At 43.1% G+C, this 115,343-nt stretch carries 90 protein-coding genes (2 of these 90 only partly in view); 18 read left to right on the top strand and 72 right to left on the bottom strand.

What is annotated here, in order from left to right; all coding sequences use genetic code 11:
• The 3 genes from MKY14_RS06735 to MKY14_RS06725 form a co-directional block, all read right to left on the bottom strand.
• A protein-coding gene (locus tag MKY14_RS06735; RefSeq protein ID WP_036677080.1) for an ABC transporter permease crosses the window boundary here: on the bottom strand, positions 1-885 show its 5' portion. 63 nt of this gene lie to the left of the window's left edge; only the first 885 of its 948 coding nucleotides appear in the window; the start codon lies at positions 883-885; its stop codon lies beyond the left edge, outside the window.
• 462 nt (positions 886-1,347) lie between these two features.
• The gene (locus tag MKY14_RS06730; protein WP_076126541.1) at positions 1,348-1,929 is read right to left on the bottom strand and encodes a TetR/AcrR family transcriptional regulator; all 582 of its coding nucleotides are present in this window, start codon (positions 1,927-1,929) and stop codon (positions 1,348-1,350) included.
• A 91-nt stretch (positions 1,930-2,020) separates the two neighbouring features.
• Complete coding sequence (locus MKY14_RS06725; protein WP_339187098.1) at positions 2,021-3,031, bottom strand: fumarylacetoacetate hydrolase family protein; 1,011 nt, start codon at positions 3,029-3,031, stop codon at positions 2,021-2,023.
• A gap of 165 nt (positions 3,032-3,196) precedes the next feature.
• Between MKY14_RS06725 and MKY14_RS06720 the strand changes: the two genes are divergently transcribed.
• The gene (locus MKY14_RS06720) at positions 3,197-4,219 is read left to right on the top strand and encodes an MBL fold metallo-hydrolase (protein WP_076190277.1); all 1,023 of its coding nucleotides are present in this window, start codon (positions 3,197-3,199) and stop codon (positions 4,217-4,219) included.
• 202 nt (positions 4,220-4,421) lie between these two features.
• Here MKY14_RS06720 and MKY14_RS06715 read toward each other — a convergent pair whose 3' ends face one another.
• The 4 genes from MKY14_RS06715 to MKY14_RS06700 all read right to left on the bottom strand — a co-directional run bounded on the left by MKY14_RS06715 (position 4,422) and on the right by MKY14_RS06700 (position 8,304).
• Positions 4,422-5,246 carry a hypothetical protein gene (locus MKY14_RS06715; RefSeq protein ID WP_076190278.1) on the bottom strand — a complete coding sequence of 275 codons (825 nt, stop codon included), beginning with the start codon at positions 5,244-5,246 and terminating at the stop codon, positions 4,422-4,424.
• Positions 5,247-5,331: 85 nt separating this feature from the next.
• Positions 5,332-5,925, bottom strand: coding sequence for an RNA polymerase sigma factor (locus tag MKY14_RS06710; protein WP_340918941.1), 594 nt, complete (start codon positions 5,923-5,925; stop codon positions 5,332-5,334).
• Positions 5,926-6,149: 224 nt separating this feature from the next.
• Positions 6,150-7,025 (bottom strand): stalk domain-containing protein, encoded by an 876-nt coding sequence (locus MKY14_RS06705; RefSeq protein ID WP_076190280.1) that lies wholly within the window; start codon positions 7,023-7,025, stop codon positions 6,150-6,152.
• 397 nt (positions 7,026-7,422) lie between these two features.
• Positions 7,423-8,304: an AraC family transcriptional regulator gene (locus MKY14_RS06700; RefSeq protein ID WP_339187094.1), complete on the bottom strand. Its 882-nt coding sequence runs from the start codon at positions 8,302-8,304 to the stop codon at positions 7,423-7,425.
• Positions 8,305-8,421: 117 nt separating this feature from the next.
• Here MKY14_RS06700 and MKY14_RS06695 point away from each other — a divergent pair, with 117 nt between their 5' ends.
• Complete coding sequence (locus tag MKY14_RS06695; protein WP_339187092.1) at positions 8,422-10,539, top strand: DUF5054 domain-containing protein; 2,118 nt, start codon at positions 8,422-8,424, stop codon at positions 10,537-10,539.
• Between the two features lie 57 nt (positions 10,540-10,596).
• Positions 10,597-13,044, top strand: a complete 2,448-nt coding sequence (locus tag MKY14_RS06690; RefSeq protein ID WP_340976046.1) for a glycoside hydrolase family 38 N-terminal domain-containing protein — start codon at positions 10,597-10,599, stop codon at positions 13,042-13,044.
• Positions 13,045-13,489: 445 nt separating this feature from the next.
• Here MKY14_RS06690 and cydC read toward each other — a convergent pair whose 3' ends face one another.
• The 5 genes from cydC to MKY14_RS06665 form a co-directional block, all read right to left on the bottom strand.
• Positions 13,490-15,217 carry a thiol reductant ABC exporter subunit CydC gene (gene cydC / locus MKY14_RS06685; RefSeq protein WP_076184901.1) on the bottom strand — a complete coding sequence of 576 codons (1,728 nt, stop codon included), beginning with the start codon at positions 15,215-15,217 and terminating at the stop codon, positions 13,490-13,492.
• Complete coding sequence (cydD, locus tag MKY14_RS06680) at positions 15,214-17,058, bottom strand: thiol reductant ABC exporter subunit CydD (RefSeq protein ID WP_339187086.1); 1,845 nt, start codon at positions 17,056-17,058, stop codon at positions 15,214-15,216. The genes cydC and cydD overlap by 4 nt, the downstream gene beginning before the upstream one ends.
• Positions 17,059-17,126: 68 nt before the next feature.
• Positions 17,127-18,143, bottom strand: coding sequence for a cytochrome d ubiquinol oxidase subunit II (locus MKY14_RS06675; protein ID WP_076126522.1), 1,017 nt, complete (start codon positions 18,141-18,143; stop codon positions 17,127-17,129).
• Complete coding sequence (locus tag MKY14_RS06670; protein WP_076126520.1) at positions 18,140-19,504, bottom strand: cytochrome ubiquinol oxidase subunit I; 1,365 nt, start codon at positions 19,502-19,504, stop codon at positions 18,140-18,142. Before MKY14_RS06670 ends, MKY14_RS06675 begins: the two co-directional genes overlap by 4 nt.
• 549 nt (positions 19,505-20,053) lie before the next feature.
• Complete coding sequence (locus MKY14_RS06665; protein ID WP_339187084.1) at positions 20,054-21,901, bottom strand: hypothetical protein; 1,848 nt, start codon at positions 21,899-21,901, stop codon at positions 20,054-20,056.
• 80 nt (positions 21,902-21,981) lie between these two features.
• Between MKY14_RS06665 and MKY14_RS06660 the strand changes: the two genes are divergently transcribed.
• A complete protein-coding gene (locus MKY14_RS06660) occupies positions 21,982-22,617 on the top strand; it encodes a TetR/AcrR family transcriptional regulator (protein ID WP_217696907.1) in 636 nt (211 codons plus the stop codon).
• A gap of 82 nt (positions 22,618-22,699) precedes the next feature.
• On the opposite strand, the gene MKY14_RS06655 is transcribed toward MKY14_RS06660, so the two are convergent.
• From MKY14_RS06655 to nikB, 8 genes are all read right to left on the bottom strand, one after another.
• Positions 22,700-23,689 carry an alpha/beta fold hydrolase gene (locus MKY14_RS06655; protein WP_076184906.1) on the bottom strand — a complete coding sequence of 330 codons (990 nt, stop codon included), beginning with the start codon at positions 23,687-23,689 and terminating at the stop codon, positions 22,700-22,702.
• A 254-nt stretch (positions 23,690-23,943) separates the two neighbouring features.
• Positions 23,944-24,693: a class I SAM-dependent methyltransferase gene (locus MKY14_RS06650; protein WP_339187082.1), complete on the bottom strand. Its 750-nt coding sequence runs from the start codon at positions 24,691-24,693 to the stop codon at positions 23,944-23,946.
• Positions 24,694-24,700: 7 nt separating this feature from the next.
• On the bottom strand, positions 24,701-25,453 hold the full coding sequence (locus tag MKY14_RS06645; RefSeq protein ID WP_076184908.1) for a class I SAM-dependent methyltransferase: 753 nt from the start codon (positions 25,451-25,453) through the stop codon (positions 24,701-24,703).
• Complete coding sequence (locus MKY14_RS06640) at positions 25,453-27,126, bottom strand: nickel ABC transporter substrate-binding protein (RefSeq protein WP_340976037.1); 1,674 nt, start codon at positions 27,124-27,126, stop codon at positions 25,453-25,455. Before MKY14_RS06640 ends, MKY14_RS06645 begins: the two co-directional genes overlap by 1 nt.
• 18 nt (positions 27,127-27,144) lie before the next feature.
• A complete protein-coding gene (locus MKY14_RS06635; protein WP_339187075.1) occupies positions 27,145-27,993 on the bottom strand; it encodes an ATP-binding cassette domain-containing protein in 849 nt (282 codons plus the stop codon).
• A gap of 37 nt (positions 27,994-28,030) precedes the next feature.
• Positions 28,031-28,816 carry an ABC transporter ATP-binding protein gene (locus tag MKY14_RS06630; RefSeq protein ID WP_339187072.1) on the bottom strand — a complete coding sequence of 262 codons (786 nt, stop codon included), beginning with the start codon at positions 28,814-28,816 and terminating at the stop codon, positions 28,031-28,033.
• Positions 28,813-29,658 carry a nickel transporter permease gene (gene nikC / locus MKY14_RS06625; RefSeq protein WP_445253423.1) on the bottom strand — a complete coding sequence of 282 codons (846 nt, stop codon included), beginning with the start codon at positions 29,656-29,658 and terminating at the stop codon, positions 28,813-28,815. Before nikC ends, MKY14_RS06630 begins: the two co-directional genes overlap by 4 nt.
• A 23-nt stretch (positions 29,659-29,681) precedes the next feature.
• On the bottom strand, positions 29,682-30,620 hold the full coding sequence (gene nikB, locus MKY14_RS06620; protein WP_340976035.1) for a nickel ABC transporter permease: 939 nt from the start codon (positions 30,618-30,620) through the stop codon (positions 29,682-29,684).
• Between the two features lie 239 nt (positions 30,621-30,859).
• On the opposite strand from nikB, the gene MKY14_RS06615 reads away from it, so the two are divergent.
• Positions 30,860-31,555, top strand: coding sequence for a hypothetical protein (locus tag MKY14_RS06615; RefSeq protein ID WP_076307858.1), 696 nt, complete (start codon positions 30,860-30,862; stop codon positions 31,553-31,555).
• A gap of 136 nt (positions 31,556-31,691) precedes the next feature.
• On the opposite strand, the gene MKY14_RS06610 is transcribed toward MKY14_RS06615, so the two are convergent.
• A complete protein-coding gene (locus MKY14_RS06610) occupies positions 31,692-34,988 on the bottom strand; it encodes a chitinase N-terminal domain-containing protein (protein WP_340976033.1) in 3,297 nt (1,098 codons plus the stop codon).
• A 167-nt stretch (positions 34,989-35,155) separates the two neighbouring features.
• On the opposite strand from MKY14_RS06610, the gene MKY14_RS06605 reads away from it, so the two are divergent.
• Positions 35,156-35,326 (top strand): hypothetical protein, encoded by a 171-nt coding sequence (locus MKY14_RS06605; protein ID WP_339187066.1) that lies wholly within the window; start codon positions 35,156-35,158, stop codon positions 35,324-35,326.
• Between the two features lie 14 nt (positions 35,327-35,340).
• On the opposite strand, the gene MKY14_RS06600 is transcribed toward MKY14_RS06605, so the two are convergent.
• The 8 genes from MKY14_RS06600 to MKY14_RS06565 form a co-directional block, all read right to left on the bottom strand.
• Complete coding sequence (locus MKY14_RS06600; RefSeq protein ID WP_340976031.1) at positions 35,341-37,263, bottom strand: AraC family transcriptional regulator; 1,923 nt, start codon at positions 37,261-37,263, stop codon at positions 35,341-35,343.
• A gap of 133 nt (positions 37,264-37,396) precedes the next feature.
• Complete coding sequence (locus MKY14_RS06595) at positions 37,397-38,344, bottom strand: ABC transporter substrate-binding protein (RefSeq protein WP_339187062.1); 948 nt, start codon at positions 38,342-38,344, stop codon at positions 37,397-37,399.
• A gap of 25 nt (positions 38,345-38,369) precedes the next feature.
• Positions 38,370-39,419 carry an NAD(P)/FAD-dependent oxidoreductase gene (locus MKY14_RS06590; RefSeq protein ID WP_076277347.1) on the bottom strand — a complete coding sequence of 350 codons (1,050 nt, stop codon included), beginning with the start codon at positions 39,417-39,419 and terminating at the stop codon, positions 38,370-38,372.
• A 25-nt stretch (positions 39,420-39,444) separates the two neighbouring features.
• Positions 39,445-40,755: an NtaA/DmoA family FMN-dependent monooxygenase gene (locus MKY14_RS06585; protein WP_339187060.1), complete on the bottom strand. Its 1,311-nt coding sequence runs from the start codon at positions 40,753-40,755 to the stop codon at positions 39,445-39,447.
• Positions 40,756-40,963: 208 nt separating this feature from the next.
• Positions 40,964-41,761, bottom strand: a complete 798-nt coding sequence (locus tag MKY14_RS06580; protein ID WP_254848963.1) for an AraC family transcriptional regulator — start codon at positions 41,759-41,761, stop codon at positions 40,964-40,966.
• 155 nt (positions 41,762-41,916) lie between these two features.
• The gene (locus tag MKY14_RS06575) at positions 41,917-42,201 is read right to left on the bottom strand and encodes a HesB/YadR/YfhF family protein (protein WP_076217679.1); all 285 of its coding nucleotides are present in this window, start codon (positions 42,199-42,201) and stop codon (positions 41,917-41,919) included.
• Positions 42,202-42,224: 23 nt separating this feature from the next.
• A complete protein-coding gene (locus tag MKY14_RS06570; RefSeq protein ID WP_076130520.1) occupies positions 42,225-42,581 on the bottom strand; it encodes a HesB/IscA family protein in 357 nt (118 codons plus the stop codon).
• A gap of 21 nt (positions 42,582-42,602) precedes the next feature.
• Positions 42,603-44,006, bottom strand: coding sequence for an MFS transporter (locus MKY14_RS06565; protein WP_076184920.1), 1,404 nt, complete (start codon positions 44,004-44,006; stop codon positions 42,603-42,605).
• A 166-nt stretch (positions 44,007-44,172) separates the two neighbouring features.
• Here MKY14_RS06565 and MKY14_RS06560 point away from each other — a divergent pair, with 166 nt between their 5' ends.
• Positions 44,173-44,856: a helix-turn-helix transcriptional regulator gene (locus MKY14_RS06560; RefSeq protein WP_076217678.1), complete on the top strand. Its 684-nt coding sequence runs from the start codon at positions 44,173-44,175 to the stop codon at positions 44,854-44,856.
• 309 nt (positions 44,857-45,165) lie between these two features.
• Positions 45,166-45,978 (top strand): class I SAM-dependent methyltransferase, encoded by an 813-nt coding sequence (locus MKY14_RS06555; RefSeq protein ID WP_076130506.1) that lies wholly within the window; start codon positions 45,166-45,168, stop codon positions 45,976-45,978.
• A 92-nt stretch (positions 45,979-46,070) separates the two neighbouring features.
• Here the strand turns inward: MKY14_RS06555 and MKY14_RS06550 are convergent, their stop codons facing one another.
• From MKY14_RS06550 to MKY14_RS06490, 14 genes are all read right to left on the bottom strand, one after another.
• Positions 46,071-46,262, bottom strand: coding sequence for a hypothetical protein (locus MKY14_RS06550; RefSeq protein WP_076130505.1), 192 nt, complete (start codon positions 46,260-46,262; stop codon positions 46,071-46,073).
• A 128-nt stretch (positions 46,263-46,390) separates the two neighbouring features.
• Positions 46,391-46,654, bottom strand: a complete 264-nt coding sequence (locus tag MKY14_RS06545) for a hypothetical protein (protein ID WP_076190298.1) — start codon at positions 46,652-46,654, stop codon at positions 46,391-46,393.
• A gap of 154 nt (positions 46,655-46,808) precedes the next feature.
• Entirely contained in the window at positions 46,809-47,396 is a 588-nt protein-coding gene (locus MKY14_RS06540; protein WP_076130504.1) for a DUF1349 domain-containing protein, read from the bottom strand.
• Positions 47,397-47,533: 137 nt separating this feature from the next.
• Complete coding sequence (locus MKY14_RS06535) at positions 47,534-48,544, bottom strand: phosphotransferase enzyme family protein (RefSeq protein ID WP_076130503.1); 1,011 nt, start codon at positions 48,542-48,544, stop codon at positions 47,534-47,536.
• A 175-nt stretch (positions 48,545-48,719) separates the two neighbouring features.
• Positions 48,720-48,833, bottom strand: coding sequence for an RCC1-like domain-containing protein (locus MKY14_RS30780; RefSeq protein WP_143759848.1), 114 nt, complete (start codon positions 48,831-48,833; stop codon positions 48,720-48,722).
• Positions 48,834-48,856: 23 nt separating this feature from the next.
• Positions 48,857-49,576 (bottom strand): trehalose operon repressor, encoded by a 720-nt coding sequence (treR, locus tag MKY14_RS06530; protein WP_036677129.1) that lies wholly within the window; start codon positions 49,574-49,576, stop codon positions 48,857-48,859.
• 164 nt (positions 49,577-49,740) lie between these two features.
• A complete protein-coding gene (treP, locus tag MKY14_RS06525; protein ID WP_076130501.1) occupies positions 49,741-51,711 on the bottom strand; it encodes a PTS system trehalose-specific EIIBC component in 1,971 nt (656 codons plus the stop codon).
• Between the two features lie 50 nt (positions 51,712-51,761).
• On the bottom strand, positions 51,762-53,465 hold the full coding sequence (treC, locus tag MKY14_RS06520) for an alpha,alpha-phosphotrehalase (RefSeq protein ID WP_340976025.1): 1,704 nt from the start codon (positions 53,463-53,465) through the stop codon (positions 51,762-51,764).
• Positions 53,466-53,851: 386 nt separating this feature from the next.
• On the bottom strand, positions 53,852-55,039 hold the full coding sequence (deoB, locus tag MKY14_RS06515; RefSeq protein WP_076278532.1) for a phosphopentomutase: 1,188 nt from the start codon (positions 55,037-55,039) through the stop codon (positions 53,852-53,854).
• 20 nt (positions 55,040-55,059) lie between these two features.
• Complete coding sequence (locus tag MKY14_RS06510; protein WP_036677141.1) at positions 55,060-56,241, bottom strand: NupC/NupG family nucleoside CNT transporter; 1,182 nt, start codon at positions 56,239-56,241, stop codon at positions 55,060-55,062.
• A gap of 15 nt (positions 56,242-56,256) precedes the next feature.
• Positions 56,257-57,561, bottom strand: a complete 1,305-nt coding sequence (locus tag MKY14_RS06505; RefSeq protein ID WP_339167871.1) for a purine/pyrimidine permease — start codon at positions 57,559-57,561, stop codon at positions 56,257-56,259.
• A gap of 47 nt (positions 57,562-57,608) precedes the next feature.
• A complete protein-coding gene (gene deoD / locus MKY14_RS06500) occupies positions 57,609-58,316 on the bottom strand; it encodes a purine-nucleoside phosphorylase (protein ID WP_076130497.1) in 708 nt (235 codons plus the stop codon).
• A 161-nt stretch (positions 58,317-58,477) separates the two neighbouring features.
• Positions 58,478-59,911 carry a helix-turn-helix domain-containing protein gene (locus MKY14_RS06495; RefSeq protein WP_076278529.1) on the bottom strand — a complete coding sequence of 478 codons (1,434 nt, stop codon included), beginning with the start codon at positions 59,909-59,911 and terminating at the stop codon, positions 58,478-58,480.
• 118 nt (positions 59,912-60,029) lie between these two features.
• Positions 60,030-60,581, bottom strand: coding sequence for a biotin transporter BioY (locus MKY14_RS06490; protein ID WP_076217672.1), 552 nt, complete (start codon positions 60,579-60,581; stop codon positions 60,030-60,032).
• 247 nt (positions 60,582-60,828) lie between these two features.
• Between MKY14_RS06490 and MKY14_RS06485 the strand changes: the two genes are divergently transcribed.
• Complete coding sequence (locus MKY14_RS06485; protein ID WP_340976021.1) at positions 60,829-61,806, top strand: biotin--[acetyl-CoA-carboxylase] ligase; 978 nt, start codon at positions 60,829-60,831, stop codon at positions 61,804-61,806.
• A gap of 129 nt (positions 61,807-61,935) precedes the next feature.
• Here MKY14_RS06485 and MKY14_RS06480 read toward each other — a convergent pair whose 3' ends face one another.
• The 4 genes from MKY14_RS06480 to MKY14_RS06465 all read right to left on the bottom strand — a co-directional run bounded on the left by MKY14_RS06480 (position 61,936) and on the right by MKY14_RS06465 (position 66,241).
• Entirely contained in the window at positions 61,936-63,288 is a 1,353-nt protein-coding gene (locus tag MKY14_RS06480) for an MATE family efflux transporter (RefSeq protein ID WP_340976019.1), read from the bottom strand.
• 234 nt (positions 63,289-63,522) lie between these two features.
• Positions 63,523-64,206 carry a MarR family winged helix-turn-helix transcriptional regulator gene (locus MKY14_RS06475; protein WP_340976018.1) on the bottom strand — a complete coding sequence of 228 codons (684 nt, stop codon included), beginning with the start codon at positions 64,204-64,206 and terminating at the stop codon, positions 63,523-63,525.
• 295 nt (positions 64,207-64,501) lie between these two features.
• A complete protein-coding gene (locus tag MKY14_RS06470) occupies positions 64,502-65,284 on the bottom strand; it encodes an ABC transporter ATP-binding protein (protein WP_076130491.1) in 783 nt (260 codons plus the stop codon).
• Between the two features lie 114 nt (positions 65,285-65,398).
• Positions 65,399-66,241, bottom strand: a complete 843-nt coding sequence (locus MKY14_RS06465; protein WP_340976016.1) for a helix-turn-helix transcriptional regulator — start codon at positions 66,239-66,241, stop codon at positions 65,399-65,401.
• Positions 66,242-66,390: 149 nt separating this feature from the next.
• On the opposite strand from MKY14_RS06465, the gene MKY14_RS06460 reads away from it, so the two are divergent.
• On the top strand, positions 66,391-68,100 hold the full coding sequence (locus MKY14_RS06460) for a glycoside hydrolase family 2 TIM barrel-domain containing protein (RefSeq protein WP_340976015.1): 1,710 nt from the start codon (positions 66,391-66,393) through the stop codon (positions 68,098-68,100).
• Between the two features lie 221 nt (positions 68,101-68,321).
• Here MKY14_RS06460 and MKY14_RS06455 read toward each other — a convergent pair whose 3' ends face one another.
• The 3 genes from MKY14_RS06455 to MKY14_RS06445 all read right to left on the bottom strand — a co-directional run bounded on the left by MKY14_RS06455 (position 68,322) and on the right by MKY14_RS06445 (position 71,162).
• Positions 68,322-68,894, bottom strand: coding sequence for a TetR/AcrR family transcriptional regulator (locus tag MKY14_RS06455; RefSeq protein ID WP_076217662.1), 573 nt, complete (start codon positions 68,892-68,894; stop codon positions 68,322-68,324).
• Positions 68,895-69,176: 282 nt separating this feature from the next.
• Positions 69,177-69,929 (bottom strand): SDR family NAD(P)-dependent oxidoreductase, encoded by a 753-nt coding sequence (locus MKY14_RS06450; RefSeq protein ID WP_076307844.1) that lies wholly within the window; start codon positions 69,927-69,929, stop codon positions 69,177-69,179.
• Between the two features lie 231 nt (positions 69,930-70,160).
• Positions 70,161-71,162 carry an NADP-dependent oxidoreductase gene (locus tag MKY14_RS06445; protein ID WP_340976014.1) on the bottom strand — a complete coding sequence of 334 codons (1,002 nt, stop codon included), beginning with the start codon at positions 71,160-71,162 and terminating at the stop codon, positions 70,161-70,163.
• Positions 71,163-71,346: 184 nt separating this feature from the next.
• Between MKY14_RS06445 and MKY14_RS06440 the strand changes: the two genes are divergently transcribed.
• Complete coding sequence (locus tag MKY14_RS06440) at positions 71,347-71,895, top strand: TetR/AcrR family transcriptional regulator (protein WP_076217659.1); 549 nt, start codon at positions 71,347-71,349, stop codon at positions 71,893-71,895.
• 98 nt (positions 71,896-71,993) lie between these two features.
• On the opposite strand, the gene MKY14_RS06435 is transcribed toward MKY14_RS06440, so the two are convergent.
• The 7 genes from MKY14_RS06435 to MKY14_RS06405 form a co-directional block, all read right to left on the bottom strand.
• The gene (locus MKY14_RS06435) at positions 71,994-73,322 is read right to left on the bottom strand and encodes a metal-dependent hydrolase family protein (protein ID WP_340976012.1); all 1,329 of its coding nucleotides are present in this window, start codon (positions 73,320-73,322) and stop codon (positions 71,994-71,996) included.
• Between the two features lie 172 nt (positions 73,323-73,494).
• The gene (locus tag MKY14_RS06430) at positions 73,495-74,103 is read right to left on the bottom strand and encodes a TetR/AcrR family transcriptional regulator (protein ID WP_340976010.1); all 609 of its coding nucleotides are present in this window, start codon (positions 74,101-74,103) and stop codon (positions 73,495-73,497) included.
• Positions 74,104-74,195: 92 nt separating this feature from the next.
• Positions 74,196-76,811, bottom strand: a complete 2,616-nt coding sequence (gene ppsA, locus MKY14_RS06425; protein ID WP_340976006.1) for a phosphoenolpyruvate synthase — start codon at positions 76,809-76,811, stop codon at positions 74,196-74,198.
• Between the two features lie 285 nt (positions 76,812-77,096).
• On the bottom strand, positions 77,097-79,748 hold the full coding sequence (locus tag MKY14_RS06420; protein ID WP_340976005.1) for an endo-beta-N-acetylglucosaminidase: 2,652 nt from the start codon (positions 79,746-79,748) through the stop codon (positions 77,097-77,099).
• A 227-nt stretch (positions 79,749-79,975) separates the two neighbouring features.
• Positions 79,976-80,899 (bottom strand): phosphotransferase family protein, encoded by a 924-nt coding sequence (locus tag MKY14_RS06415; protein ID WP_340976003.1) that lies wholly within the window; start codon positions 80,897-80,899, stop codon positions 79,976-79,978.
• Between the two features lie 107 nt (positions 80,900-81,006).
• Complete coding sequence (locus MKY14_RS06410; protein WP_340395685.1) at positions 81,007-82,080, bottom strand: phosphotransferase enzyme family protein; 1,074 nt, start codon at positions 82,078-82,080, stop codon at positions 81,007-81,009.
• A gap of 100 nt (positions 82,081-82,180) precedes the next feature.
• Positions 82,181-83,095, bottom strand: a complete 915-nt coding sequence (locus MKY14_RS06405) for an ArsR/SmtB family transcription factor (RefSeq protein WP_076303709.1) — start codon at positions 83,093-83,095, stop codon at positions 82,181-82,183.
• A gap of 174 nt (positions 83,096-83,269) precedes the next feature.
• Here MKY14_RS06405 and MKY14_RS06400 point away from each other — a divergent pair, with 174 nt between their 5' ends.
• Positions 83,270-84,766 carry a glycoside hydrolase family 43 protein gene (locus MKY14_RS06400; RefSeq protein ID WP_076303710.1) on the top strand — a complete coding sequence of 499 codons (1,497 nt, stop codon included), beginning with the start codon at positions 83,270-83,272 and terminating at the stop codon, positions 84,764-84,766.
• Positions 84,767-84,882: 116 nt separating this feature from the next.
• Here MKY14_RS06400 and MKY14_RS06395 read toward each other — a convergent pair whose 3' ends face one another.
• Together MKY14_RS06395 and MKY14_RS06390 are read right to left on the bottom strand one after the other, a co-directional pair.
• Positions 84,883-85,734 (bottom strand): aldo/keto reductase, encoded by an 852-nt coding sequence (locus tag MKY14_RS06395; RefSeq protein ID WP_076281834.1) that lies wholly within the window; start codon positions 85,732-85,734, stop codon positions 84,883-84,885.
• Positions 85,735-85,770: 36 nt separating this feature from the next.
• A complete protein-coding gene (locus MKY14_RS06390) occupies positions 85,771-86,736 on the bottom strand; it encodes an aldo/keto reductase (protein ID WP_076303711.1) in 966 nt (321 codons plus the stop codon).
• A gap of 325 nt (positions 86,737-87,061) precedes the next feature.
• On the opposite strand from MKY14_RS06390, the gene MKY14_RS06385 reads away from it, so the two are divergent.
• The 4 genes from MKY14_RS06385 to MKY14_RS06370 all read left to right on the top strand — a co-directional run bounded on the left by MKY14_RS06385 (position 87,062) and on the right by MKY14_RS06370 (position 92,419).
• Positions 87,062-87,736: a response regulator transcription factor gene (locus MKY14_RS06385; protein ID WP_036677195.1), complete on the top strand. Its 675-nt coding sequence runs from the start codon at positions 87,062-87,064 to the stop codon at positions 87,734-87,736.
• Positions 87,733-88,788 (top strand): HAMP domain-containing sensor histidine kinase, encoded by a 1,056-nt coding sequence (locus MKY14_RS06380; RefSeq protein ID WP_081383288.1) that lies wholly within the window; start codon positions 87,733-87,735, stop codon positions 88,786-88,788. Before MKY14_RS06385 ends, MKY14_RS06380 begins: the two co-directional genes overlap by 4 nt.
• A gap of 119 nt (positions 88,789-88,907) precedes the next feature.
• The gene (locus MKY14_RS06375) at positions 88,908-90,659 is read left to right on the top strand and encodes an ABC transporter ATP-binding protein (protein ID WP_076130605.1); all 1,752 of its coding nucleotides are present in this window, start codon (positions 88,908-88,910) and stop codon (positions 90,657-90,659) included.
• Entirely contained in the window at positions 90,659-92,419 is a 1,761-nt protein-coding gene (locus MKY14_RS06370; RefSeq protein ID WP_036677200.1) for an ABC transporter ATP-binding protein, read from the top strand. The genes MKY14_RS06375 and MKY14_RS06370 overlap by 1 nt, the downstream gene beginning before the upstream one ends.
• 102 nt (positions 92,420-92,521) lie before the next feature.
• On the opposite strand, the gene MKY14_RS06365 is transcribed toward MKY14_RS06370, so the two are convergent.
• From MKY14_RS06365 to MKY14_RS06315, 11 genes are all read right to left on the bottom strand, one after another.
• On the bottom strand, positions 92,522-94,084 hold the full coding sequence (locus MKY14_RS06365) for an ABC transporter substrate-binding protein (RefSeq protein WP_076303712.1): 1,563 nt from the start codon (positions 94,082-94,084) through the stop codon (positions 92,522-92,524).
• Positions 94,085-94,174: 90 nt separating this feature from the next.
• Entirely contained in the window at positions 94,175-95,110 is a 936-nt protein-coding gene (locus MKY14_RS06360; protein ID WP_081383287.1) for a carbohydrate ABC transporter permease, read from the bottom strand.
• 13 nt (positions 95,111-95,123) lie between these two features.
• On the bottom strand, positions 95,124-96,083 hold the full coding sequence (locus MKY14_RS06355; protein WP_038574490.1) for an ABC transporter permease: 960 nt from the start codon (positions 96,081-96,083) through the stop codon (positions 95,124-95,126).
• Between the two features lie 121 nt (positions 96,084-96,204).
• Positions 96,205-99,555, bottom strand: a complete 3,351-nt coding sequence (locus MKY14_RS06350; RefSeq protein WP_076190320.1) for a glycoside hydrolase family 9 protein — start codon at positions 99,553-99,555, stop codon at positions 96,205-96,207.
• 227 nt (positions 99,556-99,782) lie between these two features.
• The gene (locus tag MKY14_RS06345) at positions 99,783-101,525 is read right to left on the bottom strand and encodes an extracellular solute-binding protein (RefSeq protein WP_076190321.1); all 1,743 of its coding nucleotides are present in this window, start codon (positions 101,523-101,525) and stop codon (positions 99,783-99,785) included.
• Positions 101,522-103,198: a response regulator gene (locus MKY14_RS06340; RefSeq protein WP_081387763.1), complete on the bottom strand. Its 1,677-nt coding sequence runs from the start codon at positions 103,196-103,198 to the stop codon at positions 101,522-101,524. The genes MKY14_RS06345 and MKY14_RS06340 overlap by 4 nt, the downstream gene beginning before the upstream one ends.
• Positions 103,114-104,856 (bottom strand): sensor histidine kinase, encoded by a 1,743-nt coding sequence (locus tag MKY14_RS06335; RefSeq protein ID WP_076190323.1) that lies wholly within the window; start codon positions 104,854-104,856, stop codon positions 103,114-103,116. Before MKY14_RS06335 ends, MKY14_RS06340 begins: the two co-directional genes overlap by 85 nt.
• Before the next feature lie 141 nt (positions 104,857-104,997).
• Positions 104,998-106,209 carry an FAD-dependent monooxygenase gene (locus MKY14_RS06330; protein ID WP_076190324.1) on the bottom strand — a complete coding sequence of 404 codons (1,212 nt, stop codon included), beginning with the start codon at positions 106,207-106,209 and terminating at the stop codon, positions 104,998-105,000.
• Between the two features lie 5 nt (positions 106,210-106,214).
• Entirely contained in the window at positions 106,215-107,402 is a 1,188-nt protein-coding gene (locus MKY14_RS06325) for an MFS transporter (protein ID WP_254848961.1), read from the bottom strand.
• Between the two features lie 73 nt (positions 107,403-107,475).
• Positions 107,476-108,039: a TetR/AcrR family transcriptional regulator gene (locus tag MKY14_RS06320; RefSeq protein WP_076190325.1), complete on the bottom strand. Its 564-nt coding sequence runs from the start codon at positions 108,037-108,039 to the stop codon at positions 107,476-107,478.
• A 594-nt stretch (positions 108,040-108,633) separates the two neighbouring features.
• Positions 108,634-109,212 carry a TetR/AcrR family transcriptional regulator gene (locus MKY14_RS06315; protein WP_076190326.1) on the bottom strand — a complete coding sequence of 193 codons (579 nt, stop codon included), beginning with the start codon at positions 109,210-109,212 and terminating at the stop codon, positions 108,634-108,636.
• Positions 109,213-109,373: 161 nt separating this feature from the next.
• Here MKY14_RS06315 and MKY14_RS06310 point away from each other — a divergent pair, with 161 nt between their 5' ends.
• Together MKY14_RS06310 and MKY14_RS06305 are read left to right on the top strand one after the other, a co-directional pair.
• Positions 109,374-110,270, top strand: a complete 897-nt coding sequence (locus MKY14_RS06310; RefSeq protein ID WP_076190327.1) for a ketopantoate reductase family protein — start codon at positions 109,374-109,376, stop codon at positions 110,268-110,270.
• Positions 110,271-110,338: 68 nt separating this feature from the next.
• Positions 110,339-113,080 (top strand): hypothetical protein, encoded by a 2,742-nt coding sequence (locus MKY14_RS06305; protein ID WP_076190328.1) that lies wholly within the window; start codon positions 110,339-110,341, stop codon positions 113,078-113,080.
• Between the two features lie 117 nt (positions 113,081-113,197).
• On the opposite strand, the gene MKY14_RS06300 is transcribed toward MKY14_RS06305, so the two are convergent.
• Both MKY14_RS06300 and MKY14_RS06295 read right to left on the bottom strand, forming a co-directional pair.
• Positions 113,198-113,338: a hypothetical protein gene (locus tag MKY14_RS06300; RefSeq protein ID WP_179086266.1), complete on the bottom strand. Its 141-nt coding sequence runs from the start codon at positions 113,336-113,338 to the stop codon at positions 113,198-113,200.
• 30 nt (positions 113,339-113,368) lie between these two features.
• Positions 113,369-115,343: the final stretch of an S-layer homology domain-containing protein gene (locus tag MKY14_RS06295; RefSeq protein WP_340976002.1), read on the bottom strand. 2,948 nt of this gene lie beyond the right edge of the window; 1,975 of the gene's 4,923 nt are visible here — the last part of the coding sequence; its start codon lies off the right edge, out of view; it ends in the stop codon at positions 113,369-113,371.

Below are 115,343 nucleotides of genomic sequence, written 5' to 3'. Positions count from 1 at the left end.
GATGACCGCTTTAAATAATCCCACAGCAGTAGCCAAGCCAATCTTAAGTCGCTCGAGCCCTTCACGGTATACCCATGTGTCGATAATGTCGATCTTCTCCTGATTAAAGCTGTTGGCAAACATGAATATTTGGTCAAAACCAGCATCCAGAATATGGCTTAACTTAAGGATCAGCATCAGAATCATCACGCCTCGAATGCCGGGAAGTGTTACATGCCATAGCTGTCTCCACTTGGAAGCGCCATCAATTCTAGCCGCTTCATATAAGCTTGGATCGATTCCTGCTAATGCTGCAAGGTACAATATCGCTCCCCATCCAATATCCTTCCATATTTCAGATAAGATGATCAGCAGTCTGCCCCAGGCAGGTTCCGTTAGGAATGAGATGGGTTCAACTCCAGTTTCCTTCAATATCATGTTAAAAAGACCATCCCCTGGGGCTAATAATGCCACCATCATTCCATAAACAATGACCCATGATAGAAAGTGGGGTAAATAAGTGATCGTTTGAACGATTTTCTTAAACCATTGGGTATAAACTTCATTGAGCAGCAAAGCAAGTATGATAGGAGCTGAGAAACCGAACAACAGCTTATACAGGGATATGATAATCGTATTTCTCATGATGTCCCAGAAATAAACGCCGTTCATAAAATCTGTAAAATTTCTAAATCCCACCCATGGGCTATCCCATAGTCCCAAAGCCAGATTATAGTTTTTAAAGGCAATAATGATTCCCGCCATAGGAATGTATTTGAATACGGCAAAGTAAACTAATGCCGGGAACAAGAGAGCGTACATCACTTTATACTTTTTTATCGTCCTTATCCATGAGTTCCGTTTTTTGGGGAGGGGAATGGCGTCCGCTGCCAATTTTGCTTGCATATCATCACCTCGTCTTTATTTGTATTTGTATAATAGCATCCCCCTACTGGATAAATTTCTGTAATTTCAAGAATTTCTTATAAGATATTAAGTAAGTACAGCCCTGGATAATTCCAATGCAATAGGCATGATTGTCTTGATTTAAAGCTGTACAATAACTCTGGCTCGAAAGTTTGAGTATAGACCAAATACAATCCTGAGGACCCAAACAAAAAAAGCCCTAGAAAAAATTGGGCTTAATTTAATGAGTCATGTTTTTTATATAATGCATCCACGTATTTTATTTTCCATTACTAAAAACTACATTCATGAGCAAAAAAAAGGTATCCTCCATCGTGGAAGGGTTACCTTTTACTTCTCCAATGTTCCATCTGCAACGATTGTTCCATGCTTAATAATTACCACATCATCAACCCTCGCTGCATGCTCTTCCATTAGATGAATGGGATAAATCAATAATGCTTATGACTGGGCTAAAATTCCTTTAACAAACAATGAGACACTATGCTTGTAGAACTCTTCCTCGGTGACGAATTGGGATTGATATTGCCGGTGAATCAGCTCGCTCATCTGAAATCCGTAGCACATCGAGAGAAAAGACATTGCGACAAGACGCTCATCCTGTCTGGCGATAACTTTTTTCTTCTGCAATCGTTCAAAATATTCAACCAGCAAGGAGTGAAGCTTCGCCGGCGGATCGGCGAGCACTCTGTCTAATTCGGGAAGCATTCCTTTGTCGCGGATGCCAATCAAAATGATGTCCGCATTTTTATGGAAAAACAAACGGTACTGCTGACTTACATTCAGCAGATCGACTTCCGGATTATCGGTCGCTTCCTCTTTTAACAGCTTCTCAAATTGCGGAATATCCGAATGTCTTTCAATGATGGCTTCCAATATGCCTTGCTTGCTTCCAAATTGCCGAAAAATCGTAGATTCATTGACTTTAGCTTCCGTTGCAATGGCTTTGGTGCTTACTCCCCGATAGCCATTCTTTTTGATGAGCTGTGTCGCGGCTTCAATGATTCTGTCTGAAGTTTGCATTGTAGTTCTCCTTTTGCATATGTTAATCCTATTCTACTACAAGTTCTGCATATGCAGCAGGGTCGGGGTTCATCATTTTGATAAACGTTTTTTAAGGCAAATCGCTTCTTTTTTCCCAGCGGCTTGGTTCCGTAATCTTGACATGATCAGGCACCAATTGCGTGAGCGTGCCTAATTTATCAAATGTAATCTGGATTCGGTCAGAGGGCAACAGCCATTCTTCGGTCTCGATTGCGCAGCAATCCGGTATCGTCCCCATTCCAATAATCGTGCCCGGGAGCGGCGTGAAAACTTTGAGAACCTCCTCCATCACTTTTGCAGGGTGTGAAGAATACTCGGATGTGCTCCCCTTCCAGTGCAGTCTCTCCCCGATGCATACATTCACATCCAGTACCAGCGGATTGTCGATTTCATCCGGCGTAACCAGAAATGGCCCTATGCCTTTGCTGCGATCAAAATCTTTGCAGCGCGTCGGTCCGGTCAGCCCCTGGAAATCCGGCCATTGCACATCGCGGACAGTACTGTCATTAAAAATAACATAACCTGCAATGCAGTTCTCCATCCCTGTAACAAAGGCCAGCTCCGGCTCAATATCCAGGTAGGAAGAGTACGAAGGCCAATGAATCGTATCTCCATCGCCAATTAATGCATTATGGTTACATTTGTAATAACTGAAAGTTACTTTATTCGGATCTTGCTGGAATTTTTCAGCGATTTTTTGTTTAAGCTCTTCTCTTTCCGGCCCTGTATATTCTCTTTGCAGCAGATTTACGCCAGCATTTCTCAGATGTCTTGGCGTCAGCCCGAAATCGATAAGCGCAGCCGGATTTGGAACTGGCGGCAGCAGTTTTACCGCTACAATCGGGCAGATTTCATTTTCATTAAATTGATGCGACTGTTCGACAGCATATTGCATCAACTCCTTAGCGGCATCATAACTTGCCGGCAAATAATGAAGATAGCTGTCCATACTTTCAAGACTGTCAACGAATGTTCCCTGCTTTTTCATGATTGCGGTAAAAGACACGACAAATTTCTCGTTAATTACAAGCCCAAACAAAGGTTCCTGGGATATTTTGGTTTGAAAGGTTACTAGCTTCATGTTGCAGCGCCTCCATACATGTAGTGTGATGTTGTTCTGTTACTATCATATCGTACAGCATAAATGCATGCAAGTACATGCTTGCATTTATGTTTTCCGTTCTCTATAATAAAGCCATAGTCAGTATGCCTTATCCTAAAAACATATACGTAAAGGAGAATTTTTATGAAGTATGGACGTATTATCCAAAAACCTCGCGTTAAATTTTTTGAAGTCGCAGATGGCGTCTTTGCTGGTATTTCGCCGTATCGCGGGATCAGTTGGGCCAATGCCGGATTCATCAACAAGGGTGACGGGTTGGTGTATGACACGTTTTTCGATTTGTTCCATGCGCGGGAAATGCGGGAGGCTTTTATGGAAGTAAGCAATGGCGGCTCTCCCGCATATGTGGTGAACTCGCACTATAACAGCGACCATGCCTGGGGAAACAAAGTGTTTGAAGATGCTTGTATTATTATGCACAAGGAAGCCTCCAGAGAGCGTCTCACCGAAAATATCGCTTGGATGGACAGCGTCATCAGAAGAGGAAAAAATTCTTCGGAATCGACTCCGGGCGAACGGTTTTTTGCAGCGGAATTTGAAGGATTTGACCTGGAAGGCGTAGAATGGGTGCTCCCGAATATTGAGATAAAGGACGATATCAACATCCGTCTTGGTGATACAGAAGTTATGATTCACAACGTAGCTCCAGCCCACTCTGATAGTGACTTACTGTTGTGGATGCCAAAAGAAAAAGTGCTGTTCGCTGGCGATGTCGTGTTTAATGGTTGTACGGCATACAGCGAAGAGGGAACCCTCAATTGGGTTAAAGTGCTTGATCGCATTATTGATGAAATTAAACCCGAAATCGTTGTTCCAGGGCATGGCGCCATTTGCGGCTTGGATTTCGTGAAGGAGCAGAGAGACTACCTCTTGAACCTGATCAGCGAGTTCAACAAGCATTACAATGACGAAATCGATTCCTTGTCCCTGACCAAGCAAATGGATATTTCCCGCTTCCTTCATTGGATTCAGCCAGAACGCTTGTATGTTACAGTGGATATCCTATTGAAAAGCAAACGAGGGTTACCACCCCATCCAGTTTGGAATGAGGTGCCTGCTAAGCTGGAAGACATGAAAGCTTTTTTGGCTGGAAAATATGACAATCAGATCAAGCCATGGGACCCTATGAGTGTTTGGCAAGAATAGCAATTTACAGCTAACCTATGAAAAACAAAAAAACGGCCCTGTCGCAAATGATGCGAACAGCGGCCGTTCTTTTGCATTGTTCCACGGAATTAAAATCGGTGCTTAGAAACGATTATGATAAAAAATGAAGAAGGACTATGGTTTACTAGAGGGGAATCCCCCCAATTGGATGGGAGAAGATTCCCGTTGTTTTTAATATTTATTATTCCAAATAGCCTTTTGCAATTTTCATCAAAGTTTCTTTGCTTACTTTATTTATGTCTCCACGTAAAGTATAGGCGTATTTCACCTTTTTGTCTGGGCTCTCGTATACCCATTTCAGCTCGTGCGTCTGCGAAGGAGCAAATTCTGTATGCAGCATTTCTACTCCCTTCACTTGAACCTTCTCCTGCTTAAATTCAACCTTCTCGTCAATATACATTGTAGGATCGCTCTTTCCACTCAGATTAGTGATATTAACCCCGATTTTATCTTCGCCATTTTGATACGTAGCAAAGAGAAGGAAAAACTGATCTGTCATTTCAACCGGCATCATGGCATATCCCTGATTGGATTCTTCCGCCTGCCTTCTCAGCTTTTCTGCCATTTTCTTTTTTTCTTCCGAAGAAGGAGGATTCACTTCCTGAGCATTTTTAAAGATTACGTCCGCCTTTTGGAATGTATAATTTCCATTGACTTTGTCTGCGATCTTAATGGATTTATCCGTAATCTTATCTCTCAATTGAGAAAGATCTTGGAAGATAGTCACCTTCGTTCCAAGAATTGTTTCATGATTCGGATTATTGGCAACCATATAGAACAGCCCAGCTTCCCCGTTCTTTAGCACCTTATCCTTAAGTTCATAAAATGCCTTGTAACGCTCTATCTCATCTTTCGATTCTGTTTTTCCGTAATCTTTCGTCGATTTAGTCTCATATACGACTTCGCCATCCTTATTCGTCAAAGAATGATATTGAACTGCCGCATAACCTGTGGAGGCCATTAACATCATCCCTACACACGCAGTCAAAACAACTTTATATTTCATAAAAAACCTCTCCTTTTCTTTTGGCTTAGCATGTAATATTCTCATTACTTTTCCTGTCAAGTCGGCGTCGGGAATGCTCGGGTCATCAAACAGTCTTTTCAAATCCCGATCCCTGTCCATATTCATACACTCCCACTCCCTTCACTTGAGCATAATACTTTCGAAATTTTGCAGATGCACGTTCGTACTTTTTACGAAGGCTGGCACTGTTTTTGCCGAGAATCAATCCGATCTCCTGGTAGCTTTTATCCTCGACACAACGTAAGATTAACAAATTACGCTCTTCCGCCGATAATTTTGCCATGGCTTGATGTACGGATTCATCAAAATAGTTGGCTTCAATATGCAAATCGACTTCATTATTTTCTTTCTCATCTTGGTAAAAGAAAGGCAAATATTTCACCAACTTTCGCTTACGGATGATGTCGATACATTGATGGTAGGCAATCTTGTATACCCAGGCACCAAAATCCATCTGATATTGGGTATATTTTTTCAAGGTGCTGAAGGTCTTCAAAAATACCTCCTGTGCGTTTTCCTCGGCTTCGGCATAATTGCCCAGCATGTGATAACAGTAGAGAAAAATCGGTTTTTGATAAATCTCCATGATTTTCTCGAATTGTTCTGTGTTCCCATCCAACACATCTACAATGATCTGATTTAACTCCGTATCATTCAAGCTGTCTCCCCCCCTTTCACTCTATACAACGAAGAGCTCAACCTAAAATGTGACTGCAATAAAAATCTCAAGAATAAATCTTCTTTATTAACCCCTCGTTTTTTAGCATCTCCCCTGGCACATATTGCTTTTCAAACTTTAATATTAATAAACATAACAAAGAAGCCCTTCTTGTGAGGGCTTTCTTTGTTTTTCTTACTCAAATATCAGGAGCCTATGAATAATTATTGAGGTTGAAAATCTGAGAACCCTGAGATTAGTACCCTCAACCCCTTGCTGACGCTATCGACCTTCCATACACCATTCGTAAATACGAGAGTGATCGTACGATCCTCGGCATATTGATCTTCTCCTGTTAGACCATTTGCCAATATAACCGATTGCGCAAGCGTGGCTAAAGTCTTGTTAATGTATACTGGCGACGAGGCAGGCGATTCATAGGTACTAGCTGTATTCAAGCCTTTATTTTGAACGATAGACTTAATTAATTTATCGGTAAAGTACGGTTTGAAGTAGGAACTAATATTTTTATTTGAAGAGATATCAGCTGCTTGATTTAATTTATCGGAGAGTTGTTTTAACCGTGGATCCATAATTTTCTGCTTATCAGAGATTTGAATAGGTTGTTGCTCCATGTTGACTACGAGTTCCTTACCCCCCAATGTTATGGTCGCCTGCTTAGACTGTTGGTTCCATAAGACATTTGCACCTAGCGATTGACCGACAAAGCGTAGCGGAACATAGGTTGTTCCTTTAATGACCTGCGTGGCAGTATCTATATCAATATATTCCCGGTGCGGAATATCCGGGTTATCTGTAGTCGGTGGTGATTCAATAATTGCGCGTTTGAAATTTGCAGCAAGCCAGAGGGTCGAGTCTCCATTTTTAATCTTTACTTCTTTCTCCGTTTGAAACCATTCCACACTTGCGCCTAAATTTTCTGAAACAGCTCGTAACGGAATGAGAACTCGACCGTTGTTAATTTGGCCGTTATTTATGATCGTAGGTTTGGATGTATCCGCTGCAAAGCTATGCACCGGTATTACTGGAAGCACAAGTAAAGCTGAGGCAAATAAGGAAATCATCAATTTTTTCTTCATAATAAAACCTCCCATAATAGATTTATCTTAATAATAGAAGTTTTCCTTTCTTATTTTGTTTGAGTTGTTTGAATACCCAAATTGTTATAAGTTTATCCAATATTTATACACTATTACATGCAACGAATCTAGAGAAACTTCCATACTATTAATGAGCTGTAGCGTAAGCGATGCTGTATCTCAGAATCGCGTCCGTAGAAACATCAACAAATTGCCGAAAGCTTTAAGCGCTTTATTTGACTTGAAAGATTTAAGTACATCCAATGCGCTAGTTGAGAAGCACTGTCCGGGCCGGCGTTCGAGAATAAACCTGTTCATCAAGTCCTGCCGATCAATCTTTAAGTTCAAATGACCACTCCGTTATATGACGAGTGTTTTCAAAATTTCAATACCAAATTCATCGCTGCATATTCTGCTTTCTCCAGGCCTTCGGTGTCACCCCTATCATTTTTTTAAATACTGTAGCAAAATGCTGACTTGTCTTAAATCCAAGTTCCATGGCAATATCCGTGATGGACATCTTCGATTCCTTCAGCATCTGGCTTGCACAATCTATACGAACTCGTTCCATATACACTATAGGCGATTGTCCATTCGTCTCTCGGAACACACGATAGAAATGCGACTCACTCAACCCGAACTCCTTTGCAAGCTGTTCAATTGAATAACGAGCAGATGGATTCTGCTGAAGTCTGTCCTTCAGCTGCTGCGTGTAGGTATGCATGTTTGGGGAATGCACAACAAGCTGCGAATGATGAAATAGATGCAGCAAAATTTCCATGACATAATGCCGAAGTTGAAATTCCAGCAGTACCGTACTCTGGTTCTGTAGAAGCTGCTTCAATTGTTTGAAATAGACGACAACGTCCTTGCTGACCAATTGAATGCGTGGACAGTTCTGCATCCAATTAACGAAGATCTGACGCTCCTCCTCTTGAAGCCCGAACCATTCCTTGTTTCGGGCTGGGTCGCGAATAATCATCCACCAAATGGTGGATGGACCAATATAATCAAATTTGGCACGGTGCCGCTCCCCCGGACTTGTATGTATAACTTGCTGGGCATTCGTATGGTATGTTTCGTCTCCGATCTCCCAGTCGACAGCCCCCTGATCAACATAGACGAATTCGTATGCATCCTCATGCACATGATTCGTTAAAGGCATCGCTTTGCTAAAATGGTCATACCCCATTAACAATAAATCCTTTACTCGAGCCGAGTTGCCATTCTCTCCCTCTATGACATATACCCACCGTTCATTTTTGATATAATTCGCCACAATCTATACTCCACCTCTGCATGATTTGTTTCTGATCCTATTCAATATAAATCGAAAAGTCAAATGAGATAAATTGCTATACACTGAAATCGTGATTATGAGGAAGGAGCGATGAACTTGAATCAGAGCGCAACACACATTCACGTTATATTCAAAACACACTTGGATATTGGCTACACGGATTTCGCGAAAAATGTGACGGACCGATATATGAGGCGATTTTTTCCAAGTGCGATTCAAACAGCGAAATATTTTGCCGAGAACCCGGAGAAAGGTTCCTTTATCTGGACAACGGGCTCATGGTTAATCCATCATCTATTAAAGCACGGTTCCAACGAAGTAAGACAACAAGTCGAAGAAGCGATTGCAAAGGATTATTTAAGATGGCATGGTCTCCCTTTCACCACATATACCGAGTTATATGATCGCGAATTGCTTGACTATGGCATTCAAATGGCGACGCGACTTGATGAGCGATTTGGCAAGCGTACGATCGCAGCCAAAATGACGGACGTTCCCGGTCATACACGCTCGTTAATCACGCATATGGCAAAGGCTGGTCTAAAGTATTTGCACTTAGGCGTTAACCCTTCCAGCTATGTTCCTCACGTTCCTGAAATGTTCTTATGGCGAAATACGGACGGATCTGAAATTGTTGTCCACTACAGCAAAGATTACGGCACAACCTTTGACATCGAAAGTTTGAACGATATCCTTTACTTCGCGCATACCCATGATAATCATGGCCCTTCTACGGTGCAGCAGATTGAAGCTGAGTTCGCCAAGCTGCGAGAAGCTTATCCGCAGGCAGTGATACAAGCTTCCACATTAGACCAGTATGCCGAAAAGGTATGGGCTATTCGTAATACCTTAACTGTCGTAGAAGAAGAAATCGGCGATAGCTGGATTCACGGTTCTTCCACCGACCCTTACAAATTAGCATGTTACCGAGAATTGCTACGCTTGAAGAGTAAGTGGCTGCAAGAAGGGGCGTTAACAGACAGCGATGAAGAATATCGCAATTTCTGTGATGAGTTAATTATGATTCCTGAGCATACGTGGGGTGTAGATATCAAAAGATATCTTGCAGATTATATCCACTATGGTAAAGATGACTTCCAAGAAGCACGCAAACGCGATAAGGTCGATATCAACTTAAACCCGCTGGAATATCGGTTCTACGAAATGAACTCCCGCGCTGAAATGATTGAAATGTTTGGTGAGGAAGCCGATGCCAAGCTGAATGCACGTTCCTTTAGTCTTATAGAGAAGTCTTGGCAGGAACAGCGTGAATACTTGAAACAAGCAATCCAAGCACTTCAACCTGAACGACAAGAGAAAGCCGAAGTTGCCCTGCTCGCGTTGAAACCATCTCGTAGCACTCTAACGGATGCAACTATCTTATCAAGTGACCAGCCTTATGTATTAGGAGATTTTGAGGTTGTGTTTGAGGATAGTGGCGCAATTGTCGGACTGAAAGATGCTCGCGGTCGGGCATGGGCCGGTCCAAAAAATCAAATTGGTTTATTCTCCTACGAAACTTATTCGCAGGCCGATTATGACCGATGGTATCGTGAATATCATCTCAGATGGAGACATACGCATGTGTGGGCAACCGGAGATTTTGGGAAACCAGGGATGGACTTAACCCACGAGTGGATAGCACATGAAGTTATGACACCAAGGCTTCAGTCCTTGCAGGCTGTCTTTTGTGAAGAGCAGGATGTCGTGCTTGCAAACCTACGTATGCCGAGAGCGGCATGTGAGCGTATGGGCGCTCCACGGGAATTAACGCTTGAGTATGTCTTTAAAAAACATACGCATACAGTGGAATGCAAGCTGCAGTGGTTTGACAAAGATGCCTATCGCCTTCCTGAAGCTTCTTGGATGAGCTTTAATCCGATCGTGAACAATCCAAATCAATGGAAGCTGGACAAAATCGGACAACTCATCTCACCTTTGGATGTCGTTCAAGGTGGAAATCGCAACATGCATGCGGTTCAGCAAGGGATGTACTATGCAGCAGCAGATGGAAAAGTGCAAATCGATACGTTGGATGCTGCACTTATCTGTCCTGGGAAGCCACGCTTGCTTCAGTTTGATCATACTTTTGCTCCGCTTACCGGAGGTATGCATGTGAATTTGCATAACAATGTATGGGGAACGAACTTCCAAGCATGGTATGAAGAAGATGCTTTGTTCCGCTTCAAGCTGTATTTTCAATCACATATATAATTTCCCTTCGTTTATATCTCGATTCGATAATCCTGTAATTCCGAAAGGAGCTCTACGATGAATCAGCACAAACCTTGGACAATTTACGTCATTCAACATTCCCATACCGATGTCGGCTATACCGAGCGTCAAGAAAAAATTCGTCAATATCATGTCAATTATATTCGGCAGGCTCTGCAAATTGTACGTGATATTGAGAGCGGCGCCAGACCTGACTTAAAAGGCTATAAGTGGGTATGTGAAACCTATTGGCCTGTTGAATCCTTCCTATTGAAAGCCACAGACATAGAAAAAGAAGAACTCGCTCATGCGGTGAAGAAAGGTTATATCGGTCTCTCCGGCACCTATCTCAATTTCGGTGAGCAATTAAATCAAGAGATACTCTCTATCATGATTAAGCGGATAACAGATTATGGACAATCGATTCAATTCCCGGTACGTTCTGCGATGACGGCAGACATTACAGGCTTTGGTTGGGGATACAGTCAAGTGCTGGCGGATGTAGGTATCGAGAATTTGATTACATGTATTCATACGCATCATTCCATGTTTCCACTGTGGAAGAAGCAGATTCCGTTCTGGTGGGAAACGCCGAAAGGAGATCGTATTCTCACCTGGAGCGGTGAGCATTACATGTTCGGCAATGATCTTGGATTGACCCCAGGCATTGGCGGATCTTATACGATTCGCGATGATCATGATGTCCGAAACGGTGTATCCTTTGAAGTGGCCGAAGCACGTTTTGATCGTTATTTACAGCAATTGGTTGCTGATGGTTACACGTTCCCGTTCGTACCGGTGATGGTGTCCGGACTTCCTACCGACAACGGCTCGCCGAACGCAGCGTTGATGGATTTTGTGAATCCATGGAATGAGAAGCATGGCGAACGCATCCGGATTCAACCGGCGACCTTGGACGATTTCTTTGCAGATTTGAGAGCTTATGCAGAGGAGCATCCCGAGGAAATCGAGACCTTCCGTGGGGACTGGCCAGATTGGTGGACAGATGGCTCGGCGACGACGCCGATGCATGTACAGATTTTCCGTGAAGCACAGCGTGTCTATACAAAGGTGAAGCTATTAGATCCCGCATGCGAGATCGTCTCCAAAGAACGTCTTGAAGCAATGGAATATGAGCTAGCGCTATTCGCTGAGCATACATGGGGTTATCATTCCTCGGTCACCGAACCTTGGAATCCGTTCGTTCAAGAGCTTGGCTGCAGGAAAGAAGCCTATGCGGCCAATGCCAGCTCACTCGCTCATACCGCTTTATACGACATCCTTGAGGCTCGCGGTGACGCTTTGCTTCGTCCTAATTGTCCAATGAAATTTGAGTTATATAATCCTAATGATTTTTTGCAAACTGATTATGCTGAACTCATTATGGAAGGCTGGAATATATCGGAATTGAAGAACGGTTTTGAAGTCATGGATGAATCGACGGGCACTGAATATGAGGTGCAAATGGTTACAGGGCACCGCGGTGTCATCCTTACCATTCCGGTAACGCTTCAGCCAAAGCAGCAGGTACAATTGACGATCAAGTCTCTTATCAATCACAAACCTGTAACTGCGTATCGAACAGATTATGTAGGCTCGGATCGTATGTTGGATATCATCCCGCCAGTCGCACCGAAGCTTCAGGTTACGCCGAAATATATGGAATCGCAATACGTAAGACTTGAATGGGAGATCGGTGCTGGCATCACGAAATGGATCGACAAGACCGTGAATCAGAACCTGCTTCGTGCAGATCGGAATCACCATGCATTTTCTCCTGTTTATAATGTGACTCGGGCAGCTAACGAATTTGGTATGTATGATGTTCGGCGCAAGATGGGACGCAATCGTAGAGGCCCTGATGCAATTACTTCTGTGGGAACACTGGTTAATGTTGATATTGTTGAAAAAGGCGCACTATACGCTAAAGTTCGTCTGACATACAGCGTCAATGGCTGCAGTCATTATTCCTTACTTGTCACCTTATACAGTGATCGTGCGCGAATTGATGTTGCCGTACGCATGCATAAGGAAAGTGTATGGGACCCAGAAAATCTATACATTTCTCTTCCGTTCGGAAGTGCTCCCTCTTCACCGCAGCAAGAACTATGGATTGAAAAAACCGGTGCGTCAGTACGACCGCGTATCGACCAACTCCCGGGTTCCCTTGCCGATTTCTACTGTGTTGATGAGGGTGTGGCGTATATCAGTGAAGGACGAGGGATTGCGATTGCCATGCCGGACACGCCGCTGATTCAAATCGGTTCATTAGACTATGAGGATCGTCTTCTGAGCGGCCATCCGGAGCTTGCCCATGATCCAGCCTACCTGTACTCATGGCCCATGAATAATTATTGGGAGACAAACTTTAAGGCGACACTGGGAGGATTCTATGAATTCCGATATTATGTTACTTGGGGTGAGGAACTTCATACCCCAGAATCTGCAATGAAGGCGTGCAGGAGCATGAACGCGGGTATCCTGTCTTGGAGAACAAATTTATAAGCAATAATCATTGAAAATAATCTCCCTACAAGATGTCTCTTCTCCCTTAACATAGTAAACTAAAAAGTTGATCTGCAAAATAGATCAACTTTTTAGTGTCACGTAAATTGAGGGCTTCTCCGAGATTAAACCTCCCCATCGTTCAACATGCCATCATTAATGGATATAATGGATATTTTACTGTTTAATTTTATATATTTCTTCTTCCAGACGTTCCAATTTACGTGTGCTAATACAATTTGAGCCGGTTTAGCGTTTTTCTCTGAAGCGATTTTTATTACCAGTTTTTGAAGAACTGCTCATCGTTTAAGACAAACGTGGATTATAGTCTAGGCGAGAATCGCAAAACAGGCTAAAGAACTGCTCCCGATATTACACCGGAAGTTATTCTTTAGCCTGTTGCTTGGTAAGATTGATCGAATGCTCAGAGGAGCTCTTGCTTTTTTTACACTCCAACTTCTCCGATCATTTGCTGTTCGATTTGTTTCATCTCATAAAAATAGCCTTTTTGCCCCATCAACTCCGAATAGGACCCCGTTTCGACTACCCTGCCTTGGTCCATGACCACAATCTGGTCCATCTCTTCCAATCCGGTTAGCCGATGACAAATCAGGAGAAGCGTATCATTAGCCGCCTGTGCGTAGAGATGCTTCAAAACATGATGCTCTGTCACATAATCCAGCGATGAAGTGGGTTCGTCCAGAAGCCATACCCGTCCTTTGCGGAGCATCGCTCGCGCCAGAGCCAACCTCTGCTTCTCGCCGTCTGACAGATTCTCCCCTTTTTCATACACCATATCGGTCAACGATGTATCGGGCAGCTGCATTTTTGCTAGCACATCCAACAATTGTTCGTCTGCATGTTCTTCTCCATTCAGCAGCAGGTTGTCCCGGATCGTTCCCCGGAAGAAATGACTTTGCTGAAACACTACAGTAGCCGTTTGCCAAATGCTCGTTTCATCCAGTTCCTTCACCGAAATGCCGTTTAACCGTATATCACCGGCCGTTGGTGTTCGCAGCTTGAGCAGCAATTCGATAATCGTTGATTTTCCTGATCCACTCGGCCCGACAATCGCCGTTTTGGAACCAGGTAAAATGTGCAGGGATACATCCCTGAGCGCCGGTCTCCACTCCCCTTCATATTGAAACGTAACATCGGATAGCTCCATCGTAACGGCATGATCAACAGACAATGTGCCACTTGGCTGCGAAGACTGCTCATCAAAGGTCTGAACTGTTTCCGTCAGTCGTTTGGCTGCGTGTTCGCTATCCTCTTTATACGCGGGTAATGTGGCCATAGCCGCCGCTTCTTCAAATACGGTTTGTGATGCCATAACCAGCATGGCAAGAAATACGCCTGCAAGCGCTCCTTCCATAATTAAATAGGCGCCAAGCGTAAGCACTCCCCAGGAAACGAAAAACGTAACAAAAGTGTGCATCGATTGCCCGCGCAGCAGTTGCCCGGCTGCTCGTTGCTGCTCAGCTGCCAATACAGTGGAAGCATGCTGGAGATGTTCCTCCCGCTGTGCCAATTGACCATATACTTTTAAATCCCGGAAACCGTACAACACTTCGGTAACTTCCGTGGACAGCTGCGCCCTCTGCTCACGAACGCGTCCATGTATTCTCCGCTGCCCGAGTAACACAATTCCCGGTACAACGAATGCCGTTACCAGCATACCTATTACAAACAAAACGGCAATCCAGATCGAAAAGGTAGAAGTAAACAGCACCGTAGCCAAAAACACCATGACGACCATGATCGGAGGATAAGCGACTCGCAAAAAATAATTTTGCAAACTTTCCACATCCCCAACGATCCGCGCAAGCAGATCCCCGCTTCGATTTTTGTTCAATATACCAGGCGTTAAAGGAATAAGCTTGGCAAAAAAGGATGTACGTAAACGGCTAAGCATGGAGAATGTCGCCCGGTGAGAATACAAGCGTTCTCCATAACGACTCGCCGCCCGAAGCAGACCCAGCAGTTTGACCATGGAGGTGAGTACAATTAAAGTATAAAGCGGTGGCGCAAATACCGTTTGCGAAATCAGATATCCGCTCGCAGAAAAGAGTGCCACACCGGCTATGCCGGCGATAAATCCACCCAAAATCGAAAGAATGATATCCTTGCGCTCCTGAATCATCGCCTTTGACAGAACAGCCAGTTCATTCATGAGGATATCCCCCCTTTCCGCTCTACATCAATCATCTCGGCATACTGAGGCAGGCGCTCCAGAAGCTCGTCATGTCGTCCCGAGTCCACCAACACTCCATTGTCCATAAACAAAATCTTGTCGGCTTGTTGAATCGTATATAATCGGTGAGCTACCGTAATCATTGTAGCCGTTTTTGCCAGTTTGGCTATGGAGCGTTGCAGTACCCGCTCGGTGTGCAAATCAAGTCCAACTGTGGGTTCATCAAACAAAATGATAGCAGGACGCTTCAAAAAAGCGCGTGCTAAGGCAAGCCGTTGCTTTTCCCCACCAGACAGTCCCCGGCCTCCTTCACCAACAAAGGTATCAAATCCATGCTCTAATTGGGCTGTAAGCGCAGCGAGTCCTGCTTCTTCCCCCGCCCGCTCAATTTCTGCTCTGGAGATGCTCCCACGAGCACCAATCGCAATATTTTCAGAAAATGTGCCTGCAAAAATATACGGATGCTGTGTAATGTAGCTAACATGTTCGAACCATTCGGTTTCATCGTATTGCGAGAGTGGACTTCCATTCACCAGAAGCGTTCCCGATTCTGGTTTCAGCAGACCGGCAATGAGATGTAGCAAAGTCGTTTTGCCGGAACCGCTTTTGCCAACAATGGCAATGTGTTCTCCTGGACTAAGCTGGATCCGCCCCGTCTTAAGCTCGAAAGAATCTGGAGCATACTGAAACCGGAGTTGGTCAATTACGATGGACGGCGGTATTAAAAGGTCTCCAGAATGGGTGAGTTCCAATTTGCTTATTCTGTCGGTCCTATCACCGACCTTATCCATGCTGTCGATCTCGTCGATTCCATCGGTTGTTAATGCTCCTTCAATGCCATTAGCGTCCCTGCTCCCCCCTGCCGTTTCCTCAAGCATCTGTTCCACCTTACGAACCGCACCCATACTTGTCCGGCCACTGTGAAAGGCCGTTCCCGTATTCTTTAACAGGTTGTAAAACTCGGGAACGAGCAGCAAAACGAGAAAGGCGGTGTGGAACGTCATAGCTTTGAAAACGAGCAACTGGATGGCCAGTTCAAGAGCGACAATGCCAATGCTAAGCATTACGATCGATTCCAGCATGAAGGTATTCGTAAACGCAATCTTCAAAATGCCCATTGTGGCATCACGATAACCCAAGCTACTGCGCTCGATCTCCTGTTGCTGACGGTAAGCCCGTCCAAATATTTTCAATGTCACCAGTCCTTGAAGAGAATCCAGAAACGTCCCTGAGAACTCAGCCAGTTGCGCATATTTTTCTTCGGATTTGTTCTTCGTTTTCAGCCCTACCAAAATCATGAACAGCGGGATGAACGGAGCAGTAAACAATAGAATGAAACCTGTGTTGGCATGTTGGATAAATGTAACGACCAAAATCAGAACCGGGATGATAGCAGCTTCCATCATACGCGGCATGTATTGACTGAAATAACTATCGGCCTCATCCACAGCATCCAGAGCAACACTGACCTTTCCTCCCGTCTGTCCACGAAGGGTTGAAGGCATGGAGGCATGAGTCAAGTTTTGCAGCACGGCAGCGCGCATATTTGTCTTAGCAGTGGCAGCCATATGTAAGCCAACTATACCGTTTCCATAAGACAACAGTGTGCGCACAGCCATAACAGCTAGAAGTATGCCGAGCAACAGGATAACCGATGAAAATGAAGCTTTCTCGACAAAAATCCGTTGGACTGCTTCAGCAAGCAGTCCAGCCTGACTCACAATAGCTATACCAAGCGCTAGTGAAATGATTGCGAGGAGAGCCATGTTTTTCCTTTGTGAAGACATTTGTTGAGAAATCAGACTGGATTTCCTCTTCATAGATCACACCTCCTTTATCTATAGGCTTGTAGGAAAACCTCAAACATGCCGTAATGGATTAATCAGCTTTATTTTTTCCCTTTAACATAATCCGCATCAAACAGGAAGAGTTTGAAGACCAGAATAAGGGATGGGATCAACAGGCATAGACCGCCGATAAACACAATTACTAACGCTAAACCCATTGCCGGTGAAGTTGCACTGCTCTGAATCGTGATATACGGATCAAGAATATAAGGGTATTGCCCAATCCCATAAGCGAAAAAGGCACAGAAAAACTGCAACATGACGCATATAAAAGCTAATCCGTAACGGCGTCCGTTATATAATAGCCACATCGCGATCATGAAGAAAGCAACGGAAAGTGCCAGTAACCACCATAAATCCATCATATTTTGAAAATGGCGCTCATTGTGTTGACCCAAATAGATAAATGCTGTCAGTGCGAGGATTATCGTGGGTGTGCTCCAAAACAGGGCGTAGTTGCGCATCAGCTTCAACGCGGAATGATCCTCCGCCCGAGAAGCGTAAAATGTCAGAAATGAGCCGCTAATGAACAAAACGGACACGATTGCCAGTCCAACGATACTCCACGATAACGGATTGGTAAACAGCGCCCAGTAATCTAGAGAAACCGTCTCCCCCTGCTTCACGATAAAGCCGCCTTCAGACAAAGTTAGCGCCACTGACAACGATGCTGGAATAAGCAAACCTGTAGCTCCGTACAAAAAAAGATATACTATGTTTTTCTTGGAACCGTAATTTTCAAAAGCATAGAATGAACCGCGAATCGCAAGAAGAATCACTGCAATGCTTCCCGGAACAAGTAACGCGGAGCCATAATAATAGGCTGTGTCCGGAAAAAATCCGACGATGCCAATATAGAAAAAGATAAAAAATACATTTGTAATCTCCCATACGGGTGATAAATATCGGGAAATCAGACGATTAATGAGATGATCCTGCTTTGTTAAACGTGCATAAAAGGCGAAGAAGCCCGCTCCGAAATCAATGGAAGCTATAATTAAATAGCCGTACAAAAACAGCCAGAGCACCGAGATGCCAATCAATTCGTAACTCATCATTCAGTGCCCCCCTTTTCCGTAAATTGATTAGGATGATCCTTCATCCATTTCTCCATCTCAGCTTCTGCCGGATTATTGTTGAACAAGCGTCTCAGCACGATTACACACATACTGCCGAGTACGATGTACAAGAGCAATAAGGCGAAGAATATAATTCTTACATTCGGTGAAGACGTGGCAGCCTCCTCAACACGCATATATCCACGGATAATCCACGGCTGTCGGCCAATCTCTGCATAAAACCATCCCAGCTCAACAGCCAGAAAAGCGAGAGGGGCGCTCAGTGCGATGATGCGAAGCATCCACTTGTTAAGCTCATTACGCTTTTTCCAGAACACAAACAGAAAATATAGAAACGAAATCGCGAGCAGAGTAAATCCAATTCCGACCATTAAATCAAACAGATAATGAACGAGAAGCGGTGGCCATTCTTCCTTGGGGAATTCCTCGAGCCCCGTCACCTCTGCATTAAAGTCTCCAAAGGCCAGGAAGCTGAGCAGCTTCGGCAGATGAAGAGCCCCTAGAACTTCATGCTCTGCATTCAGCCATCCCAATAGTACCAAATCCACACTGCTGCTCGTCTCAAAATGCCACTCTGCCGCTGCAAGCTTCTCTGGCTGATGCTCGGCCAAAAACTTGGCAGACACATCACCGGCTAACGTGTTCAGCAAACCGAATAGTAAAACGACCGCCATCATTAGATTTAAAGATTTTTTGTGGTATGCGGACACACCTTTTCTCAGCATCGCGAAGGCTGCAATCCCGGCTAACAAGGCAGCTCCAGTCAAATAGGCCGAGCTTAATACATGGAACACTTTGGAGAACGTCGCCGTATTCAGCATCGCTTGCACCGGGTTAATCGCTGTGAATTGGCCTGCTTCCATGACAAAGCCTTCAGGCTGGTTCATGAATCCGTTCACCGTCGTAATAAAAACGGCAGACATGCCTGCCCCGGCGACAATCGGTATCGTCAGCAGCCAATGGATATACGGATTTTTGAACCGACCCCACGTATACAAATAAATGCCCAAGAAGATAGCTTCAAAGAAGAACGCGAACACCTCCATGAATAACGGAAGTGCAATGACATTCCCAGCCAGTTTCATAAAATTCGGCCATACCAGGGCCAGCTGTAGTGAAATCGCTGTACCGGTCACGACACCAACCGCCACAGAAATGACAAATCCTCGAGACCACCGCTTTGCCATAAGTGTATAATGGGGGTCCTTCTTCCGAATCCCGATAAACTCTGCTATAGCGATCATTAGCGGTATACCGACGCCAATCGTCGCAAAAATAACGTGGAACCCGAGAGTCAAGCCTGTCACCAGCCTGCTCCATAGCACCGTATCAATTGCCATTCTTTACTGCTCCCTTCAAAACACTGTTCATTTTTCTATGATTAGGCCTGCTAACTGTTGGCTGCATTCAATATCAGGTTTAGCAAGGTTCAGCGACATCGTTGCCTGTTCGTTTTAGTATGACGTTCATCGTTCTTTGCTATGTAAAAAGAGAAAAAATTCACAAAGCAAGAGTTGGCGAGCCCGATTTATCTGATACTGAGCAGTCAAAATTATAATGTGACCCAATAATTAAAATCATCTTATCTTAAATTGCAAGTAATTCAATCACAGATATCTCTTAATCCCTAAACGTTCAAGAAAGGGTCAAATCTTTCTGACAACTCAGTGAATAACACAAAAAGTACCCGAAGGAGCTATTGATTGATTAGTGCATATGTGATGTCACAAGTTCCCTCCTACTTCGATGCTGGCAAAAAAACGATATTTTCTCATTTTGAGCCATAATATATCCCCCTTTTGCAACAAAAAACACTGACTCAAATCATCAGTGTTTTTTGAATTAAAGCTAATGTCATCTTCGTCATGACAAATCTTGATCTGCCAATATCATTTAGTACGACCGTAGAAAAAAGAATACCCATCTGACTTCCCAAGCTTAGTCGTCTCCGTTCCGTCCACTAGCTTGACCGCTTTCAGCAACGATACAATTTGCGTATGCATTAGCTTTGCATCAAATTTGTCCATCTCTCTGTTGTCACTTTCCACGAGCAGATAGTCGGGCATTGGAATGAAACCAATCACCGGTATCCCTGCTTCAAATAAGGGCTGACTCTCTCCAAACTCAAACTTGTTATGTCCACGCAATAATACAGTACGTGTGCTATCTGTCTTTTCAATAGCCTTCAGCCAAATGGCTGCCATCATTTCATTGCCCGCATAGGTATATTCTGTACTTATTTGTCCAGTTGGACCATAGTGACCCGTATCATCGTCCTTCCACTCCATGCTGCCTAAATGCTCAACCGTAATTCCAGCTACAGCTTTTAAATGGCCATTCTTGCCATCCCACAGCTCTCGATGCCCCTCCATCCAGGTAGAAGTCGCCTGAGAGGACCCTTTGAACTCCGGCAATCTAAAATGCCCTGTCACAAAAGCAAATATCATCGTACGTTCCGGCTGCTCCTGCTGTAAGTAACGAATCATAGACAGCATGCCCACAGCGCCATTCTCCTCCACCACATTTATCCCATCCGTATGAGTATTTACGATAATTGCTTCGTCTTTATTCTTACCGTCAATTTTCACATAAAAGGATTCTGTTGGGGCATCTTTTTGTATTACCGCTTCTAAAATAACCGTACCTTCTTTATGCTCCTGAGCTGCCCTGATAACCTTTTGCCCTTCCGTTTCATTCACCCAGATCGCAGGGATTCCAGCATAATCGGTGGTAAAAGGCACATATTGCTCTTCAACCTTATCGTCAGATACCCCTTTCCAGACTAAAACAACAGCTTTTACGCCCATTTCCTTCGCTTGCTCCAATTTAGCTTCTTTTAATGCTGTAGTGAGGACCAGATCGCCTTCATTTGGGGCAATTTGGTTGTCCATTGGAGATGAAGCCCGCATATTCATAACGATCCCACTTGGAAAATTTCTGAAATTCTCAATTTCAATGACAGCAATTTTTCCGCTGGCCTGGCCATATTCACCACGCTTCGTATACACCAGCTCCCCAGTTACACCTTTTTCGTCAGTTTCCCCGGAATAGGGAAAAGCTGAAGAGACATGAATTGCCTGCTGATCAATCATTAAAGCACTGTTCTTTTCTTCCCATCGGTCAAAAGTATAGCGATCACGAAATACTTGCAGCCCCATATCCGTTACCTGTTGCTCCAGCCAAGCAATAAACTGATTGTGACCCTCAGAGCCGGTTGTACGGCTTCCAAAAGAATTCATTACTTCAATATCTTTGAGCATCACTGCTGCAGAATCCAAATTGCGTTCATCGATCGTCACTGTCGTATCAGCAGCTAATGCTACAGGTGTTGTAATAGGTTTTGCGTAGACTCCAATACCCCAAAGTGCAGTAACGATAAGTGCAGCAATGCTGAATAACACTTTACGAACCACTAGAAACGGAGTAACTCTTCTGCTTACCTTTTGCCCCAAGAGTCCTCTCCATATGCCCGCTATGATCAGCAAGAGGATAGAAAGCGCAAGCAGCCAAAAATTTCTTGTTAGTAAGAATAACCCTTCTGCCACCATCGCACTAATAAATACTACATGTAACTTCTCACGCTTCTTTAATAGTAAAAAAGAGATGCCTAATTCTGCTAATAAAAAGATGATGGTCACGATTGAGATTACCGTTTCTTCGCCAATGAATACCGTAGCACTTAGTGCTAGGATCAAAAGCAGCACTGCTGACAATCGTCTATATAAGATTTCTAACATGACGCCCTCCCATTTTAACTAACGATTATTTTGACATTACATTTGTAATGCCTTATGGTTTTAGCATATTGAAAAGACTCATGAAAAACAATGAAACGAACATCAGAATGTACAAACGGAGGGGAAATGTCATCTCAAATCATGAATTATACAGTCCAAATACCTCTCAGCATCGTTCCAATAAAGAAACCAACCGTTTGACAAGAGAAGCCATCTGTACGGCATTAGTCTTCTTGATCCAGGAACAGCCTTTTGACAAAATCACCATCACCGATATTGTGAAGCGCGCAGGGGTTTCTCGAACAGCCTATTACAACAACTATTCCTCCAAGCAAGAGATCCTGGTGGATTTGGTCGATTCGCTTATTTTTGAAATTAATCAAAAACTCTTACCTTACACCAATGAATTAACAGGCAAAGCTAAAGAACCTCAAAAATTTATCAAAGTGCTTTTTGAAGTTATTTTTCAGCAGCGGAACATCTACAAAGCACTTCAGAGTGCAAAGTTTGATCATGTAATTCTGGATTGCTTGAATGAAATGATGCTTTCTACTGCTCATGACAAAAGCGACGAGAATGTGTACCGAATATACTTTAAAGCGGGGGCCCTCTATAATGTTCTCCTTAAATGGATACAATCAGACTTTGCAAAATCCATAGACGAAATGACCAAAATTTGTCTTGAGGTATACCATACTCCAATGTCCCAGGAATAAGGTTTAAAAATCGTGTTTATAAATGAAAAAACAAAGAAACCACGGAACCAAGTTCGGCTCCGCAGTTTAATTATCAACCCTACTATTGAATTTGAATTTGTTTCATGTACTCTTTGAATGCCTCGGCGATTTCTTTGTATTTTGTATGATGCAGATAATGTGAACCTTCCATTGGGATCATTTTGCCCTGTGCGGATTGTTTGACTTGCTCCTCATGCAGCGGAATCCACTGTTTATTGTGCTCGTTATTTGATTGAACGAAGAGAAGCAGCGGCAAGTCATTTGGCATTGTGATTTTTTCTCCATTTTTGAAATTGGAACCGAGGTGGCCCAGTTCATTCATCAACGTTGGATTGGTCGCGACTTGATTCGAAATCAAACGCATCTGTTCTTTGGTATGCTCATCGAACGCAAGCGATTCATAGGGATCTCCGCTCACTTTTTGGACCAATCTCATTAGACCTGATTTTTGAAGAAATTTCATGGCGTTCAAAGGTAATTTGACATCCATTCCGGGTTGATTGGGAACGCTGCTATCGATGCCGACAAAAGCAAGAACTTCATCCGGATATGTGTTCACATAGGTCGCTCCGTAAAGTCCCGCGATGGAATGTCCCATTAGAATGTAACGGTCTAAACCCAGTTGCTGCAATGCTTCGTGAACCTCACTTACTATATTCTCAGTCGTTCTCTCCTTCTCGGTTTCATCGCTCAAACCATAACCGAAAGGCTCGACCACCACGACTTTATAATTAGGGGTAATTTCATCGATCAGCAATTTGAAATCAAGTGCAGGCGTCGGGGTTCCTTGTCCCGGTAGGAGTACAACAGTTTGTTCTCCACTGCCTTGAATAAGCACATTCATCTTTTTCCCATCCACATTGACATACTGGCCATACGATTCGATTTTCTTTTTCTCTACCCCGTCGCTGATTGCATCAACGATAAAAACGATGCCCATGAACAGCACGAGCGCCCCTACAATACCTCCGATTATTTTTAACCATAGGTTCCGTTTCTTGTGGCTCTTAGTCCCTGTTGTTTTTATTTCTACCTTATTTGCCACGTTCATCTCTTCCCTTCCTTGTCCCTGTATCTGAAGTGCCGCCTTGACGACATATTCAAAGTGTAATCAATCAAGATGTACTCTTCGTGACGACAATATGAACGGAATATGAACAAGACAAAAAAAGAAGTTTTAGATTAACATCAAATCGGAAATGAAATAATGTTCTTGTCCTTTACTCAAAAAGCAGCGTTTCTCATTAGAGATCGCTACTTTTTATTGTATACTTCATTTAATATGTGTAGGTTCTCACTATTCTATTATTTCTCAGCACAAATCATGAATATCGGTGTTGACCGGTTTAAGACTTGCTGTTTCTCATCCAGAATTTTTGCGTTCAAATTCTCTTCAGCAAAAATATTAGCGAAGCCTTCTTTTTTGAGAGTCCGTATATCCCACTCGGGACGCCATTCTCTGGTCAGCGGCAATACAAGACTCAGACGGTCTGTCTCCTCTATGTCCTTATGATGCGGGAGTTCACCAAAGCCCTTATCTACATAGGTTTGCTGATCCTCTACTCGCTTTTGCTGCATCTCTTCGTCCCAGAGATGGCGATTCCAGTTGGCATCAAAAACCAGCAGCCGTCCCCCAGGCTTAAGTACTCTTCTCCACTCTTTGTAGGCTGACTGCGGATCGGTAAGGCTCCAGGTGACATTGCGGCACACGATCAGATCGAAGCTCTCCGCAGCAAAGTCAAGCTTGTGCGAATCCATCTTGCGGAAAGTAACGGTTACACCTTCACGAATGGAGTGGGCAAGTGCTTCTTCCAGCATATTGTCGGTGCAATCGATCGCAGTAACCAGATGCCCGGCACTCGAAAGAATCACAGAGAAGAAGCCAGGACCGCAGCCAATATCTAGGACATGCAGTCTTTCCTTCTGCGGTGCATTAGTGAGGATAAGCTTCAGCCAGGCTTCCCGCTGGAATCCGTTGAGTTCCTTCTGAATGCCTTCGCTGTACAGCTCGGCTTCGCCTTCCCAATACATTCCCACCTCTTGTTGTATACCCATTTATCATTCACTCCTTCTTGGCAAGTATCATGAACCGGTTTACATTCTGGTAACCGTATTTCAAATAATCTAGCGGCATCGCACGGGCAGGGATAAAGTTCCGGTGAACATCTATGGTTCGGAACCCGGCCTGTTTCAGCGCTGTCTCGTCAGCTTCAGGCCGTAATACATTAACATATGGCAACTCGCTTAGCAGGCTTTTATCTTGACTGCTTCGCTGGCGGATTCTTTGTTCTGTGAGTAGAATCAGTGTCCAGGACAAGGCATACCAAAGTCTATGGAATACAGTCTTGCTCTCTTTATACAAATAGTTACCGTCAAAAATAATCAGGGTCCCGCCCGGTTTTAGAATCCGATACCATTCAGCATAAGCCCTCTGTGGATCAGGAAGCGTCCATACTACATCCCTGCAGACCACTGCCTCAAAGCTATTCTCTAGCTCCATATGCAAATCGGCAGCATCAGCGACATAAGCTGGAACTTTATATCCATAACTCTCAAAATTTCGTGAAGCTCTATCGATCATTCCCTGAGAGGTATCCACCGCTGTAGGCAGATGACCCATCTGTGATAAGAGTATGGAGAAAAAGCCAGGCCCTGTTCCCACATCCAGCACCTTTTGCTGGGGAGTTGTTCCCAACCCTTTAATAAGCAGTTGTTTCCAGAGGTTTATGGTTTTTTTGCTGCGGAATTGAGTCTGTATGACTTTGTCATAACTCTCCGAGCTTGATGTCCAGTATTTCGAAATCTCTTTTAACATCATTTTTCTCCTATGTCGAGTAGATTCCAGAAGACCGGCATAAAGGTGGAGTACCCCGGTTTAAATCCAGTCACTCTATTATTTACTGCCAAGATATCGTCAGGAAAATAAATAGCTGCAAACATAGCCTCCTGATACAATTTGGAGAAAATGGAGTCATATGCGGTCTGACGTTCCTGAATATCGGTTGTTCCTACTGCTGTGTCAATCAGTGATTCTAGTCCAGGATCAGACCATACGACAGCAGATGCGTCAGCTGTTTTATGAAATAGGGACAGCAAGAATGCATGCGGATTATAGGCATCATCATAAGTCCGGTACATGATTAGATCATAGGCTTTGCTTGTCCATAAGGCATCGTAATAGGCATTCGGCTCAAGAACCTGAAGATTCACTCTAATGCCAATCTCCTTTAACTCAGACTGAACCAGTTCACTAATCGACTTCCATTCGGGATATTCAGCCTGCTGCAGCACGAAATTAAGCTCAAGCGGCGCTCCGTCCTTCTGTACAATTCCATCTCCGTCCGAATCCGTGTAACCGGCAGCTGCTAGCAGTTGCTTCGCTTCCAGCGGATTGAAGCCGTACCAAGTATTATTGGACTCCGTCACATAAGGAACTGTCAGCGGGAACAGGCTTTGAGCTTCACTGCCGATACCGTCCATAAGATCTTCGACAATGCTTTTTTTATTAATTGCCAAATTGATAGCTTTGCGCACATTCAGATCTTGAAGTGCGGGCGTTTTGTAGTTAAAGATCATGAAATGAGAGCTTGTTCCTTGTGCTTTTTGCAAGGTCAGTGAAGAATCCGCTTCAATCACTGGCACGCTTTCGACTGGAATCTTTCCCATTTGTCCCCCGGCAATGTCAATGTCTCCAGCTTGCAGCGCTAGTACTCTGGACTGTGGATCTGGGATTACCTTCAAAATAATTTTCGACAGCTTCGGCATTTCTCCCCAATAATTCGGATTTCTGACGAGTATGGCTTCCTGATCTGTTTTGTAGCTCTCTGCCATCCATGCGCCAGTTCCAATCGCTTTGATGAATTTACCCGTAATATCTCCTGCGGGTTCCACAGCGGAAGGGCTGATAATTCGGACCGGTCTTGCAAAGGATAACTCGGTTAAGAAGGGATAATACGCTTTGTTGAATGTCATTGTAATCGTATGTTCGTCCACAACAACAAGGGATTGCATCGCAGTTGCTACATTTAACGAATTGGCTGGATCCTTAATCCAGCGTTCGAAGGAGAATTTAACTGCGTCGGCATTAAACTCCGTACCGTCAGAGAATTTGACGTCATGGCGAAGATGGAACGTATATACTTTCCCATCTTCTGAAATATCCCAAGACTCCGCAAGCGACGGCAGTATTTCGCCTTTTTCACCATACTCCACTAACCCCTCATATATCATCGCGTGCACATTCATCGAACCATCATAGGCACCGGCATCCAATCGGTCTATACCGGCATCAGACGATATAGCAACAGTGACTGTCTTGTCCTGAGCTTCAGATCCTTGTGCAACTTCATTATTGGCGGTATTATTGGCTCTAGCCGTAGAATTGCTGTTATTACTGTTGCTGCAACCTGATATCAACACAACTATTACAAGAAGCATAAAGAATAACGATTTTGATAATAGGTTTTTTGTCTTAGGGTTCGTTCTCATTCTTGGTACATCCTTTCTCTACTTAACATCATAGGAATGGCTGGGTTGCCACTCCTCTCCCAGTCTCTTCTTTCTTAAGCGGGGGTCCTGCACAGGTACCGAGGAGAGCAATGTTCTTGTATAAGGGTGGTCTGCTTGCTGCAATATGGTTGCACCCGATTGCTTCTCTACAATTTCCCCTTGACACATCACAGCCACACTGTCGCAAAAACGATTTACAACTGACAAGTCATGTGTAATGAATACATAGGATAATCCCAGCTCATGCTTCAACTCCTGCAGCAGATCCATCATTTGCTTTCGCAGGGTGACATCGAGACTTGAGAAAGGTTCATCGCAGATAATCAGCTCCGGCCGCAAGGCGATTGCGCGCGCAATTCCGACCCTTTGCTGCTGTCCGCCGCTGAGTTCATGCGGATAGCGGTGAATATGCCGCCTTTCAAGTCCCACAAGCTCAAGTGTGTCTGCTACCGTGGCCCTGCGGGCTCCAGCCTTCCTCTCTCCATAGTTTCGAAGAGGCTCCCCGATAATTTGCTCTACCGTAAACAACGGATTAAATGAAGCCAGACTGTTCTGAAACACCATCTGCATCTTCCTGCGGATCATGCGCATTTCGCTAAAGGTCCAATCCGTATAATCCTCGTTCCGGTACATAACTCTTCCGGAGGATGGTTTCTCCAGTCCCAGCAGAAGTCTGGCCAAAGTGCTCTTACCACAGCCACTTTCCCCCACTAAACCAAGGGTCTCACCGCTCTCCAGACTGAGAGACAGGTTGTTGACGGCATGAACACTTCTGGCATTACGTGTGAACCACCCCCTTTCCATCCCATATTTCTTGTTCAGGCTTACCGCTTTCAATAACTTCAAGATCACCACGTCCCTGAAAAATGTAATATTACCGTTGTTATCTGCACTCCATTAAGTATTTAGTATAGGGATGCACGGGATTAGAAAAGAGTTCAAACACATTGCCTGATTCCACAATCTTCCCGGACTTCATCACATATACATAATCTGCAAGCTCCGCAACAACGCCAAGATCATGGGTAATTAATAGGATGCCGACATTGTTCGTCCATCTGATTCGGTCTAGCTCTTTAAGAATCTGGGCTTGAATGGTTACATCCAATGCCGTTGTAGGCTCATCTGCAATTAGCAATTGTGCTCCGGATACCAGGGCGATGGCGATCATTACTCTTTGACACATACCACCGCTAATTTGAAAAGGATATTTATTGAAAAGCAATTTAGGCTCGCTGAGCCCTGCTTGCTCCATCTGCCTCATGGCAAGCAGCTTTGCTTCTTTTCCCGATATACGCTTGTGCAGTTTAATCGTCTCCATGATCTGCCTGCCAATAGTAAGTACCGGATTCAGCGCGTTCATAGGATCTTGAAAGATAACAGCCATTTCTGTTCCCCGAAGTTTCTGTATCTGACGGCTGGAGCACTCACGTAGATTGTTACCCTTAAGCCAGATTTCTCCACTCTCAACTATGCCTGGAGAATCTACTAATCCTAATATGGACATTGCCGTAACACTTTTACCGCTGCCGCTCTCACCTACAAGTGCGACAATCTGCCGGGATTTCACCTCGATACTGACATCATCAACCGCTGTAACTTTATAACTGCCTGTGTGAAAGCAGGTGCGTAAATGACTGACCTTCAGCAGTGGAGACTCTGCCATCATATTCTGACCCCCCACTTTACTACAGAATTGAAAGCACGCTCTGGTTGTCGCAAGCCTTCTCCCAACAGATTAAAGCCCAGAACCGCCAGCATGATCATCATTCCCGGAAATAGCATCAACCGCGGCTCCGTTTGAATATAGGCACGGCTGTCGTTCAGCATTACTCCCCATTCCGGTGTAGGCGGCTGAGCTCCCAAACCCAGAAAGGACAAACCCGCAATGGAGAGCATAATCGTACCCACTTCCATAGAAGCAAGAACCAGAATAGGCCGGGCTGCGTTCAGCAGAATATGCCTGAAAATAATTTGTAAATGAGAAGTGCCTGACGCTTTGGCCGCTGTAATATATTCACTTTCCTTGATTTGAAGGACCATACTGCGTATCACTCTGGCATACCCCGTCCACCAGACAGCAGCAAATGCGATTAGCAGATTCTTCATACTGGGACCTAGCATGGCTGTAATAGCAAGTGATAGGATTAAGCTGGGAAAGGCAAGCAATATATCTATGATCCGCATAATCAAATGATCGATCTTGCCGCCAGCGTAACCAGCCAGTAAACCAACAGGGATGCTAATCGCAAAAACAACGATCAACACCATAAACGAATAATTTAGGGAGGTTCGGGTCCCATAGATTAATCGGGATAAGACACAGCGTCCCAGATGATCCGTACCGAGCGGGTATTGCCAGGAAGGTATAGCCAGTTTGTGTTCCATGTGAATCTGCAGCGGATCGGAAGGTGAAAGCCATGGGGCAAAGAGTCCAACGGATATGAACAAAAGTACTATGCCCGCTCCTAACCTTGCTCCCTTATTCTTAAATAAGCTAATACGAAATATGACAATCCGCTCCTTCTAAATCGTCACCGCAGCCTGATTCGCGGATCCAGCAGCAGATGTAATAAATCCACTGTCAAGTTAATCAGGACAACGACAACAGCCATCCATAATACGTAACCCTGAATGACAATATAGTCTTTCGCAAAAATCGCCTCAACGGCATACTTACCAATTCCCGGCCAAGAAAATATAGTTTCAACAATAACGGAACCGCCTAATAGCCCCGCTATGTTAACCCCAAGGAGGGTAAGACTCGGAAGAAGCGCATTACGAAGTGCATGCCGAATGATTATTCTCCATTCCTGCAGCCCCTTAGCTCTAGCTGCTGTGATGTAACGCTTGCCCAAAACGTCTAGGAGACTGGAACGAATCAAGCGGATGTAGACTCCTGCCATACCAAATCCTAGTGTGAAGGCAGGTAGAATGACACTGGATACCCCATCCATTCCCATCACAGGAAATAGCTTAAACTTCACCGCACCATAATAAATCAGAAGCAGACTTAGCCAGTATCCTGGCATTGAAACACTGAGCATTGCACATACTCTTCCCAGTCGATCAAGCATTCTACCCGGATATAATGCAGACCCCACTCCTATCGGCAGGGCAATAAGAATAGCGGACAATACGGAACAGGCACTGAGCAGTATAGTTGCCGGAAAACGACTCATCAGCTCTGTGAACACTGGACGACCGCTGCTGTAAGATAAGCCAAAATCGAGATGGGATACCCGGTTCAACCAGTGAAAATATTGCTTATGTACAGGACCATCCAGACCAAGTGTATGTCTGGTCGCCTCAATAGCTTCCTGCGTAGGTTTGATGCCGTCAGCACGCAGCATGATCTCCGCTGGATCACCTGGTGTTAAATGCATCAGCGCAAAGGTAATGCAAGAGATGCCGAGCAGCACGGGGATGAGCTGCAATAAGCGTTGCAACAAGTATCGATTGATGGCATTCAACTCCAAATTCTTAATCGTAATAATTACGATTATAGCATAATCTTTTTAAATTAATAGTCTTAAATTGATTTATTTTATGTAGGACATAAAAAAATCAACCCCTATTAAATGAGTTGATCTTTAAACATTTGGTCTCTGCACAGTCGCAACTATTTTTCACAATAATATTGTCAAATCCTTAGGAATCATGTCATTATAAGTAGGTTCATATTAAAAATATCAATAAAGGAAGTGTGTATTTGAGTCGGTTCAATCTAGTCCTCATCTATGTTTTATCCATCATGATAGCTTTTCTTTTAGGAATTTACGTGGCCCCTAGCGTTGAAACACGCTTGAATGGGCAGACTGTGGCAAGTAATCCCGTTATCGAAGAAATACCGCCTAGTACCGCAGATAAAGCTGCTATTGCTGCTGAATCCAACACTACTGGATCCAATCCTATTGAATCAGATCCTACTGAATCTTCACCTTCACCTTCTCCGGAAGCCGTTGTCTTGGAAGATATGCCTTCGGACGATGATACTGGACCCGTTGGTGATGACTCTGAAGATCTGTCAGTAGCAGATACCCCATCCGGTCAAGGGATTGGTGCGCCATTAGAATTCAAGTATAGTACGAACTCTGCCGATGCTGTTAAGCTTACTTGGGAAGCTGACAACTTAACTGGAAAAAGGATCAATTATTACACTGCCCACATCAGCACGTTTAATCCAGTAGGCGATCCTTCTAATGATCAGCTGAACGGCAAGAGCAGCTTTTCACTTAAATATGTGGGGCCGGTTGAGCCCAATGATACTTTATTTATTTTCAGTGATTTTACATATCAGAATACAATACATACGATTATTATTGACCAGCTCACACTTCAATATGATGATGGTACTATCGAGACCTTCGACTATGGTTACGAAACTACCGATGATAGCGGCCTATAATCCACATGATTTGCAGCCCTGGTGCGAACCAGGGCTTTTAGCAGGCACAATTGAACTAATGGTAATGTAAAAAACGAAGAGCGGCCTGGAATCCGGCGCTCTTCGTTTTTTACTTTTATTGTTACTGTCAGTCTGTTTAGCGGATGACCGTTACCTTGATCGTATCACTGGCAGTCACTCCCGCCGCGTTGACCAGCTCCGCCCGATATTCGTACACACCGGCAGTGCGTCCGCTGATAGTGGTTGCTGCACTTTGTGCCGAAGGCGTATGGGCATTCAACGGCTGCGAGTCGATGAGCTCCCCGTTCTCATACAGGCGGTATTCTGTAGCGTTAGTCCCCCACCACAGATTCATCGACACCTTATAGGTGCCATCTCCGTCCCAGTTATCTTCGGATAGTATCGGCTTGCCCGGCGCGGAGTCACTTATGGTGACCGTAAGCGGATCGCTCTTGGTCGTGCCATATTTGTTGATTAACTCCGCAGTGTAAACATAAGTGCCGTTCACCTTACCATGAAGCTCTGTACTTGCCGTCTGGGCAGCCGGCGATACATCTTTCAGTGTCTTGGAATCAATCAGTGTACCGTTCTCATAGAGTTTGTAACTCGTGCCGTTATTACCCCACCATAGGTTCATGGTGACTGTATAGTTACCATCACTAAGTCCATTAGCATAGCTGCTGTTGGAGGATAGCACAGCTTGTCCTGGCTTACCAGTCGCAATCACCTGGCCGCCAATAACCTGGAACGTATTGCTCTTTTCAGTCGTATTGCCGGCCGCGTCATGCACGATGTATTTCACGGTGTGGGGGCCGGCGCCTAAATCGGCGGCGCTCAGGGTCTGGCCTTCGGCAATCGGTCTTCCATCTAATAGAAGCTGTTTCGAGGTGACACCTGACAATACATCGTCAGCAGTCAATTCAAAGGAAAGCTGTGCTCCTTCTTCTACATCTCTCACCTCATGACCGGATTCTTTCAGTTCGGCAACCGGTGGAGCCGTATCAATATTGAGGTTCAGCGTCTTTAGATCTTCCACTTTGCCTTTTGCCGGCACAGCATGGTATGTCAATGTATGCCGCCCATCTTCCTTCAGGTCCACAGGTGTACTGTACTCAGCTTCCTTGTTGCCGTTCAGCGAGTAATAAACATTAGCTGTATTTGTATTCGCCTTCAGGGTAACGGTGACCGGCTGGTTAAACCAGCCGGAAGCATTAGGCTCGGCAGAAAGCGTCGCCGTTGTTACCGGAGCCCCCTCTTCTGCTGCTGCGGCGAAGTCATCGAGGCTTCTCGGCTTGAGCTGGTAGATGCCTTTAAAAATTGTGGAAACACCTGTAATATTAAGTTTCTGTCCTTCTGTATAAGGGAAGTTATCCTTAGTAATGCCTGTCCGGGCATCCACGCGCACATGATTGCTTGTCCCGTCGGCATTGACGGCGTCGAATTCAAAGGAGCCGCTTGGCGTAGCGTTGATAATGTTCGCCACGGTCACACCGTTCAGTTGAACCAATTGGCCTTGGTTGGCATCATTCACCATACTCGCCGCAATCGGCTGCGGCAGTGTCGCCGTGCCCGTCTTCGCAATTTGCACTGCTTCTGTCAGCTCCAGCTCTGTGTTGTACAATGCGGTGGACGCTGTTACCTTGACCTTATCGCCAACGTGGAAGCCGCTCTGACTCTGAAAGACATAAACCCCACCGGTTCCATCTTGGAGATAGAAGGACTGTCCGCCGAAGATACCCGGCTCAGTCGTCACGGTCCCCTCCACCGTTACCAGTGATCCGGCTGCCTTAGCCCGGGAGTCGCTGATAGAGATTGTAGCCGGAATGGGATCTTCCTCAGCCGGAAGCGGTTCAGCAGGAACATTGCCCAGCGTCACCGATTCAGTCTTGAGGTTTGTACTGTTCTGGCGGAGGCGCAGATTGGATGCAGCTGTGGTGCCCGGCTTGATCTGGATCGTCAGATCCTTATAGGCATGACCGTTCAGATCAGCTGTCAGATTGAATGAGGAGCTATAGCCGTAGCTGCTTGGCCAGGTACCGTCGCTGTTCTGAATCTTGGCGATTTGGGCGCCGCTGCTTACCTGGTAGACACCTACCTGGAAGCCGGATACGCTTGTGCCTGCAGGAAGATTATCTGCACTCACCCGAATCTGAAAATTCTGTGCATTTGGCAGCACAGCCTGGTGCGTGAAGTTATAAACCGCACTTGCAGTGGCTGCCGGTCCGCCGTAGGAGCCTGCTTTGAAGGTGCTGCGATCATACCATTTGTAGCCAGCATTAGGTTGAGCCCAAGGCTCCGGCTGCGGCTCAGTGGACAGCGCCGGCTCCTCGAATGGCAGCAGTGTTGTCGGCTGATCTAGCGTCAGGCCATTCACCTGGGTGAAATCCGTATAGCTCTCCTGCTCGGCGAGCCAGTTCACGGTGTTAACCAGCAGTGTGGCATCGTCCACTTCCTTGAAGCCATCGTAAGTTGTTTTCTTGGCGCCGGTATCTTCGCGCAGGTATTTCGGTGTTACATCCTCTACAGGAGATGAGTCACCGATGAAGGCTGCCTTGCCGGCGCCTTTTTTAGCAACTGCCACATAGGGACCTTCTGCCACACCGCCGCCGTTATAGACCCCCTGGTCTACGGCATTGGCCCAGGCAGCATTGGTTTGCGGCAGGTAGACGATACCTTTCGCACGGGTTGGGTCTAGAATGGCCAGCGTGGAACCGGCATGCATAGCTACCGCTGATACGCCCGTTGTAATGCCGAAGGCTTGATCGGGAGCTACGACGTTGGTTGCGTTAATGTCGCCAAGCGCATTGTAGCGGAAACGGACACCGAACTCGTCCGCCAACCAGTCAGAGCTAACCACACCCTGCATGGCTGCAGAAGCGACCTCATCGGCATTCATGCCTTTGGCTGGATTGTCCCATGCTCCACGGCGGTAGCCGTTGAAAGCTTCTGAACCATCCCAGCGGTTTTTGTTGCGGTCGGCGTTATAATGGTCACCGATGAAGAAAATACTGCCGCCATCCTCCACATATTCCGCCATCGCAAGCTGCTCGCTTGCTTTGTAGGGCACGTTGGATTCGGCGACGATGTAGACATCATAATCGGAAAGATCACTCAAAGTAATTGGAGTCGTCTTGCGGAGTTCTTTGACATAATAGCCTTCCTGGGCAAGGGCATTCCCAAAGTCTGAAAAAGCGCCGTCAATCACCCAATCGGCTGCTCCCGCAGTCTGCTCATGGGTGTTGTCGAACAGGATCTTCTGGCCTGCATGCTCATTGACGACTTTGGCCTCAATGTACGGCGCAGGATCGTTTGGTCCTTCTGCGAATACCGCCGAACCGGCTCCGAACGTGAACAGCTGAAGTGGTACGGCCACCGCCACAGCTAGAGTGCTGTTCATCAGCCTCTTTTTCCAAACTGAATTCTTCTCCTTCATACCCTTCCTCCTCAAGATATAGTCCGGTGAGTAATTACCATAAATACCCACCTGCTAGACATCTACTATCCTATCTCAAAACAATTAAAAAAAAGATAGATTTATGTAAACTGCTGTAAAAATTATACTTTTGGCCTATAAAACGGGTCGAATATAGAAAGGGTATTATGAAAAAAGTCACAGTTGCTGAGGCTTATGATGAAGGATTGGACTATCGGCATATTAGCAAAAAAAAAACGAAACGGATAAATGCTCCGTTTCGCTCTCTTCCTATGTCGCCGCTGGCAGTTTCTGCTTGTTGTCCTGGTATCAATATTCCAGAAACATCAGTGGCTTAAGTATATCTATTAAACTATTTACTAGTGCCAAGTAACAAATTCACAATCGTATCAAGCTGAAGCTCTAATGAAAAAGGATCTTCCATTACGAATTCATCATGATAATTATCACCATACAAATAAACTTTACCATTTTTCACTGCAGGGATGCCTTTCCATATGTTACTTTCCATTGCTTTATTGGTAGCATCCGCATCGCCATTATAAACAAAAACATAATCACCTAAATATTCTGGAAGCACTTCTAATGAAATCGATTCAAATCCCTCCGCCATATTTTTTGCACTTTCTGTTGGAGGCAGCTGAAGCATATTGTATATAGTGGAAGAACCATAGTTTCCTCCCTTTGCCGCTAAGACGTATACCGCCTTTTGTGAAAACTGAACAATCGAAACGGTTTCCCCTTCCTTGATAACCCCGGCAAGTTTAGACTTTGCTTCAGCTACTTTCTGTTCATATTCCGTAATCCATTCTTCTGCTTCTTTTTCTTTTCCGAATATTTTGCTTACACTCCTAAATTTATCAAGCGGCCCTGCTGTTTTTAACCCCTCCCAATAAGGCAGAAAAACAGTGGTCCCAATTTTCTCATATTGTTCTATGTTCTCATCGATCGAACCGATAATTAAGTCCGGATCTAGCATCGTTAATTTTTCCAGATTTAAAGGGAAATCCCCTAAATCCTCAATTTTCTCGATCGTTTCTTTGGGTATGTCCGCTTTTTCCATCCAGCCTTCATCCAGCATAAACGTTCTTGCTCCGATGGGTACAATTCCTAATTTCAATAAATGCCCCATATATTGGTCAGCCGCCACTCTTTTCGGCTCTGCTGGTACTTCCACATCTCCCTTAGGCGTTGATACTATTCGAGTGTTCGTACTATCTTCTGATGTTGCTTGATTTACGGTTCCATTTCCATTACTTTGTTCCTTCGTAGCAGTACCCGTCCCACTTGAGCAAGCACCTAATAATAGAGAACCGCAAAGCAGTAAAGCAGCCGTCGTCTGAGATTTTGTCATTTTAAACATATGTAATTCCCCTTTTTCCGTATTATGATAATGATTATCATTATTAATATACTGTTGAACGATGGGTTCAAAAATAGAGGATGTGGGGAAGTTTAATGGACTTTCAGCAACTTTTGGCCGCTGTGACTCTTTTGTTCTAAAATGTGCAGGGGATACACCTTTTCTTTTCTTGAAAATTCGGCTGAAATAATATACGTCTTTATAACCAACGCTTGCTGATATTTCCCCGACCGAAGCATCTGTTGTCATTAAAAGCTCTGTTGCAAGTTCAAGCCGAAACCGAATTAAGTAATCAATCGGACTCATACCTGTGTACTCTTTAAACAAGGATGACAAATGATAAGCACTGAAATTAAATACTTCCGCAAGAGAATCTAATGTAATTGGCTCCGCATAGTACTCCTGAATGTAGGTGATTACTTGGACTGCAACACTGGTCTGTTTCACCTCAGTCTCTTTTCTATGTAATTCTTTTAAAACCTGATGAATGAATTGATAAAAAAGTGATTTTACGTTGAGTCTCTCTTCTTGCTCGTTCCATTTTTGATACATCAATTGCATTTTGTTATAAAGTAAAATGGGTGCATCAGGGGATAAACAATATTGTGATTGGAACAGATCCTCCTCTTGAATCCATGCACGGTAATAAATGATATAGTAAACAAAATTCTTACTTGTCGGAACAATATTAAGTATCGCCCCTTTCCCGCTATGCAGGACTTGAAATCCTGTAAAAGAAAATTCAGAGTGATCTAACTGAACTTGAGCGCTCCCTTGTACCGAAAGTAAAAATATACTGGCAGGAATCTTGTACTTATGAAGAATTTCGCCTTGAACCCTTTCAATATGGCGCACATCCAATAACTTGACCGTCGCTTGGTCCCAAAACAATATTTCATTGCTTTTGTACATAATGACTACCCCTCCGTTATCTGTCTAATCCTCATCATAAATGATAACCATTATCAATAACAGTCAAGATATTTATCTTAATAACAAAAATCCGATTGCCCTAAAAGGTGCAATCGGATTTTTTAATATAAATTTATTGTTCAGACGCCAATTGCAGAAAATGATCTGCAGCCAAACGGACAGCCAGGATACTTGCGCTATTAAGTGAGTTATCAAAGATAAGAACATGATTGTTTTTCACTGCTTCCAGTGAGTTCCACACGTTCGAAGTTTCCTTGTCCTTGATGGCTGCCTTTGCGATATCCATATCATGCTGGATAATAATATAATCAGGATTCATGCTGTATATCCCTTCCAGAGAAAGGGCCCCTCCCTCTTCAGGATATCCCTTCGGTGGCAACAACCCAAAGCCTACTGTTTGATTGTAGTACATCGTGTTTTTAGAGCCTTGAGCATTAAAATTAGCTTTTCCGTCGACCCGTAGTAAAGCAAAGGTTTTATTCTCAAGACTACTTAGCTGTTCTTTTGTTTTTGCAATCATTTCTTGGGTTTCCTTAATGGCTTGTTCCGCTAATGTCTCTTTACCAACAATCTGAGCACACAGCATCGTCGTTTTTTCCCAGGTATCGGTGTAGTCAATTAAGATGACTGGTGCAATCTTATTCAACTCTTCATAATTGCTATCAACAGAACCCTTGAAGGTTACAATCACATCAGGCTTTGCATCCATGATCATTTCCAGATTCGCATTGCTGCTGCCCAAATCAATGATTTCAGCAGTTCCAGCGTAAGGCTGTAAAGTAGCAAAATCCTTCATCGCTTCCGCTGCGTTAGTTGATGCGATTGGAGGCGTATCAAGAGCAAAAAAGTAATCTAAATACAAGGGATGCAGAACCGCTATACGCTCAGGTCGTGTCTCGAGCACCACTCCATTGTCGCTGGCATCCGCAATTGTTCTTGGCCATCCTGCTTCTTCGATCTTGCCAACTTCTGGTGTAGGCGTGACTGAAGTTTCGGAACACCCAGCCAGTAATCCTACTAGTATAATTAAGGATGCAATCCATCCATATAGTCTTTTCATTTGGCTCCCCCTTGAGTTGTTATCATTACTGTCTGTATAAATGCTTCATTAAATCACGGTTTTTCTGCGTGAACAGGTCATTATGTGAAGACACCATCCCGGACGAATTTGCCTCCGGTGTGATGTATTGTTTGGCTTGGTTTACCGCATTGGCAGCATCCTGGAATGCCCCCGCGATCAGGTGCAGTTTCCCATCATGATGTAGAACATCCCCTGCCGCATAAATACCCGGCACGGATGTCCCGCTCATTACTGATCCTGAAATCCGGTGTTCCCACAGATCCATTTTAATTTCACTGTTCACCAGCAGTTCTTTGTCGCGCTCATAACCGTGATTAATGATGACCTCATCGACAGACAGCTCAAATCCCTCTCCGTTGTCATTACTTTTTAGCAGTACAGTCCCTATTCTTTCGTGATCCGGTGTGGCAATCAACTTTTCGATTGAAGTATTTAACAAGCACTCTACGCCATTGTTTGCCAAGCGTGAAATATCGGCTTCATGCCCCTTTAAGTTCTCTTTCCGGTACGTCAGAAACACCTTTTTGGCAATCGGAGCCAGTTCATTCGCCCAGTCAACAGCAGAATGGCCGCCTCCCGATATTAGGATAGTCTTCTCTTTAAAGCGGGCAAGTGACTTCACCGTATAATGCAAATTTGTGATTTCGAATCTTTCGGCACCCTCGATTTCGAGCTTGATCGGCTTCAGAATGCCTCCTCCAATGGCCAATATGACAGTTTTAGTGAAATGCTTCCGGTTTGCGGCCGTGTGTAAAATAAAGTAACCTGCTTCATCTTTCGAGATGGATGTGACCTTTTCATTAAAGGCAACCTCCGGTTGGAAAGTCATCCCTTGACCAACCATTTGTTCAATAAGCTGTGAGCCAAGAATAGGCTGTAAGCCTCCCACGTCCCAGATCATCTTTTCCGGATAGACATGCACCTTGCCGCCAAGCACAGGTTGGAATTCTATAATTTTGGTTTTCATTTCACGGAGTCCGCTATAAAATGCAGCAAATAATCCAGCCGGACCGCCGCCAATAATCGTAACATCAAACAATTCCTCTTCATGCATCGTTCAATCGCCTCATTTCTCTTTTTTAAATCCCTAAATGCTCACGGAAAGTGCTACCCGTATATTCGCTCCGGAATAAGTCTCTTTCAACCAGCTCCGGTACCAACTTCTCAAAAAACAGCTCCATAGATTGTTCCGAACCGCCTGGCAGGGCGATGAAGCCATCTATAGCCCCCGCTTCAAACCGTTCAATAATATCGTTCAGCACATCCTCGACTGTCCCGACAGATACCCAATGTGCAGATCCGACAACCTCCGGCCTGTCCAAGATTTCTTTCACTGTAGGCTGATTTTTAATAATATACCGCCGTAACAACTCAGCATGAGTCCGGCTGCGGACGGCCTGACTGGAATCGGGTAACATATCGGCAGTTACTCGCTTATCTAAGGGATAACCGCTTAAATCAAGACCCAGCACCGATTTAAGCGAAGCATGTCTGCGTTCAAGGCTTAAATTCGCATGTGCAGCTTTATGTAATTCAAGTGCTTCTTCGCGCGTATCGGCCAGGAAAAAATATAAGCCCGGCAAAACTTTGATAGCATCCGGATCACGGCCCTGCTCAGCCGCTTTTCTTCTCAGATCATTCCTTAGTTCCACTCCCGATTCGATATCCGGCATTGCGGCAAAAATAGCATCAGCTACAGATGAGGCGAAATTCCGTCCAATATCCGAAGCCCCAGCTTGGAATAGCGGCGGCGTTCCTGACTTGTGAGCAGGCAAAGTAAGCGGCCCTTTTACACTGAAAAATTCCCCGGAATGATTAATGGCAGTCACTTTATCCTTATCCGAAAACATACCTGACTGACGGTCGATAACAATCGCTTCATTCGGAAAACTCTCCCAAAGCTTGCATACAACATCCGTGAACTCCATAGCCTTGGCATATCTCTCTTCCGGTGACGGCATAGGTGAGTCGCTGAAATTATCGGCGCCTTCAATAGAAGTGACAATATTCCAGCCGGCGCGTCCATTGCTCAGCCAGTGTAAGGACTGCAGCTGCCTTGCAACAACATACGGCGGATTAAAAGTAGTGGAAATCGTCGTTACCAGTCCGATCCGCTCGGTTTCACGAGCTATCGCTGCAAAAAACAATGCAGGGTCTGGGCTGCCGAAATTTGAGGAATCTCCTAACATCTGCGGACTAACATACAGATAATCAGCTCTGAAAAGAAAATCGAGCTTTGAATTCTCCGCCATTTTTGCCAAATCAATATAGTAATCAATAGAATCCATCTTTTCTACTCCGCTATCCGGGTGCCGCCAGCCGTCTCCTTTCATCCAGGTTGCATTTAAGGACAGGCCAATACATAATTGTTTGGGTCTTTTTTCTGTCATATCTACCAGCCTTTCATTTATAAATCAATTTACTGATAATGATTCTCAGTTACAAAGGTGAGTTTATCAAAAATTTAAATAAATTCAAATGTACAAATCTCAAATCCAGCATGCATCATTATTTAATCTAAATAAAAAAAGTCTGCACTTCTGGCTTATCACCAGTAGCTGCAGACGTAGTTCAAGTACAAGAAGCTCATTATGTACATTATTTATAGGCAGAGGGAGAAACACCGAATTTCTTTTTGAATAATCGGCTGAAATATAGTGGATTGTCATAACCGACACGGTCAGCAATCTCGCGGATAGGAAAATTACCTGCTTTGAGTAATTCACAGGCCCGTTCCAAACGATAATTAACAACATAGTCGATGGGTCGTAGTCCCGTATATTTATGAAAGAGGTAAGAGAAGCGGTTGGCACTCATTGCATGCTGTTCCGCTAACTCACCAAGTGTAAGTGAATTCATATAATGAAGTTTAATATACGCAAGGGCTTCGTCTACCATTCTTTGATTCGGAGAACGATCGTTCTCTCTGTAACTGCACGCAATCAGAACCTGGTGCATCAGGCTTAAGAACAACTCCTTGATACGCAGCTTCCCAATTTCTCCGGATGGATGGGCATTCTGATGGAGCATAATTAGTAATTCAATAATTTTTAGATTCGCTCCCGGCTCCAGTTTGAAATGAGAGTCAAATTCGTGAGTACTATTCAATTCTTCCGGCATATCCAATTTATAAAAAAGGGAGTAATACTCGAGCTCAGATTGTCCTATAACCTGCGAATCCATCTGCATGCCCGGAGCAGCATGAAAAACTGATCCTGGTCGTAATTCATATACCGTTCCATTCACACATATTCTGGCTCCCCCGCGAATGATAAATAGAAATCCATGCTTAACGGTGGTGAATTCACTTAATAAGCTTTTGGGCTGGATGACTAAGCGGCTTCTATCTTCTATTTCATAGACACCTTTAGTAAATGCCTTTGCTAATTTGTCCAAATTTATCAATGCTCTGCACCTGCTTCCTAGCACCATGCTTCTTATAAAAATCAGATCCAATTCCGATATTTATTTAAAACAGTATAGACAATAGTATGCGAAATTGCTAGAAGTGTAGTAGATATTCTACTGTACACTGCAACCCAAGAAGATGCTCAGGAGATTTTGCTTGAAAATATGCCGTTTTCATTACAATCAATTTGAAGAAGTTCATCCTGTAAAATCCAAACATCAGTTTTTTCAACAAAGAAATGAAATCCGCCAATGGATTGAACCCATGCGGGATCGATCGGTGTAGCACTTGCATTAATTCCAACAGTGAAAGCATCAGAGCCTCCACCGGCATATTTTGCGTAAATTCTTACATATTGCCCCTCTTCCAAACCCCATTCATTCTTAAATGAATCCAATGCTTTTTCGGATACTGCAAATGATATCATTCCTCTTCTCTCCTTCCTGCTGTTTAATCACATTTTTTTATTTCGCCACGATAATTGGCCATTCTGAAACTGGCTCCGCATCCACATGAAGCTTTTGCATTAGGGTTATTCATAGTGAATCCGCCTACCATTCCACTCTCTTCATAGTCAATTTCAAGACCGTCAATATATGGAATACTATTCGGGTGAACCAATATACTAAAATCTTGTTTATTTAATATAATATCCTCTTCTGCTTGCTGCTCATCCACGACTAGGGTATAGGATAGTCCACTGCATCCCCCTTCATCAACACCCACTCTTAGAAATGGATTTCGGATATTCGCACTTGATAAGATTTCGGCGATTTTTTCTGATGCTTTGTCACTGACCTCGATGATCATTGTGAACTCCTCCTTCGTTTATTTGTTTTTCAAACCTAAAGATTGAATACCCGTTCCTATCTGTTCAGCTACTGGTGAGATCCGAGTGCTCGCAAATAAACTCATTACAATCAACAAGAGATGGAAACCCATTGCTACAATTAATCCGGATTGGAGTGACATTCCGCCAGCCTGACAAACCACAAGGATGGAACCGCCGATCCCGATAACTACACCGGGTGTAAAAGAATCCGCAAATTGCAGATTTGCCGAGGTGTTGCCGACACCTCCTTCTCCTGTCTGAGAAAACGCCACAACACCGCTAATCGGATGCGCCAATCCAATGCCGATTCCAGCGATGATCTGTCCAATAACTGCTACGGTAACGGTCACAACGGGTATCCAAAATACGATAGTAATCCCTATGGCAAGCAGCAATACACCCAGAATAATTCGCGTATGCCGTCCACGGCCCTGATCTGCCGAATCCCACCGTCCTTGCAGATACGCTATGACGCACCAACTCAACGCAGCACTCGCTACAATCAATCCGGCCTGAGAAGGCGTTATTCCTTTCACATCGATTAGAGCCAATACCAAGAAATTCTGTGTGCTGGTATAGGCAGCGAAGAACAGCCCACGTGTTGCCAGAATAGCTGGCATGCCTCTTCGAAGCGTAAGAGTTCCCTTCGGTAGCAGTTTGCGGAGCGGAAATATCATAAGTACTAAGCCGATAATGACTAAAACAAATCCCATAATGCTCGGAAGCATGCTTAGACCAACTAAGAAAATCCCTGTACCCATCGTTAACAGTAACGCATTCCAAGTTGATGAAGCTCCGATATCCCCTTGCGTCTTCGGTGTTTTTAATTTCGTGAACGCAGGTAAACTAAGCAGTGCTGAAATCATCAGGATCGGTAATATTCCCCAGAAAACAAACCGCCAGGACCACTGATCTGCGATAAGACCTGCAACGTATGGACCGAGCATGGACGGAAGAACATAGGCCGTACCAAATGCTCCGAGTATTTTGGCGCGTAATTCATCCGGGTAGCTTAAGGATATTGCTGTGTACACACAAGTCATCATAGCTCCGGCACCCAAACCCTGCATGGCCCGTGATCCTATCATGGTATACATATCGCCTGATGTTGCGGCAGCAATCAACCCAACGATAAACAAAAGAAGTGCGATAGTGAACGGTACTGCAGGTCCTCTTCTATCTATGATTCGACCGACGACCAGAGTTCCGATAATCTGCGCAAGCAGATACGTACTGAATATCCAGCCAAACAGGCTAAGGCCGTTCAAATCTCCAGCAATTGAAGGGGCAATGGTGGTTACGGACAGTCCTTCGAATCCAACGGCCATCACTGACAGAATAATACCTATGGATAGTGCAAAATAACGTGGGCTGAAAATACTTTGATGATTAGACGACATGAAATGTGACCTCCAAGAAAATTGGTATGTATACATCGTATCCGGACACTTAGTAAACATTTTTGTTTATAATGTCTAAGCTACAGTTCAGCTTTGACTTTGTCAACATTTTTGTTTAAAATGTAGTCTGTGATGTAGATTTAGTTGTTTCAGTAGGAGGTGCAACGTGAGCCGAAATCAAACCAAAAAGGATGTCTCAACCAAGACCCGAAGAGCGATCATTGATTTGTTAAAGCAACAAGGGGGAATGGATGTTATGGCACTCTCCTCCCAGTTTTCGCTATCTGGAATGGCTATTCGTCAACATTTGAATGCGCTGAAAGAAGAAGGGCTGGTTACTAATATAGAAGAGTCCCGTCCCATGGGGCGGCCCACCAAGCTATGGATCTTAACCCCCGCGGCCGATCGGTTTTTTCCAAGCGGATATTCGGATTTATCCGTCAGTCTGATCCATTCCATGAAAGAAGCTTTCGGAAATGAGGGGCTGGACAAGCTGCTGGCTGTTCGAAATAAGAATATGCAAGAACAATATCTTCAGCATCTTGGTGATACAGCAGACGTTAGAGAGAAGCTGGAGAAACTGGCCGAGATTCGAACAAATGAAGGGTATATGGCCGAGGTTAAGGAGCAGGATGATGGCAGTCTTTTATTCATTGAGAAACATTGCCCGATCTGTGAAGCTGCTGCTGTATGTACCGGGTTATGCAAAAATGAGTTACATCTATTTAAAACTGTTCTAGGTAATAATGTTCATATTGAACGGGGGGAGTACATATTAGCGGGAGGAAGAAACTGTGTTTATACGGTTAGACAAAATAAGCTCTTGTTTCCAAGCTGCCATGCCGAATGACCGCGCCACTAAGGGAAGGTGTTCCCGTTGAAATATTCATAATTTGAAGCGGTACCCTGCAGCGGTTTTACATATTGTAACAAATTCGTGGGGCATAACTTTCCTTTTCTGATACGGTCATATCATGCTTTATTTCACAATTGGGAATTTTAGTGGGAAATTTTGGATGGATATGTTCATGGGAAAATGGTAGATTATTCTATGGTTAATCCCTCAGCTTGTTCGTGTTCGATATATGTTATTGGGATTACGCGCAAGTCGGGAGATATGTTTAGGCTTATATAATCTATATTTGGGGCGGGTGTCTGCATGGACAAAAATTCTGGTTATAGAACAAACGTTATAGGCGCTGGTGAGGTTGGCGTCGCCATCTCGGTCGATATGGATACGAATACTATTCATGAAACAAACAGCTTATTTTGGGATACAAAAGGAAATGAAGTTTTAGGAGCTACTGCACTTCCTCTTTATGGAGCATTTGTATCGGAAGAACAATGCCAACTTTTTGGTGATGTCTCAGGGAAAAAGTTGCTGGAGATAGGCTGTGGAAGCGGTCAATCTTTGCAATATCTGGGGGAACGCAATGCATCTGAACTATGGGGTACGGATATAGCAGAGAACCAAATCGAAAAGACTAGGCAACTTTTGACGGAGCACGGTCTTTCAGCAAAATTGATCTGCTCACCCATGGAAGAAGAATGTGGCCTGCCAGAGGATTATTTTGACTTTGTATATTCGGTTTATGCCATAGGCTGGACAACTGACCTTGAGGGTACTTTTAGCCGGATTGCTTCTTACCTTAAAAAAGATGGATCATTTATTTTCAGCTGGTCTCACCCTATACACAAATGTGTTGTTGCAGAAAATGATATGCTTGTTTTTAAAAAATGTTATTTCGATGAATCTTGGTATTCAGTATCTCTTGATGAAAGTACGCTAACTTTATCGGATCGTAAATTATCAACTTATGTGAATGCGCTATCTAAAGCTGGATTTGTTATTGAGCAAATGATTGAGCAATCTGATGATGAACTTATGCAGTCGCGGGACGATAAAAGCGATTTTGCAAAAAAAGCAAAGATGCTTCCTGTAACTTTTGTAATTAAAGCAAGAAAACTCTAGCATCTGATACCTATTGAACAACCTTACAACGTAAAAATTATTTTTCTAAGCCGATCCAGAAAAGGATCGGCTTATTTGATAGCTTTTTAAGATCAATCTTGTCTGTTCTCAACAGATTTCATGCGGTTTTGATCATCTGGCACTCGGTCATTACTGAATTCCTGGCCTGCTTCTGCTTCACCATGACCGGAAGCACTTCGGGCAAAATTTGTGAACTGCCTCTTCTGCTCATCCAGCTTGTGTTTACTTTTAAGAAGCTCCTGCGGATCTTGATTTGTCATCATTATCACCTCGCAAAATAGATTCATGCTGTTTATTCGCACTACATAAGTTTTCCATAATAGGGCGGTGCTTATGCAAGATAAAAAAACTCCTGCTCACCATAAGCAGAAGTTTCTAAATGAAGTTCTAGTTAACGAAAAATATCAATTATTTTATGCAAAACAAGGTATTCCAAAACAACAATTCCACCGCAAATGAGTATAAAAAACTGAAGTCTTGCCGTATTCATTCTATCCTTCCAATACTCTCCCCGGAATAATGAAATGATGTTAGGTGTAAAAGTATGCCTAATCGATTCGTTATAATCATCATTATCCACGAAGAACACGCGAAACAAAAATATATATACTGGAATATTTAAGAACAGTAATAAAATGATCATCACAAGACTCATTGTCCTCGCCTCCCAAGATCCAATTATCCTAATTTTACCACATGGGTAACTGTAGAAATCGGAAACTGATGACAACTTTATACCGCTCATAAAAAAAGACCTTCCTTTTAGGAAGGCTCTATTGAGTAATGTTCACTTTCAGCTGCGTAAACGACTATTTATGCTCCAACCACTTACACTCTGTAATTTCCATTTCGGTGAAAACACCTTTAAATGAAGAATTCTCTGGGCTACAAGCATATAAGCCAAAATTTATTTCCTCATTCCCTTCAAACAAATGAAAAATACGCATCTGTTCAAATGTAGTCCCGTCCAAAGAGCTTTCAATACAGAAATCACTTTCGCGTCGACTTAGTCTATAATACATAGTTTTAATGTTTGCATCGATATCAGTTGTTGCCCAATCTGAATATCCGTGATTTGTAACCACACTTCCAAGTCTTTGGAATTCCTCATTTTCATATTCTACCGATGCCTTGAACCAATTATCACTGTCCTGATAGATGACTATCCCACACTGCTCGTATCTATGTGTACTATCATAATCTGTTCTTACTATAAATGAAAAATACTTCTCAGCAGTTTTCATTAACAGTGCAGGTGAATTATCATTTCTAAAACCATAATAGGTTCGTTGCCAAAAATCTGTATTCGGCATCGTTACAAATTCAATCCTGTTTTCTGTAATAGAATAATCATTGATTGGATTTATCCAAAAAAGCTGTTCTTTATCAAAGTTCATTGCTCTACTCCTCACTTTTTATAAAGTTTTGTCAACCATTTTCATTGCTAAGATTCCAAATACAATTTAAATAGTTTTCAGCAGTTCATCCTAATAATACCATTTGAAAAATATAACGCACATCATTTTCTAATCTTTTATTTTGAAGTATCCAGAGAATTAAATAAAAAGGTTGTCCCGTTTACATACGCTCTCAAAATCGCTTGAGCATATGGCTGCTCTTCAATCAAACCCTCGGTCTCTAGCGGATTCTCTGCATGAAAGCTATAGGCTTCGATTATTGCCATGACTAAGAAGCACTCTAGCTTCATTATATATTCATTTTCCAGCTTCCTGATTCTCTGATATCCTTCGACGAAATAAGCTCTCTGTGTTGGGTATAATCCCATAATAGCCTGAGCTATATCGTAAAGATGATAGCCGAAGCCACACCTGCCAAAATCGATAGGATACGGTTCATTATCCCGAAAAATGACATTTCCATTATGTAAGTCCGCGTGGATCATCCCATAATTTTGTTCATGTCTTGTGAACGTTTCGAGACATGTTGCCACTTTAGTGGCGGCTGCGGAATATAACTTAAAACCCTCATCCGATATGAAATGTTTGCGATGTAGACTTAGGTGATCCCAGTCCCGTTTAAAGCTCAGTACACCCCAAGAAGGGCGAGTAAAACCGCTGGAAGGACTAAAATCAGAGCTGGCCTCATGAAGCTTTGCCATCAATGATCCTATTTTACGGATGCCCTGCTCCGTTAGTTCGCTTTTGTCTACATGCTTTCCCTCGACCCATCTCATTAAGCTCGAATAAAACCGTTGTCCGTCACACACCGACGCTTCCGTAATAAAGGTCCCTTCACGATTGATTACAGCTTCGGGCAAGAGGAGGCCCTTACTCTTCAAAGCGAACAACCACTCAATTTCTGAAATGGTTCCTTCGCGTTGTTTGTTATCCGGGTGAATGCGGAGCAAGAACTGTTCCCCCACATCGTTTACAATGCGGAAGGTGACATGTTCGGATACTTGAATGAAGTGAATGGAGTTCCAGTCTATTTCATATTCCTGTAAAGCATGAAACGCCGCTTGTTTTACTTGCCTCAGAGTTCGGTGTCGGTTCTCCTCAGTATTGATCCGAAAGCCATTATTCATTGCTTATCTCCTTTGTCTACCATACTTCCATCATTTTAACAGTCTAGACGGATAGCTGTAATGATAAAGAATGAATATGAAAAGAGTTTTCTCTTTTTGACTCACCTATAAAAATAGGGAATTCATTGCCACTTAGGCATGAAATTCCCTACTCTTCAAATCTAATAAGATTCTTCTACAAGCGAAATTGCAACAGGTTCTGCTGGCCCTCATTGTTCGCTCCCCATATCCATACGTTTTCATCGCTTTTCAGAGCCATGCTATGCAAGGCACCAGCGGATACACTGATAACTGGGACACCCTCGGATCAGCTTATCGCCTCACCCTTCGAGCAAAATCCACGAACTGGAATTTATCCAGCCGGTGTCTAGACTCGGTATATTGGTAAAGCACCGTGTTCTCCAAATACACATAGTTTCGTACTACTACAATATGCGTAAAATTCTTCAAATCGAGCAGTCTATGATCCTCCTCGGTAGAAGGCTCAACGGATATCAGCTTCTTCGCATAACTGATCTTAAGACCCAATTCCAGCTCCAGATATTCATAGATTGAGCCTTCCGCGATTTCCTCACTCAGAAAGGAAACAATGTCCGCACGAAAATAATCCTTATCCAAAATGATCCGTTCACCTTCAATTTCCCTGGCGCGAACAACCTTCCAAATCAGAGTTTCAGGTGGAATCTGCAGATGTCTTGCGATTGCGGAGCCTGCCGGCTCTTGTATCGTCCGCTCTACCAGTGTCCGTGAGGCAGTACCCAGGGTATCGGCCATCTCTTTAAATGAAATCAAACCGGTAACAGGGAAATCCATTCGGGTCATGTCAAGCACAAAGGAGCCTCTGCCCTTAATTTTGTGAATATATCCTTCACGGAAAAGTAGATTCAGCGCTTTGCGCACGGTCTCTCGTGAAGTGGCGTAAGCTTCGGCGAGTTCACTTTCGGAAGGCAGCTTGGTTCCCGGCAGCAGTTGTCCAGAATGGATTTGGTTGCTGTATTCATTATAAATTTGCAAATATTTATTTTCTCTCAATTTTGATCACCGCCCTTTATTGTATCACGTCATGCCTTTGGAAGCATCGATTCAATTGGAGGGGAATTTATAGCGTTGAACATATAAATTCTTATATTTATAGAAAAACAGCCCCCAAGGGGCTGTCTTTCTAAAGTATAAAGTCTTTGCCAATATAGCCTTTATCAACCCTTGAGATGAATAGTCAAGATACTTGTTTGTTTGGCCGTAGCTGGTCCGGTCTTCTCCTCGATCTTCTCGACCATCTCCTGACCTGCAGGAATGATGATTGGAGTAATCACCGGGTAACCTGCTGCGCGGATAGCTTCCATATCAAATTCTAGTAGAAGCTCTCCTGCTTGCACCTTATCACCAATATTCTTCAGGCTGGTAAAACCGCTACCTTTAAGCGCCACCGTGTTAATTCCAACGTGGATTAATACCTGAACACCGCTGGCATGCTCCAGTATAAGCGCATGTTTGCTCTTAATCACATGGGCTACTGTAGCATCAAAGGGAGCATATACTTTCCCCTCAGAAGGTTCGATTGCAATTCCCTCACCCATTTGCTTTTCAGCAAAGGCAGGATCGGGCACCTGTTCCAGCGATACTGCAGTTCCACTAAGCGGTGAGACAAGCTCCAGAATATTAACTGATTCCTGTGACCCTTGAACGGAATGACGGCTGCTCAATTCCTCTGGTTCGCTCGTAGTACTAGAAGCCTCTGTAGCTGTGTTCTTTTCGGAACGACCCACTACAGAACGTCCGTACAATACTGTGGCGGCAAATGGCACAACGAGAACAATAACCATGCCAATAAAGAAAACGCCCCACTGATTCGGGAAAATCGAAAGGAAACCGGGAATTCCCCCTACGCCAATGGATGAAGCTCGAACCTGGTTAACGGTAAGGAGCATACCGGCAATTGCTGAGCCGATCATCCCGAAGATGAAAGGATAGCGATAGCGGATATTCACCCCAAAGATTGCCGGTTCAGTCACACCGAGGAACGCAGAGACGGAAGACGTAGCCGCCAAACCTTTTGCCTTTTGTTCTCTAACAACGAACATCATCGCCAGTGCCGCAGCGCCTTGCGCAATATTGGAGAGCGCCAGCATCGGCCAGAGGAAGGTGCCTCCCTCACTGCCGATGAGCTGAACATCGACTGCCAAGAAAGTATGATGCATCCCAGTGATGACCAGAAGTGCATAGAATCCACCATAGATCAAACCACCAAGGAGCGCAAAATGATCAAATACATAGATCAAACCCGAGGTGATAGCATTGGCAATGGCGAACGTAACGGGTCCGATAATGGTGAAGGCCAGAAAACCTGTAACCAGCAGGGTCACTGGAGCAACGACCAGTAGTTTAATGGAATCAAGCACCCGGCGGTTGAGGAACTTCTCCAGTCTAGCCAGAATATAGGCCGAAACCAGTACAGGCAATACTTGCCCCTGATAACCGATCTTCTCCAAATGCCAGCCGAACAAATTCCAGGTCGGAACGGTTCCCTCAGTTGAAGCACTTGCATAACTGTAGGCACTTAATAGATCCGGATGTACGAGAATGAGACCCAGCACGATTCCGAGCAGAGGACTGCCCCCGAAACGTGTAACAGCTGCCCAACCGATAAGGGCTGGTAAAAAGGTGAAGGCTGTGCTGGCAATCGTGTTAATAATCGCAGCAATGTCTTTCCATGCAGGATAGACATCTACCAATGACTTACTATCAAAAAAGATACCAGGTCCGGTCAAAATATTATTAATCCCAAGCAGCAAACCTGCGGTTACGATGGCCGGAAGAATCGGAATAAAAATATCAGCCAGTGTTTTGATCGCCCGCTGCAATGGATTCTGTTTCCGTGCTGCCGCTGATTTCACGTCATCCTTGGAAGAGCGGGCACCACCAGTGATTTGAATCATTTCATCGTATACTTTATCTACAGTTCCTGGTCCGATAACGATCTGGAACTGCCCTTGCGTAGAGAATTGTCCTTTTACGAGTTCGTTACGGTCCAGGGCTTCCGAATCCACCTTGCTCTCGTCATACAGCGAGAATCTCAGCCGGGTTACACAATGCGTCGCAACCTCAATATTCTCCTTGCCCCCAACCGCCCGTACAATATCTTCAACATTTTTGCGGTCTATAGCCATATCTTCACTCCTTACAAAATTGATGTGTGCTCCTTCTCAAGTACACCTCGTTAGCGGACTAACCACATGTAGGAAGCATAAGGACTAAGCTGAAGCTCTTGTGTTAATGATGGTGCATCTGCTGTATTCCCAATCAGAAGCTCGTCCTTACCACTTGGCGACAATTCAGTCCAGTGATTGTCTTTAAAGCGGAAAGAGATCTCTTTACTGCTGAAGTTCGAGACCACAACAAGTGTCTCTCCATCTCCTGTTCTGGCGTAAGCGAAGACTTCAGGATGACCTTCATCGAGTCTCTTAAAAATACCATCTATGAATACTCCATACTCCTTGCGTAGTGCAATCAGTTTGCGGTAATGGTGGAAGATGGAATCAGGGTTTTCCAGTTCCTTCTGCACATTGATGTCTGGATACCGCTCATCTACCTTCAACCATGGAGTACCAGTGGTAAATCCGGCATTCCGGCTGTCATCCCACTGCATCGGCGTACGTGAATTGTCCCGCGAACGTTCCTGTAGAATGCTGAGGGCAACCTCCGGGCTTTTCCCCTGTTCACACAGAATGCGGTACATATTTAGTGACTCAATGTCGCGGAACTCATCGATGCTTTTCCATACCGGATTCGGCATACCGATTTCTTCCCCTTGATATACATAAGGTGTTCCCTGAAGGCCATGCAGAGTTGTCGCGAGCAGCTTGGCGCTTTCCACACGGTAGACCTTATCATCAGCGAATCTGGAAAGGGCACGTGGTTGATCATGATTGTTAAAAAATAGTGCGTTCCAGCCTCCGCCTTTCTGCATTCCGGTCTGCCATTGCGCGAACAACCGTTTCATTGCCTCGAAATCATAAGGCATCAGTTCCCACTTCTGTCCATTCGGATAGTCGACTTTTAAATGATGAAAATTGAAGGTCATGGAAAATTCCCGCTCTTCAGGACTTGAGTACCGAATACAATGCTCCAGTGTAGTTGAGGACATCTCTCCTACAGTCACCATCTCAAACGGACCAAACACCTCTTCATACATTGCTTTGATGTATGCATGGACCTGTGGACCGTCAGTATAGAATTTACGTCCATCCCCCGGTGGAACACTCCCGTCATCGTTAGGGAAGCGCTGATCTTTGGAGATTAAATTAATTACATCCATGCGGAAGCCGTCGACACCCTTTTTAGCCCAGAATAACATCATATCATTCACTGCTCTACGTACCTTCTCATTCTCCCAGTTCAGATCCGCTTGGGTTTTATCGAAGAGAGTAAGATAATATTGTCCCGACGCTTCGTCGAACTGCCAGGCAGGCCCCCCGAACTTCGACTGCCAGTTGTTGGGTAAGCCGCCGTCCGGAGCCGGGTCCTTCCAAATATAGTAATCACGGAAAGGGTTGTTCCTGCTTGAAATGGACTGTTTGAACCACTCATGTTCAGTCGAGGTATGATTAACCACGATATCGATCATTAGCTTCATTTCGCGTCTATGCAGTTCCTGTATTAGCTCGTCAAAATCCTCCATCGTACCGAAATCCGGGTTAATATTTTCATAATCTGCTACATCGTAACCGTTATCATGTTGCGGCGAAACATAAACCGGCTGTAACCAGACAATATCGATTCCAAGCTTCTGCAAATAATCTAATTTCTCAATAAGTCCTTTAATATCTCCTGTTCCGTTGCCTGTAGTGTCCTTAAAGCTTTTCGGGTACACCTGATACACCGTGGAGCGGCGCCACCATTCCGAATACTGGGACTGACTCAAGTTGAACACCTCCAAAAAGAATTCCTATATTTCAACCATTAAACCTGTATATACAAGTTCAAACACTTCACACAGTTTAAACCTGTATATACAGGTTGTCAATACTATTACTATCGAAGGAGTGGCATGAGTAGAAACTAGATTATTTATAACGTTGTATTAGAATGCGATTCATCGAAAAAAGGGTTAACGACAGGTGGCTCTAAAATTAACCCCTTTAATAATTGATTATTACCCTAATATTTGATCCGTAATAACAAAAAAAGCCGCTTTCTCGGCAGCTTTTTAGATACAAAGATATGTAGATAAAAAAACAAACAGGATACCTTTTACTAATACAAGTTAGGTATCCTGTTTCTATTCAAAGTGTCTATTCAAATTATAGTTTATTTAAGCTCCTGTAGGAGGCTCTTACCAAATTGGGGCATGGTCACAACAAAGTTATCAGCAACTGTTGCTCCAATATCCGAAAAAGTCCTCGATATAGGCAGCTCCCCTTGTCGATTGAAACTCTTACTGTAGAGGAGTAAAGGAACATATTCACGGGTGTGATCCGTACCCGCATGAATGGGATCATTGCCATGGTCTGCCGTAATTATAAGAAGATCATCTTCGCATAGTTCTGCTAGAACTTCATGTAAACGATCATCAAATTCTTCCAGCGCTTTCCCATACCCGATCGGATCTCTACGATGGCCATAAAGTGCATCAAAATCAACAAGATTCAAGAAACTAAGTCCTGTAAAATCAGTATGAAGGGTCTCCATGAGTTTATCCATGCCATCCATGTTAGACACTGTTCTGAAAGACTTGGTGACACCTTCCCCATCGTATATATCTGAGATCTTGCCAATCGCTAGTACATCGAACCCGGCATCCTTGAGCTCATTCATCACGGTTCTTCCATAAGGCTTCAAGGCATAATCATGACGGTTCGATGTTCTTTTGAAATTTCCGGGCTGCCCGAGGAAGGGTCTAGCAATCACTCTGCCTAGCATGTACTCCTCACGTAAAGTAATCTCTCTGGCAATCTCACAGATTTGATACAGTTCTTCCAAAGGAATAACCTCTTCATGAGCCGCAATCTGAATCACGGAATCTGCAGAAGTATAGACAATGAGTGCGCCTGTGTTCATATGCTCTTGTCCAAGCTCATCGAGAATAGCTGTACCACTAGCGGGTTTATTCCCAATCACCTTTCGTCCTGTTCTTTCTTCTAATTCATTAATTAATTCATAAGGAAACCCTTCAGAAAACACTTTGAAAGGAACATCAATTCGTAGGCCCATGATTTCCCAGTGACCTGTCATCGTATCCTTTCCATTAGAAGCTTCCTGCATTTTGGTCCAATAAGCTAAAGGGCGCTCCACTTTGGGAACTCCGGGTATTGAGTCAATATGACTTAACCCTAGCTTGGATAACGCAGGAACATGTAGCCCATTCATTTTTTCTGCAATATGCCGTAATGTATGTGATCCTGCATCCCCAAACTTTTCAGCATCTGGAGCTTCACCAATGCCTACAGAATCCATAACGATGACGAAAATCCGCTTAAACCGGGGTGTTTGTTTCATGTTAATACTCCTTGCTACAACTAGAATATGATACCGATAATCAAAGCTGATAAAACGCTTACAAGTGTGGCGCCAAATAACAGCTTTAATCCAAATCGTGCGACGATATTCCCTTGCTTTTCATTCAATCCCTTCACTGCACCCACAATGGTACCAATCGACCCAAAGTTAGCAAATGAGATTAGAAAAACGGAGACAATGGCTGTAGTACGGCCACTTAAACCTTCTTGAATCTTAACAAAGTCAAGCATAGCAACGAATTCATTCGCAACAAGCTTTGTCGCCATAATACTACCGGCCTCAACAGCTTCATGCCATGGCACACCGATAAGAAAGGCGATGGGTGCAAAGACGTAGCCTAACACTCCTTGGAACGAAATTCCGAATATGCCACTGAAGACCCCGTTAATCAAAGCAATGATTCCCACAAAACCAACTAACATTACCCCAACTACTATGGCTACTTTAAAGCCATCCATAATATATTCGCCTAGCATTTCAAAAAACGTTTGTTTTTCTTCTACCTGAACTTCAACAATATCTTCTTCAGGTGTAACTTCATACGGATTAATGATGGATGAAATGATAAATCCGCCAAATAGGTTTAATATCAATGCAGCTACTACATACCGAGGTTCTAGCATCGTCATATAGGAACCAACGATTGACATGGATACCGTAGACATTGCAGACGCACATAATGTATACAAGCGATGTTTTGGCAATAGTCCAAGCTGGTTTTTCACCGAAATAAATACTTCATTTTGTCCGACAATTGCGGCTGCAACTGCATTATAAGATTCCAATTTACCCATGCCATTTATTTTACTCAGTACCAGTCCAATATACTTTATAATGAATGGCAGTATTTTGTAATGTTGCAAAATCCCTATCAATGCTGACATAAAAACAATGGGCATCAAAACATAAAGGAAAAATGTATGCGCCCCTTCATTTGCAATGCCGCCAAACACAAAGTCAGTACCTTCATTGGCGTATCCAAGTAATTTTGCAAAACTATCAGCAAACCCTTTAATCAAAAATTCTCCAATGCTCGTTTTTAGGATAATTAATCCTAAACCTATCTGAATAGCAATCATTACAATGATTGGACGATATTTAATCTTTTTCTTATTGTTACTTCCTAGCCATGCCAGTAATAGAACAATAACCAGACCAGCAATAGAAATTAGATAATGCATTTTTAGCCCTCCAAATTATCGGTTAATTTTCTTGGAATCCTCATATCGAAATGCATCTTTCCACATTAACCCTTGTTCCAAAATAATCGCTAACAGGCTCCCGCATATTAATCCATTATTTAAAATGGCTATCACGATCGGAGATAAATGGGCCGTAGCTGATGCAGGAATAAACATTAAACCTACACCCACTAAAAGGGAAAGCCCACTGACAATAAATGTTCGCTCTTCATGAATAACCTTTTTCAATTCCTTTAGCGCTAGTCCGACCATCTTCACAAAAATGACGAAGGTAACAGAATAGCCTATGGGAGCTGGAATCGCAGATATGAAATTCATCATAGGCGGAAACAAGGATATTGAGATCACTAAGCTGCAGCCTATTAAAAATGATTTGCGCTCCCTCATCCCTGTTTGCTCAACATATCCCGCCGCTCCCGAAATAGGGACTGAGCCGACCGCTCCTAAACCACCACTAATAAGATGCGTAATTCCAGAAGTAAACCCGGCGCGCAAATAACGACGATGATCCCCTTGCTTTGGTTTCATAACGGTCTCCATCAAACGGATGGATGCCACTGCATTGGTTATTAATAATAGGGTTAGTAAAAATGCAGTAGTAATTGTCCCGGCATCGAATCGGGGTGTTCCAAATGGGAATATTTCCGGCAGCTTAAATAGAGTATCCGCACGAGAAACCGCCGGCATACTACCGCAGATTATAAATAATAGGCAGCCTATCACTATACTGAGAATTATTGAAAACTGGCTTAGTAATACAAAGCGGCTGTTGCCTAACCAAAAGGTAATGCAGACCACGATCACACTAAGGATGAATACTTTAACATCTAACATGGTGTGGGCTATGGTAATCCCCATCATCCCTTTCATAAAAGATCCGCTTAATTGAAAGATCAATAAAAGTAAATAAATAAAGGTGATGGTTGGAGTAAAAAGACGAGCGATTTTATCCATTAGCTTAAATGCTGAAATTAGGATAAACAACACTCCGCTAATGATCATCGCTCCACTTAAAGACTGTAAAGCGCCGTTGTTAGAGGAATAGAGTCCCCCCACTAAACTCGCGTAAATGGTAAAAATGCTCCACCATAACCCTGCCGGACCTTCATGAATAGGGAATTTATGACCCATCAGGCCTTGTAAAAATCCAGCTATTGCTAAAGTAATCATGGTGCTCTGAATGAGTCCAGAAGTCTCTATGGGTGTTAAGTTATATAAATCTGCGATAGCAATGGGTGCAGCAATTGCACCAGCGATCATAAAAATCATCCACTGCAATCCTGACAGTATTACCTTCATTTCTTTTTCACTCTCTTTTCTAACAACACTGCACTCTTATCAATAAATCAGCCTTCAACGACTGTGTTAAGAGCTACTTCGACCATTTCATAAAAGGATTGTTCACTTTCTTTATGAGTTAGGTGCTCCTGTCTTAACAATTGACTGCCGACGGTCAAAATCGATAACGCTTTTACACCATATTTAGCGGCTAAAGTGTATAGGGCGGTACTTTCCATTTCTACAGCTAATACACCGAAATCCATGAACTTATGAAGCCGATCTAAATTTTCACGATAGAATTCATCAGAATTATAGATGTTACCAACAAACACCTTTGCATTTTTAGCTTGTGCTTGTTGATATGCTTTCATTAGCAATGAGAAATCTGCCGTTGGTGCAAAATTACAGCCATGAAAGATCTTTTCCGTCATATTACTGTCTGAAGATACTGCTTGGGCTAATATAATATCGCGGATATTGATATCTTCCTGCATCGCGCCACATGTACCAATGCGAATCAATTTCTTAACTTCATAATCGACGATCAATTCTGTTGCATAGATACTCATCGATGGATTTCCCATCCCTGTCCCCTGAACCGACACAGGCACACCCTTGTATAATCCAGTGTATCCATACATCCCTCTTACTTCGTTATAACAATAAGCCTCCTCTAAAAAGTGTTCTGCCACAAACTTTGCACGTAAAGGATCTCCTGGCAGCAAAACGAGCTCTGCTATTTCTCCCTTATTTGCACCTAAATGCCTACTCATAGTTCTTCCTCCAACTTTTAATAGTAAACTGAGGTTTACCGAAATCGCTTTCCACTTGCCTTCAAGTAAAATCAGTTTCGAAACTAGATTGAGCATAAGGTTTTTTAACATTACAAACTAGACCAAAAACTTACGGAGCTTACGGAAAATAATTGGTCAAATTATAAAAGCAGTTCTTTACGAATGTTGTCTAAATCTCTTTTAGAGGGGATCGTGGAAATAATAACAACAGGCACTGTCGTTAATGCAACCGGGATATTACTAATGACAAGATCGATATTATTTTGCTGCATGATCTCGTCGGTCAAGCCCTTCATTATGGAAGTATTAAGGATCAACTGATCCCCAATTTCCTTCTTTATCAAATCTGCTATGTAATGACGAATTGAAAATTCTTCCCCGATCACTAAAAAGGCCCTCTTACTTTTATAACGTAAACTCGAGCGGACAATTAAGGTTAGCTTTGTTAAATGAAAATGATTAAACAAAACGGAAGGGTAAGTTTTATTCCACGTTTGCATACAGGTTTGCAATTCTTGATAAATCTGTTGGCATTCCTTTTGAACATATGTTGTTAAATGACTTGTTGAAATCATCATCCATTCAGGAATGGCATTTTCGATTAATAGCTTGTCAAAGAACCCGTAAATCTCCAAAATAAACCGTTCTTGCATATCTAAGTTCGGGTATACCTTTGCTAATAACATTAGAAGCAGATTCCCCATTTGATATTCTTCTTTATCCTTGTGTAATTCGACTTCTTTCATCGGAGTGATCTCTGACCCTTCATAATAATGATATTGGCTGAGACTAACCATGGATTGCATAAAGAATATTTCACTGTTTGGAAATTCAAGGGACAGCATATCCTCAAGACGTTTTGCAATAGTTTTCACTGGAAAATAAAACATCCCCTTTTCCCAAGGGTAAGCATTTTCGTCGATTTTTACACATTTTCCTTTAGCCACTCTTTCTATAACAATGGCCAACAAAAACGATAATCTCCTTTTGGAATTGATAAAATATACAATGTTATTCTCATTTTCTATATTTGTGATTAACTGATTAATATAAGCAAAATCAACATTCGCAAAGGGCCAGCCTGTAAACTCATACGCATCACAATATAACTTCCAATAAAAATATCGAATATTCATTTCATTCCCTTTAATCATGGGGGTAGAAAAACTAATGCGTAGCTTATAAGCTTTTAGATCATCATTATTTAATTGCACAATCAATTTCTTTAAAGACGAGGTACTCATAAACATGGCTTCGGAGAGCTCTTCCACTGACAGTCGACCCACATTCGTAAACAAAAAATCCATCAGCCGATAAAAGATGGTTTGTCTGAACATAGAAGAAATCACTTCACTAATCGTACTTCGCCCATCACGTTGAAGAACTATTCCCTTTCCTCTAGAAACCTCAATGGTTACAGTAGATGGTAATTGCTTGCTGATTTCCTCCACCATCTTCCGGATGGTCTTATCAGAGATCCCTAAACTTTTTTCGATTTCCGCTAAGGTAAACCATCTATGTTCTGTATCAAGCAGCGTTAATAGTTGACTAGCTAAATTAAATCCCTTATCCATTTTTCTACACCCACTTCAATTTCGTTTTAATTTTTATAGTATAAACAAATTCGCAACCATACCCTATTATTTTTCAATAAAAAAACCCGGGTTTTATTTACCCGAGTTTCAAATCACATTATATTTGTGTTTTTTCTTCAATAGGGCTAATTGCTTTCAACTGCATCGTTATGACGGCTGCAATAACGGCTTTGATGATGTCTCCCGGAAGAAAGGCCAACGCTCCGACAAGACCAGCCCAGATCGAAGTATTGGTTAACAATGCCATGACAGGGGCACCAATCAGACTCACTAGTAATACACCGAAGATTATGTTGATAGCTACCAGCTTCCAAGTTCGAACCTTCGGCCAGATTTTTTCGGAATACCAGCCAATAAGGCCGGCCGCGATTGGAAAACTAAATATGTATCCTGCAGAAGGTCCAACTAACACCGCGATTCCGCCGCGACCGCCAGTCAGTACAGGCAGCCCAATGGCTACTAGTATGATGAAAATAATGAGACTGAGGGCGCCCATCCGTTTCCCCAGAAAACATCCAGCCAACATGACGCCAAGCGTCTGGGCAGTGATCGGAACGGGGATGAAGCCGAGGGGGATGGGCGGTATCATCCCCAATACCGCGATAAGTGCTGCGAATAATGCAGCATAAATAAGTTCTTTTGTCTTCAAAAAAATGACCTCCATTGGATATCAATGATTGTATTCTGGTTAGTAAATACGTCCAGTAAGCTGAATTATAATGGAGTTATTCTTTATTGTAAACCATAAATTAATATATGGTTTACAATAGAATAAAATACCATGCTTGAGTTTTTCCTATTGTTATATAGAATTAGAGTATTCAGTCGCAATCGTTGGATGTTAATCTATTCAATGGGTTTTGGTCGGAGAGTTATACTTTTGGAGGTTTAAGTTCATGACAGTAAAAGAACATATTCTTGCCTTGCTCGACAGTAATAAGGGTGAATATTTTTCCGGCGAGGAAATAGCCGTTCAGTTATCCGTGACGCGCAGCGCGGTCTGGAAAGCCATAAAATCTTTACAGACAGACGGTTATTCCATACAAGCTGTAACCAATAAAGGATATTCCATGTCACCACAAACGGATATCTTATCAGCCAGTGCAATTTCAAAGTACCTGGATACTCGGGGGCAAAAGTTACGTGTTGAAGTCTTTAAGACCATATCTTCCACGAATGAAGCCGTAAAAAACCTTGCCTCAAATGGAGAAGCTGAAGGTAAAGTGATTCTTTCGGAAGAACAAACAGCTGGTCGCGGGCGAATGGGCCGGAAATTTTTTTCTCCACCTGGAACGGGTATCTATATGAGCATCCTGCTGCGTCCCAAGCTGTCCGCAACAGACTCAGCTTTATTGACCACTTGCGCCGCAGTAGCTGTAGCCCTTTCTATCGAGAGCGTATCCGGTAAAGAAACGCAGATTAAATGGGTAAATGACGTTTTTATGGAAGGTAAAAAAGTATGCGGGATCCTTACCGAAGCATCCGTCTCATTGGAAAACGGCTGGCTTGATTATGCTGTCCTCGGCATCGGTATCAATGTAGTCCTCCCTTCCGAAGGCTTTCCCAATGATCTTACCGAGATTGCAACAACTGTAATTTCAGAAAACAATCCTTATGGTGATCTGCGCAACCGTCTCGTTGCAGAAGTACTAAACCATTTCATGAGATATTATGAACATTTAACGGACAGATTGTTTCTTTCCGAATACAAAAAAAGGTTAATTTCACTTGGCGAACCTGTGACCGTGATAAAGGATAATGAACAACGTAAAGCAACAGCCATTGATATCGATGACGATTGCCATCTGAAAGTCAGATATGAGAATGGTGACGAGGAATATCTTTCAAGTGGAGAAGTCAGCATTAAAATTTAACTGGAGCTTCGCCTCCAAAGCAGCTAGTGCTGCCTCATGGCAGGCTGCTTCATCATACGAGCCAAAAAAACCTTGCTGATCCAAGGTTTTTTTAGATGAACTAAAAATTTCAACTTAAAGCTTAGAATTTTACTGTACTAAAGTATCTAAATCAGGCTGCAATTTGTTCCGCAGAACATACAGCATGATGGCACCCACAAGGAACGCAACAGCATCTGAAATGACGAGCGACCAGACTACTCCGTGGAAACCGTTCATTCGATTAGCGATATACAATACTGGAATCAGAGTAACACCTTGAATAATTGACATAATAAAGGCGGCGGTTCCTTGTGCTGTCGCTTGGAAGATCCCCGTAAACAACGCGGTCGTTCCTGAAATGAACAGGGATAAGAACGTTACATGAAGAATATAGCTGCCCAGTTCAATTAATTGCGGGTCATTCGTAAATAAACCGATTAAGTGGTCGGAAATCAGATATACAATAATGCCGAACACGGCTGCTAATGCCACAGTCACTTTGATTGTGAATGTAATGGTATGCTTCATGCGTAATTTATTGGCTGTAAAAGAGAAGGCAATCAGCGGCACGACTCCCTCACATAAGCCCATCAGAATAACCTCTGGAAATTGTAATAATCGTGATGAAATTCCGAAGGCCGCAATAGCCTGCTCCCCATATTCGACCAGAAAACGGTTAAAGATAAGTGACATTGCACCCATGAAGAGACTCATAACAAAAACGGGTACTCCAATTTTAAATACATTGCTGAGAATGTCTTTGGAAGCTTTGAACCATTTTACAGAGATGGTTAAGAATTGGCTCTTATATCCCATGTGGAAGGCGTAGAATGCACTTGCAACCAAGTTAGAAATGACTGTAGCAGATGCAACCCCGATCACGTCCCAATGGAAGACGAAAATGACTAGCGCATCGAGAATAATATTCACAACAACACTGAGAAGCATACCGATCATCGAAGTGATTGCTGCCCCCTCCGAGCGCACGATATTCTCCAGCGTGAAGAATAAAACGACGAAAGGTGAACCAATAAGCATAATCGTGACATAGTCCTTCGTGAATCCGAAGGATTCAGGCGTCGCTCCCAAGCCATGGACGATTGAATCGATCAACGGGATGCCGGCAGCCATCAAAATAAGACCGAGAGCTAAACTGCTGTAAAAGGCGAATGAAGACACATGCTTTACATCATCATATTTTTTCTCTCCCAGCAAACGGGAGATGAATGCACTGCTACCGATGCCAATCAAGTTACCTAGCGCCATAATGGCGGCGAATAAGGGTAAAGTTAGTGCGAGTGCGGTTAACATCGCAGTATTGCCCAGTGTACCAAGGAAATAGGCATTCAAAATGGAGTATATGACACTCATCGACATGCCTAGCATCATCGGTACTGCGAAGTGAGCTACGGCTTTTGCGACAGGTGCTTTTTCAAAGTAATGGAGGTTTTCTGCATCCATAAGGTTCACCACTATCTTTCTTTATTTTGTTTTTTGAAATTACTTAGAATTCTAACTATCGGTCCAATATGATCCGTGACGCAGCAACAAGCAAACCTGTACCCTAACGACGAGTTTTCAGATTTGGCGTACGAAATTTGACTATTCTTTAGTTTCACATTACGCTGCCTTTGCCGTTCATCTTTCTCTGGTGGAAAGGCAGCGCCTCAGCTACTGTTTGCTAAAAGACTTTAATTACTTATCGTCTGGGCCATGTGACTTGTCAGGTGACGAATTACTATCATCGCTGGAAGGCCAGCCGAATCCGCGCATGTCACCACGCCCTTCTCCGCCAAATCCAGGGATCCTTCCGCTAAAGCGTTCGTCCCTAGAATTTCCCCACATTCTGTGCATTTGTCCGCGCATAGCCATCATTTTTTCAAATTCCTCTGTTCCCATGCGCGCCTTGGCAGCTTCCATCCACATAGCCATCACATCACGTTCTTCGCCCGATCCAAGTTCTTCCTCCAAAGCTGTAATGACGCGAGTTAGGTAATCCCCGAAAGCTATCTGCTCTTCTGGCGATAAGCGAGAAAATATGTTGCCGCTGTCTATCTCTTGTTTCTCTTCCTCTTGTCCTTTTTGCGTTAGGTAAATCAACATGATACGTTTGTCTGTTTCTGAGGGTTTACGGGTGATGTATTCTGCTTTCTCCAGTTTACCAAGCAATTCATTGAGGGATGATACACGGATGTCCAGCATATAGGATAAGTCTTTGGTGCTGATACCGTCTTTCATCCGAAGAAACGCTAATATCCTCCCTTGCCCACGTGATGCGTCGGCCATAGGACCAACCGCGGCATGAGACTTCAAGTGTTGCCTTTGCAACAGCCATTGCAGTTTCGCGAGTTTTTCGTACAATTCAGTATTCATGTCCATAATGAATCCTCCATTAAGTTTTTACGGTACCTGTTGAACTTTATAACGGTACCTGTTGATTTGTATTATAACGGTACCTGTTAGATATGTCAAAATATTTTTTACAGGTACCGTTAATATGTCGTTTGACTGTTTATGGACGTGGCTTATAAGCTTGCAAACAAATATAAAACCCGCGCGGTGCGCGGGTTATTTTAAAATTATATTGTGATTAGTTTTCATTTTTTATATCTGCAAGCAATCCTTCAAACCACTTCAGAACGGTTTGCTCGCCTATTCGATGTGCCTTGATATTCTACTTATCACCGGCAAGTGTAAGCCACTTGCGGTTATGATGTTCCTGTACTTCAACGGGGGTATCGAAGAAATCACTCAAAACATCTGACTGCAAGCAGTTTACTGTCTCGTCACCTTTGTAGATTTCACCGTTCTTTACCAGCAGCGTGTGCGTGAAGCATGGTGTTATCTCCTCGATATGATGGGTTACATACAGCAAGGTTGGTCCACCAGGTTGCTTTGTTATCTTCTCGATCATCTGCAGCAGCTGTTCACGGGCAAAAATATCTAGTCCCGTGCACGGCTCATCAAGGATTAGTAGATCTGGATTGGCCATTAGTGCGCGTGCAATGAGGACTTTCTGACGCTGTCCTTGCGACAAGGTATCATATGTACGACCAGCCAAAGAAGAGCAGTCTAGAAATTCCATTAACTCCTCGGCTTGCTTTTGATCCTCTTCATTCGTCTTATCATACAGACCAATGGTCGCAAATTTTCCGCTTAGGACGATGTTCAGGGCAGTCTGATGGCCGTACAGCTTCTGCTGCAAGGAGGTGCTTACCCAACCGATTCGTTTGCGTAGCTCTCTCAAATCCACATCGCCAAAGCGATGGTCCAGCACCTCGACTTGTCCTGTTGTCGGCCAGATATAGCCGTTCACGACGTTTAGCATCGTCGTTTTTCCTGATCCATTCAGACCGACGATACACCAGTGTTGTCCCTGCTTCACTTCCCAATTCATATCGCGTAAGATCATTGTCGTATCACGTTGCCATGATACATTTTTGAGTGATATAATCATGCCCAATTTTCCCTCCTTAAACATGCTTCAATGAGTTCAATATTATCATGGGAAAGTCCTTCCCGTAAAAAAAACATAACCTCAAGATTTTTTTACCAGCGGTTCTACGGACAATTAATCTTTGATTCTCTGTTTGTTTCGGTATACTGTCGGAGGGATCCCGTTAAGCTGTTTAAAAATCTTACTGAAATGATATTCTTCGTAGTACCCGCATAATTTGGCGATTTCCTTAACTGGATAATCGGTAAAAACCAGATAACGACAAGCTTGCTGGTTCTGTAAGTGCATATGGTATTCCTTCGGCCCCATCCCCGTAAATTTCAGAAACATCTTCCGCAAGTAAGATGGCGAAATGCCGTATTTCTCCGCTAATTTCTCGATCCGGTGATGATCCTTATAGTCGTTCTCGAGTGTTTTCTTGATCTGTTCGAAGGCGGAAAAAGCTCCAGACTCCATCAGATTCCAGTCCGGTTGTACGGTCTGGTGCAGCTTATGCAGCAGGATCTGCATTTTAGCCCGGGATACAGCTATGCCATCGGTTAGTCCGGGTAGCCAGTCCTGGTGAATCCCCCAGACCAGCTGGCTAATTTCCTCAGCCTGCTGTTGGTTATATTGGCTTAAGAAGGGAAGTCTCAGTTTTCCGATTGGCTTGACTTCCTTCCATACCGCATCATAACTAAGCTCTGCACAATCGAAGAGCAGCATCGTTATGCGAAGTGGAGCATCCATCTGCGAGCGCATGGACAGTTTAAGGCCTGGTTTTAAATAGATTAGCATTCCAGCCTCTACTTTGTGCTCAACATTGGTCAGGAAAACCCCTTTACCTTCATGAATCCAGTACAAGCTGTGCACATTTACCATGTTACGGATGTCCTCCCAGCCGGGATAAGTAGCTTTGTCGAGTACAAAATGGATATGCACTGTGAGGTCATTCAGCTTGTAATCATTTTCTTCCAATTAATATCCCCTCCTGCTGCTAAAAGAGCGATTTAAACAAGACGGTAACGTTTTTTTCTATTCAATGCTTAAACTCCAAATGTTACTATCCATATTATCAAGATGTCTGAAATTCACAATACATTCCAGGAAAAAAAGGAGGAACACACTTGTTAAGGACTTTTAGCGAGTATCAAATTCGGAGAACTGCGCTGTTGGATGGGCCTTGGGATTTCATGAAGGATCCGTTAAATACGGGTGTTCAAGAAAAATGGTTTGAGCGATTTCCACATTCTTGGCAGTCTCTTTATGTGCCCTCGTGCTGGAATAATGAACTGGGAATGTACGATTATGAAGGTGTCGGTTGGTATCGTAAAAAAATACAGATTGTGAATTCGCAGCATGTCAGACTCATCTTTCATGCCGTGCTGGGCCACACCGATGTCTATTTGGACGGGCAGCACCTTGGGTATCACTATGGAGGATTTACACCTTTTGAATTTATTGTTCCTTCCTTAGGGGCAGGAGAACATGAGATTATCGTCCGGACGGACAGCACCTTGGACCGACTTACGATTCCTACGGAGCAGGTGGATTGGTTTCATTATGGGGGAATCATACGGTCGGTGGAGCTGCAATATTTGCCTGAACTTTACATCGAACAACTGAAGATTGATTATGAACTGCATGGACCAGATGCCGATGTCACTGTTCAGGTGAGGCTCCATTCCTTCTTTAAGGAGCAGCACACTACAAAGATCACATTCTCCGAAAGCGGACATGAATTGCACTCGGAAGAAGTACAGATTGAGACTGGCCAGACCCTCAGTCATACGTTCAAGTTGCTTATGCCTGAAGTACGTTTGTGGAACGTAGGTCTTCCAGAACTGTATACCTTTCAACTGCGGACAGAGGAAGACGACAAGATTGAACGGATCGGTTTTCGCTATATTGAAACAAAGGATCATCGGATTCTAATTAACGGTTCACCCGTTTATCTTAAGGGGGTGAATAGACATGAAGAGCATCCTGAGTGGGGTTTCGCCTTCCCTCCGAAGCTGATGCACAAGGAACTCAGTATCATTTTGGAGTTAGGTTGCAATTCCGTCCGGGGTTCTCATTATCCCCAAAGCCCATATTGGCTTGATCTACTCGATGAGCAAGGGATTGTATACTGGAGCGAAATTCCGATATGGGGAGCCTTTCTGCCGAACGAAACAGTAAGTGAGCCGCTCTTCCAGGAGCGTGCACTGACTATGATTGAAGAAATGATCAGCTTGCATATGCATCACCCAAGTGTGATCTTTTGGTCCGTTCATAATGAGATTGATACCCGGACGCAAGAAGCATATGCTTTCACACAAGCTCTAGTCGGATTGGTGAATAAACTCGACAGTACTAGGCTTGTCACCTACGCTACGATGCATCCACTCGAAGATATTCTACTTCCTTTATTCGATGTTATCGGTATTAATAAATATTTTGGTTGGTACGAAGGCGATACAGCCAGCTTTAAAGACATGCTGGAACAGTTCCATGTGCGTGCGGAGCAGATGGGAGCAGGTGACAAGGTAGTGCTCATGACCGAATTCGGTGGTGCTGGACTATTTGGGGATATGGGCTGGGAGCCGAGATTGTTCAGCGAGGATTATCAGGCAGATATTGTGACTGAAGCACTGGCGATCTTCAAAAATGATTCGAAAATTGGCGGGACCTACATCTGGCAGTTTGCAGACATCCGCGGCGATCTGAAGAGCAGCAGCAAGAACTTTCGCGACCGTGCCCGCGGCTTCAACAACAAGGGTCTGGTTAATGAATACCGCAAACCTAAACAATCCTTCCGTGAAGTGCGCCGTATCTATCGATCTTGGACAGATTAATATCCACATTGACTAAGAAGCCCATCGTCAGCATGGGTTTTTTTAGTGTCTGCATTCTTAGTTCCTTACAGCTGGTGTCGGACGCGATATTTATATAGTTAAGCTGGGCGTATTAAGTCGGTTCTATTCTTCGCGTACTCGGGTAGCAGTTAGTTGATTGTCTATTTTCGGCATTCGATACAAGTGCTTGTCCTCTTACACTGCAGATAGATAAAGGAGTTTTAATCTAGAGTGATCAGTATGGTATGAATAATACTTGTTAATTTCCCATGGTCCGTTGCCGTTTTTACCATTGTACGTAGTCCTAACCAGGCATTCATTAAATAATGGGAAATAGCCTCGGGCTCCAGTGAAATTCTAAGTTCACCTCTTTGCTGGCCAGTCTGAACGAGGTCATATAACAACTTCTCCGTTTTTGAATAGCTATTCTCAACAAAGGATGCAACCTCCGGATCCAGTACTCCCAACTCCACACCCGAATTAACTATGAAACATCCTTGAGGTTCTCCTTCGCTCCTCATCGAAGATTCTAGAAATTGTCGAATGATCTCCTTTACGGGTTCTTGTTTCTCAACCAAGAAGCTCATTTTTTTGTTTTGAGTAGATTCGTACCGTTGGAGTGCCGTCAAATATAAGGCGTGCTTATCACCAAATGTATCATAGATACTTCTTCTGTGAATTCCCATACAGTCTACCAAATCTTGCATTGAAGTTTTCTCGTAACCTTGCATCCAAAATAGTTGTATCGCTTTATCTAGTACTTCATTAATTTCAAATTCTTTGCTTCTTGCCATTGTAATCACCTCAAGCAATCATTATACATTTAAGTAAACGATCCGCAAACTAATATATAAAACGTAAATAAAATCAAGCAAGATGCTTGATTTTATTCATAACATGATAACTGAACTGATGCTTACCGAAGAATTCTTACTTTGTCTGCTTATAAACAATCCAGAGTCCAATCTTTTTCCAGCGTATGCAAAAGTTGTACCCCACGTTTAAGAATAGGGAAGCCAGTTCTTTTTGCTCCAGTTTCTACAACGATCGTTTTAGTGACTAATATCTAATTCGATTTAAAACTCAGATATAATTGGATAGATTTGATCTCTCAGATTGAAGTCATAGTTCTGGTCAACAATCCCTATCATATCATTGCTATCATAAAGCTCTACCATGAAACTCGCCATTTGTTTGGCAGTGTGGTATTTAGGCATGTTTGCTTTGTAATCAAATTCTTCAGCATCTATTGATTTCTTCACAAATTCCGTTTCAGTTATTGCTGGTGCTAAAACCTTTGCTTTTAATTTCGCGCCTTTAAGCTCTAGTTCCTTTGCAAGCCCTTCGGTGAAGGCACTAACATAATATTTAGATGCAGAATAAGCAACGCTCCCAACAGCAATGGCATATCCGAGTGCGGATGATACGTTAATTAACTGAGTCCCTTCTACATCAGCATAATCTCGCACAAATAGTGTAGAAAGGATCGTCAAGGATTCGATGTTAACACGTAACATAATTTCAACTTTATCTAAATTCTGTTCTACCACAAAAGAAGCTTCACCAAGTCCTGCATTATTAATCCAGGTTTCTATTTGGTATTCCTTCAAAGTGTTATACAGTGTGTAAGCCTGCTCTGTAACAGACAGATCACTTGAACGAACAATAACATCTACATTAGGATCAATATTCTGAATTGTTGATTTAAGTTCTTCTAATTTATCTAATCTTCTAGCTACCAAAATTAAATTTTTACCGCGTGCAGCAAACGCTAATGCTGTTTCATACCCAATTCCTGAGCTTGCTCCTGTAATCACTGTATATTTCATATTATTCTCTCCCTTTTAAGTTTTTTGATCATTTAACAACATTTCAATAGAGTTTTGTTCACGATTAAACTTGTATCTCATTCATCCCTCCCTTAATAAATTTCTTCAAAATATTCAAGAACGATCATTCTAGTTAAGGTAAAAAAACTACACTATTAACTCTAATTTGCATCAGTATATCAATTCTAGAATGATCAGTAAAGAAATTTTTGACAACAATTGAGACCCTCCTTAAAATCTGATAATAACTTTCCCTTTAGGATGACCTTCAGCAACAAAAGTCAGTGCTTCGTTAATATCTTCTATGTGGAATTCTGTAGGGTCCACTGCTGGTACAATCCCATTATCTTCAATAATCTTCGTAATTTTCTTTAATTGTTCGCCATCACTGCGAACAAAAATGAAATGATATTGAATCTTCTTTTTCTTCGCTTTATGATCATACTTAGCCCCGGCGATGGTGAAGAGCTTTTGTTTCCAGCCAGAGAAGCCCAGATCTTCTGCAAAACGTTTGTTAGGACCGGTCCGCAGAGAAAGAAGGCGGCCTCCTGCTTTAATAATTGAAAGTTCATGATCAAATTCGCTGGGTCCTAAGGTATCCATCACATAATCAACATCACTAAGCTGTTCCCAATAGTTCGTAGTCGTATAATCAATATATTGGTCTGCACCAGCGGCCATTGTCCGTTCACGTGCTCCTGGATTTCCACTGATGATGACCTTGAGCCCCATGCTTTTGGCGATAGGAATGGCCATTTGGCCAAATGAACCAGACCCTCCAGGGATAAACACGCTTTCGCCTGCTTTAGCATCTAATTCTTCATTTAATCCTTGATAAGCTGTTAATCCTGTTAATGGCGCAGCAGCACCAGTCACAAAATTCAGATTGGCAGGTAGGTACCCGATGGCATCTGCATTAATTGCCGCGTATTCCGCAAAGGCACCGATTTTTTGTAGTGGCAGACGTGAATAAATTGCATCGCCAACTTTGAAACCTTGCACCTTCTTACCCACTTTTTCAATAACACCCGTCAGCTCGTTACCAAGTACTAATGGGAATTCATAATCCTGAATCAGCTTTACACTTCCGGTACCAATAAGCAATTCCAAATGATTAACTGCTGCTGCTTTCACCTGAACCAAGACTTCGTTATCACTTATTTCTGGGATTGGAATATCGTTCACTTTTACTATGAACTTTTTTGAATATTTGGTGATCTGTGCTGCTTTCATAATTAATGACCTCCTATGCGTTATAAAAAGTAACATTTATTTGTTTTTGTAACTTACACAACAAGCATAAAACAATAAGTTACAAAAATCAACAATTGTTACTGAATATTTTATATGTTAGAATACTCGCAAGTGTATTAACGATAAAAGGGAATTTATTGAAGAAAGAAGGGTTAGCAGTACGGTGGCTAAAATCACTCAAGAGCTCATTATTGAAACAGCTGAGGCATTAATTAAACGCACGGAAAAATCCGAAGTGACACTCTCACAAATTGCGGATGAATTAAGTATCACCCATGCAGCGCTCTATAAGCACTTTAAAAATAAGCAAGAGCTCTGGGCAGCCGTATCTAAGAACTGGTTCAACCGGATGATTTCAGAACAAATTAAATTAGATATGACTAATTTAACTAAACCGCAAGAATCGCTTCACGATTGGCTATGGGCATTTGTTAACGCAAAAAAACGCGCTTATAACGAGAATCCTAAGATGTTTGCCTTGAATACGCAATACGTGGATAGCAATCCACTGGTATTACGCGATGTTCTCTGGGATTCCTACCAAATCATTGACGGCCTCATGGACTATCACGATCCCCACTTGGAACGGGCTGAGGCGATTCTCTCTGCGTTTGCAGTATTTAGCCTCCCATCCTTCAAAGAATCCTGGAATTTACCTGACTACCAAGACAGGTTTGAACGCATCTGGAGTTTAATTAATAAGGGTCTTTGAATTCAAAGTTTTAGCGTATCTTATGGCTACAAATTCTAATTCGTAGAGTTCATGAATTGCTGAAATATGCTTAGCTTCTACAATCATTTATCTCACTCCTAAATACTCCAAACCGTATCCAGTAGCTCGTCCACTGCTTGAATTCTGGTCACAGAGGGTGTTTGTATTAAATTCCCTCTGACCATAACCATAGCTACATCAGACAAAGCTTTTATGTTCTCCAATGGGTTTTGCTCCATCATGATTAAATCCGCATATTTGCCAACATCTATAGAACCTGTCAGGTGATCGATTCCCAAAATCTCTGCATTTGATTTGGTTACTAGTTCAATAACCTGACTTGCGTTCAGCTTTGTTTGTCGCATGAAATGATCAAGCTCACGCCAAAGATCATAGTGGGTTACATAGGACATAGCGGCATCCGTGCCCACACCAATTTTGATATCATGTTCTATAGCCTGCTGTAGCCCTTTTAACATTGAGTCATACACAAGCCGAGCATTTTCCTTAACGGTTGTATTCAACTTTGTCAGGCTCGGATCTAATTTCGCACTGGGATAAGCTGCTTGTAAAGTAGGGATCACAGCGGTGTAGCCCTTTAAGGCTCTGGGATTATTTTTGTACAGCCTGATCATTTCCTCATCCATCTCCGCGCCGTGTTCAATAGTATCTACCCCACCCTTTAACGCAACTCTTACACCTTCGGTACTTTCTGCATGTGCCGCCAAACGCATCCCAATTTTATGAGCTTCCTCGCAAATCGCAGCCACCTCTTCTTCCGTCATTTGCAAGCGGCCTGCTTCTCCGACCCTTTTGGCATCGGTAACCCCGCCAGTTACACATATTTTGATTAGGTCCACTCCGTTTTTTACATTGATTCTTACATTTCTTCTCCCTTCCCATGGTGAATCACCGACCAAAGCCAAATATGGTGCACCGTGGCCATCCGTTACGCTCAGGAAATACCCAGATACCAAAAGATTAGGTCCAATAAATTGATTTGCCTTAATCTCATCCCTCAAAAGAACATCAGTATAAAAAAATTCACCTACGCTACGCATCGTTGTTACTCCGGAATGTAGTGCGGTTAGGGCATTTTTTTTCATCCATTTCTTCAACACGTTTCTGCCCAGTCTCGTATCCAAAATATGATGAAACGCAAAATTCAGCAGCCCTTCACTGGCAGATAGCGTAAATGGCTTCCCATCGGCAAAAAGATGAACATGCGCGTTGATGAGACCGGGCATCACATATTTCCCCGAACAATCGATCGTTTGGTAATGGGTCGGGACAGTTACAGCGCTTGCTTTCCCGATCTCTTGAATCAATCCGTTTTCCTGAATCAAAATAGTCATATGGGTATCTGTGCCTTTTATTGCATCTCCATATATAACATTGCAGTCCTTAAACGCATAACCTATCTTCATCGTAGCTTCCCCCGTTTCATGATTACACCTTTCAATAGTGAATTAAATATTCATTATTGAATTAAAAAAATAGGGACCCTCGTAGATGCTTAATGTGCATATCCACTTAGTTGTCCCTCATTGCAGCGTTGTGAGCCAGTTTCATCCCACACCTAAATTCGGCGCATTTACGTTATTCGTTTAAGCTTTTTAGTCCAGCCAGCCAGTATAAGCTTAATGCCTCAAAAATCCGTTTCCGGCTATCGGCGCTCATCTCGTGCTTTAATAAATCCAGAATCATATTGATGACATTGTTCGCGATGATCTTCAGCAGAATCATATTTTCTTCGGTTCCGATTTCGTATCTTTTATAATGATCCTTAATATAGGGCCTTTTAGTTTCGATCATCAGATCGATCAGCTCGTTTTTGGCATTGCTATATACGGTCCCTTTATTCTTTTCAAAAATAATAACAATCTGCCTGCTGTACTGGGTTAATATAGTTATTTGCTCTTGAACGATAGTTGATTTTTTCTCATTATTAACATCATCAAAAAAAGTCTGGTTATCGATGCGAATATTTTCCACTAACACATTCTTCAAATAGTCCACTAAAGACGGCGGAACAACCGAATAGAACAACTCTTTTTTATTTTTAAAATAAGTATAAATATTTCCAACAGAAATTTGAATTTCATCGGCAATATCATTCATTTTGGCATCAGAGAAGCCTTTTTGGAAAAATACCTTTAAAGCGGCGGATTCAATTTCCTGTTTCACTTCATCTTTTTTAGACTGCATATTGCCCCTCACTTTTAATAATGAACTGATAATTCACTATTAAAAATAATTCAAAAGCTTGAATTTGTCAAACCACATTCGTGAATCAGCCATTACAATATCTCGATATAGCCTTCTGTTCCATGCACACGAATTCGTTGCCCGTCTTTTATCAATTTGGTAGCATTCTCCACGCCGACAACTGCTGGCAAGCCATATTCACGCGCAATAACTGCCCCATGGGTCATGAGTCCACCAACTTCAGTAACTAGGCCTTTTACAGATACAAACAATGGAGTCCAGCTAGGGTCAGTAAATAAGGTAACTAATATATCTCCGTTTTCCAGATCAGCATCCTCCATGTTTAAGATGACACGCGCACGTCCCTCTATAACACCGGAAGAAACCGCTAAACCTACAATAGCTTCAGTTGGGAGGTTTTCTCGTTTATACTTCCCCGCAATGATTTCACCATCAGACGTAATAACACGTGGTGGAGTTAGTTTTTCAAATAATTTGTACTCTTCTTTGCGTTTGCTAATGATCTGGTAATCCAATTTATTTGTGCTTACAACTTCGCATAGTTCTTCAAAAGTGAGGTAGTATATATCTCCTTTTTCAGGAATAACTCCCGCTTGTACTAGTTGTTCTGCTTCTTTCAGTAAAGCTTGTTTATAAACGAAGTAGCGATTAACCATGCCGTATTTTGGGTATTCTCTAAACCCGCTGAAATTGCGGATGAGATCAATCATTCGTTTTGTTTCATTCGCTTTTTGTTCACCATCGGGTAATTGCTTCAATCGATCTAATAGCTCTTGTTCTTTTTTCAAAGCTTCCTGTCGACCTTGCTCAAATTTCCGATGGCCAGCATTAGGTTTAAAGTTTTTGATATTACTGAGAATCATGGGGACAAGTGTAGTTGGCTTTTCGCTCCAACGAGTTCTTGTAAGATCGATTTCTCCGGTACATCGCATTCCGTATTTACTGAGATAGTCATAGAAAGCGTCTTGGGTTTCCTGCCCACCCTCAAAGCTAACCAGTTCATTTAAGAAATTTTCATCTTTAACCTGCTGTAAGTAATCAATGACTTCCGGATAAGGCCGAATCACATCAGCGAGATTGAGTAGCGCCAGACCCATTTCTGAAGTTATATTGCCTTGTACAGATTGAGAAAGCGTATCCGCTGCGTTTTTTTCACCCAACCACTCATTTATTTTTTCATTGATCCACGCTGAAGCATCCATAGCCGCCATAATCACACGCATACTTTGTGGGTTGAATAGAATCTTCTTTAATTGCTGCATATCTTCCAGAATAAAATCAAACAACTCCGCCCCTGATTTGGTTTGAATGATTTGTTGCAACTCTTCTATCGAGGCTTGGTTGCTCTTAATGAGGTCAAAAACGATTGTCGGATCATTTTCGAGTTGTACTTGAGAATCACTAGGTGGCAGGCTTGTATTGCTTTTACTCGGAGTAGAAGCTTTTTCATTATCTGCCGAGAATTTTATAAAATCTTCTCGCTCTACGATGGTTATGAGTGCGTCTTTTATGAGGGGATCAGATTTACCTAAGGCTTCTATGATCATTTCTCTGCTGCCAGATGAAGCAAGACTTGGTGTGACATCAACAAACAATCTTCCGCCAGCTGTACGCATAGGTGCAGGAGTCGTTAACAGGTAAAAAGCCAATCCCAGCGGTTTCATGGGATCTGTCATCATTTGTTGATGACCAACAGATACATAAACGTGGTTTTCTTGATCATTCGCTTCTGGGATGGGGAATAAAGTCGTGATTGGCCGACTCTGGACGATATAAAATGTATCCTCGGCCAAACACCATTCGATATCTTGTGGGCAACCAAAATAAGCTTCAATCTGTCTGCCTATCCTTGCTAATTGTAAAATTTGTTGTTCAGTAAGTGTTTGAGTCTCTTGCTGATCGAGTTCGATCTGCCGGGTCTCTGTTCCGCCTTCTTTTAGTCCGTAAATAGCCAATTTTTTGGTCGCTATTCTCTTATCGACAATTTTCTCTTGCTGTACTTTATAACTATCGGCAGATACCAAGCCAGAGACCAGAGCTTCGCCAAGTCCAAAACTGGCATCGATGGATAGCAGTTTCCGGTTAGAAGTAATCGGATCAGCGGTAAATAAAATCCCTGAAGCCTGTGGAAAAACCATCCTTTGAACGATAACGGATAAATAAACTTGACTGTGGTCAAATCCATTTTGCATACGGTAGATTACGGCACGATCCGTAAATAGAGAAGCCCAACATTTGCTGATATGCTGAAGGATTGCTTCTATGCCGATGATGTTTAAATAGGTATCTTGTTGACCTGCAAAAGAGGCATGTGGTAAATCTTCTGCGGTCGCACTAGAACGCACTGCATAAGCATGTTCATCACCCAGCTGGGTGAGATAGAGAGAAACTGCCTTCACAACATCGGAAGGAATTTCTGTTTCCATAATGATTTGCCGAATCTTCCTACTGATTTCACCGATTTGATCTCGATCTTCTACTTTTAGCATAGTTAGTTGATCCAACAAAGCATGATACGTTTGGTTCTGTTCGAGGGCTTGGTGATATCCTACTGTTGTAATACAGAATCCTTCTGGTACTTGTATTCCTTCTATTTGTGATAGTTTCCCTAAATTTAACCCTTTTCCGCCAACGAGCAAAAGCTGTGTATTGTCCACTTCCTGAAAACCGAGAACTAAAGAACGCATTTATTATCGCTCCTAACTATTAAATTGAGAAAAAAATTGACAAGAATTTAATGGCATGATAAACTAAATATATAAGATGCAATTATTATGCCTAACTATATAATTTCAGTCGTGAGTTGATTATATCATCGTGTCTTTTCATATGCAATATATAAGAATCTGATGAGATAAATCAGGTTCTTTTTTTGATTTCAGCTATCATTAATGTTAAAACAAATAAACCGTAGCCCCTCAAGTGGCCTACGGTTTATTTGTTTTAATATTAGAATGACGTAATAAGGTATATTATAATCCCTTCACTTCAAACTCATAGATTCGCGCTGCCGTATCGGCTCCCTGCGTAGGTTTGAGAATCAATAATTTTACATAGCGGGCTTTTACTAACGCAATTGAATCAGTCGACTCGGCAGCCGAGTTTCCTTGGACGTTGACGACATCCGTCCAGTTCGTTCCGTCGCTGCTGACCTGAATCGTATAATCACTGGTATTAAAACCGGACCACTCTCCTCCGCTCTCAGCATGCTTGATGACAAAAGCGCTGAGTTGATGTTCGGCGCCGAGGTCGACCTGAAGCCAATGGGGCAGATTGCCAATTGCGCACCATTTACTGTTATCCGTCACTTTACCATCTACGGCGTTAGGTGCCCCTTCCTTTTCCCCGCAGGCATGATCGGCTGTTGCAGTTTTACCAAGTGCCAGATTTTTCACTGCTCCAGCTTCCTTACTCACTGTGATAAGCGCTTTTTGCGTAATTGTGTCTTGGCCCGAGCTGTTAGTTGCAGTCAGCGTCACACTATAAACGCCTTCCTGAGCGAACGTCACAACTGGGTTCTTTGATGTGCTGACCGCGGGGCTTCCGCTTTCGAAGGTCCATGACCATCCTTCTGTCACTTCAGTCGACAGGTCGGTGAAGTTTACGCTCTCGCCTGGAGCGACTAGGGTTCGATCAGTTTTGAACTCCGCAGTCGGCTTTGGATAATCCGGCCAGCTGATCTTCACGCTAGAGGATTGACCTTGCTCGTATCTTCCATTGACGGCAACAACCTTCAATACTGTGATAGTTTCTTTGTCTATTCTTCGCATCTCAGGAACGTAAAACACATGATTTGGTGTTGCACCTATGAACATCTCACTGCCATCTGGAAGCACTCGATAGATTTCGTATTGCTTGACCTGTTGGTCAAGCTGTTTCCACTGTAATCTGGCATCTCCATAAATACCATTGCGAAAATCAGTTTGAGTGACCTTAAGATCGCGAACCGCGGGTAGTGGTTTGATCGGGTCATTAGCATTTTGAATGGAGAGCTGGCCAATTTGAATGTTGTAATTATTAATCGCATTCTTAGAATCAAAATACAGTGACAACGCTACGATCCGTTTCCCTTTGTATGGGGTCAAATTCAATGTTTCAGTTGTCCAGTCTGGCGATGTCTTATCCTTCACATTAAGGAAGATATTTTGATCGGGCTGATCTGCGAATGAAAGACCAACCTTCAGGCTTGGCTTATTTTGTGTTTTGTACGTAATAGACAGCTTTGTGCTTGCTTCGATCTTAAGGTTGGTCTTGTAGAGCTTCAGATGTGTCGCATTGTTAGGGTTCAGTACGCCTGATACCATCAACGAACTGCCGCCGTAATAGGCATCGGACCAATCGAGCACTGGTGAAAGCGGGGTACCTTTGCTGTCTGCAATCCAACGCCAGGAGGGAAGAATATCCTGCAGACTCCGGTTGTTCCAGCTTTTATCCCGCACCTGCTTCCCTCTTACAAAATATTTCTGTCCGCTTCCCGTGTTGAAGTTGGTGGTGAAAGGCAGCTCATTGATTGGTGATGATTCGATCACATCGTTAGCGATACCTTTCCAGGCTTGATCGCTCGAGGTGTTACTCGGATTCCCGTTTGGACCCACCCAAAATTTGTTCTCGCGTACGAAGAAATCTTCCATACTCTCTGCGCTGTTAAAAGCCCAATCGGGGCGGTAAATACCAAGGGAAGTAACGGCAGGATCTTTATCCGGAAACAACAGATTCCAGTTCACCTTTGTATCGTAACCCTTGGCTTCGACATCGATGCCTGCATACAAGTCATAAGGACTTCTGCCCAAGCTTCTAGCCTTCTCTGCCGAGCTTTTAAGATCCTTCCACCAAAAGTTCAGGAACATATTGTCTGTTATTTGCTTTTTATTGTCTTGCAGGAACATCGCATTCTTGTCGTTAAGTGCATTTTGCCAACTAATCCTGCCCTCATTGGTCATGGAATCATACCATACGATGTGCATAGAATTTGACTTGTGCGATTCCAGATAACTTAGGAAAGCTTTCATTTGCTGTGCGTCAGCCGGCGTTCCGCCCTCAGTCTCCTGGTTAATAAACCAGCCGTCAAATCCGTAATGGCTCGCAACCTGGATCAACTTGTCAGCAGCAGGAAAGGATCCGTCACTATTCTGCTGAAGCATCTGCTTGACCCATTCATACTTCCCGCCATATACGGTTGGTGGGAAGAACACCGTTCCGATGATCGGCACGCCATTTTTATGAGCCGCGTCGATCGTATCAGCGCTTGGAGGTACGATGATCCCTTCGCCCGCGGAACCACCCCAATAGACCAGCTTGTCAACATATTGCCAATAGGTAAATGTGTTAGCTTCGAATTTGCTTGAACCCTGCGATGGAACTCCGCTTGTTCCCGGGTTCAGTGCTGATAAAGCCATGACTTTTGGCGCTTTGGTTGCATGAGCGTTGACTCCATCTGCTACAAAACGGTCCTGCAGCGGGACTGTGCTCCGGTTAAATGCCGCATCCGGGTCGGATGCCGGACTCCACTGAAGCAATTGCTCCGGAAACCAATAGGATGAATAAGGCTGTTTCGCGAACGCAGTTGTGGATAAGGCTGCGCACATCACAAGTAAGAATATAAAACCTGCCCCAATCTTTTTCATGCCATACTCCTCCAATCGATTGATTAAATGATTGCGCTTTCATTTTATCAAGTTGGACAAAGCTATAGATAGTGGATTAATGGCAAGTTCAGGTGCATTTATTACAGGTTGTCAGCCTAGGCTATAATCCCAGTGGAGAATTTGCTCCTAGAAATTTGATATTTATATACAAAAAGCCGCAATTATGCGGCTATTAAATGTATAGGATAAGGTAAAGTGTTCAGTTATTACACTTTTAGGTTTAAAAGAAAATGCCGTGTGTCCTGATAAGCCTCTGTCCAGCCCATCTTAGCATAGAATCGAAGTCCATCGAGTCCCTTAAAATAATAGGCACCGATTAGCCGCTCCTCAAAATTCGGGGTTACTATTATAGCTTTCTTTTGATAATTTTGATACGTGTTAATGACATCACACCAAGGCATATGCTTGTCGAGAACCGCAAGGTCTATGAGAGAATCGCCATACATGTAATTACCATCAATAATGCCGGTTATCCGTGTTCCGTTGGACAACATATTCCACTGTTGAAAATCTCCGTGTATAAAGCTTCTATTAGATTCATTATAGGGTACGTAGGTCATCAAACGACTATAGATTTCTTCGTATACGTCTCTTTCCAAGCAAGACGTGCGGAAGAGTTCATGCCAATTTTCCCAGAATGTCCCCGTCTGATCTTCCGCATTTACGGCAATGACGAAGTCTTTCCAAGATGAATAGGAACCATTGCCGTCAGGTCCGATCCAACCATAACCGTTAGTTCCCCCAATATCCGTTTCGGCCATTCTTGTTAAAATGCCGATAATTTCCGGCATCAGACGGGTTTGTTCCTCTGCTGTACAATCGGATAGATTGCGACCTTCCATTCGCTCCATGATCAAATAGGTTAACTGATTAGTCCTCCCTAACCCCAAACATTTTGGGAAAGGGATACCTTGGTCGAGTAGCAAATTAGATACAAATTGTTCGGTCTCATATGCTCGTTCCAAATCGCTGAATTTCACAACATAGTCTTTTCCTTCTAAAATAAAAGAAAACACGTTGCTTATATTGCCGCCAGACAACGGTGTAATCTCAGCCGCTCCCTGTCCAAGATGATTCCACAGTACTTTTTCAATTTCACTCATGGTCAATTCCGGTTTTTCGTAAGCCATATTTACTCCAACTCCTGCTTATTTGAGTCTACATATGAATTTATCCGCAGCATATCAAAAACACCCCATATGTATTTTATCCGCAGCATATCAAAAACACCCTCATCCTAAATATCTCGTTTCTCATACTCAAAGGGTTCATCACATGAGTAAATTTCATGGAAAAATCCTACATATGGGATATCGTCTTCTAGACATTTTATACGATATGACAGCTCTTCATCGCATTCCGGGTCTTCACCATTGTTCCGCATTACCTCGAATGCATCAACGATGTTTTCCATGAGGGTTACTTGGATAAACAATGGCAATGTGTCTAACATCGAATCTTCGATCCTGGTCTCGGATCTGTAGCCATCAAGGACTGTTTTAAAATAATCATCCATAAACTGTTTGCGTTTATCAGTGTCTTGTTCAAATTGTATCCAGCCCACTCCAAGTGTCCAGAGATTTGCCAGGTCATACATATACCAACAAAAGCAGGAGTTATCGAAATCAAAAACAGTTATTTGCCCTGTATCAAAATCGATCATATAATTCCCATCGCAGTAATCAAAATGAACCATCCCAAAAGACTCGTGATTCCTGTCCATCCCTTCTAAGGTTGTTAAGAGATCTACCAGTTTCTCTTTCAACAGAGATAACGAGTCAGGTATTAGCTTATCTATATAATCGGCATTGTATTTATCAAAAAAATAATACCGGGAATGGACAGGTGTATAACCCTTCGATAATTGATGCATTTTTCCAAGAACTTTGCCACAGTTATAATAGTATTCCGTAATAGGAACGCCTTCCCGATACTGATAATTATTTTCCGCGAGCATACCCCCCTTGGCCTTTTCAAACAAGCAGACAAAAAAGGTATGATTATTAAGAGTTATCGTTTCCAGCAGATTCCCCTTCTGGGAGTTGACCACATTCGAAACACTGCCTCCATGCTCGTACAAATACCTGATATATTCCACTTCACCCAAAATATCTTCTCGGCTTCTGTCACTTAAGAAGGCAATTCTGATTATTTTTGCTTCAGAATCAGCTTTATCACAGTTATATGCGACATTCCGTCCTCCTTCATGTGCATTGATAAGCCTGATTTCATAACCTTCCAATCCGTACAATTCATTCACTAATGGAAGTAAGTGTGTATCAGCGATTTTAATAACCTCGTTATAATTCAGAATATCTCTCCTCTCAACTTCTTCAATATATGGATAGTTTACCAGCTCCAGCTGATAAACTGGATGGAGAAAACAACTATAACTGAACTATCCTGCTTCATTAGGTCATCGTTCCTAGGTACACACGAATTAAAATATCTTGGTCATGGTTACCGAATCCAGCCCCATAAAGTGTCAAACCACCAACATTAACAGCCTTCTCGTCAACTGCGAACCGAAGCGTCCAGAATTGTTCCCGTAGCAAAATATCTGCGACAGTAATGTCCGACATCCTTTCTTCATCAATAAATGTGCCCGAAGTGTCAATGCGGAGCGTCTTCAATAACCCGTATTGATTTACATTCCGATGCCACCAATCCGGAGTATATATGCCTCGTGCCGCTCTTCCAAAGTCTGCCGGACTGGTCCAAGTTCCAAGCTTCACACCGTTAAAAAAGAACTCAATATCCGAAGGCCAATGATCTTTCAAGCCTGGCGCTTCAGAAGCAATTTCCATTGAAATCTCGATGGCCTCGGGCATTTGACCGGGAAGTAAGTAGTTAGGCGTTTTGTACTCTACGTAACCTCTCCCAAACCACAAAATGCCGGCGTTGACCCGCTCGGGATCGAGAAAATAGCGGGGATCGTCCCAAACCCCAATCTCTTTCTCTTGTGTCCCAAGACCACATGTAGGATGGACATCAAACGAGGTATAATGACCGACTGAAATGCTCTGCTCTCTGATCCTCGGAGTTTGAGTGGCAGTGGGGAGTTCGATTTCAACTCTTTTTTGTTTAAGGAAGCACATTTTGTGTGTTCCTCCGTTTAGGCGTATCCTGTGACTTCCTGTAAGTCCAGCTTGTTCGAGCTTTCGGATATGCATAGTAACTATGGAAGGGCTAAGCTCTAACTTAGCCGCGATCTCCTTCACATTCATTTCATTATCTGCAATGAGGCTCATAATCCTCCATCTGACTTCGCTTGCCAGCGCTTCATACAACGACATGAATTTTGCTTCGCCGTTTGCTTTGATCATCATCATAATCACCTGACCTGTGCTTATTGAAATTACATATATATTAATTTAATAAATATAACGTATATCTTCAACCCCGATTCATTGAAAACCTATAAGCAATAGTGTTTAATTTTCTTAGTAGTTAAATATATTGAATTCTTATTTATATGAATTTATTAATGAGGTGGAGAAATGAAATACAATAACCCGGTCATCAAAGGGTTTTATCCTGATCCCAGCGCATGTAAAGTTGAAGACACTTATTATTTGGTCTGCAGTTCCTTTCAGTATTTTCCCGGTGTTCCGATTTTTGAAAGCAAAGATTTAATTAATTGGACCCAAATCGGTCATTGCTTAACCCGAAAGAACCAGATTCAACTGGATACTGTGGACAGCTCCGGTGGTGTATTCGCCCCCACCCTGCGGTACAATAATGGACGATTCTACATGACGACCACTAATGACACTCTGCGCCAGAACTTCTATGTCTGGACTGACAATATTTACGGCGAATGGTCTGATCCGATTAATGTAGATCAAGGCGGTATTGATCCGGATTTGTATTTTGAAGACGGCAAAACGTATTTCATGAGTAATGGGACAGACGATTACGGAGTTAATGGTATAGTCCAATGTGAAATTGAAATTGAAACTGGGCAGAAGCTGTCGCCAAGCCGTTCAATCTGGCAAGGATCCGGTGGGCGTTATTTGGAGAGTCCTCATTTATACAAAATTAATGGACAATACTATCTGCTAGCTGCTGAGGGTGGAACCGAATATGGGCATATGGTTACTTATGCAAGGGGCAATTCTCCTACTGGCCCATTCGAAGCCTACCCGCATAACCCCGTATTGACTAATCGAAATTTAGGCGGTTACGAGCTTCAGGGAGTTGGACATGGAGATTTGGTACAAGACCATGAGGGGGATTGGTGGCTGTTACATCTTGGATTCCGGCAGACTGGCCAGTATCTTACCTATCACCATTTGGGGCGCGAGGTTTTTCTAACTCCGATTACCTTTGGCGAGGATGGATGGTTTACAGCAGGTCATGAAGGTACCACACTTATAAGTTTCGAGACTGATCGTATTGCGGACACAGTCATTCAGCAGGAGAAAAGAGTCTTTACGTTCGAGAACACAGATTGGAATTTAGACTGGTGTTACCTGCGTCACCCGGTTACAGAAAATTATCGGTTAGAAGCTGATAAAATAAAGCTTAAAGGAACTGCAGTTACGTTAGATATCCCGGCTACTCCGACATTTATTGGTATTCGTCAAAAAGATTTTAACGCAATTATTTCGTGCCAAGTCAGCCTTACGAATGGTGAAGCCGGAATTACACTTTACATGGACGAAAATCACCATTATGATTTGGCCTTGCGTAAACATCCAGAGGGTTATGAGATTATCGAACGGCTGAATATCGGAGATATCAAATCCATTGAAAAAACAAAAAATATAGGTCAGTGCAACCATGCTTCATTAGTTGTCAAAAGCAGTCCAACGCATTATCAATTTTATATCCAGGTAGACGGTATTGAGATCTTACTCGGAGCTGCGCAAACCAAATATCTATCCTCTGAAATAGCCGGAGGATTCACAGGTGTGCTTATTGGTTTGTACGCCACTGGAGAAGATCAAGATTATAATGCGATATTCACAAGCTTTAGCTGCCTTTATTCTTAAACCTTCAAATTAAAATGAACTGTTCAAGGCTAAGGGTCTTATAAATAAAAGAGGGGTTAACCCCTTAATTATGGTTAACCCCTCTTTTATCAAAACCAACAAGATCCTAAGAAAAATTAGATATCCAGCTTCCTTGTACTTAACGCTTTTACCATTACAGGATCTCTATGTGAAAAGAACAAGCTCTCTTTTGTGTCTAACAGCGCAATTTGTTCTATATCCTCTGAGTTTAATTCAAAGTCAAAGATATTAAAGTTTTCAATTATTCTTTCTTTCCGGACAGACTTTGGAATCACAACAACTCCTCTTTGCGTCAACCAGCGTAAAACCACTTGGGCAACAGATTTATTATATTTTTGGGCTATTGATACTAAAACTTCGTTCTGAAACATGTTGTTTTTACCTTCAGCAAATGGACCCCATGATTCAATCTGAACATTGTTTTCTTTCATGAATGCAGCACTTTCAATTTGTTGGCAGAATGGATGTGTCTCAACTTGATTAACTGCAGGAGTTACTTCATTATGAATAATCAAATCAATCAGACGATCGTTCTGGAAGTTACTTACGCCAATCGCTCTGATTTTTCCTTCACGGTACAATTCCTCCAGCGCCCGCCAAGAACCATGCACATCGCCAAATGGCTGATGAATTAAATACAAATCCAAATAATCAAGTTGCAATCTTGAAAGGGATTTTTCAAATGCTTCCTTTGTACGTTCGTATCCTGTATCTTGAACCCATAATTTCGTAGTAATAAATAGATCCTCTCTTGGTACTCCACTCCGTTTGAGGGCTCTTCCCACCGCTTCTTCGTTTAGGTATGAGGCTGCGGTATCTATCAGTCGATAACCTGACATGATCGCATCGTAAACAGCTTGTTCACATTCAGCTTCATCATGAATTTGAAAAACCCCAAAACCAAGTATCGGCATTTCAACACCATTGTTCAAAATAACTTTTTGCATAAAAAATCCTCCTATTAGTTGATGATATAGCTCTATTTAAAAGTGTGAACTATCAATATCCAGTTTTGACAAAGCTTCATTTAGACTATCTACATCTTCCTTTGTTAATTTGAGATCAGCTCCATATAGGTTTTCTTCTAATCTGTTTAATTTTGTAGTGCCTGGAATTGGAATGATATATGGTTTTTGAGCTAATTCCCACGCGAGTACGACTTGAGCTGGTGTTGCATTTTTGCTTTTTGCAACTTGAGTAATTAAATCTAATAACACTTGATTATGATCAATCACATCAGGTTTGAATCTTCCCATGAAACTTCGATAGTCACCTTCATCATATTTGGTTTCCTTGGTATATTTACCACTTAAGAAACCATTTCCTAATGGACTGTAAGCGATAAAAGCAATTCCTAACTCTTCACAAAGCTCAAACAACTCTTTTTCCGGTTCACGCCACATCATGGAGTACTGATTTTGGGTTGCAGTAATCGAACATACAGCATGTGCACGTTTCATATAATCAATCGGTGCATTAGAGACTCCCCATGTTTTAATCTTCCCTTCAGCTATTAAATCTTTCATTGTTTCTGCGACAGCTTCAGGTTCGACATTCGGATCCACTCGGTGCTGATAATATAAATCAATGCAATTGACCTCCAACCTTTTTAATGAGCCTTCTATTTGTTCACGAATAGAATCTGGTGTGCTATTCAAAATAAGTTGAGGTTGACCGTCTACAGCTTCTTGTCCTAAAATTCCAAATTTAGTTGCAATCACAACTTGATCTCTTAGTGGTGCAAGGGCTTCGCCTACTAATTCCTCATTGGAATCTCCATAAAAAGCAGCAGTATCAAAGAAATTACATCCTAGTTCAACTGCTCTGCGAATTAATTTAACCATTTCATTACGATCGGCTGGCTTTCCATAGGCATGATCCATTCCCATACAGCCAAGCCCTATTGCCGAAACTTCCAAGCCACTATTTCCTAATTTACGCATTTGCATCTGTGATCTTCCTTTCGCATGAAGTTCAGTCAAAGTTCAACGTTCAAGTAAGCTGCATTATTGTTCAGCACGTTAATCCAGCTAAATTAGTTTGGGTACTATTTTAGTATGCAACAATTTTTCACAAAACAGATATCATAATAGTATTAAATCATTGCCTATTCCTCTCATTTCATTGAATCCTCCCTATGTATGAGTCACTTTATATCGACTACAAGGATTTCAAACCAAATCTTAAGATTAGATAAATATTGATTCTGCTCCCTTTAAAACAAATTCCCCACAGGTAATAATGGATACAAACCTACTATTGGAGTGAACAGTAATGATTAACATACTCGTAGTTGAAGATGATAAGCATGTAAGAAGACTTCTTGAAGCTGTTCTGAAACGCGAAGGATATGATGTTGTAACTGCTGAAGACGGAGTTAAAGCTTTGGAGGTCCTTGATTCACAGCATATTGATCTAATCATTCTGGATATCATGATGCCTAATATGGATGGTTATGAATTCGCCAAGGAAGTAAGAGATGCCGATAGCTTGGTCCCCATTCTTATGGCTACAGCAAAACAGCTGCCTGAAGATAAGAAAAAGGGGTTCCGGATTGGAACTGATGATTATATGACCAAACCCATTGATACCGAAGAAATGCTGCTCAGAATCCAAGCACTGCTTCGCCGTTCGCAAATCGCAAGTGCCCGTAAATTAGTAGTGGGTAAAGTGATCCTTGATTATGACGCATTGACAGTAACCCGGGAGGACGAGAAACAAACGCTTCCGCAAAAAGAATTCTATTTGTTGTATAAGTTGTTGTCCTATCCTGAACGGATTTTCACGCGCATCCAGCTTATGGACGAGATATGGGGCATGGAAAGTGAAAGTACGGATACAACCGTTAATGTGCACATCAATCGCCTGCGGAAACGGTTTGACGCTTATCCAGAGTTTGAACTGGTTTCCGTCAGAGGTCTTGGATACAAGGCGGTGCGAAGCCAGTGAGCAAAATAAGTAACAAGCTCAGCAACAGAATCAGCCTTCCCATCTATTTTTCTCTTATCATATTTTTCATCTTTCTTATTACCGTTGTGATTACAGGACTACTCTTCTTTCTCGCACAGGTTTTTGGTTTGTTGAACGAAGAGCTTGCCCAGGATGGATTCGTACTACCCATAATGGTATTAATCGCTTGTACAATTATCGGTACCACGATATCAGCCATCACAAGCCGGAAAATGGTAAAATCCATCCGGATATTTATAGAGGCCACAGAGCGTCTTGCCAGTGGTGACTTCTCCATGCGGCTCCAGCTCAAAAGCCCGCCAGAGTTTGAAATTCTATCAGAGAACTTTAACCGTATGGCTGAAGAGCTTGGGGGTATCGAAATTCTGCGAACTGATTTTGTAAACAATTTTTCCCATGAATTCAAAACACCGATTGTATCTATTAAAGGGTTTGCTGAAGTCTTAAAGAATGATGATCTTACTAAAGAGGAACGTGATGAATATCTAGATATTGTCATTGAGGAATCGACCAGACTTGCCTCCCTTGCTTCGAATGTACTGGAGCTGACGCAGGTTGAGACGCAAAAGATTCTGACAAACAAAATGCGGTTTAATGTTGGGGAACAAATTCGCCAGTCTGTGCTTTTACTGGCTGCCAAATTTGAGAAGAAGCACCTGAAGCTGAATGTTAATATTCAGGATTATGAACTCTCCGGCAATAAAGAGCTTTTAAATCAGGTTTGGTTAAATTTATTGGATAACGCGATCAAATTCACTCCTGAGCATGGTGAAATTGAAGTTAAGATGAAGAAAAACGAAGATAACCTGGTGATTCTAGTTCATGACTGCGGAAGCGGTATTCATCCTGAGGCTCTTCCTAAGATATTCGATAAATTTTATCAGCAGGATACTTCCCACTCGACTGCAGGCAATGGACTTGGATTAGCAATTGTTAAAAAAATCATTCATCTACACCATGGAACCATTTCTTGCGAAAGCATTCCATTACAAGGAACCACATTTACAGTTACGATTCCGATTGGAATGTAGTGCGAGCCCTGGAGAACCTCATCGTTCTTTCAGGGTTTTTTTATTTTTCAGAAAAGTTAACTTTCAGTTTATCTTCTTTCGTTATCATTTAAGCAACGCCACATAAAGGAGTCAGATGTATGGTAACTATACTTAAGTACTTAAAACCGAAGGAATGGGCCCTAATCGGTATCAGCATCCTATTCATTGTCACACAGGTATGGCTGGATCTGGAATTGCCCGGTTATATGAGCGAGATTACTCGTCTTGTACAGATACCAGGGAGTGAAATGAGCGAAATCATTGCAGCCGGAGGCTGGATGTTGCTCTGTGCCCTCGGCAGCTTAGCCACATCAATTATAGTGGCAGGGATCGCCGCTAAAATTGCCGCCAACTTCTCTTCAAGATTACGCTCCAAATTGTTTGATAAGGTACAGTCTTTCTCTATGGAAGAAATCAACAACTTCTCTACAGCTAGTTTAATTACCCGTTCAACAAATGACATTACACAAGTGCAAATGCTGATTGTCATCGGTCTGCAACTGCTGGTGAAGGCTCCCATCCTTGCCGTTTGGGCAATGCTCAAAATTACAGGCAAGAGTTGGCAGTGGTCGCTTGCTACCGGTGTCGCCATTGGGGTATTGATTCTTATTGTCGGCATAGTGATCGTGCTAGTGCTTCCGAAATTCCAAAAATTGCAGCAACTGACTGATAATCTTAATCGTGTTGCAAGAGAGAATCTTACCGGCCTTCGTGTCATTCGTGCGTATAATGCGGAAAGCTACCAGGAAGATAAATTTAGCGTAGCCAACAGCGAGCTTACCCGAACGAATTTATTCGCCAATAATGTACTGTCCATGATGATGCCAAGTATTTCTCTGATTATGAGCGGTTTAAGTCTCGCAATATATTGGATTGGTGCTATTTTGATTCAAAATGCCAATGGTACGGCGAAGATGGGCTTATTTTCAGATATGATTGTCTTCTCATCCTATGCGATGCAGGTGGTTATGGCATTCATGATGCTGATCATGATTTTTATCCTGATGCCTCGTGCCCATGTATCCGCTAAAAGAATCAATGAAGTGCTGGATACTAAGCCAAGCTTAGAGAACGGATCCCTTACTTCCTCCAAGGCAAATCGGTTGGGTGAGGTCGAATTCAAAAATGTCAGCTTTAAATATCCGGATGCAGAAGAATACGTTATTGAAGATATCAGCTTTACGGTGAAAAAAGGAGAAACTGTAGCCTTCATCGGTTCAACCGGATGCGGAAAAAGTACCGTCGTGAACCTGATTCCTCGCTTTTATGATGCTACAGCAGGTGAAGTGTTGGTGGATGGTATTAATGTTAACCAATATGAGCAAACTGCACTGCGCAATAAAATGGGATATGTATCTCAGAAAGCGATTTTGTTTGGCGGCACGGTGAGCTCTAATGTTGCTTTTGGCGATAATGGCAGTGATCTGTCCTCTGATGTTGTTGATGCCATTTACACCTCTCAAGCTTCAGATTTTGTTGAAAAGATGGAAGGAAGCTACGAGGCTCATGTCTCTCAAGGCGGTACGAACTTGTCTGGCGGTCAAAAACAACGTCTTTCCATTGCCCGAGCCATTGCCCGTCGTCCTGAAATATTAATCTTCGACGATTCCTTCTCAGCGCTTGATTATAAGACGGATCGCAAATTGCGAAGTGAATTGAAGAAAAAATCCAGCGGTACAACGATACTAATCGTTGCCCAACGGATCGGTACAATCAAAGATGCAGACAAAATCATTGTACTGGAAGCCGGACGAATGGCAGGCATGGGAACACATGATGAATTGATGCAGACCTGTGATGTCTACCAAGAGATTGCTTACTCACAACTTTCAAAGGAGGAGCTAGCTTAATGAACAAAAGCAAAGAGCAACTCAACACGTGGAGCAAACTTCTCCACTATTGCAGAAAATATATCCCTGTAGTTCTTATAGCTATTATTAGTGCTGCAATCGGTACGGTTCTGACTCTGCTTGGACCGGATAAGCTTTCGGAGATGACAGACTTGATCACGGCCGGCCTCGTCACCGGAATTGATATGGAAGCAGTAACTTCTATCGGCCTTTTCCTTGTATTTATCTATATCCTTAGCGCTGTGTTATCTTTGGTACAAGGATTAATTATGTCCGCAGTTACGCAAAAGGTCTCCAAAAACTTAAGAGCCGATCTCTCACGCAAAATGAACAAACTTCCGATCTCTTATTATAATAATTCTACAACCGGTGACATCCTGTCCCGGGTTACCAACGATGTGGATACGATCGGGCAAGCTTTAAACCAAAGCGTCGGCACACTGGTAACTGCCCTTGCCCTCTTTACGGGATCCATCATCATGATGTTCAAAACAAATGTGATCATGACTATTACGGCGGTTGTTGCAACTATCATTGGCTTTGGCCTCATAGCGGCAATTATGAAAAAATCCCAAAAGTATTTTCAAAGTCAGCAAGAATACTTAGGGAAAATCAATGGCCATGTGGAGGAAGTATATACAGGACATACTGTAGTGAAAGCCTACAATGGTGAATCGCAAATGCGCAATACATTTGAATCCCTGAATATGAATCTTAAAGATAGTGCATTTAAAGCGCAGTTCCTCTCCGGTCTTATGATGCCGATTATGATGTTTATAGGCAATCTAGGTTTTGTGGCCGTTTGTGTAGTTGGTGCTGTACTTGCTATGAACGGAACGATATCCTTTGGGGTCATTGTAGCCTTTATACTGTATGTCCGTTACTTTACACAACCGCTCTCTCAGATTGCTCAAGCCGCACAAAGTCTGCAATCGGCTTCCGCGGCAAGCAAACGTGTCTTTGAGTTCCTCGATGCTGACGAAATGGACAATGAAAGTCATAAAGAAAGACATCTTAAAACTGCTGTGGGCAAAGTTGATTTTGAACATGTGCAATTTGCTTATGAAAATTCAGATAAACTTGTGATTAAAGATTTTTCTGCAGAGATTAAGCCTGGGCAAAAAATTGCTATAGTCGGTCCTACCGGCGCAGGTAAAACTACACTGATAAATCTTCTAATACGGTTTAATGAATTAAAGGGCGGAGAAATATATATTGATGATACCCCCATCAGCAGCTTAACAAGAGAAAACATCCATGATCTATTCTGTATGGTCTTGCAGGACACCTGGCTTTTTGAGGGCACTATCAGGGAAAATCTAGTGTACAACAAAACAGGTGTAACCGATAAAGAAGTTGAAGATGCTTGTAAGTCGGTAGGCTTGCATCATTTCATTCAGACCTTAAGTGCCGGTTATAATACCATACTAAATGACAAAGTTAATTTATCCACGGGCCAAAAGCAACAGCTTACGATCGCCCGCGCGATGCTCAAAAATGCCCCAATGCTCATCCTCGATGAAGCTACAAGCTCAGTCGATACAAGAACAGAGCTCTTGATTCAGCAGGCAATGGATAAGCTCATGGAGGGAAGAACCTCTTTTGTTATTGCGCATAGACTCTCAACCATTAAGAACGCCGATGTGATTCTGGTTCTGAAGGAAGGCGATATCCTGGAAAGCGGCAGCCACGAAGAACTACTTGCCAAAAATGGTTTTTATGCGGAGCTTTATAATAGCCAATTCGACCAAGCCTCTTAAAGCCTAGTTGACACTGTGAATTAAATAACGAAAGTCAAAAGGACCTACTCATTGTTCTTATCCAGAACAATGAGTAGGTCCTTTATTTGCTATGAACACATATCATCTACTGGCAAGGAATTCATCAAGCTGTTTTTGCTTTTCAGCAATGACTTTATCTAGGCCAGCCGATTTTTGGGCGGCGATAAATTTCGGCAATTCTTTGTCCAGATCAACCGAGCCGGTCTCAAGCATCTTTTGATATTCTCTTAGAACGTTTGCTAGTGCTCCGACTTCGGATTTGACTGGCTCGCTGTCAAAGGTGAAGCCCAGTGCCGGCGATGATTTAGCGCCTTCGTTGAACTTTTTGAACTGCTCCCACTTGTCTGGAGCTTCCGAACTCCAGACATAGTTCAGGAATTGATTTCCCAGCTCCCAAGCGACGCCCGGTGCGTACTGTCCTGACTTCTCCGTCTGCGTCATAACATTACCATTAAGTGTAAAGTGTGTACCTTCAATACCGAAGTTAAGCAGATTAATAATCTCTTGATCTGTATGAAGCAGGTTAATCAGCATCATGGCGCGTTCCGGATTCTTAGACGTTGATGAGATGGCTAACATGGCGCCGGTAGTCTCCGATGTGGCGACCGTTTTACCTGTTAAAGTAATTTGGGCAAGCTTGCCATCAAGTCCTGTCGCGGATGCGATTTCCTCTGCTTTGCCTGGCTTGAGAGGCTCTACAGTGGAGAATACGTTGCCAGTCTTATAAGCATCAAGGGATGACGTTTGGGAAGTGGCCGCATCTTTGTTAAGATACCCCTTCTGGAAGAAATCACGGGTTACTTTTAATGCATTTAAGTATTGGGGATACTCTTCGGCCGGTTTGACTGTCGCTTCCGTGCCATTCTTATCGATAGCGCCAGGTATCGTCGTATCACCTAAAAAATCCAATTCCACAAAGGAGTGAGAGGCGAACGTGCCACCCGTTGTATACAGCGGATACATGGTTGGCTTCTTCTCTTTAACGATCTTATAAACAGCATCTAAATCTTCGATTTTTTGCACTTTACTCATGTCGATGCCGAGTTCATCGGCAATGTCCTTCCGGTACACAATGCCCCCTGACGATGCCAATTCTTTATTAGTAGGGACTGCATAATTTTTGCCGCCGATTTTGGAGCCATCGAGAAAAGCTGGATCCAAGCTATCCTTAATGCCCTGGCCATACTGATCGAGCAAGGGACCGAGATCTAAGTAAGCACCTTTGGCAACGTTCTTTGCATACCCGTTCCATGAGGCTGTAAATAGAATGTCTACGGGCTCTCGAGAAGCGATGATGAGGTTAGTCTTATCATCCCATGCTCCCCAATCGATTGGTGCGATATCTACCGTCGCGTTTATTTTTTCGGTCAAGATCTTGTTCAGCGCTTCCTCGACGATAGCCTCGTCCGCCTGTGGAGCTCCTTCGTAGACCAGCTTTAGTTTATAGGGCTCCAGCTTCGAGGGCTCATTGGATGTGTTATCGGTGGTTGAGTTCGCTGATGAGCTCGGTGTGGCGCCTTCTTTTCCGGCATTATCCGGTGTAGCGTTGTTCGAGTTGTTTGAATTGCCGCAAGCCGTAGTGGCTAATGCTGAAATAAGCATCAGTGTAAGAAGCAGTGAAACCTTGCTTTTCGTATCCTTCATTTTCAAGTAATCCCCCCATAAAATAGAATGATATGCTAAACCATATACTGGTTTTAGCCGTTTCCGTGCCCACGTAAGTGATCGGCAATCTTAGCCTTTAACGGAGCCTACTGTCAGGCCTCTGATAAAGTATTTCTGGAAGAACGGGTAAGCAAATACAATAGGTCCAACACCTACAACCACCATCGCCATACGCACCGTTTCACTCGGGAAGTTGATCATTCCGCCAGCTCGGGTAATTTCAGCCATCGCGTTCGGGTTACTGGATAAGTACTGGATGTTGACCATCATCTTGTAAAGAAAGTACTGCACGGATATATTGTGGTTGTCTGTAATAAACATTAGGCTTAGGAACCAGTCGTTCCAGTATGTCAGTGTTTGGAACAGTGCAACGGTTGCCAGAACCGGCAGAGATAATGGCAATACAATTCGGATAAATATCCGTAGCTCCCCTGCCCCATCTATTTTTGCTGACTCCAGCACAGCTTCAGGTACGGTCTCCTTAAAGAAAGTGCGCATGATCAGTACCCAGAATGCGGACATGATCAGCGGCATGATCAGTGCCCAAAGTGTATCTTTTAATTCCAGCATCTGTACATATACCAAATACCAAGGGACTAAGCCGCCGGAAATCAGCATCGTTAGAAAAACAAAAAATGTAAAATACTTAGCCTGCGGAAAATTATTCCGTGAAATGGGGTACGCATACAGAGCTATTATGATGACACTTAGTATCGTACCTATCACCGTGACGGTTAGTGAGATTCCATAGGAATGAACGATTTGACTGATATCTTTCATTAGGAATCGATAGGCCGCCAGATTGAAATTTTCGGGCATAAATCGATATCCGTGTGTCATAACGGACTGCTCATCGGAGAACGATACCGAAAGAATCAGCAAAAGCGGTAGGATACAGAGCGCCGAATAGATGACAAAGAAGATGTTGATGAGGGTTGACGCCCATCCCGACAGCTGATTCTTTGGATTGGACCCAGATAAGGATTTACTCATTGTATTGGTCATAAGGGCTCCTCTCTTAGAACAGCGCGTTCTCGCGGTTAAAGCGGCGAACGACCCAATTAGATACAAAAACCAAGATGAAACCAACGACTGATTGGAACAGGCCTGCTGCTGAGGAAAGTCCGATATCCCCAACGGTCAGGAAGGTGCGGTAGACATAGGTATCGATAACGTTTGTCACAGGGAACAATGCCCCCGATTCACGTGGCACTTGGAAGAATAGACCAAAGTCGGCATTGAAGATCCGGCCAACCTGCAGCAAAGTCATAATCGTGAGGACAGGCATGATCAAGGGAATCGTGATTTTCTTGATCTGCTGCCACTTGTTTGCCCCATCAATTGTCGCGGCTTCGTAGTACTCCTCGTCGATACCAATGATTGCTGCCATGTACACAACCGTGTAGTACCCCATGTTTTTCCACGTGTTAATGATCGGCAAAACGATCGGCCACACTTCTTTCGTGAAGTACCAGCGTACGGAATCAAGACCAAGCGCCGGCAGCAACGTGCCGTTGAAGTATCCTCGCTCGTCGCTCATGAACCCATACACTAAGTACGAGATGACGATCATCGACAGGAAGTATGGCAGGAACATGATCGTTTGGTGTAGCTTCGAGAGGAAGCGGTTCTTCATCTCGTTAAGCATCAAGGCGAACCCTAGAGGAAGCGCCATGTTCAATACAATAAACAGCGAATTATAAAGCAATGTGTTGCGAATGATGATGTACGAATCCTTCGAGGCAAACAGATATTCGAAATTCTTCATCCCTGTCCATGGGCTTCCCAGGATTCCGTCCTGGTAATTGATTGTTTTAAAAGCAATAACGATCCCGAACAAAGGGATGTAGTTATTTATTACAAGCAGAACGATTCCCGGCAGCATCATTGCGTAGAACATCCAGTAAGTACGAAGATTCTTCACGATGGAAAAATTACGTACAGTACGTATTGGTTTCCTATTTGTAGGAAGCGGCATAGCTTTCAATAGAGTTGTTGCACTCCTTTCACTGTCTTACACACTCCCCACACCGTTGTTTAGGCGGTAATGGGGAGTTCAGGTTTTCACTATTGAGCCGTAACGTCAATTGTGACGTTACTTATTGAGGTTCTGTTCCCCACTGAAGAGCGCCTGCGATATAGCCAGTTGTATGGCTCCAATCGGTGTAAGTCGAATCGGTCGGATCGAAGGAGTAATCTCCCGTCTGCGTATAGTTCGTCCAATCGGTCTTGTTCATGCGGATCTGAAGCTCAATGCTGGCTCCAGCTGCTAAACTTCCGGCTCCGCTCGTAAAGCCGATTTCCAGATAATGATCAGCTCCTGTCAAAGGAGCCGGCAACTTGACGAAGGCGCCAGTTACGTTGCTACTGCCGACAGTGGACCAATCGCACCAGAAATTCTGGTCCTTCTCCCCATCGATCGTGTAATAATAATGAAGCTTCACGTCGGACAGATTGATGGCCGTGGTACCGGTGTTCTTCAGCTTTATCCGAGGGCTCAACGAATTGCTCGTTGCCGTAACAGGAGAATTGTACTGCTGCACTTTGATAGAACCACTTTCGGCAGTGGGGGTATCGACCACGGAGACCTCAAGATTCGCACTTGCTCCTGCGCTAAAGTTGAACGTCAGCGTCGTTGTTCCCACCGGTTGGGCAGCCAGATATGCCTTCTGAATCGTCACTGTCGTGCCTGATACGGTGTAGTCCGTACCAGCAACTAGGGCAGTCGTGCCATTATTAATGCCGATGAGTGTGTTATCGTTCAGCGTCAAGGTCACCGGAATGTCGGTCTGATTCGCGGTTTGCTTGTCAAAGGCAGCGGTCATCGGACTGATCGCCGAGTTAATAACCGACGAATCGTTCACAGCAACGGATAGCGTAGCAGATGAACCGGCGTTAAACAGGAAAGTGAGGTTCGCCTTGCCGATTGGCTGCTGCGCGAGATAGCTCTTGTGTAGAGTGACCGTGTTGCCCGAAACGGTATAGTCCGTGTCCACAACGAGAGATGTCGTACCGTTCTTAATGTCGGTGAGCGTGTTGCCGTTCAACGTTAGAGTCACCGGAATATCAGCTTGATTTGCTGTTTTCTTATCAAAGGCAGCAGTCGTTGGACTAATGGTCGAGTTACTGCTATTTCCGGTTGCGAATGCGGCAATGAATACCAACCCTGAATTCCAATAAACGGTATGTTCATTTGTAGTCCATTCTTGGAAGTTATCGGTATAGTTTTTGGCTGCAAATCTTGATATCTGGTTTCCTACGGTTATGTCGTTGGAGTATTTATTCGGTCCTCCGACAAGATATCCCTTAGGTACACCAGGTAATCCATCTGTTCTATACATGATGCTGAACGGATATTTCACGCTGTTATCGCCGTAACCTGATACAAAAGATACGCCCACCGGGTTCTGGCCAAGAATCCAGTCTAACTGACTATTGTTAATCTCATTAATGATAGCGCGGTTGCTCTCAAAAGTTCCCAGTAACTTCGTACCGATGATCATTTCCATCGGTGTGTCCGCAACCTGCATGGTGATTCCCCAATAGTAGTTACCATCTTTTATGATGCTTTTCCAAGGGCTATCGTTATATCTGCTCACTTTGTCATTGAACCATTGCTGGAATTTATCCGAATACCAGCTTAAGACTCCGGAGTCCGGATTAGCGGCTTTCAGATAACTGAAGAAGCCTGTATTCCAGGTGTTTGCCCAACCACTGGCGAAATCAAGGGTATCCTCAAAAAATATTCCCATATCGGTGTAATTCGCCAGGAAATAATCATTGTATTCGGCATCGCCGGTCGATCGGTACAGGGAGCCTGCAGCCCACAGACGATTCGAAGCGTCATCCGTCACATCGTAAGGCCATCTGCCCGTGTTAGGCGTCCGAATATTTTCCGGATGTGCTTCCAGGTACCCCCATGCGTCTATTGCCGCATCCAAGCAACTTTGGGCAAAAGCCGGATCAATATTCTGATAAATTAAGTAGGCATGTGCCAATACACCGGCTGCGGTAGCTGTATCGGCGGTCGTTTTGATATCAGTCCGCGAGCTTACCGTATCCTTATCGATAATTTCTCTGTCTACCATATTGTCATCATCCTGAAAGGTCACTCGAGCATAGAAACCGCCAGTTGCAGCATCCTGCATTTTGAGCATCCATTCCAGTTCCCACCTTGCCTCATCCAGGATGTCGGGAATGCCGTTTCCGCTCTCAGGAATATTAAATTGATTGTCTGTAAATTTCTCCGGCATCATTTCATAGGCCCAGAAGAGATCCGACAAGGCTTTGGCTCCTGCGTTAACGTACTTGCCTTTATCACCCGCATCGTACCATCCCTTGGAAACATCTTTTTTGATGGAAGGGTTAGACATTAAAGGCACTGCGGTGTCAGGGGTAAAATCTGTTCTTTGATAATTTTGAGTGTATGGGCTGGTAATATTAATCCCGGTTCTCTGGTAATAGAAGTATCTTGTTACGTCATTTAAAAAGGGTTCATAGATTTCGTTAGCTTCGCCGATAGTGAACTTGGGCGAATTCTGAAGACCCTGCACTGAAACATAATATTTTCCCGGAATCGTTAAATTTGTGAAATCGGCGGTAAAAATACGCTCCCCGCTATCGATAGCATCATAATTTTTGGTGAGTACAAGCGTTCCGGAGTAAGCTGTCGAATTATTTGTGGCGTTAATAATGTTAAACGTAGTACCTGCATCGACCGTGAGCACATCCTCAAAACCGGTTACAAGCGCTTGCTTTACTCCATCTACGGGATACCCTAATTGATTGACCTTGATGGGGGCGTACTCTTTCTCCTTATCGGGAGACGTAACCCTAATGTCATTAAGCCACACTTTTAAAGGTTGAAAACCATTATTCTTGATGGATAATGCATCTATGGAAGATACATCAATTCCTTGGGAGACCTGAATTAGATCCTTTAACGGGATCTTCACATGGGTCCAACTTGTAGTAATGTTGACGTAGTTGTTAATGTTTACTGTAGTGGTAATTTCATTGCCGGCAGCTCTTTCGAATACCCGGTCTTTGAAGCCCAGTAAAAAGGACTCTCCGCCCGCATTTCCTTTGATATTAAACTCAAGGAATCCATTTGGATGATAAGAGGTAAAGTCATATGCTTTCCAGCCGGCAACCGTAATTAAAGCGTTGTACCAGGAAGGACTGGTAGGCGTCTTCGCATTCAACAATAATGAAGGCAATCCATTGTACATTGCTGTAGAATCAATGGGAAGCTTGCTGTTCTCCGTCTCCAATCCAAACCCGCTATCTCCTGCCCAACCGTCGGATATATTACTGAATATTTGGTAATCTAGTAAGTCTCTCCACCCTGCAGGCGCTTCGGGGGTTGCCGCATTAGTCTTGATCGGATTTGAAAAAAAGATAGCCACAAACATAGTTAATGCCAGAAACACGCTTACTTTTTTCCTCATTACCTCTCCTCCTAAAAAGTTTTGTGAGCATAAACTGCTTCGCTCCGCTTCATACAAAAATCAGTTCGAAAGTTTACACTTAGTTAGTGAGAGTTACTCTATGATTAACTTCGTATACCATCACCTCTTTTTTTGAAAACGCTTTCTAATAAAATCATTTTAATTCACGAAGTTAATCCTGTTATATAGAAGAAATAAAGGAACATAGAAGAAAACAAGCCACAATATTATGGCTTGTTTTCCATGTACCAATTATTTACTTCTCTCGTGATTACGTCGCCGCCATTCTTGTAAAATTGGGCTACGAACTCATCAAAGTAGGAGATCGGCTTCTCGCCATAAATGATGCTCAGATAACTCTCCGTTGCGAGTTTCTGCAGGAACACTCCGTGTTTCTCCATCCCGTCCGTTAAAGGTCCGTGGTATCGGTTTGGGATTTCGAGTCCCTGCTCGGCAATCGCCACCCCAGCCGCCGTAAGCTGAGCCGAATTCAAACCTTTAATGGCTTGTTCGATCGGCGTCGTCACTATGGCTTCCGAATTTTCAGATAATTTTCTGATTGCATCCGCATTCATATAAGGCAAGGCTGGAGCGCCACCTGTCAGCGGATAGAGCATCCAGCGCATATCCATTGAAGACCCGTCCGCAAGCGGCCACTTATCATTCGGCACGCCTTCAGTGGCGAAATTGACAGTAATGACCTTGTCGTTCATGATCACATAATCGTAACCTTCGTGAAACCCTTGTGCGAATCGGGGATCGAAGTACGGGTCATCCGGGCCGAAATTTTTGGCAAGCAACTTGTTATAATAAGCGAACCAGGCTTCCATATTCGTGAAATCCTTGCTGAACACCGTGTAGATACCGTACAACGGCTTTTGTGCCTTGCCCTTTAACCCATCTGGTCCGGCAGGAAGGGGGTAAGCCTGCCAAGCCGCTTCGGGATCGACCTTCACTGTATCGCCGAGCGGCCAGGCTCCCATCCAAAACGGGCCGAACATGACACCGGCCATTCCGTTAACCGCCAGTTCGGACGCTTGGCTCGGGTCCTGCATGCCTGCATCCCTGTCCATATAGCCCTTCGCCATCCAGGATGCCATCGTTTCCAGGTATTTCTTAGCATCCGGGTGTACGGCGCCAAAGATCAAGCTGCCCTTCTCGTCTTCATTCCAGAACAGTTTGATGTCAGACGTGCTAATCATCTGCCTTGAAAAAGCTCCGGAAATCGCATCTGTCTGCCCCATCCAGCTCCAGGGACCTTCCTTCAGCGGAACCGATAGACCAACTTCGTCATCTTCGCCATTCCCATTAGGATCTTGTTCAGAAAATGCCTTCAGCACGTTCTCCAACTCACTTATCGTCGTAGGCGGGTTCAGCGACAGTTTCTCAAGCCAATCCTTACGGATCCACATGACCGTTCCCTCATCTCCTGCACTAAAACGGGGAAGTCCATATATCTTGCCGTCTTTGGTCACTTCTGCCATGGTATAAGCGTACTTCTCCAGCGCTTCTTTTAGCTTAGGATGAGCATACTTCTCGATGGCATCATCCAGCGGAAGCAACTTGTCGGCTTTGAGCAGATACTTCAGGATGTCTCCTTCAGCGCTAAGGGTGTCCGGCAGCTTGCCATTCACAGCCAGCGCGAGCCGAATTTTGGTATCTGCATCTTCGAACTTGCTGACAATCCAATCAAACTTCGTGACGATTCCCAGATTATCTTCCATCCAGCGGGTATGCACGTTGTCTGTAAGGCTTTCATCTGGCTTGAATGCGTTAGGCCGATTCTCGTCTACGATTCCTGTTGTGATCGTTATAGGCGGATCGTATTTAAAGTCCCATACCGGCTTCTTTTCCCCATTGGATATACTGTTCTGTGCCGTTTTCCCTGTGCTACTTAAACAGCCGGAAACTAGCAGCACTCCGCTCAGAACTGCCCATAGAAAGATGGCCTTTCTTTTTTGCTTCTTCACCGGCCCAATCCCTCCATTCCCGATCGGTATCTGTCCCTGAATTCCTGGGGCGTCACCTGATAATAGTCACGGAATTTCCGAATAAACCAGTTAGTATTGGGATAGCCAATGCTTTCACCAATATGGTAGATTTTATTATTTGTATGCTTGAGCATCTCGCAGGCTTTGAGCATACGCTGCTCGTAAATATATTGGGATACGGTAGTGCCTGTGCACTGCTTAAAGATTTTTGACAGATGGTTAGGATGTACGAAGACGCGTTTGGCCAGCAAAGTAAGTGACAAGTCCTTGTCCAGCTCCTTCTGGATGTAGAGTTGCGTCTTCCGGACGATCACCTGGCTGTGGTCCTCGGTCTCCTCCCCTAGCTTATCGCGAAGTGTGCGTAGTAAGTCGAGCGCCCAGCTTTCCAGCTGCGACGCGTGCAGCATTGCTTTTCCTTTAACGAAAGCCGATTGCTCAGGAGTGAGCATTTGGGCCAGCGTCCTGCCACTGCGATTCGCGATATACTGGAAGGCATTGGAGAGAAAGAAAAAGACGTCGCGCATGAGGTAAGGTGAACCCGTATGCATAAGCGGTGACACGAACGCTCGGATCTTAGCTTCCGCCGCTTCCCATTGCTCCGTTTCCAAAAGATGTGTCAGCAGAGGCGTTTCATAGAGCTTGCGCATAAGACGCGCTTCCTCTTCATTCCGCTCTGGCACCTGTCCACCCGAAAAACTGTCACTATCCAATCGTGATTTAGCTGTCATATAACTAGCTTGCAGTTCTTCCGGGAATAGACAGTCGGTTTCCCCTACAGAAATTTCACCTTTAAGCAAACGCTGTACTTCTTGCTTTAATCGCTCTATCCGCTCAAGCACCCATTCCGGATCAGGTGGTGCTCCTGATAGGTCGTATACCAGAGCGAGCAGGTTTCCTTCATCATCCGCTGCCGACCAGCAGTCATAGCGGTCCATCAGCAATTCTTCCAGCATGTTTGTTACCGCGAACCTGATCAGTGACTGCGAATAGAGATCTTGTCCGTCGAAAGGGGAACCCAACCGGACAAGGCACATTGAGACGTGACCTGGTATCGGAAGAGGCAGGTCAAACAGCTTTAACTTCTCTGCAAGAACCTTGCCATTCAGATTTCCGCTGAGTACTTTGAGCAACAACCCTGCTTTCAGTTCTGCACTATTGTCTCGGTAGATACGGAAGCCCTGTTCGATTGATCGCTCCTGCTCAAGCTGTTTAATGATCCGGCCCATTGCCGTAAGTAACTGCTCGTCCTTCGCGGGCTTCATCAGGTAATCGAGCGCTTGCAGCTCAATCGCTTTTCGGGCGTAATCGAAGTCCGCATAACCTGTGAGCAGCAGGCACTTCAGCCCTGGAATACGAAGCCTGGCCTGTTCGATCAGTTCCAGGCCGTTCATGCGCGGCATACGGATATCCGTCATAAGGATATCAATGGGGAAGGAGTCTATCAGAGCAAGTGCCTCGCTCGCGCTGTATGCCTTCCAAACGCGGGAGATACCAAGTGTCGCCCATGGAATCGTATCTGCCAGACTGTCCGCATAATGTTTCTCGTCATCAACTACAAGCAGGCTATTCAATGCTCTTCCTCCTTCGTTTCTTCTTTCATCCCCTGTCTCCAAATCAGCCTCACGTTTAGACCACCCAGTCTGGACGGGCAAAACTCAATTTGAGCGTCTGAACCGAAGTTGCCTTGCAGTCTTTGATATACGTTCCAAAGACCGCAGCCTGCATATTCGCTGGCCGGAATATGAAGCTCCATTTGCAGTTGGTCCATCCGTTCTTTATTTAATCCTTTTCCGTTATCCTCCACTTCCAAGTGCAATTGGTCTTCATTGACGTAAACTCTAATTTCAACCCGGCCTGGATATTCGACGTTCTCAAGTCCATGCACGATCGCATTCTCCACGATTGGTTGGATAAGAAGCCGGGGAATTCGCAGCTCCGCCAACTCTTCAGGCAGTTCGATGCTGTAGGACAGCGTCTCATTGCGAAGCCGAAGAATCTCGAGGTGAATGCGCACGAACGCCAGTTCTTCACCCAGGCTGACTCCTTGATTATCCATTCGCGTCGTATACCGGTAATAGTCGGCCAAATGATACGCCATGTCTATAACAGCCCGATTCTTTCCCATCTTGGTCATATTAATGATGAAACCCAAACAATTGTACAGAAAATGAGGATGGATCTGGGCTTGTAGCTGTTTTAGCGTGGCATCACGCGCAAGGATACGCGATTGTAGGACATTCTCGATGAGATCTTGGATCTGCGTCGCCATCTCGTTAAAGTTCTGCATCAGGAACGTGAATTCATTGTTTGATTTCTTCGGTAGCCGGTACGCGTAATCGCCTTCCTTAATCCTCTGCACCGCACGCACAAGTTGGAAGATAGGTCGATGTACGTTCCAGTACAAAGCAGACGCGGCGGTAATACAGGATAGGAGCAAAATAATCGAAGAAGCTCCAAATAATAACCTCTGTTGCTTGATAGGTCCGATAATCTGGTTAAGTGGAACAGAATCGACGAGATGCCACTCAAGAATATTGGAATAATAATAGGTAATCAGATAAGGCCTGCCGTCGAAGGAATGAATTAAAAAACTTGAATTCCGGCTATTGATCCTGTCGCCTAATTCCGCGATAATTTGGTCCATCTTGGACCCATCTGCGGATCGGCTGGCGATGATGGCATGTCCTTCTTTGTAAAAAAACGGGTTGTCAGAGTGACCAGATTTGTAGGTATCAAGCAAATTTTCAAAGCTCCACTTGTAGAGGTTAATGCGAACGGCAACATCCAGATCGTCCGGACGGGCTGGTTTGTAACCCGTAGTGACATAAGTTCGAGTAAAACCGGAGCCAATCTCCAAATCTTCGCTGTAGCTCCACCCTAGCGAAAATCGGCTATCAAACTCTTTAAGGTCATATTCATAGGAGGGGGAAGAAGAAATACTATCGTCTCGTTGCGGGAAATAGACGGTCACGTCATTGCGCCAGTTGCCCGATGCGCTGGCCAGCGACAGCTTCTCTTGGATCAGCAGCCTTGTCTTCATTAGGGAATAATCGCTCATATTGAGGTTGTAAAGGTATTCCAGCACGTTCGTGTCAACGAGCATAGGTGCGGAGACTAAGTCGAACTTCTCAATGCTGGCATCCAGTTGTGCCACGAAGAGCTCCATCCGGTTCAGGCTGGCTTTGATAAGCTCCTCCTGTATGACGTTGATGCTCTTAGAGGTAGAATAATAGTACAGCGCCACGACCGGAGTTAGCAGAATCAGCAACAACACTAACATTTTCTGAAAAATATTAAATTTGATCCGCATGGGATTTCCATCCTTTTTTGTAATTACACCTCAACCTGTATTTTACAATGGATAGAAAGCGTTTTCTATACAAATTCTTTGCGTTTCAGCAAATTAAAATAACCTCATTCCCAATGAACTCTACTTAGGAATGAGGCTGCGTTAAAATTTGAAGGCATTATCAACCGTTATTTTAGGACTCCCCAAAAAGAATCTCCGCATTAAATATCTTGCGATCCTGCTATTTCCCATCAGTTTCATGCAGGCTAGCGAGAATTTTTTAACCCCTTTAGGGGATTTAACGGCCATGCTGATTATCAACTGTTGAGCAAAATGCACAAAACGAATTTCCCGATTACGAATGGGCTGCAAACGATCTAAACACTTGTATTCATGATTTGGCTCTAATTTTGATGCAACAATAAGTTCAGCAGCGACCAGCGCTGTTTCAAAAGCCAAGGACAATCCGATAGCTCCGAGTGGTGAGGAACAATGTGCAGAATCACCGATTAGAATACAACCCTTATTATGCCAATTGTCCACCATGAAAGTCTCTGATTGGATAGAAACAAACGATTTGAAATCAATGATCTTTTCAATGTCTTCTTTAAGCTCAGGAAAGGCCTTTATGAATTCAAGCTTTAATGGTTCGATGCCTTTGCTTTTTATGGAATTCCATTGGTCTTTCCTCATTGTAAAACCTATCTGCACACAATCAGAGGAATAAGGAAGCCCTATGAAGTTACTAAAATCAGACAATCTGAAAAGGAGTTTTTGATTTAGCTTGAACTCATTAGTCGATATTTTGCACCAGATTAAATCAAAATCTTCTTTTTTATACTTAAAAGAAAAATCGCTTGTCTTCCTAACCGTCGACATCCGTCCATCCGCTCCGACTACTAAAGAAGCATGGATCGCAGTCATTTGTCCATCTACTAAGGCGTTTACTCCGACTGTTCGATTTGCACTTTTAATAGTTGAAGTGACCTTTGCGTTAAAAATGAGCTCGAAATTACTAAAATCCTTTGCCAGATCATAAAGAAAAGTTAACAGGACGGATTGTTTTATTTTAATTGCGTAAGGTGCCTCCGGCATTTCTTTTTCATAATCAATTTGAGTGATATATTTCTTATTATTCCATATTTCAGCATTAAATAATTTTATATGCTCATACTTTTCAAGACGCTGCTCCAGATTCAACTCTTTCATGAGCCTTACAAATCGAGGTTGAAGAACTTCTCCTCTGAACTTGCGATTAAAGCTTGTTTGACTTTCCAGTACGGTAACTCTAATTCCGTTTTTGGCTAACAGCAGCCCTAGAAAGAGACCAGAAGGTCCACCACCAACAATGCAAATCTCCGTTTCTTTATTCATTCCTATCACTCTGTGGGTAAAGTAGCAGCCCGTTCATTTTTCACTACTGGAACCCTAGCCGATAATCTAAGAAAAAGAGAGATTAAAAAACCTAATAAAAGAATAGAACCTAATATAGTAAAGGATAACGAATAATTTTCTGTTTTTAGTAATTTCAAAGCTAATATCGGGCCTGTGCTAGCGCCTAGGAATAGAATAAATGCATTGAATGAAATCGCAGACCCTCTTGCATTTCCCCCTAATTGACTGACGATTGAGATGATAACGGGAGTTACCAGCGCGATACCAGCCACAAATACAACGCTCATTAGGACAAGAAGTGGCAGGTTCGTACTAAAACCTAGAGCAAGCAACCCAATTGCAGCTAAAGCTAAGCCTCCCCTTAGAACAGCGGCCATTCCAAGTTTTTGAGCAATTCTTCCGGAAAAGGGTGATAAAAGCATCCCCGCGATTCCAAATGCACGAATATAAAGGATATCCTGTGAGGAAAGACCAAACTTAGCTGAGCTTAAATAACTTCCCAAAACGGTGTACATGCCAACTAAAGTTAATAGAAGCATAAAGGTTATCGCAAAAGCCAAAAGCAATTGTGATTGTTTTAGCAGAATTGTCATTTGTTTAAACTTCCGCAGAACATTTTCTTTCGGTCTTAGCATTTCATCTTTAGGAAGGAACCTCATTACTATCACTGAAGTAATACCATACACAATTCCCAAAATAAAGAAAATAGCACGCCAGCCAAGAGCTTCGTTAACAATCCCACTAAAAACCTGGCCTACTATACCTGCCATTAACAGTCCTGAGCTTATAAATCCGACGGCTGTTAGTCTTTTATGAGGCGGGAACATCTCCCCTGCATACACTAGCGCAATAGGTGCAAAAGCAGCAGCCACTAGGCCTTGCACTCCTCTGAGCATAATAAGCCCGTAAAAACTATCCACAAATCCTAATGCAAGCGTAACTACGGTTAACCCAATAATGCTGGCTACTAAAAATACTTTACGTCCATATCTGTCTGAAAAAGGTCCATACAAAAGACAGCCCAGAGCATAACAAAGAGAAAATGAACTCCCAATCCAAGCCGCCTCACTCGAGCTAATCTGAAAGGCATGTGAAAATACTTCGGATAATGGAATTGTAATATACATGCTAGTTAAAATAACTAATCCACACCAAAATAAAATAATCGTCATTAATGAATAGTTCTTATTGTAATTCTGAACGTCTATCGTCTGATTCATAAAGTAAATATCCCCCGGTTTACTATTAATTTGCAATATTGATGCCTTCCAAGACATGGATCAACAAATCGTTTATGTAATCCGCATCCGGAATTTGTTTATAGATGAGAATTTGAAAGTATATGGGACCATAAAGCAGATCTAAAGTTATATCCAGGTTGATTGCTGGTTTCAATTCTCCCATATCTATGGCTGCTTGGAGTAATTGTTTGGCTTCATTTCTTTTTGTCATTAAAAACAATACGTAAAAATCTTTCGCGATTTCTTCGCTCTCTGTAACTATAGTTAAAGTGGATTTCCCGATTTTGCTATTGAGGATACGAGCTAAAGCTTCAAGCTGTTGTTTGAAGTTATCCTGAATGGATTTATTACTATCAAATTCAAACTCTGATTCTACGGTCATTAGAAAAGCGTCCAGTACAAGACGCGCTTTATTTTCCCACCATCTATAGATGGTTGTTTTGCCTACTCCAGCTTGTGCTGCAATCGCCTCAATCGTTAAAGATGAATAACTGTTGGATTCTAACATTTCAAGTGTTGCAGTAAGAATCTCTTTTTTACTTCGAGGTTCTTTGTTTTTCACGTTCATATTCATTTCACCTCCTAGATGTTATTTAAGTTATTAAAAGGATGTAATTATAGTACGATACGTATCGTTTCATTTGTTACACTATCTTATATCATTTTCATAAAATTTAAAATAGTTAATTTGAAAATTATTATTTTCTGGATTTAGGCATGCGGTAGATGACGAAACATAACTTGCGCATACAAAAATTAACGCTTCGGAATGGTCCGAAGCGTTAGTTTTCGTGGATATTTGCAATTAAGGATTCGATGACTGATTAAATATGTGCGATATGTACAATATGATCCTTTTTATTTAAATTTTCACATATAAATCATGGATATCAAAGCTAAGTTAATCATTGTTTTTTCTTTGTTCTTTTTCTCTTGATTTTATCAACTATAAACATAATAAAAATAATAACAAAAATAATTACGATAATTATACCTACTGGTGATTCGAAAAAAATGAGCATGAAATATAGTAATACCGTCTCCCAAAATGACCAGTCAAAATCAACCATAGGTTCCACCTTTCTAATAATCTTGGCGAAGTGATTAAATTTTAATGTTCGTGGGATTTGTCCCGAGAGTAATACTTGTAAGCGCTCCTATTCTATCTTATCAAGAGTCCCAGGCCACTCATTACATAAGGACGAACAATGTCCACAAGTAAATCGGTCTGATCAGCCTCCCCCTCAATTAACCAAGAAAATGCAGCGCCATAGATCGCTGAACCTGTCATTGCTGAAATGATCTTTGTATGTTGGCGGTCTGCAATATCGTATTTATCCCCTCTCAGAAATATGTTTTCAATGATTTGCTGCAGCATATTTTTCACTTTCTCATCCACCACCTTAGCAATGGATTTGGAATCCATTCTGCATTTCTGATAAAAATCAACGATGTACTGATGAGTCAACAAGATCAGCTGGTTACATATTTCATCTGAAAACTCCCGTGCATTTATTACTTGTTCAGGAATCATTTGATGAAAAGACTGTTCTGTAAATTCATTGAGTAAAGCATATTTATCTTCATAATGAGCATAAAAAGTAGCCCGGTTTATCGTAGCTTTCTGTGAGATATCTTTTATTGTCATTGAATCAAATCCTTTAGTCTGTAAAAGATTTCTGAAAGCTTCTCTTATTAACAGGCGAGTCCGTATTACTCTCGGATCTTCTTGATGTACCATCTGAATATCCCCTTTCTAAAACATCAATTATCGGAATTTGTTGTCTATGCAACTCTTTTCTTACACTGACGGTTGTAAGCATAAACTTGCCATACTATTATCTTATCAAACAGATGTTGCTTAAACAATCAGTGACTAGTTAGTCGGAAGGAATGATAATAGTGAACATAAAACAAAATAGACTTCTAATTTTTGGGGCTGGTGTGATTGGCAGTTTATACGCTCTTAGATTTGCACAATCGGGGTTTGACGTCACTTTACTGGCTCGGGGAAAAAGGCTGGATGAACTTAAGCGGAAGGGTTTGAGATACAACGACAACGGAAGGATAAAGCAACTATCCATTAAGACGGTCGAAAAGCTTGCAGATGATGACATCTATGATTTTATCTTTGTTCCTGTACGATATGATCAGGCAGAATCTGCCCTGTCTGCGATCAAAAATAATCAGAGCAAAACAATAATTACACTGACCAACACTATTGGTTATAATTCCTGGCTAGAGATCGTAGGTGATCGGTTACTTCCAGGTTTCCCTGGTGCAGGTGGAGACATTAAAGAGGATATTTTATACGCTCAATTTGGTTCCAAAACTTATTTTGGTGAAATAAATGGACAAACGACCGAAAGAGTTAAGGAGCTTGCTTTGATATTCGAAACAGCTGAAATGCATTATGAAATACAAAAAGATATTCAAGCATTTCATGTTTCACATGCTGCACTCGCAGCAGTCAACAAGCATTTTTATACGAATGAAGGAATGGTAGATATTGAGACAGCAATAAGTGAAAGCATTCTTAGCAAAGTAGCTACAGATATCAAACAAAATCTTCACTTGGTAGAGCAAGCTGGAATCCCTGTAATCCCGGCCGAAACGAAGTCAATGGGAGAATTGATGGAAGAAGAGATTATATCCCGGTATCGGCAGATGCTGAGTGATGAATTTATCATTGATGTTAAGTTTGGAAACCAAGCTATCAGCAGAAAAGCAGAAATAATGTTATTGGATGAAAAGTTTCATGAGAAGTTTTCGTTTTTGTCCAAGCAAATTTTTCCATAAAAGTTATCAAATGAGTTCATAGCCCATATTACTTAATACTAAAACAACGTAAATATGGAGGTGTTAGATTGCCACTGAATCAAGATCAGCAGATCTTTCAACAAAGTACAACAACTCAAAACTGGGGAAATATTCAGGGACAGACCTTAGTTGCGGGCCAGGGTAGCTTGAGAAGAGGAATGAACTATAAGTTAGGCGCACAGGCTATGGCACAAATCAATAATTTATTAAATAAATGGGCTGAATTAAAAATATTGGGGAGTGCCGAAGTTTCACTTCTTCTCCAAGTACAGATACAAACGCCCCTGGATCTATTCGACGAAGCCGGGCTAGCCGGTCGACTTCAAGCCGTTCTTAAAGCGGCGGTAGCGGCTGGATTAAGCATGAATATGACCGTTAAAGAGTTATTGAAAATCCTGAAGAATAAACCGTCAGGAAATGGTTTATCCGGTGAATTGATTGAGCTATTGTTAGAAGAATCAGAGCTCGAAGGTTATTTGTATGCCCAATTTGCGGTTGGTTTTATGGCGTATGCCAATTTTGTTATGCTTGGTAATTTACATAAGACAGCTACTCTAGGGGAATCTGGATTCCAATTTGTCTATGAGGCGGGAATGGGATTTATTGCGGGGGGTGGCTATAGAGGTGGCATCAATTTTAAATTCCCCGATCCTGCAAAACTGGTCAATCGTTATGGGAACGGCTTAATTGAGGGCATTGTTAATAAAGCTATTGACACACAGCAGGAACAAGCATTAATGCTCGGTACTATGCTGAGGATAGGAGTGAAATCAGCCTATGAGGTCAGTAGACAATTAAATGAAGGTACCGGGAGCAATACCGAAAAACTAGCGCAAACCGTTCTTACATTTATTGGGGGGCAATTCCAATCGTTGTTCTTCTTGACTATGAATGTGTTCTTTAAGGAAGAGATCCTTCGTTTACTTGGCCTTGCTTCTTTACCAGCTGAACAAACCACAGAAGTCATTCAAACCCTGAAAGGTTTTAATTCTTTTCAGTTAGTGCCGGATAACCATGAAATCTTTGTTCGTTTAGATTCATTATCAGCATTAATCCAAAACGAGCAGCTTAAGAAGGAGTTTGTCCGAAGTATTTCTGCTTTGTGGGTATCAGCTTTGTTGCTCCCCCTTGCAGTGCAAGCTGCAGATAAAGCAACCATGCCTACTTTTACGGCACAATTGTCTTACCAACCTCCTCCCGCTGTCAAAAGTGCAATTAATACAGATTTGAACCGTCCGTCTGACACAAATTTGAACCAGGGGGATCTTCTTTCATTTCTACTTGATAAACCTTTGACGATTGCCATTCAACATGTAGATAGCGTTCGGGAGATAGCAGCAATTCTGAAACCTGCCGTTTCAGGAACTGCCCAAGAAGCAATGAAGTTCTTATTTAGTCCCTCATTTCCTTTGACTACAGGGGAAAACTCTTTTAGATCAACACTTGGAGCCATAAACCAAGCTTTCGATCATTATGTGGATACGGAAATAAGTGCTAGAAAAACTGCAATCTCGAACACTTTGGCTGGCGAGGAAGAGATTAAGATACTGTTTGAGCAAGCCCTGATTCCCTGCATACAACTGACTTCTGATGTTCTGATTCCAGAGATCGTTAATGGATTTCAAAATTTTGACATAAAAACTATGCAAGAAGCATTATCCAGCGTATTACTCACAATGCTTGGAAGAAGCGTTATTCATGTCATGGACGGAATTCAGACTTCAGTTAATGAACAAATCGAGGGTCTTCTTCGCGAAGCTGCAGGTCAGGCTGCAAATGTTCTTGGACCACTTGGAGCTCAAGATATTTTAAAGAAACCGTTGGAGGCAGCTGTTAAAATTATTGCGGAAATGGTAGCGCCTTTGACACCTGAAGCACAAGAACAGCTTTTTGAAAATGCTCTAAACATATTTACTCCAATAAAAGGTAACGCCGTGGACTTCGCCAACCATTTGCAAAGCGATCCGATGTGGATGCCTCAAATGGCTGAAATAGAAGCAATAGCCAAAATATTGATAAATCATTTAACTGATCATATGATTCAATTCGCTCTAAAACTGATTCCAGCGTTGTTTCAAGCCTTGATCGATGAACTACTCGCCATAATCGAACACTGGCTAAATGAAATAGCCAAGATATTAAATACTATTACCGATTTCATAACTAAGCTGATGCAAGAAAAACTAATGAAAGAACTGATTGAACCGGTAATGGAAATCGCTGAAAAAGCCGCTGACGTATTAACGTTTAACATTTTTTCTCTAATCGGTGCCGGTAAAGTAAAAGATGAATTTTTCAAAGGGTTAAGAGGAGCAGTCGAAGCTATAATTCAAGAAGCAATCATCCCTCCTGTTGTTATGACAGTGAAAGAAATCAAGTTCAATCCTCGTAAGCTCGTGGATCTTTGCCGAGACGTTTCTGACTTTACTTTTACAAAATTTTCTGAGATTTTTAACGATTATATTTTTGGGGAGATCCAGAATCAACTTGAAAAAGGTTTAAATATGAAAAATTTCAAATTGGATATTAAAGTGCCGGTTTCTTTTTCGATTGACTTACCATGGCCTTTAGGGTCACAATCCTTTTCTCATACGTTTAGACTTACAGATGTCCTCATTCCGTCATCAATCGTTTTGGACATTGTAATGAATTTAATACGTAACAATCTAAAATTAGGAGGAACATCTGAGTATCTTTTCCAAATGGTTGTAGCAACTATCGATAATTTAAAAAAAGTAGATCAATATAAATTGGATATGGCAGATGCTTTGAAAAAGTATAGTAATTAAAGGAATATTCAAGATTCCAGTTCCCTTATAATGCAGTTTATAACTCAAAAAAGGCAACCAGTCATCCCTGTTTTTTCGGCGACTGGTTGCCTGAATTTGTGATTTTTTGTCCCTGTTCTATTCCTTAACGACTACGGTCATTTCTTTGCTACGTGTGATCCCGCTGCTGTTCGCCAGCTCAGCCAGATTCATCGTGATTTTGAAACTGCCGTCACCATCCCAATTATCATTTCCGAAAGCAAAAAGAGCTGGAGCCAAGTGAACTTGGCTCTAGCTCTTCTTTGGTGCTTACAATTCCATTACTCTGTAAATTAAAGCAGCGGCTTCCGCACGTGTGGTCAGGCTCAGTGGTCTGAAGGTACCGTCGGTATAACCGTTGACAATTCCTGTCTCCCGCAGGTACTCAACCGCATCCATCGCGTAAGAACCGATTTGCTTCTCATCGGCAAAAGTTGCTGCCTTGCCGGAGATATCCGACTGAAGAGCAGATATGCTCAGAGCGCGAAACAGAATAACAGCCATTTCTTGGCGGGAAATAGGTTCTTTTGCGGCAAATACGCCTTCGCTACGTCCGTTAACAAGCTTTAGCGCCTGAGCTGTTGAGACAGCTTGGTAATACCAAGCATTTGAACTCACATCTTTGAAAGTACTGCTACTCTCGGCTTGAAGTTCTAGCGCTGATACTAACAGCTGAACAAATTCCGCTCTTGTAATTTGCCGGGCAGGCTCGAATTTGCCCCCGCCTGTGCCATGAATAAGATCACGGGAAGCCAAAGCTTCCAAGATGACTGTGGAGCCTGAATCAACATCAGAGAAGTGGATATTTGCATTAGCTGCAGCATAGAGTCCAAAATCACTTGATGTAAACGTAATTTTTCCAGTACCTGATACGTATTTGGAGTTTTTGACCACTTTGGCCACTCCCTCTCCGGTAACAGAGTAGACGATGGCTTGATGTGGGACTTCATCAGGGTTTAATTCATATCCAAATGATACCTTCATTGCCGCAGAAGGGCTTAATGTTTCTTTGGACTTACCGTCTACCGTCATTGAGATCCGGAACAAAGCATGCGTTTTCCATTTCTCTTGTAAGGCAACTGGAAGGGTTGACGCATCAACAAAATGGATAGATAGCTCCAACTGCCGGGCACCCTCTGGAATATTCTCACCTAAAGTGTCAATTGGAAGTGTTATTGTGGCTGCACCTGCTTTTACAGTTAGGGAAGTAACATTATCTTTTAGTTCGGGAACTGGCACTTGAAAAGCCACACCACTGGCAGTCGCATCCTCTTCAGCAAGCTCAAGTACTAAAGCTCCATCTTGCACTCCCTTCATCACTTTTTGGAGTTCTCCAGTGAAAAGCTGTGCAATTTTCATTCCTTCAGCACCGGGTGAACCCTGAATGCGAATACGGCCCGCTGAAATTATATTCACTGGACTAACTATTTTTCCTCCACTACTCTCATTTGTGTTGCTATTATTGCTGCCGGACGAATTGCCGGGCGTATCTGTTCCCCCACCTTCTTCACTCCGCACTACATTCAAAGTGTAGGTCTTAGTTGTTATGCCGTTCGCAGCGGTAACTTTAACATCGATTCTGTTATCTCCTACCTTAAGCTCACTTCCGCCTGTTACCGTCAATTTGGCTTCTGCATCAGAAGGTGTCCCAGTTACAGCCACCGCTGTCTTGGAAAAGGGCACATTTATTGTATAGGTCAGTTTCTTACGGTCAAACCCAGGGATGTCTGTACCGTCCATACTCAAAACGCTCAAATCGGCATTATCACTCAGTGGGGTCTCTTCTTCACCTTCTACGTTCATAAACTGGAAGGTGCGGAAAAGTGAGGCGTCCTTCGCAGCGCCAATGCCTGATCCCCATTCAATATATCCTTTTCGACCCGCGCCATCATTATCGTTAACCAGCATGGAGAAGCTTAAGATATCGCTCGCCGCTGGACGGATCGGGCTTATTTCGCTCCAAGGTAGTGCCAGTGCATATGAGGTAACCTTGGTCGCCTCATCTCTGGTCACACTTAAAGTTCCCTTAGTCAACACTCCGGTAGCTGCACCTTTCATGGACAGCCAACGATATATTTGCGGCCCCTCTGGGGTTTGCGAGATTCCGTATTCATACCAGGATTGACTATCGCCCGGTACACCGGGAGCAAGACTGAACTGAATACTGTCATTTTGCCAAATATTAATCCCGGCGGCATTATGGCTGAATACATCATCGCGGATATCGGCGGTCAAATAAATGTGT

The sequence above is a fragment of the Paenibacillus sp. FSL R5-0887 genome (assembly GCF_038002305.1).
Classification (GTDB): domain Bacteria; phylum Bacillota; class Bacilli; order Paenibacillales; family Paenibacillaceae; genus Paenibacillus_AQ; species Paenibacillus_AQ odorifer.
This window is presented reverse-complemented; position numbering and strand designations above follow the sequence as displayed.

Excerpts from the sequence above, each read along its gene's own strand:
- MKY14_RS06730 (WP_076126541.1), bottom strand. The coding sequence starts at position 1,929 with ATGCAAACTTCAGACAGAATCATTGAAGCCGCGACACAGCTCATCAAA.
- MKY14_RS06725 (WP_339187098.1), bottom strand. The coding sequence starts at position 3,031 with ATGAAGCTAGTAACCTTTCAAACCAAAATATCCCAGGAACCTTTGTTT.
- MKY14_RS06720 (WP_076190277.1), top strand. The coding sequence starts at position 3,197 with ATGAAGTATGGACGTATTATCCAAAAACCTCGCGTTAAATTTTTTGAA.
- MKY14_RS06715 (WP_076190278.1), bottom strand. The coding sequence starts at position 5,246 with ATGAAATATAAAGTTGTTTTGACTGCGTGTGTAGGGATGATGTTAATG.
- MKY14_RS06705 (WP_076190280.1), bottom strand. The coding sequence starts at position 7,025 with ATGAAGAAAAAATTGATGATTTCCTTATTTGCCTCAGCTTTACTTGTG.
- MKY14_RS06690 (WP_340976046.1), top strand. The coding sequence starts at position 10,597 with ATGAATCAGCACAAACCTTGGACAATTTACGTCATTCAACATTCCCAT.
- cydC (WP_076184901.1), bottom strand. The coding sequence starts at position 15,217 with ATGAATGAACTGGCTGTTCTGTCAAAGGCGATGATTCAGGAGCGCAAG.
- cydD (WP_339187086.1), bottom strand. The coding sequence starts at position 17,058 with ATGAAGAGGAAATCCAGTCTGATTTCTCAACAAATGTCTTCACAAAGG.
- MKY14_RS06675 (WP_076126522.1), bottom strand. The coding sequence starts at position 18,143 with ATGATGAGTTACGAATTGATTGGCATCTCGGTGCTCTGGCTGTTTTTG.
- MKY14_RS06670 (WP_076126520.1), bottom strand. The coding sequence starts at position 19,504 with ATGGCAATTGATACGGTGCTATGGAGCAGGCTGGTGACAGGCTTGACT.
- MKY14_RS06665 (WP_339187084.1), bottom strand. The coding sequence starts at position 21,901 with ATGTTAGAAATCTTATATAGACGATTGTCAGCAGTGCTGCTTTTGATC.
- MKY14_RS06660 (WP_217696907.1), top strand. The coding sequence starts at position 21,982 with ATGAAAAACAATGAAACGAACATCAGAATGTACAAACGGAGGGGAAAT.
- MKY14_RS06655 (WP_076184906.1), bottom strand. The coding sequence starts at position 23,689 with ATGAACGTGGCAAATAAGGTAGAAATAAAAACAACAGGGACTAAGAGC.
- MKY14_RS06650 (WP_339187082.1), bottom strand. The coding sequence starts at position 24,693 with ATGGGTATACAACAAGAGGTGGGAATGTATTGGGAAGGCGAAGCCGAG.
- MKY14_RS06645 (WP_076184908.1), bottom strand. The coding sequence starts at position 25,453 with ATGTTAAAAGAGATTTCGAAATACTGGACATCAAGCTCGGAGAGTTAT.
- MKY14_RS06640 (WP_340976037.1), bottom strand. The coding sequence starts at position 27,126 with ATGAGAACGAACCCTAAGACAAAAAACCTATTATCAAAATCGTTATTC.
- MKY14_RS06630 (WP_339187072.1), bottom strand. The coding sequence starts at position 28,816 with ATGATGGCAGAGTCTCCACTGCTGAAGGTCAGTCATTTACGCACCTGC.
- MKY14_RS06610 (WP_340976033.1), bottom strand. The coding sequence starts at position 34,988 with ATGAAGGAGAAGAATTCAGTTTGGAAAAAGAGGCTGATGAACAGCACT.
- MKY14_RS06605 (WP_339187066.1), top strand. The coding sequence starts at position 35,156 with ATGAAAAAAGTCACAGTTGCTGAGGCTTATGATGAAGGATTGGACTAT.
- MKY14_RS06600 (WP_340976031.1), bottom strand. The coding sequence starts at position 37,263 with ATGTACAAAAGCAATGAAATATTGTTTTGGGACCAAGCGACGGTCAAG.
- MKY14_RS06595 (WP_339187062.1), bottom strand. The coding sequence starts at position 38,344 with ATGAAAAGACTATATGGATGGATTGCATCCTTAATTATACTAGTAGGA.
- MKY14_RS06590 (WP_076277347.1), bottom strand. The coding sequence starts at position 39,419 with ATGCATGAAGAGGAATTGTTTGATGTTACGATTATTGGCGGCGGTCCG.
- MKY14_RS06585 (WP_339187060.1), bottom strand. The coding sequence starts at position 40,755 with ATGACAGAAAAAAGACCCAAACAATTATGTATTGGCCTGTCCTTAAAT.
- MKY14_RS06575 (WP_076217679.1), bottom strand. The coding sequence starts at position 42,201 with ATGATATCATTTGCAGTATCCGAAAAAGCATTGGATTCATTTAAGAAT.
- MKY14_RS06565 (WP_076184920.1), bottom strand. The coding sequence starts at position 44,006 with ATGTCGTCTAATCATCAAAGTATTTTCAGCCCACGTTATTTTGCACTA.
- MKY14_RS06555 (WP_076130506.1), top strand. The coding sequence starts at position 45,166 with ATGGACAAAAATTCTGGTTATAGAACAAACGTTATAGGCGCTGGTGAG.
- MKY14_RS06550 (WP_076130505.1), bottom strand. The coding sequence starts at position 46,262 with ATGATGACAAATCAAGATCCGCAGGAGCTTCTTAAAAGTAAACACAAG.
- MKY14_RS06545 (WP_076190298.1), bottom strand. The coding sequence starts at position 46,654 with ATGAGTCTTGTGATGATCATTTTATTACTGTTCTTAAATATTCCAGTA.
- MKY14_RS06540 (WP_076130504.1), bottom strand. The coding sequence starts at position 47,396 with ATGAACTTTGATAAAGAACAGCTTTTTTGGATAAATCCAATCAATGAT.
- MKY14_RS06535 (WP_076130503.1), bottom strand. The coding sequence starts at position 48,544 with ATGAATAATGGCTTTCGGATCAATACTGAGGAGAACCGACACCGAACT.
- treP (WP_076130501.1), bottom strand. The coding sequence starts at position 51,711 with ATGGCTATAGACCGCAAAAATGTTGAAGATATTGTACGGGCGGTTGGG.
- deoB (WP_076278532.1), bottom strand. The coding sequence starts at position 55,039 with ATGAAACAAACACCCCGGTTTAAGCGGATTTTCGTCATCGTTATGGAT.
- MKY14_RS06510 (WP_036677141.1), bottom strand. The coding sequence starts at position 56,241 with ATGCATTATCTAATTTCTATTGCTGGTCTGGTTATTGTTCTATTACTG.
- MKY14_RS06505 (WP_339167871.1), bottom strand. The coding sequence starts at position 57,561 with ATGAAGGTAATACTGTCAGGATTGCAGTGGATGATTTTTATGATCGCT.
- deoD (WP_076130497.1), bottom strand. The coding sequence starts at position 58,316 with ATGAGTAGGCATTTAGGTGCAAATAAGGGAGAAATAGCAGAGCTCGTT.
- MKY14_RS06495 (WP_076278529.1), bottom strand. The coding sequence starts at position 59,911 with ATGGATAAGGGATTTAATTTAGCTAGTCAACTATTAACGCTGCTTGAT.
- MKY14_RS06485 (WP_340976021.1), top strand. The coding sequence starts at position 60,829 with ATGACAGTAAAAGAACATATTCTTGCCTTGCTCGACAGTAATAAGGGT.
- MKY14_RS06480 (WP_340976019.1), bottom strand. The coding sequence starts at position 63,288 with ATGGATGCAGAAAACCTCCATTACTTTGAAAAAGCACCTGTCGCAAAA.
- MKY14_RS06475 (WP_340976018.1), bottom strand. The coding sequence starts at position 64,206 with ATGGACATGAATACTGAATTGTACGAAAAACTCGCGAAACTGCAATGG.
- MKY14_RS06470 (WP_076130491.1), bottom strand. The coding sequence starts at position 65,284 with ATGATTATATCACTCAAAAATGTATCATGGCAACGTGATACGACAATG.
- MKY14_RS06455 (WP_076217662.1), bottom strand. The coding sequence starts at position 68,894 with ATGGCAAGAAGCAAAGAATTTGAAATTAATGAAGTACTAGATAAAGCG.
- MKY14_RS06450 (WP_076307844.1), bottom strand. The coding sequence starts at position 69,929 with ATGAAATATACAGTGATTACAGGAGCAAGCTCAGGAATTGGGTATGAA.
- MKY14_RS06445 (WP_340976014.1), bottom strand. The coding sequence starts at position 71,162 with ATGAAAGCAGCACAGATCACCAAATATTCAAAAAAGTTCATAGTAAAA.
- MKY14_RS06435 (WP_340976012.1), bottom strand. The coding sequence starts at position 73,322 with ATGAAGATAGGTTATGCGTTTAAGGACTGCAATGTTATATATGGAGAT.
- MKY14_RS06430 (WP_340976010.1), bottom strand. The coding sequence starts at position 74,103 with ATGCAGTCTAAAAAAGATGAAGTGAAACAGGAAATTGAATCCGCCGCT.
- ppsA (WP_340976006.1), bottom strand. The coding sequence starts at position 76,811 with ATGCGTTCTTTAGTTCTCGGTTTTCAGGAAGTGGACAATACACAGCTT.
- MKY14_RS06420 (WP_340976005.1), bottom strand. The coding sequence starts at position 79,748 with ATGAAAAAGATTGGGGCAGGTTTTATATTCTTACTTGTGATGTGCGCA.
- MKY14_RS06415 (WP_340976003.1), bottom strand. The coding sequence starts at position 80,899 with ATGGCTTACGAAAAACCGGAATTGACCATGAGTGAAATTGAAAAAGTA.
- MKY14_RS06405 (WP_076303709.1), bottom strand. The coding sequence starts at position 83,095 with ATGATCAAAGCAAACGGCGAAGCAAAATTCATGTCGTTGTATGAAGCG.
- MKY14_RS06400 (WP_076303710.1), top strand. The coding sequence starts at position 83,270 with ATGAAATACAATAACCCGGTCATCAAAGGGTTTTATCCTGATCCCAGC.
- MKY14_RS06395 (WP_076281834.1), bottom strand. The coding sequence starts at position 85,734 with ATGCAAAAAGTTATTTTGAACAATGGTGTTGAAATGCCGATACTTGGT.
- MKY14_RS06390 (WP_076303711.1), bottom strand. The coding sequence starts at position 86,736 with ATGCAAATGCGTAAATTAGGAAATAGTGGCTTGGAAGTTTCGGCAATA.
- MKY14_RS06385 (WP_036677195.1), top strand. The coding sequence starts at position 87,062 with ATGATTAACATACTCGTAGTTGAAGATGATAAGCATGTAAGAAGACTT.
- MKY14_RS06375 (WP_076130605.1), top strand. The coding sequence starts at position 88,908 with ATGGTAACTATACTTAAGTACTTAAAACCGAAGGAATGGGCCCTAATC.
- MKY14_RS06370 (WP_036677200.1), top strand. The coding sequence starts at position 90,659 with ATGAACAAAAGCAAAGAGCAACTCAACACGTGGAGCAAACTTCTCCAC.
- MKY14_RS06365 (WP_076303712.1), bottom strand. The coding sequence starts at position 94,084 with ATGAAGGATACGAAAAGCAAGGTTTCACTGCTTCTTACACTGATGCTT.
- MKY14_RS06360 (WP_081383287.1), bottom strand. The coding sequence starts at position 95,110 with ATGACCAATACAATGAGTAAATCCTTATCTGGGTCCAATCCAAAGAAT.
- MKY14_RS06355 (WP_038574490.1), bottom strand. The coding sequence starts at position 96,083 with ATGCCGCTTCCTACAAATAGGAAACCAATACGTACTGTACGTAATTTT.
- MKY14_RS06350 (WP_076190320.1), bottom strand. The coding sequence starts at position 99,555 with ATGAGGAAAAAAGTAAGCGTGTTTCTGGCATTAACTATGTTTGTGGCT.
- MKY14_RS06335 (WP_076190323.1), bottom strand. The coding sequence starts at position 104,856 with ATGCGGATCAAATTTAATATTTTTCAGAAAATGTTAGTGTTGTTGCTG.
- MKY14_RS06330 (WP_076190324.1), bottom strand. The coding sequence starts at position 106,209 with ATGAATAAAGAAACGGAGATTTGCATTGTTGGTGGTGGACCTTCTGGT.
- MKY14_RS06325 (WP_254848961.1), bottom strand. The coding sequence starts at position 107,402 with ATGACGATTATTTTATTTTGGTGTGGATTAGTTATTTTAACTAGCATG.
- MKY14_RS06320 (WP_076190325.1), bottom strand. The coding sequence starts at position 108,039 with ATGAACGTGAAAAACAAAGAACCTCGAAGTAAAAAAGAGATTCTTACT.
- MKY14_RS06315 (WP_076190326.1), bottom strand. The coding sequence starts at position 109,212 with ATGGTACATCAAGAAGATCCGAGAGTAATACGGACTCGCCTGTTAATA.